This window comes from Enterobacter sp. MGH120, assembly GCF_001037725.1.
GTDB lineage: Bacteria > Pseudomonadota > Gammaproteobacteria > Enterobacterales > Enterobacteriaceae > Enterobacter > Enterobacter hormaechei_C.
Genome location: NZ_KQ089940.1, coordinates 3,512,133 through 3,627,475, shown reverse-complemented (window position 1 = coordinate 3,627,475; position 115,343 = coordinate 3,512,133). Strand labels below are relative to the sequence as shown.

Below are 115,343 nucleotides of genomic sequence, written 5' to 3'. Positions count from 1 at the left end.
GCGGAAAAAGCCGCTGCCGCAGGGGTTGACGATCTGCTGGGCGACCTGAGCTCCGGTAAGAATGCACCGAAAACGGGCGGTGGGGCGAAAGGAAGTAACGCAGCACCGGCAGGAAGTGGTAACACTAAGAACAACGGTGCTTCTGGCGCTGAGATCAACGACTATAAGAATCAGATTGCTGCGGCTATTGCCAGCAGACTTAATGATAAATCGCTCTATACCGGGAAAACCTGCCGACTGCATATTAAACTGGCTACGGATGGTATGGTGCTGAGCGTTGAGTCAGAAGGGGGAGATGAAGCGTTATGCCAGGCTGCACTTGTGGCAGTGAATCAGGCAAAACTGCCAAAACCTCCGTCACAGGCTGTCTATGAAGTGTTCAAAGACGCTTCGCTGAACTTTAAGCCATAAGCAGAGCTGCGGTTATCGGGTTCTGATAGTTTTGTGTATTTGAGTTTGTTAACCTTCTGCTAAATTATCCAGGACTTATTGTTCGGATAAGGGAGATATGATGAAGCAGGCATTACGATTAGCTTTTGGTTTTTTAGTACTGTTGACGTCAGCAGTGCATGCCACAGTAAGCATCGACATTACCGACTGGAACGACTCAGCGCGTCCAATCGGTGTCGTTCCGTTCCAGTGGGCAGGCCCGGGCGCTGCGCCTGAAGATATTGGCGGCATTGTTGCAGCTGACCTGCGTAACAGCGGTAAATTTAACCCCTTAGATCGTTCTCGTCTGCCGCAGCAGCCGGGTACCGCTCAGGAAGTTCAACCTGCTGCATGGTCTGCACTGGGTATTGATGCCGTGGTTGTCGGACAGGTTACTCCTGCGCCAGACGGCGGCTATAACGTCGCTTATCAGCTGGTGGATACCGGCGGTGCGCCGGGTACCGTTCTGGCTCAAAACACGTATAAGGTGAACAAGCAGTGGCTGCGTTACGCAGGCCATACGGCGAGTGACGAAGTGTTTGAGAAGCTGACCGGTATTAAAGGTGCGTTCCGTACTCGTATCGCGTACGTAGTACAGACCAACGGCGGCCAGTTCCCTTATGAGCTGCGCGTCTCTGATTACGATGGCTACAACCAGTTCACCGTACACCGTTCACCACAGCCGCTGATGTCTCCGGCATGGTCTCCGGACGGCTCTAAGCTGGCGTACGTGACCTTCGAAAGCGGCCGTTCCGCGCTGGTCATCCAGACGCTCTCTAACGGTGCTGTGCGTCAGGTTGCGTCATTCCCGCGTCACAACGGTGCGCCTGCGTTCTCTCCGGACGGTACCAAACTGGCGTTTGCCCTGTCTAAAACCGGTAGCCTGAACCTGTACGTGATGGATATTGGTTCTGGTCAGATCCGTCAGGTCACGGATGGTCGTAGCAACAACACTGAGCCAACCTGGTTCCCGGACAGCCAGAATCTGGCCTTTACGTCTGACCAGGCAGGTCGTCCACAAGTTTATAAAGTGAATATCAACGGCGGAGCAGCGCAGCGTATTACCTGGGAAGGTTCTCAGAACCAGGATGCTGACGTCAGTGCCGATGGTAAAACAATGGTAATGGTCAGTACTGCGGGTGGTCAGCAGCACATTGCCAAACAAGATCTGGTAACGGGGGGCGTACAAGTACTGTCGTCAACGTTCCTGGATGAAACGCCAAGTCTGGCACCTAACGGCACCATGGTAATCTACAGCTCTTCTCAGGGGATGGGATCCGTGCTGAATCTGGTTTCTACAGATGGGCGTTTCAAAGCGCGTCTTCCGGCAACTGATGGACAGGTAAAATCACCTGCCTGGTCGCCGTATCTGTAATAATAATTAATTGATTACTAAAGGAATCTTAGAAATGCAACTGAACAAAGTGCTGAAGGGGCTGATGATCGCTCTGCCTGTTATGGCAATCGCAGCGTGTTCTTCTAACAAGAACGCAAGCAATGACCAGAGCGGCGAAGGCATGATGGGTGCCGGCACCGGTATGGACGCTAACGGCAATGGCAATATGTCTTCTGAAGAGCAAGCGCGTCTTCAGATGCAGCAGTTACAGCAGAACAACATCGTTTACTTCGATCTGGATAAATACGACATCCGTTCTGACTTCGCTGCAATGCTGGATGCGCACGCAAACTTCCTGCGTAGCAACCCGTCTTACAAAGTCACCGTAGAAGGTCATGCGGACGAACGTGGTACTCCGGAGTACAACATCTCCCTGGGTGAACGTCGTGCAAACGCTGTTAAAATGTACCTCCAGGGTAAAGGCGTTTCTGCTGACCAGATCTCCATCGTTTCTTACGGTAAAGAAAAACCAGCAGTACTGGGTCACGACGAAGCGGCTTACTCCAAAAACCGCCGTGCCGTACTCGTTTACTAAGAGAATTGCATGAGCAGTAACTTCAGACATCATCTGATGAGTCTGTCGTTACTGGTTGGAATAGCGGCCCCCTGGGCCGCTTTTGCTCAGGCACCAATCAGTAGTGTCGGCTCAGGCTCGGTAGAAGACCGGGTCACTCAACTCGAGCGTATTTCTAACGCTCACAGCCAGCTTTTAACTCAACTCCAGCAGCAGCTTTCCGATAACCAGAATGATATTGATTCCCTTCGTGGTCAGATCCAGGAGAGTCAGTATCAGCTTAATCAGGTTGTGGAGCGCCAGAAGCAAATTTTGTTGCAGATGGATAGCCTGAACAGCGGCGGAGCAGCAGCACAGCCAGCAGCAGGCGATCAAAGCGGTGCGGCAACGCCTGCACCTGCGGCAGATGCCTCCGCGTCGTCTGGTGCGCCTGTACAGAGCGGTGACGCGAATACGGACTACAACGCGGCCATTGCCCTGGTGCAGGACAAATCGCGCCAGGACGATGCTATCGTTGCGTTTCAGAACTTCGTTAAGAAGTACCCTGATTCCACTTACCAGCCAAATGCGAACTACTGGCTGGGTCAGTTGAATTACAACAAGGGTAAAAAGGATGATGCGGCGTTTTATTTTGCCTCTGTGGTGAAAAATTACCCGAAATCACCGAAAGCGCCTGATGCGATGTATAAAGTCGGCGTGATCATGCAGGACAAAGGCGACACTGCAAAAGCCAAAGCGGTTTATCAGCAGGTGGTTGCAAAATTCCCGGGTACAGACGGCGCCAAACAAGCGCAAAAACGTTTAAGTTCGATGGGTTGATTATCGCATGACCAGAAATCGCGTCATTTCTGGTCGTGCAGCATGATTCCTAAGCTGTTAAGTGATCTTCATCGAAATTTTTGTTGCGCAGAATTCTTAAATCAGTAATATATGCCGCCGTTGCCACGGGATATCAAACAACGTGAAAGCAGCGCAAAAGTGGGTCGTTAGCTCAGTTGGTAGAGCAGTTGACTTTTAATCAATTGGTCGCAGGTTCGAATCCTGCACGACCCACCACTTAAAGCAGTTCTGGCAGTACAGAGTGGGTGATTAGCTCAGTTGGTAGAGCATCTCCTTTACACGGAGGGGGTCGGCGGTTCGAGCCCGTCATCACCCACCACTCGGGTCGTTAGACTCGCAGTGTAGATAAGCATTGAGATTGGGCGATTAGCTCAGTTGGTAGAGCATCTCCTTTACACGGAGGGGGTCGGCGGTTCGAGCCCGTCATCACCCACCACTCGGGTCGTTAGCTCAGTTGGTAGAGCAGTTGACTTTTAATCAATTGGTCGCAGGTTCGAATCCTGCACGACCCACCACTTAAAGCAGTTCTGGCAGTACAGAGTGGGTGATTAGCTCAGTTGGTAGAGCATCTCCTTTACACGGAGGGGGTCGGCGGTTCGAGCCCGTCATCACCCACCACTCGGGTCGTTAGCTCAGTTGGTAGAGCAGTTGACTTTTAATCAATTGGTCGCAGGTTCGAATCCTGCACGACCCACCAGTGTTGAAAGGCGCCCTAAAGGCGCCTTTTTGCTATCTGTCGTTCGCCAGTGCCTTGTAGGTCGGGTAAGGCGAAGCCGCCACCCGACAGATGCTACCGGCATCAATTCCCGATGACATTCCCCCTCAAATTCGCTATCTTGTTTAGTATACAAAACACCATTGCCTCATTTTTGTTATCTCATGCAAAACAAAGGCAATATTGTTAAGCCAGTAAAACGAGAAGCCATAATGAGTGTGATGTTTGATCCCGAAACCGCAATCTATCCCTTCCCGCCGAAGCCCGCTCCGCTAAGCCGGGATGAAAAACAGTTCTATCGTGAAAAAATTAAGCGCCTGCTTAAAGAGCGTGATGCGGTGATGGTGGCGCATTACTACACCGACCCGGAAATTCAGCAGCTGGCAGAAGAGACGGGCGGCTGTATCTCAGACTCCCTGGAAATGGCGCGTTTCGGTGCAAAACATCCTGCCTCCACGCTGCTGGTTGCAGGTGTGCGCTTCATGGGCGAAACGGCAAAAATTCTCAGCCCGGAAAAAACCATACTGATGCCGACGCTGAATGCCGAATGCTCCCTTGACCTCGGTTGCCCGATTGATGAGTTCACCGCCTTCTGTGATGCCCACCCTGATCGTACCGTGGTGGTCTATGCCAACACGTCTGCGGCGGTGAAAGCCCGGGCAGACTGGGTAGTGACCTCTAGTATCGCCGTTGAGCTGATTGAGCATCTGGACAGCCTGGGGGAGAAAATCATCTGGGCGCCCGATCGTCACCTGGGAAACTATGTACAAAAACAAACCGGTGCGGATGTGCTGTGCTGGCAGGGCGCCTGTATCGTTCACGACGAGTTTAAGACCCAGGCCCTGACGCGCATGAGAGGATTATACCCGGACGCCGCGATTCTGGTGCACCCGGAATCCCCGCAGTCCATCGTCGACATGGCGGATGCCGTCGGGTCAACCAGCCAGCTCATTCATGCTGCGAAAACCCTGTTACACAAGCAGCTCATTGTGGCGACCGATCGCGGTATCTTCTACAAGATGCAGCAGGCCGTGCCGGAAAAAACGTTGCTCGAAGCGCCGACCGCCGGAGAAGGGGCGACCTGCCGAAGCTGCGCGCATTGCCCGTGGATGGCGATGAATGGGCTCAAAGCGATTGCGGAGGGGCTGGAAAACGGTGGCGCAGCGCATGAGATCCACGTGGATGCCGCTCTGCGTGAAGGCGCGTTAATTCCACTTAACCGTATGCTGGATTTTGCGGCTACACTACGTACTTAACTTATTACGCCCCGGAGAAAAAATGGATTTTTTTAGCACACAGAACATCCTGGTTCATATCCCGATTGGTGCGGGCGGCTATGACCTGTCGTGGATTGAAGCGGTGGGTACGCTGGCCGGTTTACTCTGTATCTGGCTGGCCAGCCTTGAGAAGATCAGCAACTATGCGTTCGGGCTGATAAACGTCACGCTGTTTGCGATCATCTTCTTCCAGATCCAGCTCTACGCCAGCCTGCTTCTACAGCTGTTCTTCTTCGCAGCCAATATCTATGGCTGGTACGCCTGGTCTCGGCAAAACAGTCAGCAGGAGGCGGAACTGCAAATCCGCTGGCTGCCGTTGCCAAAAGCCATCACCTGGTTCGCGGCCTGCGTGGTGGCTATCGGCTTTATGACCGTCTTTATTGATCCGGTATTTGCCTTCCTGACGCGCGTGGCGGTCTCGGTCATGTCGGGTCTGGGATTAAATGTGACGATGCCTGAGCTTCAGCCGGATGCCTTCCCGTTCTGGGATTCCTGCATGATGGTGTTGTCGATTGCCGCAATGATCCTGATGACCCGTAAATACGTTGAGAACTGGCTGCTGTGGGTGGTCATCAACGTCATTAGCGTGGTGATTTTTGCCCGCCAGGGTGTTTATGCCATGTCGCTGGAGTACATGCTGCTGACGGTCATTGCCCTGAACGGCAGTCGCATGTGGATTAACAGCGCGCGTGAGCGTGGCTCGCGCGCGCTTTCCCGTTAATGGTGATGGGCGTGTGAGTGGCCGGACTGCGCCTCGTTCAGGTGACAGTCTGGCCCGTTACATGGCTGATACTCCATCTGGATGGTGGCGTGCGCAATTTCGTAGTGATGCTCAAGGAAGTGCCGAATACGTTCAAGCAACGCATCGTGATCGTGGGGCGGAATAACCTGAACGTGCAGCGTCATAAGCGGTTTCTCACCCACCAGCCAGACGTGAACGTGGTGAACGTTACGGACTTCAGGAATGGAACGACACAGATTGCGTTTTAGCTTGCCAATATCCAGCGACGTGGGAGCGCCTTCCAGCAGCTCATTGACGCTCTCTTTCAACAGCCGCCAGGCACTGCGTAATACAAGGCACGATACCAGCACGGAAAGAATCGGGTCGATAGGGGTCCAGCCCGTGCCCATAATGATCAGCGCGGCTACGATGGCCCCTACGGAACCCAGCAGATCGCCCAGCACATGAAGCGCCGCGGCCCGTACGTTCAGATTTTTTTCACTGCTACCGCGGTGCAATATCCAGAACGCCAGAATATTGGCGACCAACCCGGCAATGGCGATAACCATCATTGTCGTCCCGGCTATCGGTTGTGGATGCCGAAAGCGCTGAAAAGCCTCCCAGACGATAAGAAGAGTAATGACCACCAGTGCAATCGCATTCACAAAGGCGGCAAGCGTGGTCAGTCTGAGCCAGCCAAAGGTGTGGCGGGTATTGGGAGGGCGACGGGCAAACTGCACGGCCAGCAGAGCAAACAGGAGCGCGGCAGCGTCGGTCAGCATATGCCCGGCATCGGCCAGCAGCGCCAGCGATCCGGATATCAGCCCGCCTGTGACCTCAATTATCATAAAGGTGGCAGTGACGCCAAAAGCCAGCAGAAGCCGTTTGGCATTTTCATCGCCAGTGGAGTGGGAATGGGAGTGGGAGTGCGCCATGGTATCGTTCCTGATTTATTATTATTTTTAGTGTAGCGTTTTTAAGAGCTTAAATAAAAAAGGAGAGCATTCGCTCTCCCTGTTTTACCTTACGGAAGGTTACTGGGTAGTACCGTCCGTTTTGGTATTGGCATCGCTGCCTACTTTGTCATTCGGGTCCGGGCATTTCCCGTCTTTACACACTGAGTTTTTATGAACCTCGTCGGTAGTCATACCCTCATGGTTCATCGTGCCTGTGTTCGTCCCGCCGGTGTTGGTATTGCCCGTGTTGATATTACTGTTATCAACATTGTTTGGCGCAATATTCTGTTTTGCATCCGGCGCAACCTGGCCTGCTTCGGCAGCGGCATTCGCGTCGCCGTTGCTGCCGGATGAGCCTGCGTCAGCAGCCAGTACGCTACCGCTTGCCAGAGTAAGGGTTGCCGTAAGTAAAAGCGTAGTCAGTTTCGTCATTTTCATCATGGTGCTCCTGTTCTTATCGTTACGCTGGATAACATTCTCCAACAGTGCATCTTGTTCAGTGGCGAAAGATCCCAGTTTCCTGATTTATGTCAGGATGGAATCGCGTATAAATATTTAAAAACAGTCGTTACAAGTAAAAAGCTTAGGCCAGATCTCATTTTTCGCTATTTTGTTGTGTATTTTAGGCGAATTCCAGGAATTATCTGCGCGAAGTGTAAAAGCCCGTTTACACTTCGTGGCCGACAAGTTAGATTGAAAGGATTGCTTTCATTACTAAAGATATGGCAGAGCCGGAAAGAAGATGAATTATCAGAACGACGATTTACGCATTAAAGAGATCAATGAGTTATTGCCTCCCGTAGCGCTCCTTGAAAAATTCCCCGCCACCGAAAATGCCGCCAACACGGTGTCTCATGCCCGCAAGGCGATCCACAAGATCCTGAAAGGTAGCGACGATCGTCTTCTGGTGGTCATTGGGCCGTGCTCCATTCACGATCCTGCTGCGGCCAAAGAGTATGCGTCCCGTCTGCTCGCCCTGCGTGGAGGGCTGAAAGGCGAACTGGAAATCGTGATGCGCGTTTATTTCGAAAAACCGCGTACCACCGTGGGCTGGAAAGGGTTGATCAACGATCCGCATATGGACAACAGTTTCCAGATCAACGACGGCCTGCGCATTGCGCGTAAGCTGCTGCTGGAGATCAACGACAGCGGGCTGCCTGCTGCCGGAGAATTCCTCGATATGATCACCCCGCAGTATCTGGCTGACCTGATGAGCTGGGGCGCTATTGGCGCGCGTACGACGGAATCTCAGGTTCACCGTGAGCTGGCGTCTGGCCTGTCATGCCCGGTGGGTTTCAAAAATGGCACTGATGGCACCATTAAAGTCGCTATTGACGCCATTAATGCGGCTGGCGCGCCGCACTGCTTCCTGTCGGTGACCAAGTGGGGCCACTCCGCTATCGTGAATACCAGCGGTAATGGCGATTGCCATATTATACTGCGCGGCGGTAAAGAGCCTAACTACAGTGCTAAACACGTAGCGGAGGTAAAAGCAGGGCTGGAGAAAGCGGGTCTGGCACCGCAGGTGATGATCGATTTCAGCCATGCCAACTCCAGCAAACAGTTTAAAAAGCAGATGGAAGTCGGCGCAGATGTGTGTCAGCAAATCGCCAGCGGTGAACGCGCAGTGATTGGGGTGATGATTGAGAGCCATCTGGTGGAAGGCAACCAGAACCTGGAGGGCAGCGAGCCGCTGGTCTACGGTAAGAGCGTGACGGATGCCTGCATTGGCTGGGACGATACCGATGCGATCCTGCGTCAGTTGGCGGATGCGGTTAAAGCGCGTCGCGGCTAAGTTTGTCCCGGGCAATAAAAAAGCGTGGATTGCTCCACGCTTTTTTTATGTCCGGGGAATATTACTTCGCTTTACCCTGGTTCGCCACGGCCGCCGCTTTTGCAGCGATTTCGTCGGCGTTACCCAGGTAGTAATGTTTAACTGGCTTGAAGTTTTCGTCGAACTCGTACACCAGCGGCACGCCGGTAGGGATATTCAGCTCGAGGATTTCATCTTCACCCATGTTGTCCAGGTATTTCACCAGCGCACGCAGGGAGTTACCGTGAGCAGCGATAATGACGCGCTCGCCGCTTTTCAGGCGTGGCAGAATGGTTTCGTTCCAGTAAGGCACAACGCGGTCGATGGTCAGCGCCAGGCTTTCGGTCTGCGGCAGTTCAGCCTCAGTCAGCTTCGCGTAACGCGGATCGTGGCCCGGATAGCGCTCGTCATCTTTGCTCAGCTCTGGAGGCGTGACCGCAAAACCACGACGCCACTGCTTAACCTGCTCGTCACCGTATTTTTCTGCGGTTTCCGCTTTGTTCAGACCTTGCAGCGCACCGTAGTGACGCTCGTTCAGTTTCCAGGATTTCTCAACCGGTAGCCAGGCCTGATCCAGCTCGTCCAGAACGTTCCACAGGGTATGGATGGCACGTTTCAGCACAGAGGTGTAAGCAAAGTCAAAGGTGAAGCCTTCTTCTTTCAGCAGTTTACCTGCCGCTTTTGCTTCGCTCACGCCTTTCTCGGACAGATCAACGTCATACCAACCGGTGAAGCGGTTTTCGTTGTTCCACTGGCTTTCGCCGTGGCGCACCAGGACAAGCTTAGTATTAGCCATTTCTTACTCCTCAAGCATTTTGAATGATAACAATTCTCATTATATTGCCGTGACTGTGCCAGCAGCAACGCTTAACCCTAACCATAGCGAAAATAGTTCGAGAGTGTAAGATGCATGTGAATCCAGGGTTATGATTTTGTCTGCGATCGCCGCTATTTTCAGCAAGGCGGAGATAAAAAAGCCCTCGCGATGAGGGCCAGTCTTTTTTGCCGGATGGCGCTTCGCTTATCAGGCCTATATTCGTAGGCCCGTGCGCCGCCGGACATTAAGCGCGCGGAATGAAATGATACTCGGTGACGCTTACGTACTCTTCACCCGGACGTAGCACGCAGTCCGGCTGCGGCCATTCAGGATGGTTAGGCGTGTCCGGCAGGAACTCACTCTCCAGCGCCAGTCCTTGCCAGGCGCCGTAGGCGTCATGTTCACGCGCCGTAGTACCCTCCAGATAGTTACCGGAGTAGAACTGTAGGGCAGGGGCGGTGGTGTAGACCGTCATCTGTAACTTCTCATCAGCAGACCAGACCTGTGCGGCAGGTTGAGAAAGATCGCCTTTTGCCTGCAACAGGAACGCGTGGTCGTAGCCTTTCACCTTGCGCTGATCGTCATCACTCAGGAAATCCTGAGCAATGGTTTTCGGCTGACGGAAATCAAAGCTATTTCCGCTTACCGGTTTCAGCCCCTGATAAGGGATACCCATCTCATCGACCGGCAGATACTCATCCGCCAGGATCTGGAGTTTGTGGCTGCGGACATCGGTCTGATTACCGTCAAGGTTGAAATAGGCGTGGTTAGTCAGGTTGACCGGGCACGGCTTATCGACGGTCGCGCGGTACTCAATGGCGATGCGATTATCTTCGGTCAGGGTGAAGCGCGCGGTTGCGGTGAGATTGCCCGGGAAGCCCTGGTCTCCATCGAGGGAGTCCAGAGAGAACCAGACCTCACCGTCATTTTGCTGCACAATCTTCCAGCGACGTTTATCAAACCCTTCCGGGCCGCCGTGCAGCTGATTTTCGCCCTGGCTGGCAAGCAGGGAATACGTTACGCCGTCCAGCGTAAACTGGCTTCTGGCGATGCGGTTAGCGTAGCGGCCTATGGATGCGCCCAGAAAAGCGGTCTGCTCGATATACTGCTCCGGCGATGCGCAGCCAAGCAGGGTTTCGCGCACGCTGCCGTCAGGCATCGGTACGCGGGCAGAAAGTAACGTTGCGCCCCAGTCCATCAGCGTAACCACCATCCCGGCGCTGTTGCGCAGGGTTAACAGGCGATACGGCAGACCATCCGGTGCGAGTGTTGGTGTTTCGTTTAGCACTGTCCGGCTCCTTGTGATGCTTTGCAGACATAGAAAGTTTCTTTGATGCCCGTTTTGGCTTCGTACTGTTTAGCCACCGCGTCCTGAATGGCAGGGACCAGCTCTTCCGGCACCAGGGCGACGACGCACCCGCCGAATCCGCCGCCGGTCATACGCACGCCGCCTTTGTCGCCAATCGTGGCTTTCACAATTTCAACCAGGGTGTCGATTTGCGGCACGGTGATTTCGAAATCGTCACGCATGGAGGCATGCGATTCGGCCATCAGCTCGCCCATCCGCTTCAGGTCACCTTTTGCCAGCGCGGAGGCGGCTTCTACGGTACGGGCATTTTCCGTCAGTATATGACGCACGCGCTTCGTGACAACCGGGTCCAGCTCGTGGGCAACCTTGTTAAATTCATCAAGTGAGACATCACGCAGGGCTGGCTGCTGGAAGAAGCGCGCGCCGGTTTCGCACTGTTCGCGACGGGTGTTGTACTCGCTGCCCACCAGGGTGCGTTTGAAGTTGCTGTTGATGATCACCACAGCCGCCCCTTTAGGCAGCGGAACCGCTTTGGTCCCGAGGGAGCGGCAGTCAATCAGCAAAGCATGTTCTTTCTTGCCCAGCGCGGAAATCAGCTGATCCATAATGCCGCAGTTGCAGCCTACGAACTGGTTTTCCGCTTCCTGACCGTTGAGGGCGATTTGCGCCCCGTCCAGCGGCAGATGATAAAGCTGCTGGAACACGGTGCCGACCGCCACTTCCAGCGATGCGGAAGAGCTTAATCCCGCCCCCTGCGGCACGTTGCCGCTGATCACCAGATCGGCCCCGCCGAAATTCTTGTTACGCTTTTGCAGGTGCTTCACCACGCCGCGAACATAGTTCGACCACTGCTGGCTGTCGTGGGTCACGATCGGCGCATCGAGGGAAAATTCGTCAATTTCGTTGCCGTAATCCGCGGCGATCACTCGCACATGACGATCGTCGCGTTTCGCGCAGCTGATCACCGTCTGGTAGTCGATGGCACACGGCAGGACAAAACCGTCGTTATAGTCGGTGTGCTCGCCAATCAGATTAACGCGGCCAGGCGCCTGGATAACGTGGGTGGCAGGGTAGCCAAATTTCTCAGCAAACAGGGATTGTGTTTTATCTTTCAGACTCATTTTTAGACTCCTGATTCGCGGTAATGGACGTCGCTAACGGCACGCAGACGTTCTGCCGCCTGTTCCGCCGTCAGGTCGCGCTGGGTTTCCGCCAGCATTTCATAGCCCACCATGAATTTACGTACCGTCGCAGAACGCAGCAGCGGCGGGTAGAAGTGTGCATGTAACTGCCAGTGTTGATTCTCTTCGCCGTTAAACGGCGCGCCGTGCCAGCCCATGGAGTAGGGGAAGGAGCACTGGAAGAGGTTGTCGTAGCGGCTGGTCAGTTTTTTCAGCGCCAGCGCCAGGTCGTCACGCTGGGCGTCGCTGAGTTCGGTAATGCGCTGAACATGGGCTTTAGGCAGCAGCAGCGTCTCAAACGGCCACGCCGCCCAGTAAGGGACCACCGCAAGCCAGTGCTCGGTTTCCACCACGGTACGGCTGCCATCCGCCAGCTCACGCTGGGTGTAATCCACCAGCATCGGCGAACCGTTCTGGGCGAAATACGCTTTTTGCAGTCGGTCCTCACGCTCGGCTTCATTCGGCAGGAAGCTGTTCGCCCAGATCTGACCGTGCGGATGCGGGTTGGAGCAGCCCATCGCCGCGCCTTTGTTTTCGAACACCTGCACCCAGGGATAGCTCTGCCCCAGCTCTGCGGTTTGCGCCTGCCAGGTGCTGACCACCTCTTTCAGCGCCTCCACGCTCAGCTCCGGCAGCGTTTTGCTGTGATCGGGCGAGAAGCAGATCACGCGGCTGGTGCCGCGGGCGCTTTCGCAGCGCATCAGCGGGTCATGGCTTTCCGGCGCGTCTGGCGTATCGGTCATCAGCGCGGCAAAGTCGTTAGTAAACACGAAGGTGCCTTGGTAGTCCGGGTTTTTATCGCCCGTCACGCGCGTATTGCCCGGGCAGAGGAAACAGTCCGGATCATGCTGCGGCAGCGTCTGTTTAGCCGGCGTCTCTTGCGCCCCCTGCCAGGGGCGCTTGGCGCGATGCGGTGAAACTAATATCCATTGCCCGCTGAGCGGGTTAAAACGACGATGCGGGTGATCGACGGGATTGAATTGCGTCATGACAAATCCTTAATCCGGATAGCCTTGCGGATGGCGCGACTGCCAGTGCCAGGTATCCTGTGCCATTTCATCAAGCGTGCGGGTGACACGCCAGTTAAGCTCTTTATCCGCTTTGGTGGCATCGGCCCAGTAAGCCGGGAGGTCGCCATCCCGGCGGGGAGCGAAGTGATACTTCACCGGCTTGCCGCAGGCTTTACTGAAGGCATTCACCACGTCCAGCACGCTGCTGCCGATTCCGGCGCCGAGGTTGTAAATATGCACGCCCGGTTTATCAGCCAGCTGCTGCATCGCCGCCACGTGGCCGTCGGCCAGATCCATGACGTGAATGTAATCGCGCACGCCGGTGCCATCTTCGGTGGGATAATCGTTACCAAAAATCGCCAGGGAATCGCGGCGCCCTACGGCAACCTGCGCGATATACGGCATCAGGTTATTAGGAATGCCCTGCGGATCTTCGCCCATATCACCTGACGGATGCGCGCCGACCGGGTTGAAGTAGCGCAGCAACGCGATGCTCCACTCAGGCTGGGCTTTTTGCAGGTCGGTCAGGATCTGCTCTACCATCAGCTTGCTTTTGCCATACGGGCTTTGCGGCGTACCGGTAGGGAAGCTCTCAACGTAAGGAATTTTGGGCTGATCGCCGTAGACGGTTGCGGAGGAGCTGAAGATAAAATTTTTAACGTTGGCCGCACGCATGGCGGAGATCAGACGCAGGGTACCGTTGACGTTGTTGTCATAGTACTCAAGCGGTTTTGCCACCGATTCGCCAACCGCTTTCAGGCCCGCGAAGTGGATAACGGTTTCAATCGCGTGATCGTGAAGGATTTCAGTCATCAATGCTTCATTGCGGATGTCGCCTTCCACGAAAGTCGGCTGTTTACCCGAAAGGCGTTCAATGACCGGCAGCACGCTGCGCTTACTGTTGCACAGGTTATCAAGAATGACGACATCGTGGCCGCTTTGCAGCAGTTGCACACAGGTATGACTACCTATGTAACCGCTACCACCTGTTACCAGAACTCGCATATTTCGCTCCATTAGGCTTATGGTATGAATTAACCATAGCATATCAGAGACGCGAAAAGTGTGACATGGGATAAAATAGTGGTATCGTTTACACTGGTTTTCACACGCGCTTTTTCTCAGACTGAGTGCATTGTAGATCAAAGAGATAGAGATGTATTGTTGCAGGTTGTCTGAAAAGCGGAGGGCAGCGCCCTCCACGCGTTAATCGATTTTGCTCAGCAGGTAGCGGTATTGCTCGCCGTCAGGCACAAATTCCAGCCGATGGGTGATGCAGGACGGGGCATCTTCAGCATGGTGGGACACAAACAGCAACTGGGTTGCACCTTCGCTAATCAGGACATCCACAAAGCGGCGGATCAGCTGACGGTTGAGCGGATCCAGCCCCTGCAACGGTTCGTCAAGAATCAGCAGCGTAGGATGCTTGACCAGCGCGCGGACGATCAATGCCAGCCGCTGCTGCCCCCACGACAGGCTGTGGAATGGCGCATCGGCGACCCGGTTGTCCATACCCAGAATATCCAGCCACTGCTGCGCCAGCTTGTGCTGCTTGTCGGATACCGCCTGATAAATACCAATGGAGTCGAAGAAGCCAGAGAGGATCACGTTTCGCACCGTGGTGCTCACCCGGTAGTCCAGATGCAGGCTGCTGCTGACATAGCCGATGTGCTTTTTGATATCCCAGATGGTTTCCCCGCTGCCGCGGCGACGGCCGAACAGGGTGAGATCGTTGCTGTATCCCTGCGGGTGATCCCCGGTGATCAGGCTCAGCAGCGTGGATTTACCCGCCCCGTTGGGGCCGACGATCTGCCAGTGCTCTCCAGGATTAACCGTCCAGCTGAGGTGATTAAGAATAGGGCGATCGTCGTAAGCAACCAGCCCATCGCGCAGCACAATGCGCGGCTGGTCAGGGTCCAGCCCGTGACGTGCTGAAGGCGCATCCGGCTCCGGCAGGGCAATACCGTCCAGTTTCTCGCTGTGGGCCAGCTGTGCAATCAGCGCCTGCCGAAGCAGTACGGCTTTCTCGCCGGTTTCGGTCAGGCTACAGTCCGCCAGCACGCCCGCATAATGTACGAAATCCGGGATCTCATCAAAGCGGTTAAGAACCAGCACAAGCGTGTATCCCTGCTGGTTAAGCGACGCCAGCAACGCTGCCAGCTGCGCGCGGGATTGCACATCCAGTCCGTCAAACGGTTCATCCAGGATCAGGAGTTCCGGCTCGCTCATCAGCGCCTGACACAGCAGCGTTTTGCGCGTTTCACCGGTTGAAAGGTATTTAAAGCGGCGATTAAGCAGGGCGGTAATGCCAAATTGCTCCGCCAGCTGCTGACAGCGGGCAGGATCTTTTATCTCATCCTGGATAATTTCCGCCGTCGTGCGGCCGGTATCTTCTTCGCCGGGGCTGAGCAAATCGGTATTGTTACGCTGCCACTCATCGCTGACCAGCTTTTGCAGCTGTTCGAAGGAAAGGCGCGTCAGCCGGGTAAAGGTGCACCGACGTTCACCCTTCAGTTGGGTTAATTCGCCTGCCAGAGCGCGGGCCAGCGCGGATTTTCCGCTGCCATTCGTGCCCACAAACGCCCAGCTTTCTCCGGCGCGAAGGGTTAACTCTGGCAGCGATAAGGTACGGGTATCACTAAGACGAAACGTGCCTTGCGAAATATGCAATGATGACATGTGTTATCCCATTTTTTGCAGCAACAGATGTCAGGGATACTCAGTGTAAGCAGGGTTGTCAATGCGCTTAGCACAATGTGGCGATAATTACCCTGTCTGCATTGAAATATGCGGTCACCACAGCACCTTCGTCTAATTCGGTCGCGTCGTTCACCGGAACGGTGGCGCAGAGCAACTGTCCATCCGGCAGGGTCATCAGCACTTCACATTGTTCTGCGCCGCGCTCGATGTGGCTGATACACCCGCGTAGCTGGTTGTCGGCCTCTGCGGCCTGCTCAGGGTTGAGTGCGATGCTGATCCAGGGCGCTTTGAGTAATACCAGCACCTCCTGTCCTTCGTTCAGCCCAAGGCGTTGACCACTTTGCGCGGTGATGGCGGCTTTCAGGCGCGTCGTACCGTCCGCAAGCAGGATCTCTATATGCTCCTGCACCTGCGAATGATCGCGCCCCGTCACCGTACCAAACCACTGGTTGCGGGCGCTGGTCTGCAAAGAGAAACGGGAGATGGCGCCCAGCAGGCTGTCCAGCGGCAGGTTGTCGTCATCGCTCAGCACATCAAATGCTTTTTGCTGGATCTGCGCCAGTAAATCGTAGAGCTGGATCAGACGTTGCCCGTAACGCGTCAACACGGCGCCGCCGCCGCCTTTCCCGCCGGTGGCGCGCTCAACCAGCGTGTGTTCGCTCAGGGTGTTCATGTCGTTAATCGCATCCCAGGCGCTTTTATAGCTGATACCGGCGTTTTTGGCGCCCTGGCTAATCGAGCCAGTTTGTTCTATTTGTTTTAACAGGGCGATGCGTCGCGGATCGGCGAAAAGCTTCTGCTGAAGTCGTAGGGTGAGGAGAATTTCGGCCTGCATAACAGTGTCCCGGTAAAAAGGCTATTGTGACCCAAATGCCCGGGGGCGGAAAGCGCACCGCACAAAAGGGGATGTTTTTCTTACTTTTCAGGGTAGAATAAGCCGTTCACAAGATCTGGAGAAAACCATGTTAGAGTTGTTGAAAAGTCTGGTATTCGCGGTAATCATGGTGCCAGTAGTGATGGCTATCATCCTCGGTGCCATCTACGGCCTGGGTGAAGTGTTCAACGTCTTTTCGAACATTGGTCATCGTCGTGACCAGCCTAAAAAGCAGCAATGATTTCCTCCAAAACGCCCGGCCAGCCCGGGCGTTTTGCTCTCAAGTTTATTCCTTTCCCGCCGATATCTTTTACAACGTTCCTTGAGTTTACGCATTAATGGGTACGATTTAGCGCTAGGAACGCCTGCGATATATCGTTATATTTATTTGTATATAACGACACGCACAGGAGCTTCAAATGGCACGTTCATGGGTACGCCTTTTCGCAGGGGCAACGCTGACTCTCTCACTCACCGCCCACGCACTGGCGGATGAAGGAAAAATCACGGTCTTTGCGGCGGCGTCGCTGACTAACGCGATGCAGGATATTGCTGCGGTATACAAAAAAGAGAAAAACGTCGAGGTGGTCTCGTCGTTTGCCTCCTCGTCCACGCTGGCCCGCCAGATTGAAGCGGGGGCACCCGCGGATCTGTTCATCTCTGCCGATCAGAAATGGATGGATTACGCGGTGGAGAAAAAATCTGTTGATACGGCTACCCGCGAAACGCTGCTGGGAAATAGCCTGGTGGTGGTCGCGCCCACAAACAGCAAGCAGGACGACATCGCCATCAACAAACAGACGGACTGGACCCGTCTGCTCAACGGTGGCCGTCTGGCGGTAGGCGATCCGGAGCATGTTCCTGCCGGGATTTATGCGAAAGAAGCGCTACAAAAACTGGGTGCATGGGAGACCTTATCGCCGAAGCTGGCTCCCGCAGAAGATGTGCGTGGCGCGCTGGCGCTGGTGGAGCGTAACGAAGCGCCACTCGGGATCGTTTACGGCTCCGATGCCGTCGCCAGTAAAGGTGTGAAGGTGGTGGGCACCTTCCCGGAAGACTCGCATAAGAAAGTAGAATATCCTGTTGCGATAGTTGATGGACATAAAAATGCGACCGTGACGGCCTTTGTTGACTACCTGAAGGGGCCGGAAGCGTCCGCGATCTTTAAACGTTACGGATTTACGACTCACGAATGATATTGACCGAACCTGAATGGCAGGCCGTGCTGCTGAGCCTGAAAGTCTCTTCCCTGGCGGTTGCGCTGAGTTTGCCCTTTGGGGTGTTCTTTGCCTGGTTACTGGTTCGCGTGAAGTTTCCAGGCAAAGCCCTGCTCGACAGTGTTCTCCATCTTCCGCTTGTCTTACCGCCTGTGGTGGTCGGATATCTGCTGCTGATCTCCATGGGGCGGCGCGGTTTTATCGGCGAATGGCTGTACGACTGGTTCGGACTGACCTTTGCTTTCAGCTGGCGCGGCGCGGTTCTGGCCGCGGCAGTAATGTCCTTCCCGCTGATGGTGCGCGCTATCCGCCTGGCGCTGGAAGGGGTAGATATCCGGTTAGAACAGGCCGCCCGCACGCTGGGCGCAGGCCGCTGGCGGGTATTCCTGACCATTACGCTTCCGCTCACGTTACCGGGCATTATCGTCGGTACGGTGTTAGCCTTCGCCCGCTCGTTGGGTGAGTTTGGCGCGACCATCACCTTTGTGTCGAACATTCCCGGCGAGACGCGGACCATCCCGTCGGCCATGTATACCCTGATTCAGACCCCGGGCGGCGAAGGTGCGGCGGCCCGGCTGTGTATTATTTCGATTGTGCTCGCTCTGGTCTCGCTGCTGGTATCTGAGTGGCTGGCGCGCCTCAGCCGTGAACGGATGGGGAAATCGTGATGCTGGAACTCAACTTTACGCAAACCCTGGGCAGCCACACCCTGACGCTGAACGAAACGCTGCCTGCCAGCGGTATCACCGCCATTTTTGGCGTGTCCGGGGCGGGGAAAACGTCGCTGATTAATGCGATTAGCGGCCTGACGCGTCCCCAGTCTGGCCGTATTGTGCTAAATAACCGCGTCTTAAATGACGCGGAGAAGAAGGTCTGCCTGTCACCGGACAAACGCCGTATCGGCTATGTGTTTCAGGATGCGCGCCTGTTTCCGCACTACAGCGTTCGCGGGAACCTGCGTTACGGCATGGCAAAAAACATGGCCGGACAGTTCGATAAGCTGGTGGCGCTGCTGGGCATCGAACCGCTGCTGGATCGTCTGCCGTCGTCGCTGTCGGGTGGTGAAAAACAGCGCGTGGCGATTGGCCGCGCCCTGTTAACCGCGCCGGAACTGTTGCTGCTGGATGAGCCGCTGGCCTCGCTGGATATTCCGCGCAAGCGCGAGCTGCTGCCGTATCTGCAACGTCTGGCGCGGGAAATCAATGTGCCAATGCTCTACGTCAGCCATTCGCTGGATGAGATCTTACATCTGGCCGACAAAGTGCTGGTGCTGGAAGCGGGCAGGGTGAAGGCATTCGGCAATCTGGAGGAGGTGTGGGGCAGCAGCGTTATGCATCCATGGCTGCCAAAGGAGCAGCAGAGCAGCATTCTGAAGGTGAGCGTGCTGGAGCACCATCCGCACTACGCGATGACCGCACTGGCGCTGGGCGATCAGCATTTGTGGGTGAATAAAATCGATACGCCGATTCAGTCCACGTTACGGATCCGCATTCAGGCGTCGGATGTCTCCCTGGTCCTGCAACCGCCGCTGCAAACCAGTATCCGCAATATTTTGCGCGCAAAAGTGGCGCAGTGTTTTGATGATAACGGCCAGGTGGAAGTGCAGCTGGAAGTAGGCAACAGAACGCTGTGGGCGCGCATCAGCCCGTGGGCCAGGGATGAGCTGGGCATCAAGCCTGGCCTGTGGCTTTACGCGCAAATCAAGAGCGTTTCCATAACCGCCTGATTACAGCAGGTGGGTATAAATATACTGCGCGATGCTGTCGGTGGTGTTATCGCCAATCACCACGTCAGCGCGCGCTTTCACCGCGTCATCGGCATTACCCATCGCCACGCCCGTTCCGGACGCTTCCAGCATGCTGATGTCGTTATAGTTATCGCCGAAGGCAATTACGTCCTGCATTGATCCGCCCTGCGATTCGACGAACTGGGTCAGACGCTTTCCTTTGCTGTTGCCTTTGCGGGCGATATCCACCTGATCGTGCCAGGACCATTCACATTCCAGACCCAGCGTATGCTCGACATGTTTTGCGAAAGTATTCAGTTTGGCGGTGTCTTCATCGGTCAGGGCAAATTTCCAGATTGCGTCGACGTCTTCCGCCGCCTGGCGCAGGGAGGAAACCTGAGTGAACACCGGACGCTGCGCTTCCGGCAGAGACAGAGCCCAGTTGCTGGTGCGGATCACATGGCCGGTAGGGCGTTCATACACCATGGCGTTATCCACATACATCAGGCCGTGAATGGCGTGCTCATCCAGTAAATCAATCAATTGCAGCGCCTGCGTAACGGGAAGCGGATCGGAGGCTAAAACCTTTTTTGCCTGATAATCATACAAATAGGTGCCATTACAACAAATTGCAGGTGTATCTAAGCCCAGTGCCTGATAAAAAGGATGAATGGCTACGTGATGTCGACCCGTTACGATGAGAAGTTGATACCCCGCTTCCTGGGCTCGTTTGAGGGCCTCAAGAGAAGAGGGGAGCAGGGTTTTCTGAGGGGTAAGCAGTGTTCCGTCTAAATCCAGGGCAATCACTCGCGAGGTCATTTTTTCTTCCGGGTTAATGTTGAATTTAAGGTCTGTCGGGATGGTACACCGAGAGCGGAACCCTGCAAAATCCCGGACTACAATTCAGCATTCACCGTTAAAAATAATCAGGAGTATTCATGAAACAAACCGTTTATACCGCCAGTCCTGAAAGTCAGCAGATCCATGTCTGGCGTTTGAATACAGAAGGTTCGCTTACGCTGGTTCAGGTTGTTGATGTGCCAGGCCAGGTGCAGCCGATGGTCGTCAGCCCGGATAAACGTTTTCTTTATGTCGGCGTACGCCCGGAATTCCGCGTGCTGGCATACCGCATCTCCCCGGACGACGGCGCGCTGACCTATACCGCAGAAGCCCCGCTGCCGGGCAGCCCGACCCATATTTCCACTGACCATAAAGGCAACTTTATCTTCAGCGGCTCTTACAATGCAGGCTGCGTGAGCGTCACCCGCCTGGAAGACGGTATTCCCGTTGAAACCGTCGACGTGGTAGAAGGGCTAGAAGGTTGCCACTCCGCCAACATTTCGCCGGATAACCGCACGCTGTGGGTGCCAGCGCTTAAGCAGGACCGCATCTGCCTGTTCACCCTGAGCGATGACGGCCATCTGGTCGCGCAGAGCCCGGCGGAAGTCACCACCGTGGAAGGCGCAGGCCCGCGCCACATGGTCTTCCACCCGAATCAGCAGTATGCCTATGTCGTTAACGAGCTGAACAGCTCGGTAGACGTGTGGGAGCTGAACGATCCTAACGGACAGATCGAGTGCGTACAGACGCTGGACATGATGCCATCTGATTTCTCCGACACACGCTGGGCGGCAGACATTCACATTACGCCGGATGGCCGTCACCTGTATGCCTGTGACCGTACCTCCAGTCTGATCACCATCTTCAGCGTCTCTGAAGACGGCAGCGTTCTGGCAGTTGAAGGCTTCCAGCCGACAGAAACCCAGCCGCGCGGCTTTAATGTCGATCACAGCGGCAAATACCTGATTGCGGCGGGGCAGAAATCCCACCACATTGCGCTCTATGAAATCCAGGGCGTGCAGGGTCTACTGGAAGAGAAAGGACGCTATGCGGTCGGACAAGGGCCGATGTGGGTTGTGATTAACGCTCATTGATCCGTAGACGAAAAAAAACCTCGCAAATGCGAGGTTTTTTTATGCGCGGTTAATGCATGAGGTAGGCCGGGTAAGGCGCAGCCGCCACCCGGCAGCAGGCATTTTACTGCTTCGGCTCAGCAACCACTTTGCTACCCAGACCGCGGTTGTTGTATTCCCACATGCGGTTAAAGTTAGCGTCGTTCAGGTTACGCTGCACGTTGTCTTTATCATCCACCGTGCCGGTGTTGCCGGAGAAAGGACGTTTCGAGATCGCTGCATCCGCCCACGGTTTTGCCATGTTAAAGCCTTCGTTAATCACGCTGTCGCGGATCACGACCTGGCCGTTAGTGGCGGAGTCCACGTCCAGAGAGCGACCAAGCTGCGCCACGCCATCGCCAGCAGCAGTAAAGCGGCTATTCACGGCCAGGAAGCCATAGAACAGGTTAGACTGCGTGGCCGGGGCAAAGACGTAACCTTCCTGCTGCGTACGTGAATTCACCACGCGGAAGTCGGTGTTATCAAATACCACCGCGCCGCGGCCAGAGACCATATCCACGTCGCCTTCAATGTAGCTGTTGGTGACCAGAGTACGCGTCAGACGGTTGTTCTGAAGGGTATTCTGCACGCCGCTGTTGGTCACGAAGAAGGTGTTCTGGCGGCCCAGGATATTGACGTTGTTAATCTGTACCTTGTCGCCATCGCTGCGCAGCGCCACGGCCTGGTGATTACCCGCGTCAACGCTGTCGCCCAGGGTGTTCTGAATGGTCAGGTTCTGCAATTGCAGGCCATTGTTCTGTGACCAGAATACCGCCGAACACATCACGCCAATGGTGGCGGTACGCTTGCGCTGGCAGTTATCAAACATATACCACGCCGGTTTACCTGGCATGTATTTACCGGCCGGGTTCACCAGATGGCGCCAGGTGGTGCTGTCGATCTCTGAATCAATCGCCAGGCCAATTTTTACGTCGACCGCTTTTTCGCCCAAGCCGTAAAGCGTAATGCTTCCCGGTGCCGCCGGAACATAAACGGTTCCTTCGTATTCACCCGGCAGGATGGCAATGTACTGACGAGATGCGCTGTGTTTGGTAATTGCGGCATCAACGGCTGCCTGAATAGAGGTGTGTGTAACGCCCTCTGCCCCGGCCGGGCCTACAACGAAGTCTGGCTGTTTCGGCAGGTTAATAGAAGAAGGCGTCCACGGGGCTGCATTGGGATCCATCGCCGAGAAATAGTGCGCACGGGTGAAGTTCTTCGCTTCAGCCGCTGACAGGATCGGACGGGAAGCGGTGCCCGGAGCAACCTGCTCAGAAGGTTGCTGATCCGGTGGTGTTGAACTGCAAGCGGATAAAGTCACGCCAAAGGCGAGTGCCAACGCCAGACGGGAAATCCTGGAAATATTCAAGGTAATGCTCCTGGGTATGCAAGTCTTATCTGGATAGACGAAATAGCCTGCTTTTTTATACTAAGTTGAGCGAAACGGGAAGATAAAAACCGGAAAAGTTGCATTTTTGCCCGCAGGCGACGGGAAAGTCATCACAAATAAATAACATTTTCCCCCAATGCGGTTGACAGCAGGCGGCAGATGAAAATAAATGTCTATACAACCCATGACAAGTGGAAGGCACATGCAGCAGCTTCATCCCGATGATGTGATATGGCGAAATGCGCGACTGGCAACCCTGGCGACAGGTGAGGCGGAGCCCTACGGCCTGAGAGAACAACATGCCCTCGTTGTGCGCGGCCAGACGATTCTGGCCATTATTCCTGAATCCGAGATCCCCTCCGGGCATCGTCAGTGTGTCGATCTCGACGGGCGTCTGGTTACCCCCGGCCTGATCGATTGCCACACCCATCTGGTGTTCGGCGGCGATCGCGCAGCGGAATGGGAGCAACGGCTTAACGGCGTGTCATATCAGACCATTAGCGCGCAGGGCGGCGGAATTAACGCCACGGTCACGGCCACCCGCAACAGTTCGCCGGAAACGCTCCTGACGGTGGCGCAGCAGCGACTCCAGCGGCTGATGAATGAAGGCGTAACGACCGTTGAAATCAAATCGGGATACGGACTGAATGCCGAAGCCGAAGAGAAAATGCTGCTGGTTGCCCGCCAGCTCAGCCTGAATAATCTGGTCGATATCAGCCCGACGCTGCTGGCCGCGCACGCCGTTCCTGCCGAGTACCGACAGGATCCGGATGCCTATCTGGCGCTGGTCTGTGAGCAGATCATGCCCACGCTGTGGCAAAAAGAGTTATTTGAAGCGGTGGACGTGTTTTGTGAAAACGTCGGCTTTACCCCGGCGCAAACCGAGCGCCTGTTCCGGGCCGCCGCCGCGCTCGGGATCCCGGTAAAAGGGCATGTAGAACAACTGTCGAATCTCGGCGGCGCGGCGCTGGTCAGCCAGTATAAAGGGCTGTCGGCCGATCATATTGAGTATCTCGATGATGCAGGTATTCAGGCGATGGCGCAAAGCGGCACGGTGGCGGTATTGCTCCCCGGCGCGTTCTATTTTCTTCAGGAGCGCCAGCGTCCACCGGTGGCGCAGCTGAGAGAGCAGGGCGTGCCGATGGCGGTGGCTACCGACTACAATCCGGGCACCAGCCCGTTTGCCAGCCTGCATCTGGCAATGAACATGGCCTGCGTCCAGTTTGGCCTCACGCCGGAAGAGGCCTGGGCTGGCGTGACGCGGCATGCGGCGCAGGCGCTAGGACGTGGTGCGACGCACGGGCAGTTAAAGCCAGGTTATGTGGCTGATTTCGTCGTCTGGGAGGCGAATCATCCGGTTGAGATGGTTTACGAGCCGGGGCGGAATCCTATGTATCAACGCGTGTTTCGGGGGCAGGTAGCATGAAACTGTGGCATCCCGTTTCTCCGCAGGTCTGGCAGGGTCGTGACGACAGCGCCGAGTCCAGCACCGCGAAACGTCTCTTCCAAACCATACAGCAGCGCGAACACTTTTCTCCCGCGCCGTCAGGCATCGCCCTGCTGGGCTTTGAATGTGATGAAGGGGTTAAGCGTAACCAGGGCAGGCCCGGTGCTGCACAGGCGCCCGATGTGTTGCGTGGCGCGCTGGCGAATATGGCGAGCCATCAGGGTCATGCGCGCCTCGTGGATATGGGCGCTATTTATGTTGAAGGCCGCGCGCTGGAGGCGGCACAGCAGGCGCTGAGCGAGGCCATAACCGCGTGCCAGCAATCCGGGATGCGTACTCTGGTTTTCGGCGGTGGACATGAAACCGCCTGGGCGCACGGGCGCGGCGTGCTGGACGCCTTTCCGAACGATCGCCTTGCGGTGATCAACCTGGATGCGCACCTCGATTTACGCAAGGCCGAACGGGCAACGTCCGGCACGCCGTTCCGCCAGCTGGCGCACTACTGCGCGTCTCAGTCGCGGGTGTTTCACTACGCCTGCCTGGGGGTAAGCCGTGCGGCGAATACTCAGGCGCTGTGGGAGGAAGCTGAGCGGTTGAACGTGACGCTGGTTGAAGATCTCGATTTTCGCCGGGATGCGCTATCCGCGCTGGATAGCGTGCTTGCGCAGGCAGACCGGGTTTATCTCACCGTTGACCTTGATGTGTTGCCTGCCGCAGAAATGCCCGCCGTGTCCGCCCCTGCGGCGTTGGGGATCCCGGCGCTGGATCTGTTCCCGGTGATTGAGCGTATCTGCCGAAGCGGTAAACTACAGGCGGCGGATCTGGTGGAATTTAATCCGCACTACGATCGGGACGGTCAGGGCGCTAAGCTCGCCGCCCGACTGGCCTGGCAAATTGCTCACTGGTGGGCATAACAACATTCAAGGAGTCATGATGTTTTCACGCTCGCCCCTGCCGCAGCCGAGCCCTCCCGCGCCTTTTTACGAAAAGGTGAAGCAGGCGATCAGCGAAAAAATCGCCGCCGGCGTCTGGCGCCCGCACGACCGCATTCCGTCCGAGGCCGAGCTGGTGGCGCAGTTTGGCTTTAGCCGAATGACCATCAACCGCGCACTGCGTGAACTGACCGATGAAGGGTTGCTGGTGCGTTTGCAGGGTGTCGGAACCTTTGTCGCCGAGCCAAAAGGACAGTCGGCGCTGTTTGAAATCCGCAGCATTGCCGATGAAATTGCCGCCCGCAACCATCAGCACCACTGCGAGGTGCTGGTGCTTGAAGAGACGCAGGCCAGCGCCGAACAGGCCATCGAGCTGAACGTTACCGAGGGCACCCGGATTTTCCATTCGGTGATGGTGCATTATGAGAACGACATTCCGGTCCAGATTGAAGATCGCTGCGTCAACGCGGAGCGGATACCGGATTACCTGAGCCAGGATTACACCCAAACCACACCGCATGCGTATCTCTCGCTCGTCGCCCCGCTGACGGAAGGGGAGCATATCGTGGAAGCCGTGCGCGCCACGCCGCAGGAGTGCGAGCTGTTGCGTATTAAAGAGCACGATCCCTGTCTGCTGATCCGCCGTCGTACCTGGTCGTCCTCGCAAATTGTGTCGCATGCGAAGCTGCTATTCCCGGGGAATCGCTACCGGTTGCAGGGCCACTTTATGTCATAAGTTTTATAAGCGTGATCGCTAACGCAATATAGCAAAATTGTATCTTTTTTGTTAAATCCGACCTTGTGTGTGCTTGTCTATACAAGTATATCTAAATGCATCACCTGTCCCTTATGAGGAACACACAATGTCGTCAGATAAATACCGCAAGCAGGATGTCCGCGCCGCGCGCGGCACCACGCTCACCGCAAAAAGCTGGCTCACCGAAGCACCGCTGCGCATGTTGATGAACAACCTTGATCCTGAGGTAGCAGAAAATCCCCACGAGCTGGTGGTCTACGGCGGCATTGGCCGCGCCGCGCGCAACTGGGCGTGCTATGACGCGATTGTCGAGTCTTTGACGAATCTCGAAAACGACGAAACGCTGCTGGTGCAATCCGGCAAACCGGTGGGCGTATTCAAAACCCATAAAAATGCGCCCCGCGTGCTGATTGCCAACTCCAACCTGGTGCCGCACTGGGCGACGTGGGAACACTTCAACGAGCTGGACGCAAAAGGGCTGGCCATGTACGGCCAGATGACCGCGGGTAGCTGGATCTACATCGGCAGCCAGGGGATTGTGCAGGGCACGTATGAAACCTTCGTGGAAGCGGGCCGTCAGCACTATAACGGATCACTGAAAGGCCGCTGGGTGCTCACCGCCGGACTGGGCGGCATGGGCGGCGCGCAGCCGCTGGCCGCGACGCTGGCGGGCGCGTGCTCCCTGAACATTGAGTGCCAGCAGAGCCGCATCGATTTCCGTCTGCGTACCCGCTATGTCGATGAGCAGGCCGACAACCTCGATGACGCGCTGGCGCGCATCAAAAAGTACACCGCTGAAGGCAAAGCCGTGTCGGTTGCCCTGTGCGGCAACGCGGCGGATATTCTGCCGGAACTGGTGGCGCGCGGCGTGCGTCCGGATCTGGTCACCGACCAGACCAGCGCTCACGATCCGCTTCACGGCTACCTGCCAAAAGGCTGGACGTGGGAAGACTACCAGCAAAAAGCGGAAACCGATCCTGAGGGCACGGTACTGGCGGCTAAACGCGCCATGGCGGAACACGTCTCCGCGATGCTGGCCTTCAGTAAGATGGGTATTCCGACCTTTGATTACGGGAATAACATCCGCCAGATGGCGAAAGAGATGGGGGTGAATAACGCCTTTGACTTCCCCGGCTTCGTGCCCGCCTATATTCGTCCGCTGTTCTGCCGCGGCATCGGGCCGTTCCGCTGGGTTGCCCTGTCCGGCGACCCGGAGGATATCTACAAAACTGACGCCAGAGTGAAAGAGATTGTCGCCGACGACGAACACCTGCATCGCTGGCTGGATATGGCGCGCGAACGCATTAACTTCCAGGGCCTGCCGGCGCGTATCTGCTGGGTCGGGCTGGAGTGGCGGCAAAAACTCGGCCTCGCCTTTAACGAAATGGTGCGCAGCGGCGAAGTCTCCGCGCCGATCGTCATTGGCCGCGACCACCTGGACTCCGGCTCTGTCGCCAGTCCGAACCGTGAAACCGAAGCCATGCGCGACGGCTCGGATGCGGTCTCCGACTGGCCGCTGCTGAATGCCCTGCTGAACACCGCCAGCGGCGCGACCTGGGTATCGCTGCACCACGGCGGCGGCGTCGGGATGGGCTTCTCCCAGCACTCCGGGATGGTCATCGTCTGTGACGGAACTGATGAAGCGGCCGCGCGTATCGCTCGCGTGCTGCACAACGACCCGGCAACCGGCGTGATGCGTCACGCGGATGCGGGTTACGAGATTGCCATTGATTGTGCCAAAGAGCAGGGCCTGAACCTGCCGATGATCCCCGCCACACAAGGAAAGCCTGCATGAACGCGTTAACACTTACTCCCGGCTCGCTGACGCTCAAACAGCTGCGTCACGTCTGGCGTCATCCGGTGACACTCTCCCTTGATGAAAGCGCCCACCGTGCCATTAACGACAGCGTGGCCTGCGTGGAGGCGATTGTGACGGAGGGGCGCACCGCCTACGGCATCAATACCGGGTTTGGCCTGCTGGCGCAGACCCGCATCGCCACGCACGATCTGGAGAATTTACAGCGTTCGCTGGTGCTGTCGCACGCGGCGGGGGTTGGCCAGCCGCTGGACGATGAGATCGTCCGCCTGATGATGGTGTTGAAAATCAACAGCCTGGCGCGTGGGTTTTCCGGCATTCGTCTGAGCGTGATCCAGGCGCTGATGGCGCTGGTCAATGCGGAAGTTTATCCGTGGATCCCGGCGAAGGGCTCCGTCGGCGCCTCCGGCGATCTGGCGCCGCTGGCGCATATGTCGCTGCTCCTGCTGGGTGAAGGCCAGGCGCGCTGGCAAGGGGAGTGGCTGCCTGCGAAAGAGGCGCTGAAAAAAGCTGGCTTAACGCCGATCACCCTCGCGGCAAAAGAGGGGCTGGCGCTGCTCAACGGCACGCAGGCGTCGACCGCTTTCGCGCTGCGCGGTCTGTTTGAAGCGGAAGATCTGTTCGCCTCGGCGGTGGTGTGCGGTGCACTGACCACTGAGGCGGTGCTCGGCTCGCGTCGTCCGTTCGATGCCCGCATCCACGAGGTGCGCGGCCAGCGCGGGCAGATTGATGCCGCTGCCATGTACCGCCACGTACTTACCGATACCAGCGACATTGCCGATTCGCATCACAACTGTGAGAAGGTGCAGGATCCGTATTCCCTGCGCTGCCAGCCGCAGGTGATGGGCGCCTGCCTGACGCAGCTGCGCCAGGCGGCAGAAGTGCTGCTGGTGGAGGCCAATGCGGTGTCCGATAACCCACTGGTATTTGCTCAGGAAAACGAGGTGGTTTCTGGCGGTAACTTCCACGCCGAGCCGGTGGCGATGGCCGCAGATAATATCGCCCTGGCGATTGCCGAAATCGGGGCGTTGTCTGAGCGTCGAATCGCGCTGATGATGGATAAGCACATGTCCCAGTTGCCACCGTTCCTGGTGCGTAACGGCGGCGTAAACTCGGGCTTTATGATCGCCCAGGTCACCGCCGCGGCACTGGCAAGCGAGAACAAAGCCCTGTCGCATCCGCACAGCGTGGACAGCCTGCCAACCTCAGCCAACCAGGAAGATCACGTTTCGATGGCCCCGGCTGCCGGGCGTCGCCTCTGGGAGATGGCCTCTAACACCCGCGGCGTGCTGGCGGTGGAGTGGCTGGCGGCGTGTCAGGGTATTGATTTGCGCGAAGGGCTAAAATCCAGCCCGCTGCTGGAGCAGGCGCGCCAGGAACTGCGCGAGCACGTTACGCACTACGATGACGACCGCTTCTTTGCGCCGGATATTGATAAGGCGATGCAGCTTCTGGAGGAAGGACGGCTGGTGGGGCTGTTACCTTCGGTGCTGTGATTTTATGCCCGGTGGCGCTGCGCTTACCGGGCCTACGAGTACGAAATGTAGGCCGGGTAAGGCGTAGCCGCCACCCGGCTTTTTTTACGAATACATCGCCGTAATCGACGCGCTACCCAGCGAATGGAAATGCACGTTAAAGCCTACCATCGCGCCGCTCGCCCCTTCGTCGACCTCAATCTTGTCCACATCCAGCGCGTGCACGGTGAAGATATAGCGGTGCGTTTCCCCTTTTGGCGGCGCCGCGCCGCCGTAGCCCGCTTTGCCAAAGTCAGTGCGCGTCTGAATCGCACCGTCAGGCAGAGCAACCAGATCGGAACCGGAGCCCTGCGGCAGCACGCGCGTGTCGGCGGGCAGGTTTGCCACGATCCAGTGCCACCAGCCCGACCCGGTTGGCGCATCCGGATCGTAGCAGGTCACGACAAAACTTTTGGTTCCCGCTGGCACATCGTCCCACGCCAGATGGGGAGAGATATTATCCCCCTGATAACCCATCCCGTTAAACACGTGACGTTCCGGCAGCTTTTCGCCGTCGCGCAAATCTTTACTGATGATTTTCATCCGATTTCCCTCGTTACTCACTCATTCAGAAAGTGTAACGCATGGGGTTAAATCGTGAAATGCGCTGAAATGTTAACGGCTTTAACCACTGCCCCGGTCAGCTTGCGGAGCTGATCCGCAGAAATGCTGTACGGCGGCATGAGGTAAATCAGCTTACCGAAAGGTCGCACCCACACGCCCTGGTCAACGAAGAAGCGCTGCAACGCGGCCATGTTCACCGGATGCGTTGTCTCGATTACCCCGATGGCGCCCAGTACGCGGACGTCCGCGACGTATTCCGCCTCCGCCGCCGCGCTTAACTGCTGCTTCAGCTGCGCCTCAATCGCCGCCACCTGCGTCTGCCATGCGCCGCTTTCCAGAATGGCGAGGCTTTCGCTTGCCACGGCGCAGGCCAGCGGGTTGCCCATAAACGTCGGGCCGTGCATAAAGCAGCCCGCGTCGCCGTCGCTGATGGTATCGGCAACCTGGCGGGTGGTAAGCGTGGCGGAGAGCGTCATGGTGCCGCCGGTGAGCGCTTTCCCCAGGCACAGAATATCCGGCGCGATCCCCGCATGCTCGCAGGCGAACAATTTCCCGGTGCGGCCAAAGCCGGTGGCGATCTCATCGGCAATCAACAGGATCCCTTCGCGGTCGCACATCTTCCGAATGCGCTTCAGCCACTCGGGATGGTACATCCGCATTCCGCCCGCGCCCTGCACAATCGGTTCGAGAATAACGGCGGCAATCTCGTGGCGATGGGCCGCCATCAGCCGCGCGAAGCCCACCATGTCCATCTCGTCCCATTCGCCGTCGAAGCGGCTCTGCGGGGCTGGCGCAAACAGGTTTTCCGGCAGATAGCCTTTCCACAGGCTGTGCATGGAGTTGTCCGGATCACATACCGACATCGCGCCGAAAGTGTCGCCGTGATAGCCGTTGCGGAAGGTAAGGAACCGCTGGCGCGTTTCGCCCTTCGCATGCCAGTACTGCAACGCCATTTTCATCGCCACTTCCACGGCCACCGAGCCGGAGTCGGCCAGGAAAACGCACTCCAGCGATTCAGGCGTCATCGCTACCAGGCGACGGCATAAATCCACCGCGGGCTGATGCGTGATCCCGCCAAACATCACGTGTGACATCTGGTCAATCTGCGCTTTCATCGCCGCGTTCAGTCGCGGGTGGTTGTAGCCATGGATCGCCGCCCACCAGGAGGACATCCCGTCAACAAGCCGCTCGCCGCTGGCGAGATGCAGCTCGCAGCCGTGGGCAGAGGCCACCGGATAGACGGGAAGGGGGCGGGTCGTGGAGGTATAAGGGTGCCAGATATGCTGCTTGTCGAAGGCGAGATCGTCCTGGGTCATAATCGACTTGTAAACCATTTTGAAAAGTTTTAGGTTTACAAGTATAAACCGAACCGACAATTAACAAAACCCTTTGGAGAAGCCCGATGGCTCACCACGCACGCTGGACGATGTCGCAAGTCACTGAATTATTCAACAAACCTTTCCTGGAGCTAATGTTTGAGGCGCAACAGGTGCACCGCCAGCACTTCGATCCGCGTCATGTTCAGGTCAGCACGCTGCTGTCGATCAAAACCGGGGCTTGCCCGGAAGACTGCAAATATTGCCCGCAAAGTGCGCGCTATAAAACCGGTCTCGAATCCGAGCGCCTGATGGAAGTCGAGCAGGTGCTCGACTCCGCGCGCAAGGCCAAAAACGCTGGCTCGACCCGCTTCTGCATGGGCGCGGCGTGGAAAAATCCGCATGACCGCGACATGCCCTATCTGGAGCAGATGGTGAAGGGGGTGAAGGAGATGGGGCTTGAAGCCTGCATGACCCTCGGCACGCTGAACGAGGAGCAGGCGCAGCGTCTCTCGGCGGCGGGGCTGGATTACTACAACCACAACCTCGATACTTCGCCGGAGTTCTATGGCAACATCATCACCACGCGCACCTATCAGGAGCGTCTGGACACGCTGGATAAAGTGCGTGATGCGGGGATCAAGGTCTGTTCCGGCGGGATCGTGGGACTGGGCGAGACGGTAAAAGATCGTGCTGGCCTGCTGCTACAGCTGGCAAACCTGCCGACCCCGCCGGAAAGCGTGCCCATCAACATGCTGGTGAAGGTAAAAGGCACGCCGCTGGCGGATAACGAGGACGTGGATGCCTTCGATTTCATCCGCACCATCGCGGTGGCGCGCATCATGATGCCGACCTCTTATGTTCGCCTCTCTGCCGGTCGCGAGCAGATGAGCGAGCAGACCCAGGCGATGTGCTTCATGGCCGGGGCCAACTCCATCTTCTACGGCTGCAAACTGCTGACCACGCCAAACCCGGAAGAGGACAAAGATGTCCAGCTGTTCCGCAAGCTGGGGCTGAACCCACACCAGACCGAGGTACAGGCGGGGGATAACGAGCAACAGCAGCAGCTGGAGCAGCAGATTTTTAACGCCGACACCGACCAGTTCTACAACGCGGCAGCCGTATGACCTGGCAGGCACGTATCAGGACCGCGCTCGACGAGCGGCGGGCGGCGGATGCGTTTCGGGTGCGCAGGGTAGTGGAAAACGGTGCAGGCCGTTTTCTCTCCCGGGAAGGAGAGCGGTTCTGTAATTTCTCCAGCAACGATTATCTGGGCCTGAGCCAGCACCCGCAGATCGTTCGCGCCTGGCAGCAGGGCGCGGATCGTTACGGCGTGGGCAGCGGTGGCTCCGGGCACGTCAGCGGCTACACCACGGCGCATCAGGCGCTGGAGGAAGAGCTGGCCGACTGGCTGGGCTACCCGCGGGCGCTGCTGTTTATCTCCGGTTTTGCCGCGAATCAGGCGGTGATTGCCGCCCTGATGGGCAAAGACGACCGCATCATCGCGGACCGCCTGAGCCACGCGTCCCTGCTTGAAGCGGCCAGTCTCAGCCCGGCGCAGCTGCGGCGTTTTGCCCATAACGATGCCTCTCAGCTGAACGTCCTGCTGGGTAAACCCTGTTCAGGGCTTCAGCTGGCGGTGACGGAAGGGGTATTCAGCATGGACGGCGACAGCGCGCCCCTTGCCACCTTGCATGACGTCGCAAAACAGCAGAACGCCTGGCTGCTGGTCGACGATGCCCACGGCATTGGCGTCACCGGCGAGGAGGGGCGCGGAAGCGCGCACCAGCAACGCGTCAGGCCGGAACTGCTGGTGGTCACCTTCGGCAAAGGCTTCGGCGTCAGCGGCGCCGCGGTGTTGTGCAGCGAGCCGGTGGCCGATTACCTGGTGCAGTTCGCCCGGCACCTGATCTACAGCACCAGCATGCCCCCGGCGCAGGCCGTGGCGCTCTCTGCGTCGCTTGCGGTGATCCGCGGCGAAGACGGCGCTGAACGCCGGGCGCGCCTGGCCGACCATATTCAGCGTTTTCGCCGGGGGGTAAGCGCACTGCCTTACCGGCTTACCGACTCGCACAGCGCCATTCAGCCCGTGATTGTGGGTGAAAACCATCGGGCGCTGATGCTGGCACAGGCGCTACGAGAACGCGGGCAGTGGGTCACGGCGATCCGCCCACCCACCGTGCCGCCAGGCACCGCGCGCTTGCGTCTGACGCTCACGGCAGCGCACGAGCCGCAGGATATCGATACGCTTCTGGAGGCACTGTATGTCTCCCGTCAATAAACAGGCCGTTGCCGCCGCGTTTGGCCGGGCAGCGCAAAGCTATTCACAGCACGATGAGCTGCAACGCCTGAGCGCCCGCGGGCTGCTGGCCGCGCTCGGTGAGGGGCGTTTTGCGCAGGTGCTCGACGCTGGCTGCGGGCCTGGCGGCAATAGCCGCTACTGGCGCGCAACGGGTAGCCACGTCACGGCGCTGGATTTATCCGCGCAGATGCTGGATGAGGCCCGCCAGCAGCAGTCAGCAGACCGTTATCTGGTGGCCGATATCGAGGCCATCCCGCTGGAGGATGCGCTGTTTGACCTTGTCTGGAGCCATCTGGCGGTGCAGTGGTGCGCCAGCCTGCCGCAGGCCCTACGCGAGCTATACCGCGTGGCGCGGCCCGGCGGAGCGGTGGCCTTTACCACCATGCTGGAAAGTTCGTTGCCAGAGCTAAATCAGGCGTGGAGGGCAGTGGATGCGCAGCCGCACGCCAACCGGTTTCTCTCGCACCAACAGGTCACTCAGGCGCTGGCAGGCTGGCGCTATCGCAGCGTGGTCCAGACCGTCACCCTCGAATTTAGCGATGCGTTAAGCGCCATGCGATCGCTTAAGGGCATAGGCGCGACGCACCTGCACGCCGGACGGGAGAAGAAACCCCTTACCCGTGGCCAACTCCAGCGTCTCGAGCTGGCCTGGCCGCAGGAGCGGGGCCGGTTCCCGCTCTCTTATCATCTTTTTCATGGGATTATTGAACGTGACTGAACGTTATTTTGTTACCGGCACGGACACTGAAGTCGGTAAAACGGTTGCCAGCGCCGCGCTGTTGCAGGCGGCGCGTCTGCTGGGGAAAACTACGGCCGGGTATAAGCCCGTAGCCTCCGGCAGCGAGATGACGCCGGAAGGCTTACGTAATACCGATGCGCTGGCGCTACAGCGTAACAGCAGCCTTACGCTGGCCTATTCTGCGGTGAACCCCTATACCTTTGCTGAACCCACCTCGCCGCACATCGTCAGCGTCGATGAAGATCGTCCGATTGATTTTTCGGTGCTCTCTTCCGGGTTACGCGTCCTGGAAACGCAGGCCGACTGGGTGCTGGTGGAGGGGGCTGGCGGCTGGTTTACCCCGCTGTCCGACGAGCAGACATTTGCTGACTGGGTGCAGGCCGAGCAGCTTCCGGTCATTCTGGTGGTTGGCGTGAAGCTTGGCTGTATCAATCACGCCATGCTGACCGCCCAGGCCGTGCAGCAGGCCGGGTTGCGTCTGGCAGGGTGGATTGCCAATGACGTGGTAGCGCCGGGTAAACGTCATGCTGAGTATCTGGCGACGCTGAAGCGGGTGCTGCCTGCGCCGTTTCTCGGCGAGATCCCGTGGCTTGCCGACGGCGCAGAGCAGGCGGAAACCGGACGCTATCTCGACCTCAGCGCCTTATGTCCCGCGCCATCCAGTGCGCAATAAGGTCGTCATCCAGCTCGTTAACGTGGCCCTGTGCCACGTTACGTCCGCGATAGAGCATGCAGAAACGATCCGCTACCCGGCGGATAAACGACAGCTGTTGCTCCGCTAACAGCACCGTCATTCCCAGCTCCCGATTCAACCGCACCAGCAACTGCCCCAGCCTGCGCGCGAAACCGTGCCCTGCGCCATACATGGGCTCATCCAGAATCAACACGCGCGGACGATTAACCAGCGCACTGGCGAGGGCCAGCTGATACTGGTCGTCAGGGGACAGCGCAGAGGCACGGCTCTGTCGCAGCGGAAAAAGCTCCGGAAACAGGGCATACACGTCACTTTTTGATGCCGGGTCGGGTTTCCCCGTCGCCCGCATAGCGATATGCAGATTTTCATCGACGGTGAGCTGGGAAAATATTCGCCGATCCTGCGGGACGTAGCCTATCGTCGGCGGCGCCGGGAATGCGGACGCAGGGTTGAGCAAGTTATGCGGCGGCGCGCCAGCCTCATGCCAGATGATGGTGCCGCTCTCGACGGGCACCTTTCCGGTAATGCAGTTCATAAGCGTGGATTTGCCCATGCCAGGCAGGCCAACAATGCCCGTACAGATGCCTTGCGGGAAATCGATATTCACGTTCCATAGCGTATGTTGGCTTCCGTAAAACTGATTTACAGCACGCAGACTCAACATCTTTCTCTCCTTAAAAATGTGTGGGGTGATGCACAGAGTGATGTCTGCAAAACGCCTGCCAGGAACTTCATAATGATTAAAAAAAGGCCATTTTTAGGAATAACTCTCTATCAAAAGCTGAACGTTTATACGAATTGCACACTCCCGGTGCTGCGTATGTCGAATCGTGGTGCAGGAGAAATGACAGAATTGTGATTAAGATCTCGCCAGCCGCTTATGAAAAAATGAACGTTTTCCAGGCAAAAAAGAGTGATAAAAATTTTTTACTGCCGCTTCGTGGGAAAAACCGGGAATTTGCTGGAGTGCATGCTGTACGGGCTGGAGGCAGTTATCCACTATTCCTGTGGATAACCTTGTGCATTAGAGTTAGAAAACCCGCGATAAGCGAGAGAATACGCGGGTTACAACCAAATTGATGCGAAACGCGGCTTAATAATTTAGTCTTTATTTTTTAACGAATTAGATAAAAGCAATTCCCTCAACGCCAGCGAGACCTGTTGCCATAAAACTTTCATAACCGCCCTTGACAAATGTTAAAAAAGTAATAGTTCTGGGGATAACCCCCTGAGGCTGGTGTTTTATTTTGTCACAGTCGAAATTTGGCTCGCGAACGCACTAATCCTCTCTGCGCTACGCTAAATATCCTGACACGCTACTGGTTTTTCATCCAGTGTTTTTTACTGGCAATCCTGGCCACAACGAGTAAAATTACTCACCTGCCGCTTATTCTGTCATCAGGTCGTCGCCCATGAGTAAACCGTTTAAACTGAATTCTGCTTTCCGTCCTTCCGGGGATCAGCCCGAGGCTATTCGTCGCCTGGAAGAGGGGCTGGAGGACGGGCTGGCGCACCAGACCCTGCTGGGGGTTACTGGTTCGGGCAAAACCTTCACCATTGCCAACGTCATTGCCGATCTCCAGCGTCCGACGATGGTTCTCGCGCCGAACAAAACGCTGGCGGCGCAGCTGTATGGTGAGATGAAAGAGTTCTTCCCGGAAAACGCGGTGGAGTATTTCGTCTCCTACTACGACTACTACCAGCCGGAAGCCTACGTTCCCAGCTCCGACACGTTTATCGAGAAAGATGCCTCGGTGAACGAACATATCGAGCAGATGCGTTTGTCGGCGACCAAGGCGCTGCTGGAGCGTCGTGATGTGGTGGTGGTGGCCTCGGTGTCGGCGATCTACGGCCTGGGCGATCCGGATCTCTATCTCAAGATGATGCTGCACCTGACGCAGGGGATGATCATCGATCAGCGTGCGATTTTGCGCCGTCTGGCGGAGTTGCAGTACACCCGAAACGATCAGGCGTTCCAGCGCGGGACCTTCCGCGTGCGCGGCGAGGTGATTGATATCTTCCCGGCGGAGTCGGACGATATGGCGCTGCGCGTAGAGCTGTTCGACGAAGAGGTTGAACGCCTGTCGCTGTTCGATCCGTTGACCGGTCACGTCGAGTCGGTGATCCAGCGCTTCACCATCTACCCGAAAACGCACTATGTAACGCCGCGCGAGCGTATTGTGCAGGCGATGGAAGAGATCAAAACCGAGCTGGCGGACCGCCGCAAGGTGCTGCTGGCGAACAATAAGCTGCTGGAAGAGCAGCGCCTGAGCCAGCGTACCCAGTTCGATCTGGAGATGATGAACGAGCTGGGCTACTGCTCCGGCATCGAAAACTACTCGCGCTACCTCTCCGGGCGCGGGCCGGGCGAAGCGCCGCCGACGCTGTTTGACTACCTTCCGGCGGACGGCCTGCTGGTGATCGACGAATCCCACGTTACGATCCCCCAGATCGGCGGGATGTACCGCGGTGACCGCGCGCGTAAAGAGACGCTGGTGGAGTACGGGTTCCGACTGCCGTCAGCGCTGGACAACCGTCCGATGAAGTTTGAAGAATTTGAGGCGCTTGCTCCGCAGACCATCTACGTATCGGCGACGCCGGGCAACTACGAGCTGGAAAAATCCGGTGATGACGTGGTGGACCAGGTGGTGCGTCCGACCGGGCTGCTGGATCCAATTATCGAGGTTCGTCCGGTGGCGACGCAGGTGGACGATCTGCTCTCGGAAATACGTGCCCGTTCCGCCATCAACGAGCGCGTGCTGGTTACCACGCTCACCAAACGTATGGCGGAAGATTTGACGGAGTATCTGGAAGAACACGGTGAGAAGGTGCGGTATCTGCACTCGGATATCGATACCGTGGAGCGTATGGAGATCATCCGCGATCTGCGTCTGGGCGAGTTCGACGTGCTGGTCGGTATTAACCTTCTGCGAGAAGGGCTGGATATGCCTGAGGTGTCGCTGGTGGCGATTCTGGACGCGGACAAAGAGGGCTTCCTGCGTTCCGAGCGCTCGCTGATCCAGACCATAGGCCGCGCCGCGCGTAACGTCAACGGGAAGGCGATCCTGTACGGGGATAAAATCACCCCGTCGATGGCCAAAGCGATTGGCGAAACGGAACGTCGTCGCGAGAAGCAGCAGCGCTACAACGAAGAGCACGGCATCACGCCGCAGGGGCTGAACAAGAAGGTGGTGGATATCCTGGCGCTGGGTCAGAACATTGCGAAGACCAAAGCGAAAGGCCGCAGCAAGGCCCGTTCAGTGGTGGAAGAGGATACCGTCGCGCTGACGCCGAAAGCGTTGCAGCAGAAGATCCACGAGCTGGAAGGGCAGATGATGCAGCACGCGCAGAACCTGGAGTTCGAAGAGGCCGCGCAAATCCGCGATCAGCTGCATCAGCTGCGGGATCTGTTTATTGCGGCATCGTAGTTTTTTGCCCGGTGGCGCTGCGCTTACCGGGCCTACAGGTTTAGCGTCTTTTGTAGCCCCGGTAAGCGCAGCGCCACCGGGGTTTTTGTTAACCTAATGCCTGAATCGCCTTCTCCAGCGCCTCGCGCAGCAGATGGCGGTCGTGGCGATATTTAATATCGCTGGCTTCCAGCGGCTCCTGCACCACCACGCGATCGCCAATCCCCGATACATCCACTTTCGGCCCGACCACGACACCATCGATAATTTTCTTACCAACGTACTGTTCCATCAGGTCCAGCTTATCCGCCAGCGACAGGCTTGCCGCCGCCGGGCTGAGTTCGCGGCCTAAATTACCGATATAGACCATGGGCGCAGGCGTTCTGCGCAGCGCCTGCGCCAGCTCTTTCACCAGCAGGATCGGCATCAGGCTGGTATAAAAACTTCCCGGCCCAATCAGGATCAGATCGGCCTCGGCAATCGCTTCTACCGCTTCACGCGTTGCGGGTACGCTGGGGTAGGTCATTAGCTCTTTTGGCGGAAGAAGAAGCTGGTCGATATTCACTTCACCATACACTTCGTGATCGTCGGCATCGATCGCCATTAAATCCACCGGCTGTTCGGACATCGGGATCAGGAATGCATCCACCTTTAACAGGTTACGAATTAAATTGATCGCTTCCAGAGGGCGCACGCTCAGGTGATCCAACGCCTTTAACATCAGATTTCCAAGGTTATGGCCTGAAAGTTCACCATTTCCGCCAAAACGGTACTCAAACATTGCCGAGGCCACGCTTGGCTCCGTGATGAGCTGGTTGAGGCAATTGCGCATGTCACCCCAGGCTATCCCGCCTTCAGCACGTCGGATCCGCCCGGTTGAGCCGCCGTTGTCCGTTGTTGTCACGATGCCCGTCAGGCGCGAGCCCAGTGACGATAACGACGACATCACTCGTCCCAGACCGTGACCTCCGCCAAGAGCGACCACACGGTCCAGATCCGCAAAAGTGCGATTGCGCATACCTATTCCTTATCCTGTTAAGCTTGCGTCACAGTAACGCAACTACTCCTAAAAGACGATGCCTCTCACAAACCATAATGACGTATATCAATGCGAAAGCGCTGTTTTTGCGTATTCTGTAGTGAAAATGCACGATAACATCGTTATATATAAATTTATATAGCGAAAAGCGACAATGGCGAAGTGGCGATTTCCACGCTACTATCGCCATAACCCCGTTTTCAAAACTGAAAACATACACTCTAGCCCTGGCGCCTGTGTCGAGAGATATGGCGCCCTGGCCGTGGCGGATTTGCCACCAGGGTACAGAAAGAAATGACTGTGCCTCCCGATCTGGAAAGGTGTACATGGCTTCACAACTTACTGATGCTTTCGCGCGTAAGTTTTTCTACTTACGTTTGTCGATTACCGACGTGTGTAACTTCCGTTGCACCTACTGCCTGCCCGATGGCTACAAGCCGGGCAGCGTCACCAATAATGGCTTTCTCTCCGTGGATGAAGTACGCCGCGTCACGCGCGCGTTCTCTGAACTTGGCACGGAAAAAGTGCGTCTTACCGGGGGAGAGCCCTCCCTGCGCCGTGATTTCCCTGACATCATTGCCGCCGTGCGTGAAAACGAACGTATCCGCCAGATCGCGGTGACCACCAACGGTTACCGCATGGCGCGTGACGTGGCGAACTGGCGCGATGCGGGGCTGACGGCGATCAACGTCAGCGTCGATAGCCTGGACGCCCATCAGTTCCACGCCATTACCGGCCAGGATAAGTTCCAGCAGGTGATGGACGGCATCGATGCCGCGTTCACCGCCGGTTTCGACAAGGTCAAAGTCAATACCGTGTTGATGCGTGATGTGAACCACCATCAGCTGGACACTTTCCTGGCGTGGATCAAACCGCGCCGCATTCAACTGCGTTTTATTGAGCTGATGGAGACCGGGGAGGGTAGCGAGCTGTTCCGTCGCCATCATATCTCCGGCATGGTTCTGCGCGACGAACTGCTGAAACGCGGCTGGATCCACCAGATCCGCCAGCGCAGCGATGGCCCGGCGCAGGTCTTTTGTCATCCGGATTATGAAGGCGAAATCGGCCTGATCATGCCCTATGAAAAAGACTTCTGTGCCAGCTGCAACCGCCTGCGCGTCTCCTCCGTCGGCAAGCTCCATCTTTGCCTGTTCGGGGATGGCGGCGTCGATCTACGCGATTTGCTGGAAGATGACGCCCAGCAGGACGCGCTTGAAGCACGTATTTCCGAGGCGCTGACGCACAAAAAGCAGACCCATTTCCTGCATCAGGGCAACACCGGCATTACTCAGAACCTGTCCTATATCGGCGGGTAATCAGGCTTTAGAAGGAACCAGAAGATGAGTCAGGTAAGCGCGGAATTTATCCCGACACGCATTGCTATTCTTACCGTTTCCGAACGTCGTGGTGAAGAGGATGATACCTCTGGCCACTGGCTGCGCGAGGCGGCACACGAAGCCGGACACCAGATTGTTGATAAAGCGATCGTCAAAGAAAACCGTTACGCCATTCGCGCTCAGGTCTCACAGTGGATTGCGGGTGATGACGTCCAGGTGGTGCTGATCACTGGCGGCACCGGCTTTACCGCAGGCGACCAGGCACCGGAAGCGCTGCTCCCGCTGTTCGATCGCGAAGTGGAAGGCTTCGGCGAAGTGTTCCGCATGCTCTCCTTTGAAGAGATTGGCACCTCTACGCTTCAGTCCCGTGCCGTCGCGGGGGTGGCGAATAAGACGCTGATCTTCGCCATGCCGGGGTCGACCAAAGCCTGCCGCACCGCGTGGGAAAACATTATTGCCCCGCAGCTGGATGCCCGTACCCGTCCGTGTAATTTTCATCCCCATTTAAAGAAATAAGCTATGTCACAACTGACCCACATAAACGCCGCTGGCGAAGCGCATATGGTGGATGTCTCCGCCAAAGCCGAAACGGTGCGCGAGGCGCGTGCTGAAGCGTTCGTCACCATGCTGCCGGAGACGCTGGCGATGATTATCGACGGCAGCCATCACAAGGGTGACGTGTTTGCCACCGCCCGCATCGCCGGTATTCAGGCCGCTAAACGTACCTGGGACCTCATCCCGCTCTGCCATCCGCTGATGCTCAGCAAAGTGGAGGTAAATTTGCAGGCGCAGCCGGCGCATAACCGTGTGCGTATCGAGTCCCTGTGCCGCTTAACCGGGAAAACCGGCGTGGAGATGGAGGCGTTGACGGCGGCCTCCGTGGCGGCGCTGACCATCTACGACATGTGTAAAGCGGTACAGAAAGATATGGTGATTGGCCCGGTGCGTCTGCTGGCAAAAAGCGGCGGCAAATCCGGTGATTTTAAGGTGGAAAGCCATGATTAAGGTGCTCTTTTTTGCCCAGGTCCGTGAGCTGGTCAATACCGACAGCCTGACGCTGGACGGCTCTTTCGAAAATGTCGCCGCCCTGCGTGCGCATCTGGCGGCGCAAGGCGACCGCTGGGCGCTGGCGCTGGACGAAGGCAAACTGCTGGCCGCCGTGAACCAGACGCTGGTGGAGTTGACCCACCCGCTGGCCGATGGGGACGAAGTGGCCTTCTTCCCGCCGGTCACAGGGGGTTAAGATGACGGAAACCCGAATTCTGGTCGGCCATGAGCGTTTTAACGTGGGCACGGAATATGACTGGCTGGCCGGGCGCGACGAAGACGGCGCGGTCGTGACGTTTACCGGGAAAGTGCGTAATCATAATCTCGGCGACAGCGTAAAAGCGCTGACGCTGGAGCACTATCCGGGAATGACCGAAAAATCGCTGGCGGCCATTGTGGAAGAGGCGCGAGGCCGCTGGCCACTAGGGCGCGTTACGGTTATCCATCGCATCGGCGAAATGTGGCCCGGCGAAGAGATTGTGTTTGTCGGCGTCACCAGCGCCCATCGCGGGAGTGCTTTTGCGGCGGGGGAGTTCATCATGGATTACCTTAAAACCAAAGCGCCGTTCTGGAAGCGTGAAGCGACGCCGGAAGGTGAGCGCTGGGTGGAATCACGCGACAGCGATAAACATGCCGCCAGCCGTTGGTAGTTGGTTTACGCGGATGTGTTACTCTTAACGTGTGTGTTTACTTAATCAGGAGTGAATCATGGACCGATTTCCGCGTTCCGATTCGATAGTTCAGCAGACCCGTAGCGGGCTGCAAACCTACATGGCTCAGGTGTATGGCTGGATGACGGTTGGCCTGCTGCTTACCGCGTTTATCGCGTGGTATGCGGCAAATACGCCTGAACTGATGATGTTTATCTTCTCAAGCAAAATCACCTTCTTTGGGCTGATTATTGCGCAACTGGCGCTGGTGTTCGTGCTCTCCGGGCTGGTGCACAAGCTCAGCGCGGGTATGGCGACCACGCTGTTTATGCTCTATTCGGCGCTGACCGGGCTGACGCTTTCCAGTATTTTCATCGTTTACACCTACTCTTCCATCGCCAGCACGTTTGTGGTGACCGGCGGGATGTTCGGTGTGATGAGCCTGTACGGTTACACCACCAAACGTGACCTGAGCGGCTTCGGCAACATGCTGTTTATGGGGCTGATTGGGATTGTGCTGGCGTCGCTGGTGAACCTGTGGCTGAAGAGTGACGCGCTGATGTGGGCGGTGACCTATATCGGGGTGGTGATCTTCGTGGGCTTAACCGCTTACGATACCCAGAAGCTGAAAAACATCGGTGAACAAATTGATGTTCGCGACAGTTCAAATCTGCGCAAATACTCGATTCTGGGCGCGCTGACGCTTTATCTGGACTTCATCAACCTGTTCCTGATGCTGCTGCGTATCTTCGGCAACCGTCGCTAGTTATTTCCCCCTCACCCTAACCCTCTCCCTCAGGGAGAGGGGATTGCACGGTGCGGGCTTTTCTCCCTCTCCCCGTGGGAGAGGGCCGGGGTGAGGGCATCAGACCGCAGCGCTACCCGACACAACTCACTTCGCCAACATCCTCTCGTTCTTCGCGCGCAGCTTCTTCGCCCGACTCTCCAGCACCAGATAACAGACCGTTGCCAGCGCCAGCGGCAGGAAGTAGTAGATCATGCGGTACGCGAGCAGGGCGGCGATAATCGTCCCGTGAGACACATGCTCCCCCGCAAGCAGCGCGATAAACACCGCCTCCAGTACGCCAATACCCGCCGGAATATGCACAATCACCCCGGCAATACTGCTTACCAGCAGCACGCCCAGCACGAAGAAGTAGTTCACATCTTCGCCAATCAACAGCCAGATAATGGCCCCCATCGCCATCCAGTTAGCGCTGGAAACCACCATTTGCAGGACGGCAAACTTCCATGACGGCAGCACCAGCTTCTGGCCTTTAATGGTCATGTGACGACGTTTGGCAAAGGCGCAGGCCCACAGGTAGGCGGCGATGATCAGCAGCAGTACGATGCCCAGGATGCGCAGGGTAGCCTCATCGATGTACCAGTGCGCAGGCAGCTGCACCACGCCGATGGTGAAAATCACCCCGCCCAGCAGGATATACCCCAGCCAGTTGGTGGTGATGCTTAAGGAGAAAATACGCGTGATGGTGCCGCCCGGTAAGCCAAGGCGGGAGTACAGGCGATAGCGCATACCAATCCCGCCCACCCAGGTGCTCAGCGTCAGGTTAAAGGCATAGCAGATGAATGACACCAGCATAACCTGCCGTTTGGCAAGCTTATGCCCGCAGTAGGCACGTCCCAGCAGGTCATAGCAGCCGTACATCAGGTAGCTCACAATCACCAGCCCAACGGCCCCCAGCAGGACTGTCCGGTTGTAGTTGCGAATAACTTTCCACACCTCTTCCCAGTCCACCTTTTGGGCATACACCACCAGCAGGACCGCGACGGCAATGAAGAACAGCCAGGTCAGGATTTTTTTCGCCAGCCGCCAGCGAGGATGAGATTTCGACATCAGGTTTTCCCTCCATCTTCCGCCTCTACGCGGTCCTGGGTTTCCATTTCGGGTTGCACAGGCGGATCCACCAGCGCCAGTTTCGGCGTATGCGCGGGCAGCCAGCCCACCATGGCCGGGAAGTGGCGCAGGAAGTGGAACACCACCACGCCGATGCCCACGTTCCACCAGCTCCGTTTCGGCACCATGGACTCATCCACACGCACGCAGTCTTTATTGATAAGACCCTGAAGGTTATCGCGCAGGGTCTGATTAAACTGGCGATCGTGGATGATCAGGTTCGCTTCCAGATTGAGCGATAAGCTCAGCGGATCGAGGTTGCTGGAGCCAACGGTCGCCCAGTGGTCATCCATCACGGCGACTTTGCCGTGCAGCGGGCGGCGGCGATATTCATAGATCTGCACGCCGCTTTTGACCAGATAGCGATAGAGCAGACGCGCGCCGACCTTCACAATCGGCATATCGGGCTCACCCTGCACGATAAGCTTCACGCTCACGCCGCGTCGGGCCGCGTTGCGCATGGCGTGCAAAATCCGGTAACCGGGGAAGAAATAGGCGTTGGCGATAATCACCTCACGCTTCGCATTCGCCAGCATCTTCAGGTAATGACGCTCGATATCGTCCCGGTGCTCCTCGTTATCCCGCCAGACGAACAGCGCCTGCGCCTCGCCGGGCTTGCGGTTCTCTTCCGGGCGATGACGGCGTCGCCACCAGCGGCGAGCGGCCTCTTTGCCGGGTAAGTTTTCCAGCACGAACAGCTGGATGTCCTGAACCACCGGTCCTTCGATACGGATCGCGTAGTCCTGTTTAGCTTCGGGACCGTAATCCGACATATGCTCGGCGGAGTAGTTAATGCCGCCAACGAAGGCCACCGTTTCATCCACCACCACAATTTTGCGGTGCATTCGGCGGAACAGGTTGGTGCGCATGCCGAACAGACGCGGGCCGGGATCGTAATAGCGGAACACCACACCTGCGGCGGTGAGCTCGTTAACAAATTCGTCGCTGAGATCCGGCGAACCATATCCGTCGAGCAGAACCTCGATTTTTACACCGCGACGGGCGGCATGCAGCAGTGCGCTGTGCAACTGCCTGCCCACATCGTCTTCAAACCAGATAAACGTTTCGAGAAAGACTTTCTGCTGTGCGTGGCTAATCGCCTCAAAAACCGCCGGATAAAAGTTATCGCCATTTTCCAGCAGCGTAATACGGTTACCTTCCTGCCATGTGCATTTCATAAGTGAATCTCCGCGCTGAGTGGGGCATGGTCGGAGAGATGTCGCCAGTTGAGTAAAGCCAGCGCAGTCGGGCTGCTGGCGTGGGCATTTTTTACGTAAATGCGGTCAAGGCGCAGTAGGGGGAAGCGCACCGGAAACGTCCGCGCGGGACGACCGCGTGAGCGGGTAAAGATCTCCTCCAGCCCCGCCTTCACCTTCAGCGGATGGTTGGCCCGCTGTCGCCAGTCGTTGAAATCACCGGCCACCACGACGGGCTCGCCCTCCGGCAGCGCATTGGTCCAGTCTGCCAGCATCTGTAGCTGGGCCTGACGGTGGGCTTCACGCAGGCCAAGATGAACACAGCCCACATGAATGGGAAAATCGAGCGCCGGGGGGGTGATACGACAGTATAACAGCCCGCGTTTTTCGCTCTCGCCAACGGAGACGTCGCGGTTCTCATAATGCTCGATAGGAAAACGCGACAGCACCGCGTTACCGTGATGCCCCTCCGGGTAGACCGCATTGCGCCCGTAGGCGTAATCGCTCCACATGGTATCCGCCAGAAACTCGTAGTGGGGCGTGTCGGGCCAGTTTTCGAAATGCATAGGGTGCACTTCGTGCGCGCCCATGACCTCCTGGAGGCAGACAATATCGGCGCTGACGGTGCGCACCGCGTCGCGCAGCTCCGGTAAAATGAAGCGGCGGTTAAATGCTGTGAAGCCCTTATGAATGTTTATCGTCAGCACCTTAAGCGAGAAATGCTGCGTTTTTTTGCTCATAAACACCTTCCTGGGTGACTATCCCGATGAAAATAAAGTGTAGTAGGCGTCACAAAAAGATGCGGCGTTACGGAATTTTCCGTAAAGTGCGGTAGTCTGAATTAGCAGAGAAAAATCCTTCAGGAGAGAAGCCATGAAGTGGCAACAACGCGTTCGTGTCGCAACCGGTTTGAGTTGCTGGCAGATAATGTTGCATTTACTGGTCGTGGCCGTACTGGTGATGGGCTGGATGAGCGGCACGCTGGTGCGTGTCGGCTTAGGGTTATGCGTGGTTTACGGCGTGACCGTGCTGTCGATGCTGTTTTTACAGCGTCACCACGACGCGCGCTGGCGTGAAGTGGGTGATGTGCTCGAAGAGCTCACCACCACCTGGTATTTTGGTGCGGCAATGATCGTCCTGTGGCTGTTGTCACGCGTGCTGCAAAACAACCTGCTGCTGGCCCTGGCGGGTCTGGCTATCCTCGCAGGGCCTGCGGTGGTGTCATTGCTCACCAAAGAGAAAAAACTACGCGATGTTTCGTCTAAACATCGCATAGGCCACTGAGCCCGTTGTGGCCGCGATGACCAGTAGCGGCCACAAACTTCCCCATACAATATCCAGACTCGCATCCTTCAGATAGATTTGCTTGGTGATATCCGTGAAGTGACGAATCGGGTTTATCCACGTCAAATCCTGTAACCACACCGGCATGTTCTCCACTGGCGAAACGTACCCTGAAAGCAAGATCGCCGGCATCATAAAGACAAACACCCCGATAAACGCCTGCTGCTGCGTTGAGCAGAGCGCGGAAATCAGCAGCCCAAACCCCACCAGCGACAGGCCGTAAATTACCATCGTGAAGTAAAACAGCGCCAGCGATCCGGCAAACGGGATCTGGTACGCCCATATTCCCACTCCCAGCACGATGGTGGCCTGGAACGTCGCGACAATCAGTGCCGGCACCGCCTTGCCGACAAATATCTGCCAGGTGGCGAGCGGTGAGACCAGCAGCTGATCCAGCGTACCTTGCTCACGTTCGCGCGCCACGGACAGCGAGGTGACAATCATCACGCCAATGGTGGTGATCATGGCGATTAATGACGGCACCACAAACCATTTATAGTCCAGGTTCGGGTTGTACCAGTTGCGCACCACCAGCTCGCTGTTGTTGGGTTTGGGTTTGCCTGCCATCAGCTCCTGCTGGTAATCCTTCACCACCTGTTGCAAATAGTTCGCCGCAATCTGGGCGCTGTTGGAGTTACGTCCGTCGAGGATCAGCTGCATCGGCGCGGTCTGGAATGTGTCCAGGTTGCGGGAGAAGTCCGCCGGGAAGCGCACCAGCAATAATGCTTTCTGCGTGTCGATGGTGGGCTGGATCGCCTGCGGGCTTTCCAGAAGCAGGACATGGGTAAAGGCTTTGGCGCGGGCGAAACGCTGCGTCAACTCGACGGAATGCTTGCCGTTGTCTTCGTTGTAAATGGCGATGGTGGCGTTGGTGACCTCCAGCGTGGCGGCAAACGGAAACAGTACAACCTGAAGCAGCACCGGCAGCACCAGAATGGCGCGGGTCTGCGGCTCGCGCAGCAAGGATTGCAGCTCTTTGCGGATCAATGTCCATAAACGGTGAAACATCGCGTCGTCCTCCTGTCGGGTGGCGCTTGCGCTTACCCGACCTACAAAATCCGATGGCTAATCTAATCTTCTTTTCGTTTTCATCCACGTCAGCCCGATAAACATCACCGCCGACGCCAGCAAAAACAGGGTGTTGATAATCAGCACCACCGGAATATTTCCCGCCAGGAACAGGCTTTGCAGGGTGCTCACAAAGTAGCGCGCCGGAATGATGTACGTCACGGCGCGGATCACCGCCGGCATACTGTCTATCTGGAAGATAAAGCCGGAGAGCATAATCGACGGCAGGAAGGCGGCATTAAGCGCCACCTGCGCGGCGTTAAACTGGTTGCGGGTGATGGTGGAGATGAGTAGCCCCATCCCCAGCGTGCTGAGCAAAAACAGGCTGGTAATAAAGAACAGCAGCACCAGCGAGCCGCGGTACGGCACGCCAAGAATAAATACCGAGACCAGCATACAGAGCAGCATCGCCAGCATGCCGAGGAAGTAGTAGGGAATCAGCTTGCAGAGCAGCAGCTCGACGCGCGTCACTTCGGTCGAGAGCAGCGCCTCCATGGTGCCGCGCTCCCATTCGCGGGCGATCACCAGCGAGGTGAGGATCGCGCCAATCACCGTCATGATGATGGTGACCGCCCCCGGAATAATAAAATGCTGGCTAATGGCGGCGGGGTTAAACCAGTAGCGCGTCTGCACGTCAATCAGCGGTTCAAACTCCTCCCCCCGGTCTTCGGCGCGCTGCATCTGCCAGAGCTGCCAGATACCCTCCGCGTAGCCCTGCACGAAGTTGGCGGTGTTCGGCTCGCTGCCGTCGGTGATCACCTGAATTGGCGCATCGGCGCCCGGGCGTGCCATATTGGCGGCAAAATCGACCGGAATGACGATCAGACCGCGAATTTTTCCGGCCTGCATTTTCTGGATCAGTTCCTGCCGGTTGTCGCTGATGGTGGCATCGATGTAGGGCGAGCCGGTCATGGCGTGGGTGAAGTCCAGCGCCTCTTCGCTCTGCTGCTCCAGCAAAATCCCGACCCGCAGCTTGCTGGAGTCGAGGTTAATCCCGTAGCCGAAAATAAACAGCAGCAGCAGGGGGATCACCACCGCAATCAGCCAGCTGCTGGGGTCACGCACAATCTGCCGCGTCTCTTTGACGCACAGGGCGCGCACCCGGCGCCAGGAAAGGGTGTTACTGCGCATGAGTATTCTCCTTATCCCAGTCTTGGATGAGGGTGATAAACGCCTGCTCCATGGTCGGGTCTGGCTGCGCGTCGTCGGCGGCCTGCGCTTTCAGGTCATCCGGCGTGCCGTGGGCAATCAGCTTGCCGCGATAGACCAGCCCGATGCGGTCGCAATACTCTGCCTCGTCCATAAAGTGGGTGGTGACCATCACGGTCACGCCTTTTTCCACCATGCTATTGATATGCAACCAGAATTCTCGGCGGGTGAGGGGGTCCACGCCTGAAGTCGGTTCATCAAGAAACAGGATATCCGGCTCGTGCATCAGTGAGCAGGCCAGCGCCAGCCGCTGCTTAAAGCCGAGCGGCAGCTCGTCGGTGGCGTGGGACGCAATGTTGGTTAACGCGAAGGCGTCGCTCATGCGGCGGATTTTTTCGTTCTGCGCCCGCCCGCGCAGGCCGTACACGCCGGAGAAAAAGCGCAGATTCTGCTCGACCGTCAGGTTGCCATACAGCGAAAACTTCTGCGCCATATACCCGAGATGCTGGCGCGCCTTGCCGGAGCTGACTTTCAGATCCATATCCAGCACCAGCGCTTTGCCGGAGGTTGGTACCAGCAGGCCGCACATCATTTTAAAGGTGGTGGATTTCCCCGCGCCGTTCGGCCCGAGCAGGCCAAATATCTCGCCGCGCTTCACGGCAAAATTGACGTTATCGGTGGCGGCGAAATCGCCGAATTTTTTGGTGAGCGATTTCGCTTCAATGACCGTTTCGCCCGGCGTGCCTTCCACCGTGTGCAGGATGGCGCCAAGCGGTGATTCTGAGGTTCCCGCCCCGCCCAGCAGATCGATAAACGCATCTTCAAAGCGCGGCGCGGTCTCTGTCATGTCGATCTCTGGCATACCCTGCGCACGGCGGATATCGTCGGCGGTAGTCTCTTTTTTGAGGATCACGCGCACCGAACGGCCCTGAATCATCCCGTCGCTCACCTGCGGCAGCTTCAGTACCCGTTGCAGCAGCTTGCGGTTGGACTCCTGCGCGCTGTGCAGCAGAAAACTGCGCCCGGCCATGGTTTGCGTCAGCTCGGTGGGTTCGCCCTGATAGAGCAGTTCGCCTTCATTCATCAGCAGCACGTCGCGGCACTGCTCTGCTTCATCAAGGTAAGAGGTACTCCAGAGGATCAGCATGCCGTCACCCGCCAGCTCGTGCACCATCTGCCACAGCTCGCGGCGGGAAATCGGGTCCACGCCCACGCCGGGTTCATCCAGCAATAGCACCTTCGGTTCGCCCACCAGCGTGCAGGCCAGCCCCAGCTTCTGCTTCATCCCGCCGGAAAGTTTGCCCGCCAGCCGGTCGGTGAACGGGCCGAGGGAGGTAAACGCCAGCAGACGCTGGAAGGTTTTCTGCCGGGTTTCGCCGGTAACGCTGCGCAGATCGGCATACAGGTTGAGGTTTTCCATTACCGTCAGATCTTCGTACAGACCAAACTTCTGCGGCATATAGCCGAGCATGCCGTGGAGCGCCGCGTCGTCTTTGATCGGATCGAGGCCAAGCACGCTGGCACTGCCTTCATCCGGCTTCAGCAATCCCGCCAGCATCCGCATCAGCGTGGTTTTACCCGCGCCGTCCGGCCCCACCAGCCCGGTCACATAGCCTTTCTGAATCGTACAATTCAGCGGTGCGACTGCCGGTTTGGCCATTCCCGGGAAGCGTTTGACCAGATTGTTGAGCTGGATAACCGCATCATTCATGTCGTTCCCCGTCGTTTAAGGTCACGGTAACAGGCATGCCCTGACGCAGCGCGTCGTCCGCATCGGTGACGATGATGCGCAGGCGGTACACCAGGTCGGTACGCAGGTCCGGGGTTTCAACGGTTTTTGGCGTGAACTCGGCGGTAGGGGAGACGAAGCCCACTTTGCCGTGATACGGCTTGTCCGGGCGACCGTCGGTATAGAGCAGCAGTTCGCGGCCCGGCTGCATCTGGCCAAGATTTGGCTCATCAATGTAAGCGCGCACCCACACCGGACGGGTTAAGGAGAGCGTTAACACGGTGCTGCCCGCGCTGAGCATGCTGCCCGGCTCCACGGCGCGGGTCATCAGCGTGCCATCAGACGGGGCGATTAACGTGGTGTCGTGCAGATCCAGCTCCGCCTGGGCTAACTGCGCCTGCGCCTGCTCAAGGCTGGCCTTCGCCTGGGCAATGTCCTGCGCACGGTTACCGGTGCGGTACTGGCTTAGCTTATCCTGGGCAGATTTCAGCGTCGCCTGTGCCTGGTCGCGGGATGAGCGCGCGTTTTCCAGGTCGTTGGCGGATATAGTGCGGCTTTTCCATAAGCCTTGCTGACGGTTATAGAAATTCTGTGCATAGTCATAGGCGGCTTTTGCCTGCTTAACGGCAGCGGCCGCCTGGGAGATCTCTTCGTCACGGTAGCCCGCCAGCATCAGGTCGTACTGCGCCTGTGCGACGGAGACGCCTGCTTTTGCCTGCATCAGCGCGTTCTCAAACGGGGCTTTGTCCAGCATTCCCAGCGTCTGCCCGGCTTTGATGGCATCGCCTTCGTCAACGTTCAGCGAGGACAGCCGTCCGCCGACGCGGAAGCTCATGTTCACGGTGCGAATATCCACGTTGCCGTACAGCGTCAGGCCACGATCCTGCTGGCTCTGATACCACAGCCAGCCGCCTGTTCCCGCGGCAAGCAAGACAACAACCACCAGAATGATGGCGACAGGTTTTTTCATGACTTCTGGCTCCTTTGCGTTAAGCCTTGCAGGATCAGATCAACGTGACAGGTAATGACCTGGCTAATTTGCGCGGCTTTATCCTCATCGAATTGTGTCCAGCCCGTACGTAACAGGATGGTCTCACGCCCCAGACGGAAGGCGAGCACTTCGCCCAGCAGGGCGTGGGTATGCAAAATGGTGTCGGTATCGCTGGCGTCCCGTCCGGTATAGGCGGCGATCAGCCGGGTCAGATGGCTGTGCATCGGGGCAATCACCTGATCGTGTACCAGTTGATAAGCGGCTGTGGGGGAGAGCTGCTCGCGGGAGATAAACTTGCTGAGGTTCAGCGTATCGTCGTGCGTCAGCAGGCGGATCATGTTGTGACAGGCGTTAAGGATCAGCTGGCGGATGGCAGTCCGGTCCGGCTCTGGCTGGCTGAACAGCGCGGTGGCCTCTTCAACGTGAGGACGAAAGCTGGTGCCGATAAAATCCGCGATCCACTGGGCGCAGGCGAGGTATAAATCCTCTTTTGAGCCAAAATAGTAGGTGATGGCCGCAATATTCTGTCCCGCCTGAGCGGCAATATCCCGCGTGGTGGCATGCAGGCCATACTCGCCAAACTGCGCCAGCGCGGCGGCGATAAGCTGACTTTTCGCCTGTTCACCTTTGGTTGTCGTTGGGGTTGTATTCATGGCGGCATTAAAAATTAATCAATCGATTGATTAAGATTATGCCTGATTCGCCCATGCGTCGAGTCATCCCCGGGGATATTTTATGCGCCACGTCACAAAAGCTGCTACACTCCGCACCTTCGCGACATTGTGGTTTTTGTCCTTCTATTCGTTATATCTCCCTGAAAACTACACCTGTGATGGTCGGGGCGGTTCGGAGTTTTTATGTCTTTTGATTCCCTTGGTCTGAACCCGGAAATTCTGCGCGCCATCGCAGAGCAGGGCTACGTTGAGCCAACCCCTATCCAGCAGCAGGCTATTCCGGCTGTTTTGCAGGGCCGTGACCTGATGGCAAGCGCGCAGACCGGTACCGGTAAGACCGCGGGCTTTACCCTGCCGCTGTTAGAGCTGCTGGTAAAAAACCAGCCGCACGCCAAAGGCCGTCGTCCGGTGCGTGCGCTGATCCTTACCCCAACCCGTGAGCTGGCGGCCCAGATTGGCGAGAACGTGCGTGAGTACAGCCGCTATCTCAACATTCGTTCGCTGGTGGTTTTCGGCGGGGTAAGCATTAACCCGCAGATGATGAAGCTGCGCGGCGGCGTGGACGTGCTGGTGGCAACGCCGGGGCGTCTGCTGGATCTGGAACACCAGAACGCGGTGAAGCTCGATAACATCGAAATTCTGGTGCTGGACGAAGCCGACCGTATGCTGGATATGGGCTTCATCCACGACATTCGCCGCGTGCTGGCGAAGCTGCCGACGCGTCGTCAGAACCTGCTCTTCTCGGCAACCTTCTCCGACGAGATCAAGGCACTGGCGGAAAAGCTGCTGCATAACCCGCTGGAAGTGGAAGTCGCGCGCCGCAATACCGCCTCCGAGCAGGTGACGCAGCACGTGCACTTTGTGGATAAGAAGCGCAAGCGGGAACTGCTCTCCCAGATGATCGGCCAGGGCAACTGGCAGCAGGTACTGGTCTTTACCCGCACCAAGCACGGCGCTAACCACCTGGCGGAACAGCTCAATAAAGACGGTATTCGCAGCGCGGCGATCCACGGCAACAAGAGTCAGGGTGCGCGTACCCGCGCGCTGGCTGATTTTAAATCCGGCGACATACGTGTGCTGGTGGCAACCGACATCGCCGCCCGTGGCCTGGACATTGAAGAGCTGCCGCACGTGGTGAACTACGAGCTGCCAAACGTGCCGGAAGACTACGTGCACCGTATCGGCCGTACCGGCCGTGCGGCGGCAACCGGGGAAGCGCTCTCTCTGGTCTGCGTGGATGAACACAAGCTGCTGCGCGACATCGAACGCCTGCTGAAGAAAGAGATCCCGCGCATTGAGACCCCGGGTTATGAAGTGGATCCGTCGATCAAAGCCGAGCCAATTCAGAACGGTCGTCAGGGCGGCGGTCGCGGTCAGGGCGGCGGCGGTCGCGGTCAGCAGCCGCGTCGTGCCGAAGGTGGCGCGCCGAAATCTTCGGGCAAACCGCCGCGTCGTAATAACGACAGCAAACCAGCCGGTGAAAACCCGTGGCGTAGCGGCGAAGGGAAACCGGCAGGCGAGGGGCAGCGCCGACGCCGCCCGCGTAAACCTGCTAACCCGCAGTAATCTGGAAGCCCGGTCGTAAAGCCGGGCTTTTCTTTTTGCGGCAGCGGAGAGAAAGTGCCACAATAGTGGCTGTTTATACAGTATTTCAGGTTTTCCGATGGCTTTAACCGCTGCGCTCAAGGCGCAAATTGGCGCATGGTATAAGGCGCTACAACAGCAGATCCCCGACTTTATCCCCCGAGCCCCGCAGCGGCAGATGATTGCCGACGTGGCAAAAACGCTCGCCGGGGACGACGGACGACATCTGGCGATTGAAGCCCCGACCGGCGTCGGGAAAACCCTGTCGTATCTCATTCCCGGCATTGCCATCGCGCGGGAAGAAGACAAAACGCTGGTGGTCAGTACCGCTAACGTGGCCTTGCAGGATCAGATCTTCAGCAAAGATTTGCCGCTGCTGCGCAAAATTATCCCGGATTTACGCTTCACCGCCGCCTTTGGTCGCGGGCGTTACGTCTGCCCGCGCAATCTGGCGGCGCTGGCCAGCAGTGAACCCTCCCAGCAGGATCTGCTCGCGTTTCTTGATGACGAGCTGACGCCAAACAACAAGGCGGAGCAGGAGCAGTGCGCAAAGCTAAAGGCCGATCTCGACGGCTACAGGTGGGACGGCCTGCGGGATCACACCAGCCAGGCGATCGGCGACGACCTGTGGCGCAGGCTCAGCACCGATAAAGCGAGCTGCCTGAATCGCAACTGTCATTACTATCGCGAGTGCCCGTTCTTTGTCGCCCGGCGTGAGATTCAGGAAGCGGAGGTGGTTGTCGCCAACCATGCGCTGGTGATGGCTGCCCTGGAGAGTGAAGCGGTCCTGCCGGAGCCCAAAAACCTGCTGCTGGTGCTGGATGAAGGTCATCATCTGCCCGACGTGGCGCGGGATGCGCTGGAGATGAGTGCGGAAATTACCGCCCCGTGGTTTCGCCTGCAACTCGATCTGTTCTGCAAGCTGGTGGCAACCTGCATGGAGCAGTTCCGCCCGAAAACCACGCCGCCGCTGGCGGTCCCGGAGCGGTTGAGCGAGCACTGTGAAGAGGTGTACGGCCTCATCGCCTCGCTGAATAACATCCTTGACCTGTATCTTCCCGCCACCCAGGAAGCGGAACACCGCTTTGCGATGGGGGAGTTGCCACAGGAAGTGATGGAGATTTGCCAGCAGCTGGCGAAGCACCTTGAAAAGCTGCGCGGGCTGGCGGAGATGTTCTTAAACGATCTCAGCGAGAAAACCGGTACCCATGACGTGGTGCGCTTGCACCGCATTCTGCTGCAAATGAACCGCGCGCTGGGCATGTTTGAGGCGCAGAGCAAACTCTGGCGGCTGGCCTCGATGGCGCAGGCGTCCGGGGCGCCAGTGACAAAGTGGGCCACCCGCGAAGTGCGAGACGGACAGGTACATCTGTTCTTCCACTGCGTGGGCATCCGCGTGGCCGATCAGCTGGAAAAGCTGATCTGGCGCAGCGTGCCGCACGTGGTAGTGACGTCGGCAACCCTGCGTTCACTGAACAGCTTCTCAAGGTTGCAGGAAATGAGCGGCCTGAAAGAGAAAGCGGGGGACCGTTTTGTGGCCCTGGACTCGCCGTTCAACCACTGTGAGCAGGGCAAGCTGGTGATCCCGCGCATGAACTATGAGCCGCTTATCGATAACGAAGAGCAGCATATTGCGGAAATGGCGGCCTACTTCCGCGAGCAGGTTGAGAGTAAAAAATACCCCGGTATGCTGGTGCTGTTTGCCAGCGGCCGCGCGATGCAACGCTTCCTGGAGCACGTCACCGATCTGCGCTTACTCCTGCTGGTGCAGGGCGATCAGCCGCGCTATCGGCTGGTGGAAACGCACCGTAAACGCATTGATAACGGCGAGCGTAGCGTGCTGGTGGGGCTACAGTCCTTTGCGGAAGGGCTGGATTTAAAAGGCGACTACCTGACGCAGGTGCATATCCATAAAATTGCCTTCCCGCCCATCGACAGCCCGGTGGTGATCACCGAAGGCGAATGGCTGAAAAGCCTTAACCGTTATCCGTTTGAAGTGCAAAGCCTGCCTGCGGCGTCGTTTAACCTGATCCAGCAGGTCGGGCGCCTGATCCGTAGCCACGGATGCTGGGGCGAGGTGGTGATTTATGACAAACGTCTGCTCACCAAAAACTATGGCCAGCGGCTGCTGAATGCGCTGCCGATCTTCCCGATTGAGCAGCCAGAAGTGCCGGAGGTAAAAAAACGCCCGGCAAAACCCTCTGCCGGGCGTACAAAAAGCATCCGTGCAAAGAGGCGCGGTCCTACTGGTAAGTGAATGTCACCTGAATCACGCTGCTGAACGTCCCGGCAGTGACGGGCATTGAGGTGGCGTAGTAGCGTGCGGACAGAGGAAAGGTTGCCGTGTGGTCGCTCGGATTGATGGCGGCGTTAAAGGCGGCCTGCGGGGCAATCAGTATTTTGTCCTGTCGGTCTGCCAGCTCCAGCGCCAGTCCCTTTGCGCTACCGATATTGGCAAATTTGGTCGGATGCACGCTGTCTGCCTGGCCATAGAAAAAGGCCGTGGCAAGCGCCAGCGTGGCTGGGCAGTGCGATACTGACAGGGAAAAGTCTTTCCACTCGCCGGTATCCCCCACGTCTCTAAAACTGCCCGACACCGCCTGGCCTAAGTCCACCGTCAGGTTGCGGCTGGCGCTGTCAATGACGCAGGTATTGGCGTAAATATTTCCCGTCATCTGGATCTGAATGTCGTCTGCGTGAGCCTGGGCCAGTAAGCCCACCGCCAGAAACGCGATTGTCTTTTTCATGTTTGTCACTTATAGGCGAGAGTGATGGTTGCTACGGTGTTGGCGGGGCCGGGCGTCACCACATCGCTGGTCTGCTCGTAGCGAACCTGAAAGGGGATATCCAGCGTTTCATTGGCAACGGCCTGGCTTTGGGTGTTGACGTAGGAGTCAAAGGTCGCGATATGGTCATCAAACAGCATTCTTACCCCGACGCCCCTTGCCATGCCCGTCTGCTTCGTCAGTTTGATCACTCCCTCAAATGCCGTTTCGTACCCGTTAGCACTGGTGATTTTTAGCTCAGGCTGAACGGTTGTGTCACAGTTAACGGTGATATTAAACGTCTGAGCGGGGCTGGATAAAAACCCCACGCTCATAAAATCACTGACGGGAAAATCGCCCAAATTAACGGTGAGATTTTTTGGCGAAACAGAGCAGGTGACCTGATGCAAAATGACGTTACCTGCATACGCAATATGATTAGGGCTGCCGATCCCTTCATGGCCAAAAACGCCAATGCCGAATTCGGTCTGAGACTGCACCAGCGTGCCGGAGGTCACGGCGTCGCTTGTTTTGACCAGTTCAAGCGTGACGTCAAAGTTGAACGACTGTGTGCCATCAGTAGAAACATAGGCAACAGGCGTTCCGCGTGAATCGCACTGTACTCCGCCGGCTCCGCTGATTCGCTGACCCTGATCGTTCATTAGTGCGACCCCAATTCCCGGTACGCCGGAATCATAAACGCCCCTGAGCCCAGGAATTTCCGCGCCGGTGCCGTAGTAGCAGGAAACAATTTCCAGACCGCTGTCGATACTCTGATCGCAGTGCCCGGCAACATGAACGCTTTGCTCTGTACCCGGGATAGTTGCGCCAACGGCCAGCGTCGTGGGGACAGAGATGGAGGCCACGTTAATCATTTTGGGCAGATCCGGCGTGGTGCAGGTCGCCTTCGCATGCGGCATAAATAACGCGGCGGTTCCCAGAACCAGTAAGAAAAAGCACTGTTTAATCATTTGCATAATCGTTAGCCTGAACGGTAATCAATGACACTGCGCGGCAGCGTTAATGATGCTGGTTTTCTCTTTCTCATCCGTTAGCGCATAGTCAGCGACGCAGTGCTCGCTCGCCTCCTTTCCCCAGGAAACGTTGAGATGCCCTTGCTGTGGAAGACCCGAGAGGTAAGTCTGGCCGTCATTTCCGACAATAAATTCGCTGTCCTTATCCCCGGTGGTGACCGTTGCGCCGAAGGGCAGCGGTTTACCATTTTGTGTAAGCGTCATCAGGACGCGATTACCCACGCGGGTAGTAAAGCTGGCGCGCACCACGGCCCCGCGGGTTGGCGTCACGATCTGCGCCGCGTGGGTGACGTCGGCATCCTCCGGCAGCGTTTCGGTATCCAGTGCGATGGTGTTATGGCGATACGCGGTCACGAACGGCACGACGGTATAGCCGCGGAAGTCAGTCTCCACGCCTGTCTGGTTGGTGATATGGGTGCCGTGCGTACCTGGCGCTTTCACCAGCGCGATGGTTTCACCGAGCGGCTGGCTCAGGGTTACCCCGTTAGCGTGGGCCACCACGCCGCCCTGCAAACCGACGTTCAGGGTCTGCTGATACTTATCCTGACTGACGCCTGCGCTCACTTCGCCGTAGGTCGCTTTGTAATCGGCGTTGATGCTGGTGGAGTTACCGCTGCCGGTGCTGCTGAGCCCTTCCTGGATATTCCAGTTCAGGTTGTCTTCTTTCAGGGCCGTACCGTTAAGACCGATGTTCTGCGTGGTGCCATCTTTGGTGTTGTTCAGGTTGTACGTGGCCCAGGTGTTATGCATCCAGCGATCCAGCGGAACCGAAACGCTCAGCGAGAACTGGTTGTCGTTTGTTACCTCATTACCGTCTTCATCGCTGTCGTGGGTGTTTTTGTTCATGCTGTAGCTGAGGCTGTAGCTCACGCCGTGCCAGCTGTTGTTGTAGCTGACGCTCAAGGAGGTCATGTTCTGGCTCTGGCTCCAGTAAGTTTCCTTCACCATGCTCAGCGTCACCGACCCCCAACCTTCTGGCAGCGTCTGGTCAATGGTGGCTTCTGTACGGGCGCGGCGCTGCTGGGGAGCAGACCAGTCGTCGGCGCGGGTATACGACTCCATAGTGTCGTCCAGGGTATAAAACCCCTTGCTGTTATAGCGATAGCCCGCAAGCGAAAAGTTGGTGCCTGAACCGGCGAAATCTTTGCTGTAGCGTACGCGCCACGACTGGCCCTTGCTGGTCTGCTGTTTTTTCAGCAGGGCTCTGGCGCGGGTCACGTCAATGGAGAACGCCCCGAGATCGCCCATGTTTTTCCCGGCGCCGAGCGCCTGGGACTGATAGTGGCTGCTCTGCTGCACGCCGCCGTAGGCCGTGAAGCCGTGAGGTAAACCGTAGATGGCGCTTCCCTGGGCAAACGGGGTCTTTTCAACGTCTTTGTCATAAGAGCGATAACGCCCGGCGGTTACGCTGTAGCGCAGGTTTTTTTCACGCTGCAATACCGGCACGGAGGCAAACGGCACCACGAAATGACTTTCGCTGCCGTCAGTTTCTTTCACCGTGACCTGGAGGTCGCCGCTGCTGCCGGTGGGGTAGAGGTCGTTAATTTCGAATGCGCCCGGCGCGACCGTGTTCTGATAAATCACGTACCCGTTCTGGCGGACCATCACCAGCGCGTTACTGTGGGCGGTGCCGCGAATAATAGGGGCATAGCCTTTTTCGCTGTCCGGCAGCATGTCGTTGTCGGATTTCAGCTCCACGCCGGTGTAGGGGACGCTGTCAAAAACGTCGGAAGGTGAGGTGCTTTGGCCCACCGTCACGTCACTTTTCATTGCCACAATATCGCGTTGCGCATAGGTATAAACGGAGGTGAATTTCTGTTCCTCCTCGTGGCCCGTGGTGCTGCGATTCCAGGTGGAGTAGTTACGAACGCGCCATGCCCCGAGGTTGAAGCCGGGACGCAGGTTAACGTACTGGCTGCTGCTATCCTCTTCACCCTGCTGGCGCGCATGGCTCTGGCTGGCGTTGACGCTGTAATTAAGCAGGCCCGCGTTGATCCCTTCGTCAAACTCTTTCGGGTCGATGTAACCGCGTGGCACCTGTCCGAGCGCCTTTTGCGGAATGCTCAGCAGCAGCTGCTGATTGCGCACGCGAAAGGTCGCGGATGCCGAAGGGATGGCGTGTAGATCGGCGCATTGACCTTCTGCCCTCAGCTGCGGATATTTTTGCGTTTTGATCCCGAGGCTCTTTAATTCGTCCAGTGTAAAACAAGGCTGAAGCGTGCTGGTGCCCTGCGGATCTTTAACTACGTTAAAGGTCACGTCACGGGTATCAATTTTATTGTTATTGATAAATACCGCGACCTGATATTTACCTGGCGCCTGACCGGGACCTTTTTCATAGACAGACAGATCGGTCTTTTCCTGCTGCGGGTTATCAATGTCCAGCAGGGCAGGGTTAAAATAATCATCAGCCAAAACCTGCTGCGCAAAGATCGCCATTGCCAGGCAACAAAAAGTCATCAGCAATGACGAAAAGCGGCAGGTGAACGGCTTTTTATGGCTGTACATGATGATTTTATTACCGGGCAATATTACTAATGAACGGGTTTAGACCATGTCTGGCTGATGCTGCCGTAATCCGTAATAATGGAATACACGACGGTCGAGCCTCCGACATTGCCAGGTAAAGCAAAATGCGTTTCAGTTTTCGGCACAGCCCAGGTGGCTTTCGTGATTTTCTGACCATTCAGGGTGACGGCCTGAAAATTCATATAGAAAGGCGTGGGATTATTTACCACTAAATCATTCCCTTCGCGATGCCATTCAAGTTTATCGGCCATATCTTCTGGTTTGCCTTTTACCGCTGACGGGCGATACAGCAATTTAATTCGGGTGTTAATGGCAATTTGCAGCGTATTTACGCCTTCAACCTGCTTTGAGGAAGGGATCGCTTTAATATTCAGCCAGTACAGAGATTCCCTGTCTTGCGGTAAATTTCCTCCCGTACGCACTACGCGTAGTACGTTATCTTCTTTCGCATCCAGTCGGAAAAGCGGCGGGGTGATCAGGAACGGGGCTTTGGCCAGGTTTTTACCGCCGGAATCGACCCAGGACTGCACCAGATAATCCGTGGTATCTGGGTTTGAAAGACCAAGAGATGATTCCTTTTTATCTCCCTGATAGACCAGACGGGTGCCATTGATCACGACACCCGCCTGTGCCGAGGCTGCTACCAGTAAAAGAGTGCTCAGTAAATAACCGTGGCGCATAAAGATTTCTCAATAAAAAGATGAGATATTAATGCCCGCAAGAGCATTAATATCTCAGGATTGATAAGATCAGTTATAAATAACGGTGAAGGTCGATACAGAGTTAGCAGGGCCCGCAGTAACTGCCGCCTGAGTTTGAATATAACGCGCACCGAACTCCAGGTCGTTAACCTCCGTTCCGGAGGCTAAAGGATATTGCTTCGAAGGGGTATACAGAGTGACAGGCTGCCCGGAAGCGTCCATTAGCTGAATAGCTACACCAGTAGCCGCATCGGTATCGGGCGTTAATGCCAGCGTGGCATTATTATCCGCATCCGGGGTACCACCGAAGTTAATCGCAGCCGAGGTTACGGTTTCCGGACAATTGGTTAACTTAATATCAAACTTCGTGAGTGTGCTGGTAGAGCCTGCGCCGGTAAATACCGTTTTAGATACTTTTCCTAACTGAACATCTAATGGATTACTTAATCCATTCACGACCTGGCAAGCAGAATCGATAATTTCTCCGGTGAAATTAATCTGCCCTTCACCGTTGGTTGCCGCAAATGCGGATGCAGAACATCCCACCGTTGTGGCGATAAACAACCCTAATGCAACCTTGTTCATAGTAAATCCCAATGTGTTACTGGCAAAAACGTTGCCTGGACGTTTTTACCGTTGACCCTTAATAACTTTCCGATGTTTATTTAATCAAAAAAAGGGCAGGTACGAATCTTTAGTTCCAATCACAAATAATGCAAATAGTGCTTGAGTTTATTTTTTTACCTGAAAACAGCAGGTTGATAATGATCACAAAACACTATCGGGTGCGTGTTCATCGGGCTATATTGTTAACAAGATGATGCTGTCAGGAGAAATGTCGTGGATTACCGCAAAATTATCAAAGAGGTAGGGCGTGGGAAAAACCATGCTCGCGATCTGGATCAGGAAACGGCCCGTGCGTTGTACACGCATATGCTGAATGGCGACGTGCCGGATCTGGAAATGGGCGGCATTCTGATTGCGCTGCGCATCAAAGGGGAAGGTGAGGCGGAGATGCGCGGTTTTTATGAGGCCATGCAGTCGCAGACGATGCGTTTAACCCCGCCCGTCACGAAGCCGATGCCGATTGTGATCCCGACCTACAATGGCGCGCGTAAGCAGGCAAACCTCACGCCGCTGCTGGCTATTCTGTTGCAGAAACTCGGTTTCCCGGTGGTGGTGCATGGCGTGAGCGAAGATCCGACGCGCGTGCTGACAGAAACCATTCTGGAATTTTTAGGCATCGAACCCACTCTCCATGCTGGCCAGGCGCAGGCAAAGCTGGAGGGGAACCAGCCGGTCTATATTCCCGTGCGCGCGCTCTGCCCGCCGCTGGAAAAGCAGCTGGGCATGCGCTGGCGCATGGGGGTACGTAACAGCGCCCATACCCTGGCGAAGCTGGCGACGCCGTTTGCCGAAGACGCCGCGCTGCGTCTTTCCAGCGTCTCCCATCCGGAGTACGTGACGCGGGTCGGTCAATTCTTTGCCGAAATCGGCGGGCGAGCGCTGCTGATGCACGGGACTGAAGGGGAGGTTTACGCCAACCCGCAGCGTTGTCCACAGCTGATGCTAATTGAGCCTGCCGGGACGCGGGTCGTGCTCGAACGTGAGGAAGAGAACAGCGATGTGATCCTGCCTGAGTCGAAAGATCCGCAAGTCACCGCGCACTGGATCGTACAGTGTCTGGCCGGAAAGGTGCCGGTTCCGCAGTCTATCAAGCTGCAAATGGCCTGCTGTCTGCTGGCGGCAGGGGAAGTGGCGTCCGTGGACGCCGGGTTGCAGCGCGTGGCGCAGTCGTTTTAAGCAAAAAAAAGCCCGTCCAGTGGCGGACGGGCAAACAAGGGTAACAACAACAGGGTCAATGAGGGTTGGAGCATCTCACCAGAGGGTAGGGTGAGGGTGGAGCATAATTCGTTCGATTACTTGTAGATAACCGCAGTACCGCTCAGTTTGTTATTACCGTTAGTGGAGGTGATGGTGTATCCACTTGCGCCGGCAGCGGCAGCTTTTTCCGCCAGTTTGGCTTCCAGACCGTCCAGCGTGGTCGCGCCTTCAGCACTCACCACCCCGATTTTATTCAGATCCTGTGCCTGAGTAGAGGAGACTGGCTCTACGGCGAAAGCGCCGAAAGACAGAGCGGACAGGGCAACAGCGGCAACAGCATATTTGATGGTTTTCATAGGTCAATTCTCGCAGGTTATTCTGTTAAGGGGACGATGTTCCGTCGATGTGATAAGTATCACGGTTTTTAGTGGAAGATAAAATCGAAGAGAATTGACGTGGTTACTCAAAAAAATTGAATGACAAATAACTTATTGATTATTAATAAATTCAGAAGCGCAATTGACATTTCTTGGGGATGCGCTTTACAGAAGCCATCGGAAGGGCACGTTTTGCTACGCGTTTCGCTAAAAGTCGTGAGCGTAAAGTAAACGGCTGGCGCGGTTAACTTCGGTAAAGGAAAGTCAACGTAACTGGCTGTCTTTCGATCCTCTACGATTATATCCTGAATGTGCCGCATTTTTTGAATCTTTCTCCTGCTGACAGGCAATGCATAGCCGTACGCCAGGAATGGCTTTACGCCGTGCTTCAGGAATCGGATCCCCGCACTCTTCGCATTCCGTCAAACTTTCGCCGCGCGGAATTTCACCGCGAGCACGCGCGACCGCATCTTCAATGGTACTGTTGATCTGTTCGTTAACGGCGTCGTCATTCGCCCAGCCGGAAGCCATCATGTTCTCCTGATCTGTTTAAGCCATTCATCTTAATATGGGGTTAAAAAACGCACAGTCAAGGCGAAGGAAGGAAATGAGAACTGCATCTGCCTTGCAGATGCAGTGTGGGAAAAGAGGGCGTTATTTATAGATAGTCGCGGTGCCGTACATATGGTTATCGCCACCGGCGGCGTTCACCACGAAGCCTTTAGCCCCTTCCTGACGCGCTTTTTCGGCCAGCTTGTCCTGAAGGTCATCAAGGTTGCTTGCCCGGCTGACAGAGACCGTCCCGGCCGCACGTAGCTGGCTGGTGTCGTTGCTGTCGGTCAGAGGTTGAACGGACCAGGCTGAGAACGATGCGCCTGCCAGCGCACCCGCAATAATAAAGGTCAGATACTTTTTCATAATCACATCCTCAGGGAAACAACAGGTGATTCCTCTTAAGTTTAGAAGCCTGACGCACGTGATTTAGCGCAAAAATTTGATGATGATCTGCTTATTTTTTGAACGATAAATTCTGACAATTTGCTGACAGATCATAGACATACAGGTTGCTGATTTTCGTCGGTTTTTTGTGCAGCGCAGACAGATATTTACCCCCGCGCCGTCACAGGGTATCTTACGCGGCTGTCTAAAGGAGAATGCCATGACTTCCCAAAAGCCGGGATTGCACCCGCGTAACCGCCACCGTAGCCGCTACGACATGAAAGCCCTGTGCCTGAGCTGCCCGGAATTGCAGGATTTTATTGTTCAGACACCAGCCGGTGAACCGTCGGTAAACTTTGCCGATCCGCTGGCGGTTAAGACGCTGAACAAAGCGCTGCTGGCCCATTTTTATGGCGTTACGCACTGGGACATCCCGGATGGCTTTCTCTGCCCACCGGTGCCAGGACGTGCGGATTATGTCCATCATCTTGCCGATCTGCTGGCGGATGATAATGGCGGCGTGGTGCCGAAACAGGCCACCGTGCTTGATATCGGTACGGGCGCGAACCTGATCTACCCCCTGATAGGCGCACATGAGTACCAGTGGCGGTTTACCGGCAGCGAGATCGGCGCCGAGGCCTTTGCCAGCGCACAGGCCATTATCAACGCTAACCCAGGGTTAAGCCGGGCCGTTCGTTTGCGTCGTCAAAAGGATCCCGCTGCTATTTTCAACGGCATTATTCACAAGAACGAACAATATGATGCCACCCTGTGCAACCCGCCCTTCCACGACTCCGCCGCCTCCGCACGTGCGGGAAGTGAACGCAAGCGGCGTAACCTGGGCCAGGCTGAAGACGGCGCGCTGAACTTTGGCGGCCAGCAGCAGGAGCTATGGTGCGAGGGCGGGGAAGTGGCATTTATTCTGCGCATGATTGCCGAGAGTAAGGGCTTCGGTCGTCAGGTGAAATGGTTTACCACGCTGGTCTCCCGCGGCGATAACCTGCCGCCGCTTTACCGCGCGCTGACCGACGTCGGCGCGGTGAAGGTAGTCAAAAAAGAGATGGCGCAGGGCCAGAAGCAGAGCCGCTTTATCGCCTGGACCTTTATGGACGATAACAAACGCCGCAAATAGCCCCCCATCGCAGGCCGGGTAAGGCGAAGCCGCCACCCGGCTCGGTTACAGCGTCGGCTCCTGCGGAGGCAGCGGCGAAGCGGGCGGCGACAATACCTGATACGTCTGCACCGGCGCTCTCACGTTCGCCAGATCGAAGTGTTTTTTCACCATGCTGTCGAGGGCGAAGCGCACCGTCCACTGCTTAAGGGGCTGGGTGGTGAACGACACGCGCAGGGTAAAGGCAGTGTTCGTCAGCCCGACGATACCCGCGAACGACGGTTCACCAATCACCAGCCCGCGAATATCCTCCATCTCCATCAGTTCGCTCACCGCATCCCGCAGCGCCTGCTTCGCCTTATCTGCATCCTCATGACGATCGACATCATAATTCGCCACCACCGAACCAATGCCGCGCACAAAGTTGGCAAAGGTGGTGATCGATGACCACGGAATAATGTGGTACGCGCCGGTATCCTGACGTACGCCGACGGAGCGAATGGACATCCTCTCCACCGTGCCGGTGAGCGGTCCGATGGTCACCAGATCCCCGGTGTTCATCCCGTTCTCGAACTGGATAAAAACGCCGGTGATAATATCCTTCACCAGCGTCTGCGAACCAAAGGAGATCGCCAGCCCCAGCGCACCGGCACCCGCCAGCAGCGGGGCGATATTCACGCCGATTTCCGACAGCACAATCATGATGGTGATGGTGCTGATGATCACCGCCAGCGCGTTGCGGCACAGAGTCAGCAGCGTGCGGGCGCGGGCGCTCGGCAGCGGCCTGCCGTGGACATCCGACACCAGACGGTTTTCGATAAGGCTTGCCAGCAGCGTCCAGCCGACGGCGGAGAAGAACAAGATCAGCGCGATACGAATAAGAATATCAACGGTCTTTTCCCCCGCGCCGTTATGCAGCCAGTTCCAGAAATCAAACAGACCCCACGCGTTCAGCAGCAGCATAATTGCCAGGCAGACCGTCAGAATACGCGCCACCTTCAGGGATACCGTCATCCAGCCATTTACCCGCTTTTGCAGTTCCGGGTAGTTACGCTGAACCTGCGGCGACAGGGTGATCGTTTTCGACAGCCAGCGGGAGAGCAGGCCAGAGACAAAGGCCGCAATGCCGATAATCGCCAGGCTTTTGAACGTCGCCCCCATCATAAATTTCAGGCTATTGCCCGGATCGAACAGGGAGAAGAAACAGAGCACAATAAAATAGGCGCTGGCCAGCCAGTGCCACACCAGCGCAAAGGCGCGAATAAAGAGGCTGAAAAAGGAGAGGGAGCGATCGGCCAGGTGCAGCAGGCTGTCGGTGATCGCTTTTTTATTGTGGAAGATGAGGTACAGCGCCCAGACGGTAATGCACAGCATGATCAGCACGTTCGCCAGCGCCCCGAACTGCACGTTAACCTGGTTGGAAATAATCGGCACGGCAACCAGCAGGCCATAACCGATCAACCCGCTCAGCACGCTGAGCCGCACCGCCCAGTATTTGGCGCTCTGATCCGAAATGGCGAAGGGGCGAAGGTCCGGCACGCGCGGGCAGAAGATCAACCGCAGGAGGGCTTTAAAGAACTCAATCAGGGCAAAGGCATTGAGGAACAGTCCCTGCTGAAACGCGATGGTTTTGTTTCCGGTATTAAGTCGGTCGGCCAGCATCTGGCCGACAAACAGCGTCAGGGCCAGCAGCAGTAAATCGATGACAAACGCCCCGGTAATCATTGCCGGAAGATGCAGCCAGCTGCTTTTATGCTGATTCTTTTTGCGTCCCCACTGGCCCATTTTCCGGTAAAGCGGCCAGACAGACAGGCGCAACAGCCAGTAAAAAATGAAGACGGCGCCGGCCAGAATAGCAAACTGGGTGGCGGCTGCGGAAAAGGTGTGAGGATTAAAAGGCTTATGTGAGGTGCCAACCAGGTTGCGATAGAGCTGGGCAAAACGCGACGACAGGGCTTCCCCGTAGCGGCGACTGATGTCGGTGACGTTTTCCAGCACCGTTTTTTCTTCTTCGGCTTCCGGCGGCGCAATAGCAGGAACCGGATCCTGAGGCGGCGTGGCGGCCACTTTCCTCAGCTGATCGATCAGCTCCTGTCGGGACGTGTCGTTCTCAAGCACGTCGGCCAGCGCGCCGTAGGCGGCTTTTTTCTTTTCAGCGTCTGGCTCTGGCGGCGCATTTTGCTGGGTGGCGGTGGCTCCGGTGGTAACGCCGGGAAGGGTTACAGCAAGTGATGGCGCGCTAAACAGGCTAAACAGTAGCAACAGGATCCACGGCACGGCGTCCTCCGACAAAAATATCGTGCAAAATGATAAGTATAGAGCGCGGGGAGCGGAGGGGAGTTTTTGGGAACAATCCGGCGTAAAAAAGCCGGGCATGCCCGGCTCTGGGTGTGGCTATCAGGAGACGTGTTGCAGGAACTCCTGGAGGCGCTGGCTTGGTGGGTTCGCAATCAGCGCCTGCGGATTCCCGTCCTCCGCGATACGGCCCTTATCAATGAAGATCAGACGGGACGCCACCTTTTCGGCAAAGCCGATTTCGTGGGTAACGATCACCATCGTCATGCCTTCTTCCGCCAGATCCTGCATAACTTTCAGCACTTCGTGACGCAGCTCCGGGTCGAGTGCCGACGTTGGCTCATCGAACAGCATCATCTTTGGCTTCACCGCCAGCGCACGGGCAATGGCCACGCGCTGCTGCTGGCCGCCGGACAGCTCGGAAGGATAGTGGTGGGCACGCTCCGCCAGACCAACCTTCGCCAGCAGATCTCTTGCCAGCGCTTCCGCTGCCGCTTTGCTGGCCCCGCGCACGCGCAGAGGACCAAACATCACGTTTTCCAGCGCCGTGAGGTGCGGGAACAGGTAGAACTGCTGGAACACCATGCCCGCTTCCTGGCGGATCAGGCGCTCGTCCACTTTCGGATCGTTAACCTTCAGACCATCGACGATCAAATCGCCGCTGGTGATCTCCTCAAGCTTGTTAATGCAGCGCAGCAGGGTGGATTTACCGGAACCGGACGGCCCGATGATCACCACCACTTCGCCCTGCCTGATGTTCAAATCGATATTGTGCAGCACCTGGGTTGGGCCAAAGTGCTTGGAAACGTTTTTAAATTCAATCACAGGATTTTCATCCTTCTTTCAAGACGACGCAGAACAAAGCTCAGGACAAGCGTGATAATCAGATAGACAACGGCGACCGCACTCCAGATTTCCAGAGCGCGGAAGTTACCCGCGATGATCTCCTGGCCCTGACGGGTCAGTTCGGCCACGCCGATAACAATAAACAGCGAGGTGTCTTTAATGCTGATGATCCACTGGTTACCCAGCGGCGGCAGCATGCGGCGCAGCGCCAATGGCAGGATCACGTGACGAATGGTTTCGCGACGGGAAAGACCTAACGCCAGGCCGGCTTCGCTGAAGCCTTTATGAATCGACAGCACCGCACCGCGGGTAATTTCCGCAATGTAGGCGCCGGAGTTGATCATGATGGTGACAACGGCGGCGCTGAACGGGTCGATGCGCAGGTCGGTGAAGGCCATCGGCAGGGCGAAGTAGATGAACATGACCTGCACCACAATGGGGGTGCCGCGGATCACTTCGATGAAAACCAGTGCGATGTGGTTTGCAATCCAGCCGCCGTAGGTGCGGGCGAAACCGGCCACCAGACCGATAATCAACCCGCCAACCAGACCGAGGACCGAAATCCACAGGGTCATTTTAGCGCCTTCAAGCAAGAGAGGAATGGCAGGCCAGATGGCGCTCCAGTCAAACTGCATGATGTATTCCTGTATACCGTGGTGAAAAACAAAAAACGTAGGCCCGGTAAGCGGAAGCGCCACCGGGCGTTACAAACCTGAAGTCAGGTGAAATTATTTAGGCTCGGTACCGAACCATTTTTTGTAGATTTCGTTATAGGTGCCGTTCTCTTTCAGGGTTTTCAGCGCGCCGTTAACTTTGTTACGCAGGTCGTCGCTGCCTTTCGGGAACGCAATACCGTACTGCTGAGCTTCCAGGGAATCACCTACCGCTTTGAACTTGCCATTACCGGCGGTTTTGATGAAGTAAAGGATGTTAGGCGTGTCGTGCAGCACCGCGTCAGCGCGGTTGGTGCCCAGTTCCATGTAAGCGTTGTCGATGTTCGGGAACTGACGCAGGTCTTTGGTTTTGATGTTGGCTTTCGCGTAATCAACGGAGCCGGTGCCGCTCTTCACGGCGACCACTTTACCGTCGAGATCTTTCACGCTTTTCACGTCGTTGTTATCCGCTTTCACCATCACCAGCAGGCCGCTTTTGTAGTAGCCGTCAGAGAAGTCGATGGCTTTTTTACGCTCTTCGGTAATGGTGATGCCTGCCAGTGCCAGGTCAACGTTTTTGGTTTGCAGTGCCGGGATAATGCCGCTGAAATCCATTGGCTTCAGGGTGTAATCCAGTTTGAGTTCTTTTGCGACAGCGGCCCACAGATCCACGTCAAAACCAACGTATTTATCACCCTGTTTGAATTCAAACGGTACGAACGCCGTGTCAGTCGCCACAACCAGTTTGTCGGCAGCCTGCGAGGACACCGCAAACGCCAGGGTAAGTGCAGCCAGTGAAACTTTTAATACAGACTTCATAGCATTTCCTTTTATATCCACGGGGCGATCCCCTGCGAGAACCTCAGGCACAATGAAAAAATCGTGCCAATTTTACAAGCTGTTGTTTTGCAAAGGGGATGATGTCACGCATTGCACAAAAAGCGTGGCAATTCTGCCAGGTTGCACCAGAATGGAGCACCGTTTTGGTGCGCTTCGTTAAGGTCTTCTGACAGGGGGATATTTAGCGCAGAATCTGACGAAAAAACAATCTTCCGTTAACGGTTGTGTGAGGTGATTATTACATTTTATTCACTTTTGCGGCCGTTGCGGGCAAAAGTGCGCACCATAAATGTGCAAAACCCCCGCCAGGGGCGAGGGTTATTCGGACAATCCGCAGGGATTATTCGATGTTGGACTCAATGAACCACAGGAACTGATCCAGGTCGCGTGATGCGGCAGTGAAGATATCAGCGGTATCTTCATCTTTGGCTTCGCCAATCGCTTTACGAACATCATTCGCCACAATCGCATAACGATCCGCCAGCTCTTTCAGGTGATCCTGAACGGTATGGATATCCAGCGGATAGCTTTTCAGTGGCGTTTTGCTGTTGATCACCTGTGTTGTACCCAGTGCCACGCCACCCAGCTGTACAGCGCGTTCGGCCATGGTATCCAGGTGAGTCACCAGTGCTGTGCGGAAGCCATCCAGCATTTCATGAACGGCAATAAAGTTTGCACCGCGCATATTCCAGTGGGCCTGTTTGGTGATCAGCGAAAGATCGATGAACTGGACCACCTGGCGATTCAGCAACTCGATGGTCGCTTTTTTATCGCTATCCGATACATCGTTACGGGTATAAAGCAGATTAGACGCTTTCGTTTTCACCAGTTTAGCGGTACTCATAATCTCATATCCTCTTGATGTTTGTGTCCCAGGTAATTACGGGACTAAGTATAGCACCGGATTTTTTCTCTGCGGTTTGGCTCTGCCTATCGGTTTAATAGCGAAAGGAAGGTTGTATTATCAACTATTTGAAAAGTAAGTGGTTTATTTTAATTGATACAGATCAATCTTAATTCGCTTTCCCGGAAGGCGAGCAGGTGAAATATTTTGGCAATATGAGAGAGTTTGTAAGAAATTATTTGAGCTACTGACGTGGCGTATATTCTGCATGGCGGGTTAGCCATGCAGAATTTAAGGCTTAGTTGAGGTCTATTTTTTCCACTTTAGGTTCCGGACGCATGGTCAGGGTGGAGCCCATAGACGCCGCGATAATGGAACAGAGCGCCAGCGTTTGTACCAGGGTCAGGGTTTCACCGAGGAAAATCATTCCTGAGATGGCGGCCAGCGCGGGCTCCATGCTCATGAGCGTACCAAAAATGCGTGTGGGCAGGCGCGTCAGGGCGATCATCTCCAGAGAGTAGGGCAGCGCCGTGGAGAGAATGGCAACCGCCAGCCCAACCGGCAGGATTGACCACTGCCATATTGAGTCTGTCGCTTGTGCCATTCCAATCGGGACAAAGATAACGGCGGCAATCAGCGAGCCTAAGGCGACCGTCGCGGGGCCGTGCTCTTCCCCCGCACGCTGGCCAGTGAGAATATACACCGCCCAGCATGCCCCCGCGCCCAGCGCCAGAGCTGCCCCTGTCAGATCGATTTGTGAAACGCTTTGCCCGAGCGGCAGCAGGAACCATAGCCCCAGCACGGCCAGTACGACCCAGATAAAGTCTACCGGACGACGAGAAGAGAAGAGGGCAACCGCCAGCGGGCCGGTAAATTCAAGCGCGACCGCGATCCCCAGCGGGATCGTCTGAATAGAGAGATAGAACATGTAGTTCATCCCTCCCAGCGCCAGCCCATAAAAAAGCAGTGGCAGTCGCTGCTCCTTTTTAAACCGTAGCCGCCAGGGTTTAAAAACAACCACGAGGATCAGGGTGCCTAATGCGATACGCAGCGCCGTGACGCCGGGCGCACCAACCAGCGGAAACAGCGATTTTGCCAGCGACGCGCCGCTTTGTATGGACATCATCGCGATAAGTATGACTGCCACCGGCATCCAGACCGACGATTTACGAGGTAAACCTGGCATCCTTTCTCCTGTCAATTTATGTCAAATGAGGTAAAAGTCGCAGTGTAATGGAAATAAGCTGCAACGGTTGAGCTACTGTTGAAAAAAATCCAGGGAAAATCCGTAAAATGAGAAAACGTTGATGATTTTATCGCCTGAAAGATTAGGAATAATCTGGATGAACTAAATGGCGATGACGCGCACTATTAGCATTTACAGGTGAAAATCTGGAGTTATTTGAACGAGATAGCTGGTGCTGGAAATGTTCTGTTACAGGAAAGGTCGCATTAGACATCGTGAATGACAAAGAGTTTCACAGAATTTTTTGATATATTTAAAACTTACGGACTTACTTGAAGCACATTTGAGGTGGTTATGAAAAAAATTGCATGTCTTTCAGCACTGGCAGCTGTTCTGGCTGTTTCCGCAGGTACCGCTGTAGCGGCAACTTCTACTGTAACCGGTGGTTACGCTCAGAGCGATATGCAGGGCGTGATGAACAAAACCAACGGTTTCAACCTGAAGTACCGTTACGAGCAAGACAACAACCCGCTGGGTGTGATCGGTTCTTTCACTTACACCGAGAAAGATCGTACTGAAAATGGCTCTTACAATAAAGGTCAGTACTACGGCATCACCGCGGGTCCTGCTTACCGCCTGAATGACTGGGCAAGCATCTACGGTGTTGTAGGTGTTGGCTACGGTAAATTCCAGCAGACCGAAAACCAGGGTCTGAACCGTACTGCAAGCAACAGCGACTATGGTTTCTCCTATGGCGCAGGTATGCAGTTCAACCCAATCGAAAACGTTGCTCTGGACTTCTCCTATGAGCAGAGCCGTATCCGCAACGTTGACGTTGGCACCTGGATCGCGGGCGTAGGTTACCGCTTCTAATCACTTCGGTGAGCCAGTAAAAAATCCGCCCAATGTGGCGGATTTTTTTTGTTTGTACCCTCTCCCCGTGGGAGAGGGCCAGGGTGAGGGCATCAGCCCGCACGAAACGGCAGAAATTACTTACTCTTAATATCGAAAATATCCGTCCCAAGATGGGTATAGTCGACTTTCTGTAACTTAAAGTTGGTAATGTAAACTGGCGGGCCCTTCTTCCCGGAGATAAACGGGTAATCATTTTTTATCTCTTTCGCCTTAATCCCCGTCCACTGAGAGAAGAATTTCAGGAAATCGTTCGCGGAACGGCGCGCTTTGATGATGCGATGCGTTTTGTCATCACTCGACAGCACCATAAACGGTACCTGGAAGTTTTGCTGGAACTTGTCATCGTGTGCCAGATACTGCACCTGTTTACCGCGCTCCTTAAATGCCAGACCGTGGTCAGAGAAATAGACCATCGAGAAGCTGTCGCCGCTGTTGCGCAGCTGTGCGTACAGCTTGCTGAGCAGATCGTCGGTTTGCGTCATGGTGTAGAGATAACACGAGGTCTCTTTGGATTGCACAAACTCCGCATATTTTCCCCCGGTACGATCGCATGCCTGCGGGTGTGACCCCATCAGGTGCAGGACAATCAGCTGCGGCTGGGTGCGCTGAGTAGCAAAGACCTGCGCCGTCATTTTTAGCAACGCTTCATCTTTTGTGTTTTTATCGGCTTCGAAATCACCGCTTTTCAGGAACTGTACCTCGTCGGCACGCTTCGCGATGCTGGCGATGGCGGTATCATACTCGCCGATCTGTCCCTGGTTAGAGAACCACCATGTCTGAAAACCTGCCCGGTTGGCCAGGGTGACAAAATTATCCTGAAACTGCGGTTTTCCATCCACCACGCGGTTGAGCGTCAGACCGAGTGATTTCTGCGTCGAGCCGCTGGCCGCCACGTAGTCGGTAAACAGCGTACCGTTAACGGAGCTGGCAAACGGCGTGTTATCCCAGTGACCGCCAAACGCGCCGAGCGCATCGCGACGCGCGCTTTCCCCGATCACCACCACGTAAGTGTGATACTTCGGTTTCACCGCCAGCACGTTCCAGGTATCTTTCATGGTGGAAAGCTCGGCCATACGCGCCTGCTCGTCGAGCACTTCCTCGTTATTCACCACCACGTCTTTGACGAAGCGAAACACCGGATACCCGGTATCTTTAAGCTTAAACACGCCGCCCCAGGCCAGATTTTGTACCGGTGCAACAAAAAACGTCACCACGCTAAAGGCCAGGCACAGGCTTTCAATTTTACCCCATGCCTTTTTCCCGACGGGCTTACGACGAACCGCAATCACGCCGAGGGCAAAAATGAAAAGGCCAACCACGTAGTTGTACCACGGAAAGATCGTCAGGATCTCTGTGGACTCTTCCATATTGGTGGAGTGGAGCGCCAGCAGAGTATTAAAGTTCGGCGCGCCATAGGCCTGGCCAAACGGGAAATAGGCGGCAGCAATCAGAGAACAGATCCCGATAAGCACTTTCTGCACGCGCGGTGCGCTTCGCCAGAGCAGGTGAAGAATACAGGTGAATCCGACGGCATAAAGCAGGCTAAAGGGGTAGCCAAGAGCAAAGTTAATCAACAGCGATTGCAAAAAATAGAATCCCGTCCACGGGCTTAAGGCCCGGCTGCGGGTAACAAGTGTATCAATCAGGGTTACGTTCATAGATCACTATCACGAAAACGCCATGTGCTCACCCTGGCGTCAAGGGTCAAAGCCTGCCGGACAGTGCGTGGAAAGGGAATGAGAGGTCCGCTTCAGCGAGCCGCAAATTGTGCAGGGCTGCAAGAAGATAGTGCGAGCGTGAATTAAGGTCAACAGTTGCTAAACAGATGTTTTGCGAAGGGGGCTGCAAATCCGCAAAAATAATCGGGAACAGGCCAGTTTACAACGTAAGTGTGACGGGAAAATGAAGCGGCGTACCGCGACGCCGCTTAGTGGGAAGAATTGTCGTCCTGCTGCGGTTTGGCGTTAAACATATCGCACAGCATGTTCAACAGCATCAGGCGCACTTTAAAAGGAGAGTGGGTAAACACGTTCATACACCTCTTGAATTCATTCATAAGACCTCCTGATTCATGATCCCTTCGATCCGTGAAGGGTGACTGCATTACATACAGATATAGCACAGGCTATATTGTATAGCTATGGCTAATTCGTTAATTTTTTGTGCTTGTAGAGCTATGGTTTACAATGTGCGCTCCGTTACAGGGCGCTGGAAGCGTCAACCCCATTGAGGAAGCACAATGAACCGTCGCGCAGGTAAGCCAACAACAAAAAAAACGACGCAACTGGTGAACGTTGAAGAGCATGTGGAAGGCTTCCGCCAGGTGCGTGAGGCGCACCGCCGGGAGCTGATTGATGATTATGTCGAACTGATCTCTGATCTGATCCGTGAGGTTGGAGAAGCGCGCCAGGTGGATATGGCCGCACGCCTGGGGGTATCGCAGCCAACCGTTGCCAAAATGTTAAAACGTCTGGCGTCGGTCGGGCTGATCGAAATGATCCCCTGGCGCGGGGTGTTTCTCACCGCTGAGGGCGAGAAGCTGGCGCAGGAGAGCCGCGAGCGACACCAGATCGTCGAGAATTTTTTACTGGTGCTGGGCGTCAGCCCGGAAATTGCCCGTCGGGATGCCGAAGGTATGGAACACCACGTCAGTGAAGAGACGCTGTTGAAGTTCCGCGAGTTTACGCTCAAATACGGTCCCTCCGCTGAATGAACATCCCCGGCTTGCAGGCCCTGAGACGCGATCGCTTTTTCCATCTTTTACTGATCACTGGCGTTGGGCTCAGCGTCTTTGTGCCCTTCACGCCGCACACCTGGCCGGCGGCCATAGACTGGCGCACCATTATTACTCTGAGCGGTTTGATGATGCTCACCAAAGGCGTGGAGCTGAGCGGCTATTTTGACGTGCTGGGGCGCAAAATGGTGCGCCGCTTCGCCACCGAGCGCAAGCTGGCCCTGTTTATGGTCTTTTCGGCGGCGCTGTTGTCGACGTTTCTCACTAATGACGTGGCGCTTTTTATCGTGGTGCCGCTTACGCTCACGCTGCGTAAGCTGTGCGAAATACCGGTTACCCGTCTGATTATCTTTGAAGCGCTGGCCGTCAATGCGGGCTCGCTGCTCACGCCTATCGGTAACCCGCAGAACATTCTGCTGTGGGGACGCTCCGGCCTGTCGTTTACCGCGTTTACCGGGCAGATGGCGCCGCTGGCGCTGGCGATCGTGGCGTCGCTGCTGGCGGTGGGCTGGTTTGCTTTCCCGAATAAATCGTTGCAGTACCACAGCGGTACAACCGGCCCCCAGTGGCAGCCGCGTCTCGTCTGGAGCTGCCTGGGGCTGTATATCGTTTTCCTTATCGCGCTGGAGTTAAACCAGGCGCTGGCGGGCGCGCTGCTGGTGGCGTGCGGCTTCCTGTTCCTCGCCCGGCGGGTGCTGGTGAGCGTTGACTGGACGCTGCTGCTGGTGTTTATGGCGATGTTTATTGACGTCCATCTCCTGATCCAGCTCCCTGTATTGCAGAACGTTCTCCATAGCGTCAGCGGTCTGTCACAGCCGGGATTATGGCTGACGGCGATTGGTCTCTCGCAAGTGATCAGTAACGTGCCGTCCACCATTTTGCTGCTTAACTATGTTCCCCCAACGGTACTGCTGGCGTGGGCGGTCAACGTCGGCGGCTTTGGGCTGCTGCCTGGCTCGCTGGCCAACCTCATCGCCCTGCGGATGGCCAACGATCGCCGCATCTGGTGGCGCTTCCATTTATGGTCAATCCCGATGCTGCTCTGGTCAGCGGCGGTCGGTTTCGGACTATTCCTTCTCATATAGTGCGCAATTTGTCAGTTTTTCCTGGCAAATGTATAGCAACGTCCTAGCTTTAGTGAACGGCATAGTGTGATGCCGCTCACTGACAGGACTGTTGCTGAACTATGGCAGAAGATCAAAACCCACCTGCTGACAAGCAGGATCAAAACAATAACGAGCGCAAGCGCCCGGGGAAAAAACCGTTAATTATCCTTGGCATCGTGGTCATCGTGATGGTGATTGTGGCGCTGGTCTGGTGGTTTTTAACCCGTAACGAAGAGACCACCGACGACGCCTTCACCGACGGCGACGTAGTGACCATTGCCCCAAAAACGGCAGGCTACGTCACCGAACTTCGCGTGCGGGATAACCAGCGCGTGAAGAAAGGGGATGTGCTGGTGGTGATCGATCCGCGTGATACCACCGCCCAGCGCGATCAGGCCCAGGCCCAGCTTGGGCTGGCGGTTGCGCAGTTGCATCAGGCGCAGGCGCAGCTGGCGCTCTCGAAGGTGCAATATCCCGCTCAGCGCGATGAAGCCAAAGCCCAGGTACTGAAAGCCCAGGCGGATATGGCCAACGCGCAGGCGGAGTACCGCCGTCAGCGCGGCGTTGACCCGCGCGCGACCACGCAACAAAGTATCGATGCCGCGAACGCTCAACTGCGGAGTGCCCAGGCGGGTCTGGCCAGCGCGCAGGCGCAGCTGGAAGTGGCGGAGCAGGTTCAGCTGCAAATCCGCCAGCAGGAGACCAACGTCGAAGCCCGCGAACGGCAGGTCGATCAGGCCAGAGCGCAGCTGGAAACCGCCAACCTGAACCTCTCTTATACCGAAGTCCGCGCCCCGTTCGACGGTTTTGTCACCAAACGCAACGTCCAGCCCGGTACGCTGGTGCAGGCAGGTACGGCGCTGTTCTCGCTGGTTTCCCCGAACGTGTGGGTGGTGGCGAACTTCAAGGAGTCGCAGCTTGAGCGCATGAAGCCGGGCGACAAAGTGACCGTGTCCGTCGATGCCTGGCCGGATATGGAGCTGGAAGGCCATATCGACAGCATCCAGCAGGGCAGCGGCTCGCGCTTCTCCGCCTTCCCGTCGGAAAACGCCACCGGTAACTTTGTGAAGATCGTTCAGCGCGTGCCGGTGAAAATCGTCATTGATAAAGGGCTGGATCCGAACAAGCCGCTGCCGCTGGGGCTGTCGGTTGAACCGAAGGTCACCGTGGAATGACGGATCACAGCCACGATAACTGGAAGCCCGCCAGTAACCCGTGGGCGGTGGCGATTGTGGTCACCCTGGCGGTGTTTATGGAAATTCTGGACACCACCATCGTCAACGTGGCGTTGCCCCACGTCGCGGGGTCGCTCTCGGCCAGCTATGACGAATCCACCTGGGTGCTCACCAGCTACCTGGTGGCGAACGGCATCGTGCTGCCGATTTCGGCCTTTCTGAGCCGCCTGTTTGGTCGCAAGCAGTTCTTCCTGATCTGCATTGTGATGTTCACCATCTGCTCGTTCCTGTGCGGCATCGCCACCGAGCTATGGCAAATCATCCTGTTCCGCGTGATGCAGGGGTTCTTTGGCGGCGGGTTGCAGCCTACCCAGCAGTCGGTGCTACTCGACTACTTTAAGCCGGAGGACAGGGGCAAAGCCTTTGGCCTTTCATCCATTGCCATTATCGTCGCGCCGGTACTCGGTCCCACGCTGGGGGGCTGGATCACCGATAACTACTCCTGGCGCTGGGTGTTCTTTATCAATATCCCGGTAGGGATTGTGACGGTGCTGGCCATCTATCAGCTGCTGGAAGATCCGCCATGGGAGAAAAAGTCGGAAGAGAAGCTCACCGTCGACTGGACGGGGATTGGCCTGATCGCCCTCGGTCTTGGCTGTTTGCAGGTGATGCTCGACCGGGGCGAAGATGATGACTGGTTCTATTCGAACTTTATCCGCACCTTCGCAGTACTGACGCTGGTCGGCATTATCGGCGCGATCTACTGGCTGATGTATGCCAGAAAGCCGGTGGTGGATCTGCACTGTATGAAGGACCGCAACTTTGCGATCTCCAGCCTGCTGATGGCGGGGATGGCGATGATCCTGTACGGCAGTTCGGTGGTTATTCCGCAGCTGGCGCAGCAGGATTTGGGCTATACCGCCACCTGGTCCGGGCTGGTGCTCTCGCCCGGCGCGGTGCTGATTGTGCTGACCATCCCGCTGGTGCTAAAGCTGATGCCGGTGGTGCAGACGCGCTGGATCATCGCCTTCGGCTTTACCTGCCTGGCGGTGTCGTTCTTCTGGTCCCGCACGCTGACGCCGGATATCGACTTCGAAACGCTGGTGCTGTTCCGCAGCGCGCAGTCGATAGGGCTGGGGTTCCTGTTTGTGCCGCTGACCACCATCGCCTTTATCTCGATCCCGAGGCGGCTTAACGCCGACGCGGCGGCGCTGTTTACCATGTTCCGCAACGTGGCCGGCTCGATTGGGATTTCGCTCTCGACGGCGGCGATCACCGAGCGCTCGCAGGCGCACAGCGCGCATCTGGCTTACCACGCTTCGCCGTTTAACGAGCAGTTCCAGCTGGCGATTCGCGAAAGCGCCCAGGCGATCCAGAACTTCACCACTCAGGTGGGCGATCCGACCGGCATTGCCACCGGGCGGATGTACCAGACGATGATCGAGCAGTCGCGCTTTCTGGCCTACATCGACGTCTTCACCATTCTGAGCGCGGTGGCCCTATTACTGATTCCGTTTTGTTTGTTGCTCTCGCCGGTTAAGAGCGAGGGGAGTGCAGGAGCACACTGATGATACACAGACGTTTACACCCCCTGATGATAATGATGCTGCTGGTGGGCTGCGCCGTCGGGCCGGACTACCAACAGCCAGCACCGCCCGCCACCACGCACTGGAACGATAAGGGCGACAGCGCGGTGAAATCGCAAACTTCCTCCGCGGCCACTAACCCGCGCTGGTGGAAAACCTTCGGCTCGCCGCAGCTCGACAGCCTGATTGAACGCGCCATCGCCGGGAATCTGACGCTACAGCAAACGGTATTACGCATTGCCGGCGCGCGCGAACAGATTAACCAGGCCGGCGGGGCGTTTTTCCCGTCGGTGAATGGCAATGTGCAGGCGACGCGCCAGCAGCTTGGGCTGGAAGGGGAGCTGAAATCCCACGGCGTGTATGACCAGTTGAATAATGTCGATCCTGAACTGCGGGGCGCGTTAGGCCCGCTGACGCAGCCGATAAACCTCTATCAGGGCAGCTTCGACGCCCAGTGGGAAATCGACCTGTGGGGCAAGGTGCGCCGTCAGGTAGAAGCGGCCGAGGCGCAGCAGCGGGCGGCGATCGAGCAGCGTAACGATGCGCTGGTCTCGCTGGAAGCCGAAGTGGCGCGGGCGTGGCTACAGCTGCGTGGGGCGCAGAGCATCATTGCCACGCTTAATACGCAAATTGAAAGCGCGCAGCAGACGCTGGATCTGACCGAAAGCCGCCAGCGGGGCGGGCTGTCGCCGCAGATGGACGTGGAAAATGCCCGGGCGCAGCTGGGCAATCTTGAAGCGCAGCTGCCGCAGTATCAGGCGCAGGAACGCCAGGCGATGAACGGGCTGGCGATCCTCCTTGGTAAGCCGCCGGGCGCGCTGGATGCCGAACTGCAATCCGTGCAGCCGATGCCCGCCCTGCCGGATATTGTGCAGACCGGTATTCCGTCCACCCTGGCGCGCCGTCGCCCGGACGTGCGCGAAGCCGAGGCGAATCTCCATGCCGCCACGGCGCAGATTGGCGTCTCGGTGGCAGAGCTGTTCCCGAGCTTTACCCTCTCCGGACAGTTTGGCCTGCGTAACAGCGAATCTAACTGGCTGACCGACTGGAGCAGCCACTTCTACAGCTTTGGCCCGCAGGTTTCCATACCGATTTTCCAGGGCGGTCGGCTGGTCTCCAGCGTCAAGGTGGCTCGCGCGCAGCAGGGGGCGGCAGTGCTGGACTATCGCCAGACGGTACTGACGGCGCTCGGCGACGTTGAAAACGCGCTGGTGAGCTATCGCACCGACCAGCAGCGTGAAGCGGGCCTGGCGAAAACCATCGACGCGTTGCAAAACGCTTTTGATCTCGCCAGCGACAGCTACCGGCAGGGGATCGCCAGCTTTATCGACGTGCTGGACGCCCAGCGTCAGCTCGCTCAGGCCGAACAGCAGCGGGCGCAGGCGCAGGTGCAGAGCGCGCTTGACCTGGTGGCGCTCTACAAAGCCCTCGGCGGCGGCTGGGAGCCATATCAGCAGGTGCGGCTGCCAGACTACAGCGTCTTTGGCGACGCCCCACGCGGATAGATTCAGAGGATTGGGCAAGAAACGGACAGGAACGCCACATTCGCGATGGCTGGGGGGCGGGTATAACTAACAGACACCCAATCGACATGCGAGGAAAGCGTTATGCGTTATCAAAAACTGGGCAATACCGGACTGTTTGTTTCTGAACTCTGCCTCGGCACCATGACCTTCGGCGGTGAAGGCGGCATGTGGGGCAAAATTGGTCAGCTTCAGCAAAGCGACGCCGAGCAGCTGGTGGGCCGCGCGCTGGACGCCGGGATCAATTTTATCGACACGGCAGATGTCTACTCGGAAGGGCGTTCAGAGGAGATCACCGGGCAGGCGCTGAAGAACCTGAAAATTCCGCGCGAAAACGTGGTCGTTGCCACCAAGGTGTTCGGTGAAACCGGCACAGCGGGGGGTGAACTCGCGCGGTAGCTCGCGCTATCACATCATCAGCGGCGTGAAGGAGAGCCTGCGTCGCTTGCAGCTGGATCATATCGATCTCTATCAGCTGCACGGTTTCGACCCCGCGACCCCCATCGAGGAGACGCTTTACGCGCTGGATAATCTTATGCAGCACGGTCACGTACGCTATATCGGCGTCTCGAACTGGGCGGCATGGCAGATTGCCAAAGCGCTCGGCATCTCTGAGCGTCTGGGGCTGGCGCGTTTTGCCTCATTGCAGGCGTACTACACCATCGCCGGGCGCGACCTTGAGCGCGAACTGGTGCCGATGATGCAGAGCGAAGGCGTCGGGTTGATGGTATGGAGCCCGCTGGCGGGTGGTCTGCTGAGCGGAAAATACGATCGCGACGGGCAGAGCGCGGCCGGTAGTCGTCGCCTGGCGTTCGACTTCCCGCCAGTGAATAAAGATCGCGCCTTCGACTGCGTGGACGTGATGCGTACCATCGCTGAAAGTAAAGGCGTTTCCGTGGCGCAAATCGCGCTGGCGTGGCTGCTGCACCAGAAAGCGGTGACCAGCGTCATCATCGGGGCGAAACGGGTCGATCAGTTGGATGACAACATTGCCGCAACCGGCATTCAGCTGAGCGATGATGAGCTGAAACAGCTGGATGCGGTCAGCGCGCTGCCGCGCGAGTATCCTGGCTGGATGCTGGAGCGCCAGGGCGAGTACCGTCGCAATCAGTTAGCGCAACAATAACCTTTCTTTCCCCGGTGGCGCTTGCGCTTACCGGGGCTGCGTTCCCTTGTAATGACATATTAACGTTATGTCACTACACGAAATACCAATGGGCTGTTCTCTTCTTCCGCTGTTTCAGTATGCCAGCTTTACGAACGCACAGGGTGGTACCCGGGAAGAATCACTCCGGGCCAATGCGTGCGTTTCATTAATGCGCGCATCCGTGTATTAAGGATTGCCTTAATCCTCTCCAAATGATATTAATTATCATTCTTATTATAAAAATAATGGCAGTTTAAAATATCTGGCAAGGATGTGAGCTTAACGATCGATCACTTTTACGTTAGGCATGTATTAGGGAATGGGTATGAGAATTATCAAGATCTTCTGGCCGCTCACTGCGCTCCTGGCAGGGTTGAACAGTCAGGTATCACTGGCAAAATCCTCCGATGATAACGACGAGACCCTGGTGGTGGAAGCCACCGCTGAGCAGGTACTCAAACAGCAGCCGGGCGTGTCGATTATTACCAGCGAAGATATTAAAAAGAACCCTCCGGTCAACGATCTCTCCGATATTATTCGCAAAATGCCCGGTGTCAATCTGACCGGCAACAGCGCCTCGGGTACACGTGGTAATAACCGCCAGATCGACATTCGCGGCATGGGGCCGGAGAACACCTTAATTTTAATTGATGGTGTGCCGGTGACGTCGCGCAACGCCGTGCGTTATAGCTGGCGTGGAGAGCGTGATACCCGCGGCGACACCAACTGGGTGCCACCGGAACAGGTTGAGCGTATTGAAGTGATCCGCGGCCCTGCGGCGGCACGCTACGGTTCGGGCGCAGCGGGCGGGGTGGTGAACATCATTACCAAACGCCCTACCAACGACTGGCACGGTTCGCTGTCGTTATACACCAACCAGCCGGAAAGCAGCGACGAAGGCGCTACGCGTCGCGCCAACTTCAGCCTTAGCGGGCCGCTGGCTGGCGATGCGCTGACCATGCGCCTGTACGGAAACCTGAATAAAACCGATGCCGACAGCTGGGATATTAACTCCTCGGCCGGTACGAAAAACGCGGCCGGGCATGAAGGGGTGCGCAACAAAGATATTAACGGCGTTGTCTCGTGGAAATTAAATCCGCAGCAAATTATCGATTTCGAAGCCGGATATAGCCGTCAGGGGAATATCTATGCGGGCGATACGCAAAACAGTTCTTCCAGTGCCGTCACTGAAAGCCTGGCGAAATCCGGCGAAGAGACGAACCGCCTGTACCGGCAGAATTATGGCATTACACATAATGGTATCTGGGACTGGGGTCAAAGCCGTTTTGGTGTCTATTACGAGAAAACCAATAACACCCGCATGAATGAAGGATTATCCGGAGGCGGTGAAGGGCGTATTTCGGCGGATGAAAAGTTCACGACCAATCGCCTGAGCTCCTGGCGAACCAGCGGCGAGCTTAATATTCCGCTGAATGCGCTGGTCGATCAAACGCTGACCGTGGGTGCGGAGTGGAGCCGCGATGAGCTCGACGATCCTTCCTCTACCAGCCTGACCGTGGATGACAGTGATATCGGCGGCATTTCTGGCTCGGCTGCGGATCGCAGCAGTAAAAACCATTCCCAAATCAGTGCGCTGTATATTGAAGATAATATTGAGCCGGTTCCCGGCACGAATATCATTCCCGGCCTGCGCTTTGATTATCTCAACGAGTCCGGCGGTAACTTCAGCCCCAGCCTGAACCTCTCGCAGGAATTGGGGGATTACTTCAAAGTCAAAGCGGGGATTGCCCGAACCTTTAAAGCACCAAACCTGTATCAATCCAGCGAAGGTTATCTGCTCTACTCGAAAGGCAACGGTTGTCCAAAAGATATTACATCGGGCGGCTGCTATCTGATCGGTAATAAAGATCTCGATCCGGAAATTAGCATCAATAAAGAAATTGGGCTGGAGTTCGCCTGGGAAGATTACCATGCCAGCGTGACCTACTTCCGCAATGACTACCAGAATAAGATCGTGGCCGGCGATAATGTTATCGGGCAAACCGCTTCCGGCGCATATATTCTCCAGTGGCAGAACGGCGGGAAAGCGCTGGTGGACGGTATCGAAGCCAGCATGGCGTTCCCGCTGGTGAAAGATCGTCTGAACTGGAATACCAATGCCACCTGGATGATCACCTCGGAGCAAAAAGACACCGGTAACCCGCTGTCGATCATCCCGAAATACACCATTAATAACTCGCTTGACTGGACCATCACCCAGGCGTTCTCTGCCAGCGTCAACTGGACGTTATACGGCAGACAAAAACCGCGTACTCATTCGGAAACTCGTAGTGAAGATACTGGCGGTCTGTCAGGTAAAGAGCTGGGCGCTTATTCGCTGGTGGGGACGAACTTCAATTACGATATTAATAAAAATCTGCGTCTTAACGTTGGTGTCAGCAATATCTTAGATAAACAGATTTACCGATCTTCCGAAGGGGCGAATACCTATAACGAGCCTGGCCGGGCTTATTATGCCGGTGTTACCGCGTCATTTTGATCGTAGTGTTACAGGTGTACTGCCCGCGTCAAGGCGGGCAGTGTTTAGCGGCTTAATGAATGACAGCCTGCTGTGTTACCTGCGTTTTCACCACTGATATCTAACAGCGCTCCGCGGAAGGAGGCGTTGAACATCGGCCCGTGTCCCAGGTTTGGGAAATCCCAAAAGGCGGCATTGACGCCTTTATCTTCCAGCGTGGCGAGGGTGGCATGAATTTTCGTCAGCACTCCGGCAGCATGCGTTTCCCGGTTATCGCCCGGTGTCGCCGAACCTTCCATTATCATCAGGCGCCTGGCGCAGTATTGCGACGGCTCAACCGCCGTGATGCGGCTCAGTAGCGCATCATGGCCTCTGCCCAACGACGGGCTGGCGCTGTAATACGTCCGGAAATAAGGGGAAGACAGCCATGCATCCAGCACGAACAGGCCGCCGTAGGAGTGCCCCCACAGGCCGCGACGCTGCCGATCGATATTCAATCCCTGTTCCACCTTTGGCGCTATACGCGTTTCCAGTAACTGGCGGAAGTCGTTGCTACCCCCACTCTTACGGCTGCGGGTATCCGTTTTGCCGCTTTCTGCTGCTGGCGTATAGTCGTAGGCCCTGCCGTTGAGATCGAAGGGGAGGTTGGTCTGATACCCGACAGCCACAATCACCGGCGGTGATTTTTCTGCCAGCTGTTTGAGCAGGTCGTCGTTCAGGCGGTCCATAACTGCGTTGCCGTCGAGCATATATAAAATCGGGTAGCCCGACGCCGGTGCGGCTTTATTTGGCACGGCCGTCCATACCCGATAATGGCGGCTGCCATCGGCGGAGTCGAACGAGTTGACGCTGAAATGGTAAAACGCAGAGCCTTTATCGGCGATATTCGGCCCCAGTGGCTGCATATCCGGCTTTGCGAAAGCGTGCGCATTCCAGATAAGGGTGAGACCAGAAAGAAGAGTGACAAGCGCCTTGCGTGAGCGTGTTGGGCGATACTCGCGGGCATACATCTGATGTTTATTCCTTTTCCGCAGGTGACATTTTCTTTATTCAGGAAGCCTGTACAGTTGCCTGAAAGTGTTCGCGGGTCAAGTCAACCCTGGAGTAAACCAAGCCCGTCAATCAGTGCGCCGCGCCACCATGCGTAATCGTGACCCCCGGTATACATTGCGCAATGGCTGTCGACGCCAGCGGTAAGCAACTGCTGATGCAGCCGCTGAACGTGGGGTACCGTCGAACCTTCCAGCGATCCCACGCACAGGCGGATGCGCACGCCCTGCGGCGGGGCAGAAAGCAGATGTTCGCTCACCCATGACGTATCGGTTTCGCTGAACACGTTTGGCCGGCTGGCACCCTCTGGCGTCCACCACATCGAAGGGGAGTGGCTGAGCGCCAGCCCGAACGTTTCCGGTGCGTAACGAGCGGCCATGAGCGCGCTGACCCCGCCGAGGCTCTGTCCGGCCAGCACGGTGCGCGAACGGTCTGCCCACCGCCGCTGCGGGTGTTCGGCGCGGATCGTCGGCAACAACTGGTCGGCGATATCCTTTATCAGCTCGCTGCGCCCGCCGAGTATCGCAGTTCGCTCGTGTTCATCGATATTGTCGATGCCAAGTACAGCCACAGGCACGATGCGTCCGTTGTTTATGGCGGCGTCAATTGCCGCGCATACGCCAAGGTGATCGAACCAGGTTTCACCATCGGGCAGTACCACCAGGCCGAGGGGCTGCGAAACATCAACGTCCGGCAGATAGAGCCGAACCCGGCGCGATTCCCCGGCGAGAGTGCGCGCCGAGGTAAGCAATTGCCCGCTGGGTGACCCGCCGCGCCATTCGGACTGGGCGGGGGCTTTATCAAGCGCCAGCACCGACTCCTGTGTGCTTCCCCGAACGTTGATCCCCGGCGTTTTGTTTAGCGGATCGGCGTGCCCGACGAGGGTAGCAAAGCGGCCTCCGGACTGTGCAATCGTCTCGGCCGGGGTGCCGGGGGGGATTTCCACCAGCGAATAGGAGCCGCAGTAGCTTGCGGGTAAACGCAGTGTCAGAGTCCAGATATCCGTTGCGGGAAGGGCGGTCATCATCCCTTTCGCCACGTGCTCTTTATCCGTCACCCGATTCAGACGCAGATAAACGCCCTGTAGAGGGTGCCTGGCGCGCCACAGAAATGTCACATCACGCTCGTCTTTCGCTCCGTCGACTGGCGTCACCAGCGGTACATTTAGCGACTCAGCGTCTCGCCAGAAGTCAGAAAGGTTAGCAATGTGGCCTGCTGCCAGCTGGCTGCGCAGCCTGGCGATAGCAGAGGGATGTTGTTGCATGTTCAGCATTCACTCTCTTTGAATATGAAGGGTGTCAGTATAAATAGCTAAAGCGGCTATTCCGGGAACAGCCGCTTTAGCGCGTGTTTTGTAATGTCTTACGTGCGCAATTACTCTTCCACGATTTCCCCCGTGATGTCGTGCTGGCGATGGGGAACAGAGCTGCCGACGCTGTCATGCCACAAGCGGGTGTAGAGGCCGCCGGCCGCTAACAGCTGTTCGTGGGTGCCGTATTCCGCAAGCTGCCCCTTATCGATAACGGCAATCAGATCGCAGCGCTGCGCGGTGGTCAGACGGTGCGCCACAATCAGCGCCAGGTGCTTCCCGGCGTGCGCGACGTCTGTTAACGATGACATCAATCGCTCTTCGGATGTGCGATCCAGGCGTGACGTGGCTTCATCGAGCAGCAGGATGTGAGCATTCGCCAGTTGTGCGCGGGCCAGCGCAATCAGCTGGCGCTGACCTGCGGACAGATCGGCACCGCCGTTATTCACCGGTGTGCGGAATCCCTGCGGCAGATTGCGCACCGTCTCATACAGCCCTGCCTGTTGAGAGGCAATCTCAACGTCGTCATTGGTACTGGATGGCCGTGAATAACGAATGTTTTCCGCGATATCACCACTAAACAACGCCACATCCTGATCGACCAGCCCAATCTGGCGACGGTAATCGGCAAGCGAGGCATCATCAATTATCCGATCGCCAATGCTGATCCTGCCGTGGGTGGGGGAATACAATCCGGCGATCAGCTTAATCAGCGTTGACTTACCCGCACCGCTGCGACCAACGACCGCGACGACCCTTCCCTCAGGGATTGTCAGGGTAAGTTTGTTCAGCGCGGGTTCAGGGCTGTCGGGATAACTGAACGTGACCTCATCAAGATGCAGCGCGCCGGTGGCGGGCGGTGCGGAAGAGCGCTCGATGTTCTCTGTGCCTTCGGTCGCCAGCAGTTCATTAATATGTTTGCCGCTGGCCGTCGCCTGCTGCCAGGCGTCGACAATTCCTGATAACTGCTGCACTGGCCCATAGAATTGCCCCAGCAGCAGGAAGAAAGCCGCCAGCACCCCGGCGGTCATTTCGCCTTCGGCGACTCGCGATGCACCCACCAGAAGAACGGCGGCATAGGAGGCCTCGGTGCAGAAGGTCAGGAACGGGAAATAGACGGCAAGGTATTTTTGCGCACGTACGCGGGTCGCACGGAACCGATCCGATAACGCGCGCAGCCGGGCGGCTTCCTGTTCCTGCTGGCCATGCGATTGCACAACGCGCAAGCCGGAGACTTTCTCCTGCAGGGTGCTGTTGACTTTGCCTATTTCCAGCCGCGCCTGCGCATAAGCAGGGGAGCTGAGGCGGCGATAAATCCAGGTTGCCAGTGCGACCACTGGCACCGCGCTTAATGCCGTCAGCGCCAGGAGCGGGTCGAGCCAGAACATGGCGGCGGCGATGGCGAACATTGTCACCAGGCTGGTGGCTGCACCGGCAAGGCCGTTTTGCAGAAAGCGGGCGAGAGAGTCCACATCTACGGTCATGCGGGTCAGACGCGAATCGACATGCTTTTCATGCCAGGGGAGACCAAGACGCAGCATATGGCCGAAGCTGCGCAAGCGCACCGTATGCTGGACTGACTCTGCCGCTCTGGCGGCGAAGACAGTCTGTAGTGAATAACAGCACCAGCTCACGGCCACCAGGCACAGGGCGAATAGGGCACAGAGGCCGATAGTCGACATATCGCCTGTGGCAACGCCGGAGTCAATGCCGCGCTGCAGCAGTATCAGTACCCCGACGCCTGCGGCCGAATCGAGGGCGATCAGCAGGGCGGCGATGACGAACATCCACGCCACGGGCTTCAGCAGCGACGTAACTTTGCGGCCTTTACCGGCCAGCGCCTGCTGTACTGCATTTTCCGGCACGCGCGTCATACGGGCGACAAAGCCTTTATCCCCCGTCTGCGCCGCATCGTCTTGTGCCGCTGGTACGGTCGGCCACAATCCGTTAGGCCCACTGTGGGAAGGCGCGAGGAAATCGCCGTCGCCGGTCATCAGCGCGCGGAACGCCGGACAGCGCGCTTCAAGTTCTGCCTGGGTTCCGGTGTCCACCACCCGGCCCTTATCCAGCACCACAATCCGGCTGGCTAACTGAAGCGTCGAACGGCGTCGGGCAATCACCAGCAGCATATGCTTTTCGTCAGCATAGCGACTCAGCGCGGTGTTGATCTCCGCTTCAGTACCGGCATCGACCGCCGAGGTGGTGTCATCGAGGATCAACACTTCCGGCGCGGTAATGAGCGCCCGTGCCAGCGCGATTCGCTGCCTCTGTCCGCCGGAAAGATTCGTACCGCGTTCGGTTAATTGGGTATCGAAACCTTTCGGCAGGGCGTTGATAAAATCGCTGGCTCCTGCTGCCCTCGCCGCGAGGCGAATGTCGTCCGCCGTTGCCTGAGGGTGCCCGTAGGCGATATTTTCCGCCACCGTACCGGCAAACAGAAAAGCATCCTCAAACACAACGCCTACCCGACGACGAAGCGCCTCCAGCCTGAGATCGCGGAGGTTCTGTCGGCCTGCGCTGGTGTTGAGCCATATCTCTCCGGCGCTGGGATCGTAAAAACGCGCCAGCAGCATCAGCAGCGTGGATTTCCCGGAACCCGATGCGCCCACTACCGCCACCGTTTCACCGGCGTGCAGGGAAAAGGAGACATCGCTGAGGATGCGTCTGCCGCCACGGTACTCGAAGCTCATATTCTCCAGTTGCAGCCCGATAACCTGACCGTTAACCGCCTCCGTCCCGTCTTCCATCTGCGAACGGGTGTCGATCAGAGCAAACACGCGCTCCACGGACGCCTGGGTGCGCTGGGCGATAACCAGAAACGATGCCAGTACACGGGTTGGCCCGGTCAGCATCGCGAGGAAGCTGGCAAACGCCACGAAGGTGCCGAGATCGATGCGCCCGTGCATAACCGACCAGCCGCCGTAGCACAGCAGGACGATTTGCCCGAGCACCGGTAGCGCCAGCATGGTGGCGCCTGGCATCGCCTGCGAGATGGCCGCGCCGATGCGTACCCGCACCATCTGCCGCGACTGGCGATCAAGCCAGCGCGTTTCACGCAGCTCCGCCACGCAGGATTTTACCACTGAGATCTGCGCCAGCACCTCGCGCATATGTTCGGTGAGATTTGCCAGTCGGTCCGAGGCCAGCCCGGTTTGCGCGAAGACCCGGCGACGAGCACGCAGCGCAGTGATAGCCAGGCATGCCAGTACGCACACGACGATGAGCGTCATGGCGGGTGACATCCACAGCATCACGGCAATGCCGGCAATGTAATAAGTGAACACCGCCAGCGGCACCGGGCACATCTGTAGCAGGGTATGCACCTGCTGCAGATCGCTGTTGGTTCGTGAAATCACCTGCCCGGTGCGCAGTGCGTCCTGGCCTGCGCCGTCAAGTTTTTGAATACTGTCGAATGCCCGTCCTCGCAGGGTGTGCTGCACCCATAGCGAGAGCTCCCCGGCATAACCGCGGCGCACGTAGTTACCGATGAAATCAAAAAAGGCAATCAGCAATAGCCCGCAGGCCAGCCACGGCAGACGAGTCGGATTGCCCGCCAGCGCGTCGTTCACCGCTTGCCTTGTCAGCAACGGCGTCAGCGCGGCCAGCAGAATGGTCGAGACCGACGCTACCACTACGATGATGCTAAGTTTCTTACGTTCCCAGCACACGCGTGCCAGTCGAACTATCCAGGACCGCGCAGGAGTGGGAGAGTGAGTCGCAGGCATTAAGCCTCCTCCGTCTGTAAACAATAGGATCCAAGTCGGATCGCTGTGCAAAAAAAAGCGCCAGCCCGATCCGGTCCCGCATTGTTACGGGCGTATCTCCTGGATGCGTGCTGGCGTATGATCGTCATGACGGCGTAGTGGCTACCCTTTCTGTACCCTCGCGATCAGGCTTTTCGCCACCTCGCTCGGACAGGGTTGCGCTGCCATTTCCGCCGCTACCTCTTCAGAGGCGTCGCGAAGCGCGCGATTGTCGAGGAAAGCATTGATCATGCTGCTCGACAGGCCGTCGTCGCCGGGGATGATCCCGCAGCCGCGTTCGACAACAGCGCGGGCATTTACCGGGCGATCGGCACCCTGGCCGAAGACGATCTGTGGAATACCGGCGTGCAGCGCCGTCAGGGTATTGCCCGCGCCACCATGATGAATGAAGCCATCTGCGCCGTTCAGGAAGGCTCCCATGGGTATCCAGTCGACCAGGCGAACATTTGAGGGCAGTGAGCGCAGATCCGACCGCGCATTGGCCGAAAGATGCAGGATGATCTCGGCATCGACTTCACTGGCGGAATCCATCACCCAGGCGATCAGGTCAAGGCCGTCGACCATCGGTTTGACGGTACCGAGACTCACCAGCAGACGTTTACGGTCGGGCGTCCTCTCCCACCACGGTTCCCACACCGCGCCGCCGTTGTACGGGACGTACTGCATGGGAATAATGGGTTCTCCGTCGTTTTCAAGAATGCTCATGCTCGGTGGTGTTACGTCGATCCAGGCCATATCGCGCGGTGCGGCCCCAACGCCGTGGCGATGATAGGCGTCCGCGAGCGAACGCGTTACGCCTTTGATATGCCAGGGCGTATGGCCGAAGCCGACGGTTTGCATTACGACCGGTATATCGTATTTGGCGGCAATCAGAGGCCCGATGACGCCGAGCGGCGGGTAGATGATGAGATCGGGCCGCCAGTGTCCGGCAAACTCCACCAGGTGGTCGGCCATCTCTTCGCTGAAGAATGAGAAGTTGCCCATTTTTGTGCCGATGTTGCTTTCTTTTCGCTGTGCCTCGCGGCGGCGATAGTCAGCTTCAGAATCAAAACCGGGTGCGGCGTCAAATACCACCAGCCCTGCTTCTGCCGCTTTTTGGGCGAATTTTCCTCCGCTGGCGATCAGCACTTCATGGCCGTTAACGCGAAACGCCTGTGCCAGAGACAGCACAGGATACAGCAGCCCATAGAGAGGCGGGCCTACAAACAAAATACGCATGAGAAAATCCCTCTCCGCTTGACGAACTAAATCAGGAAGTCGACGCAGTCATATGCCAGCAGCAGGACGTTAATTTTCGTTAAGCCTGCTTTGACAGACGCTGCGTCCTTTTTGAGTTTCACCAGCCTTACGAACGGTCCTGTCGCTGACTATTCCGTGACGTAGGCTGGTGAATCGGGAATTCCTTGTCCCGGCTTCCATTAACGCTTACGCGCCGTTGTCCTTTTGAACAGCCCAGGCGGCGTCGTGCTGCCACGCCGCGGTGTTCAGATGCATTTGTTGAGTGTGAGACCGTTCAACAAACCTGGAGAGGCTTGTTTCCTGATACCTCTGTATACCTTGCCAGATAAACCATCAGTGCAAATGCTAATGATAATAATTACTATTATCATATGTGAGTTGCAACTATAATTAAGCACTTAATGCACAATGAATCGATTATGGGAAAAATCGCAGGTGGGGCTCAGCAAAAGGGGACTCTGTGGATTTAGGCACAAAATCCCACGCTTGCGGCGGTTTACAGGCGGACCTGGTGATTCTGTGTAATTGATGGCGGGGGTCTATGATGACGCTACTTCACCAAATAGCGCGGGTTTACCTCCCGTAAATACTGGCGATGTTACTATGATGCCTGATTCACTGCTGTTTATCGTTATGGAAAACCTGCGTAATGTTAACAAAATTCCCTCCCCGACGCGTAATGACCTGTGCTGCGGCTCTGCTAATTATTTTTAGCATCGCCTTGTTCTTCTTCCTGAGAAGCCCCGAGGTTCCTGAGTATGTTACCGCTCCAGTACGCATCGGCGATATTGAAAACGCCGTACTTGCTACCGGTCGAATTGATGCAATTGAGCGGGTCAACGTTGGGGCACAGGTTTCTGGCCAGGTTAAGTCGCTGAAAGTGAAGTTAGGCGATCGTGTCACTAAAGGACAGCTCATCGCTGAAATTGATGACGTGCCGCAGCGTAATGATTTACGCAACGCAGAAGCTGCTCTCAACGTGGTAAAAGCGGACCTTCAGGCTAAGCAGGCGCAGTTGAAGCAAGCCTCATTGCGTTTTAAGCGCCAGCGCCAGATGCTAAATGAGGATGCCAGCTCAAGAGAAGATTTCGAAACGGCTGAAACCACGCTGGCCAGTACCCGCGCTGAGTTATCGGCACTGAACGCCAAACTCGTCCAGGCGCAAATTGATGTTGACAAGAAAAAGGTCGATTTGGGTTATACAAAAGTTGTTGCTCCCATGGACGGCATTGTTATTGCCGTTGTCACCCAACAGGGCCAAACGGTTAACTCCAGCCAAAGTGCGCCGACCATTATCAAACTCGCACGTCTGGACGTGATGACAATTAAAGCCCAGATCTCTGAGGCGGATATCACGCGAATTTCACCGGGACAGAAAGCCAGATTCACCATTTTCTCTGAGCCGGATAAGCATTATGACGCCACGTTACGTACCGTTGAACTGGCACCTGAGTCGGTTATGAAAGATGATAGCCTTGCCAGCAGTAGCTCAGCCTCAGGGTCAGGCACGTCAAATGCTTCGGTGTACTACAACGCGCTGCTGGATGTCCCCAATCCAGAAAATCGACTGCGAATTGCCATGACAGCACAGGTGACCTTGCTGGCTGGAGAAGCTAAAAATACGTTACTGGTGCCGATTCAGGCTGTGCACAAGGTGAGTGGCAACAAACAGCACGTGCAGATATTGACCAGTGATAAGCGGCTGGAAACCCGTGAGGTCAAAACCGGCATTACTAACAGTGTGGATATCCAGATCCTGGACGGTGTAAAAGTCGGGGAACATGTTGTGTTATCGCAGCCGGGTGAAAAAGCGCCCGGGGAAGGGTTTGTATCTTGAGTAATATCATAGAACTCAAGGGCATCAGCCGCACCTACAGGAACGGTGGACAGGATCTCACCGTGCTTAAAGGGATTGATTTGACTATCGCTGCTGGGGAGATGGTCGCGATCATCGGCGCCTCCGGTTCCGGTAAGTCAACCCTGATGAATATTATGGGCTGTCTCGATGTCCCTGATTGTGGCGATTACTTTATCAGCGGTCAAAATGCCGCCCAGCTTTCACCTGACGATCTGGCAAGGATCCGCCGTGAGCACATCGGTTTTATCTTCCAGCGTTATCATTTAATGCCCGACCTGAGCGCGTTAAGTAACGTTGAAATTCCGGCGATTTATGCCAACAGTGAGCGCGAAAAGCGCCGTCTGCGCGCGGCGACATTGCTTGGAAGACTCGGGCTGGAAGGTCGTGAACATCATAAGCCGGGAGAGCTTTCAGGCGGCCAGCAGCAGCGTGTGAGTATTGCCCGCTCGCTGATTAACGGCGGTGAAATCATTCTGGCGGATGAACCCACCGGCGCGCTGGATACGCAGTCCGGTCAGGAGGTACTGTCAATACTCAGTGAACTGAATCAGCGTGGCCATACCGTGGTTATGGTGACACATGATATGAAGGTAGCGCAGCATGCTAACCGTATTATTGAGCTGCGTGACGGTGAAATTATTTCTGATACCGGCAGTCGTGTTACCTCCGGGGTTGCCCTTAAACGACCTGACAGCGTTCAGCAAAGCTGGTGGCAAAGTATTGTTGACCGTACCCGTGAATCCCTGCACATGGCGTTAAAAGCGATGAATGCGCATCGCCTGCGCACGACGTTAACCATGACGGGCATTATTTTTGGTATCGCCGCGGTTGTTACGGTGGTGGCACTGGGAGAAGGCGCGAAACAGCGAACCCTTGATAATATCAAGGAGCTTGGAACCAACGTGGTGAGCATCTACCCGGGAAGGGATTTCTTTGACGACAGCACTGAAGCCATTCGTACTCTGGTCCCGGCAGACGCCGAAGCATTAGCAAAGCAGGGGTTTGTTGACAGCGTCAGCCCCGAAGTTAACGCTTCCGACAACATTCGCTTTCTGGGTAAATCCGCTACCGCCACGATCAATGGCGTTGGGCGCGATCATTTTCGCGTAAACGGTATTGAACTGTTGCAGGGATCAACTTTCCAGGACGATCGAAATGCCTCGCAGGAAGTCATCATTGATGAAAACGCCCGCAAGGCGTTATTTGACGATGCGGGACTCAAGGCACTTGGGCAAATCGTTTTTCTGGGTTCCGTGCCTGCACGGGTTGTCGGCATCGCCAAAGGGAACAGCCGAAGCTATGCGCCTAATCGCATTAACGTCTGGATGCCTTACAGCACGGTGATGTATCGAATGACAGGAAAACCGGTGTTGACCAGCATCAGCGTAAGGCTTAAGGATGATGTTGCCAACGAGGCAGCGGTCAGCGCTATTTCTCAGCTTCTCACTCAACGCCACGGCGTGAAAGACTTCCAGCTTTATAATTTCGAGCAGATTCGACAATCAATCGAACGGACCTCAATGACCTTTAGCATCCTGATTCTGATGGTGGCCTGCATCTCGCTGATGATCGGCAGCATTGGGGTGATGAATATCATGCTGGTGTCGGTCACGGAACGGACCCATGAGATTGGCGTACGAATGGCGGTCGGTGCGCGTCAGGGCGATATCATGCAGCAGTTTATGATTGAGGCTGTGCTGGTATGTCTAATAGGAGGAGTGTTAGGTATTGCACTGTCGTATGCCGCCGGAGCGCTGTTCACCGCGCTGGCAGGGGGCATTTTCACCGCCATTTATTCGTGGCAGGCCGCTGCTGCCGCATTCTTCTGCTCAACTTTAATCGGCATGATCTTTGGTTATCTCCCTGCCCGCAAGGCAGCAAGGATGGATCCGGTCGTTTCACTGGCCAGCGAGTAACCCATGAAAATATTATCCCCTTTAACGGTATGCCTTGCTGTCCTGCTTAGTGCTGGCTGCGCCGACCCTCTGAAAAGCGACTATCAGCCTCCTGAGGTGAAATACCCTGCCAACTGGTATCAGGCGGATGCTGCGGAGGAGAGGATGCCGTTCGACTGGCAGGCCTTTAACGATCCAGACCTCGACGGCTGGCTGCGGCAGGTGATGGTGCGCAATAACGATGTCGCTGGAGCAGTATTGCGTGTTTATGGCGCCCGCCTGGAAGAAGAGCGGATTGGCATCACAAACGATCCGGGACTAAAAGGTTCGCTCGCGCTTGACGGTAAAAAACAGCTGAACAGCTCAGCCCACTGGACCAGGGGCAGCGTTGCCAGTATTAATACCAGCTATGAGCTGGATCTGTGGGGCAAAATAGCGCGGCAGCGCGATGCGAAGGCGTGGGCACGTTTTGCCTCGGAAGAGGATCTGCGTTCTGCACGCCTGACGCTGCTTTCAAATGCCAGTAATAATTACTGGCGCTTAGGCTTTATTAACCAGCAGCTGTCTGTCCTGCAACAAAGCATCGACTATGCAAAAGAGACGCTGCGCCTGGCTAACGCGCGCTATGCCGCGGGCGGTGCCTCCTCTCTGGATGTTGTGGATGCTCAGCAGGGCGTGCTTTCGCAGGAAAACAGGCTGGCGGCGTTGAAGAATGAACGTTTACAGGCGCTCAATCAGCAAGCCGTTTTGCTTGGAACCGCGCCGGGCAGCGCGATAGTCGAACCGAAAACGTTACCAATGGGACCACTGCCGCAGGTCAGTGGAAAGATCCCGGTCAACGTGCTGCGGCATCGACCCGATATCAGCGCTAAAGAGTGGCGGGTACGGGAAGCATTGGCCACCGTTGATGTCCAGCGTACTGCATTTTATCCAGCGTTTAGTCTGACCGGCTCGCTTGGCACCAGCAGCAGCCTTATGGCCTTCCTGGAAAATCCTGTAGGCTCTGTTGGAGCAAACCTGACCCTGCCGTTCCTGGAATGGAGAGAAAGGGGCATGGACGTGAAGATTGCCCGCAACGACTACGAGCAACGGGTTCTGGAGTTTAAACAGGAACTTTACAAGGCGATGAGTAGCATAGAAGATGCGCTTGCTTTGCGTCATCAACTCCTGGAACAGGAGACGCTTCTACGTGAAGGCCTGGAACTGGCGAAAAAATCAGAGAGGTTAAACGAAGTTCGCTATCGCCAGGGCGCGGTGCGAATTTCTTTCTGGCTTGATGCTCAGGAGAAACGCCGTCAGGCCGAACTGGCACTGTATGAAAATCGCTTTAACCAGTTAAATAATCTGGCAAAAATCTATATGGAGTTCGGCGGTTCGGTATCTTTCCCCTGAATTGCGCAGACTCATTTACGTCTGGCAGCAATATGACTTGCTGCCAGGGCGCAGTTCGCAAGAGATCCCTCGTCATTATTCAAACCCATCTCACAAAAATCGCTCCTCCCCTTTGATCGAAATTTCATCTCCGGCTATATGACTAGTCATATCATTTAAATGACTAGTCATATAGGAGGCAACCATGAATCAATCACTGCCAGCCAACTTCTTATGGGGCAACTCGGTGTCGAGCATGCAGACGGAAGGGGCCTGGAATGAGGGCGGAAAGGGGATGTCGGTGTACGACATTCGCGAAGCCGGTGAAAATATCTCTGACTGGAAAGTGGCCACCGACTCCTACCACCGCTACCGGGAAGATTTCGACCTGATGCAGGATCTGGGCATGAACTGCTACCGCTTCCAGATCTCCTGGAGCCGCGTCTGCCCGCAGGGTGACGGCGAGTTCAACGCCGAAGGCATCGCGTTTTATGACCGTTTTATCGACGATCTGATCGCCCGCGGTATCGAGCCGATGGTCTGCCTCTACCACTTCGATATGCCGCTGGCGCTGGCGCAGGAGTACAACGGATTTAACGATCGTCGCGTCGTGGAGGCGTTTATCCGCTACGGCAAAAAGATGATCGACTGCTTTGGTGACCGGGTGAAGTACTGGCTGACCTTTAACGAGCAGAATATTTTCCACATGCCGATAGCCTTCCGCATCTCCGGCTATATGAAGGGGGAGGAAACCCTGCGCGAGCTGTACGAAGTGCAGCATCACACCATGGTGGCGCACATGGCGCTGACCGAGTACCTGCACCAGACTAAGCCGGGCAAGCTGATGGGCGGCATGCTGGCGCACCAGCTGATTTATCCGGCCACCTGCAAACCGCGTGACATCTTCTGCGCCCAGCAGTACGACGAATTCCTCAACCAGAACCTGCTGCGCGTCTTCGCGGGCCAGGGCTACAGCCCGGCGGTGATGGCGGTGGTGGAGCAGGAAGGCTTCGGCGATATCTACCGCGCAGACGATCTCGCGCTGTTTGCGCGAACGAAGAACGACTTTATGGCCTTCAGCTACTACGCCAGCAAAACGCTGGACAGCGATGCCATCCCGGAAGGCACGCCGGTGAGCTATTACCTGCTGCACGGCGAGAAAAACAATCCGTACCTGAAGGCCACCGAGTGGAACTGGCAGATCGATCCGCTGGGCTTTCGCACCATCATCACCCGCTATGCCAACGACTGGCGGATGCCAGTATTCCCGATTGAGAACGGCATTGGGGTGATTGAGTCCTGGGATGGCGTAAACCCCATAGAGGATACCTACCGCATCGACTACCACCGGGCGCATATCGAGGCCATGAAAGAGGCGATGTTCGAGGACGGGGCAGAGGTATTGGGCTATCTCGGCTGGGGGTTGATTGACATTCTCAGCTCCCAGGGTGACATGCGCAAGCGCTACGGCGTGGTCTACGTCAACCGTGAAAATCACGACCTGAAAGACCTGAAGCGCGTGCCGAAGAAGAGCTATGCGTGGTTAAAACAGGTAATCCATACCAACGGACGCGAGATGTAAGCCGTACGCTGCCGGGCCGTTTTTGTGACTGATTGATGGGAACTATCCGCTATGTCTGAAACAAAAATAACACCGCACATGCAGTCTTTTGTCGATAAATTTGTTGAGTTCTCGGCGCGCCTGGCAAACCAGGTGCATCTTCGCTCCCTGCGCGATGCCTTCGCCACGGTAATGCCGATTTTCATCCTTGCCGGTCTGGCGGTGCTGGTGAACAACGTGGTGTTTCCCTGGATCTTAGAGGGCGACACGCTCACGCAGTTTAAGGTGTGGGGCGAGGCGATCATCAACGGCACGCTGAACATCGCCGCGCTGCTGCTAGCGCCGATGATCGCCTGGTCGCTGGCGCGCAACAAAGATTTCGACAATCCGGTCTCGGCAGTGGTTATCGCCGTCAGCAGTTTCATCATCATGATGCCGATGCGCTTACAGATTACTCCCGTCGGCAGCGACGCCACGGTAAACGTTACCCAGGTGCTGACGTTCGCCAATATCGGCTCCACCGGGATTTTCGCCGGGGTGCTGATTGGGCTGCTCTCAACCGAGCTGTTTATCGCCATTTCACGGCTGAAGGCGCTGCACATTTCTCTGGGGGAGAACGTACCGCCAGCGGTGAGCAAATCCTTTACCGCGCTGATCCCGACGATCCTCACGCTCTCCCTGTTTGCGGTGCTGGCGGCTATACTGGCGAACGTGCTGCACACGGATCTGATCCATCTCATTACGACATTTATTCAGCAGCCGCTGCGGCTGATCAACACCAGCCTGCCCGGGACGATCTTCATTTACAGCTTCGGTAACTTCCTGTTCACGCTCGGTATTCATCAGTCGGTGGTCAACAGCGTGGTGCTGGAGCCATTCCTGCTGATCAATACCAATGAGAATATGCTGGCCTTTGCCAACGGCCAGCCGATCCCGCACATCATCAACAACATCTTTGTGCCGACCTTTGGCATGGTGGGCGGGACGGGCAGCACTATCTCATTGCTGATTGCTATCTTCATCTTCTCAAGACAGAAATCAGCGAAGCAGGTGGCGCGTCTGTCGCTGGCGCCGGGTCTGTTTAACATCAACGAGCCGGTGATTTTCGGCCTGCCGATAGTCTTCAACCTGCCGCTGATGATCCCGTTTGTGCTGCTGCCCGCTATCGGGATTTACTTTGCGTGGCTCTGTACCACGCTGGGGCTCATGTCGCGCTGCGTGGTGATGATCCCGTGGACGACCCCGCCGATCCTCAGCGCCTGGCTGGCGACGGCGGGGGACTGGCGGGCGGTGGTGGTGCAGTTGGCAATCATCGTATTTGGTGTATTCTTCTACCTGCCTTTCCTCAAAGTTGCCGAGCGAGTGGCGTTGAAAAACAGCGGGACAGAACACTAATTTAAGGAAGGACGATGGCGGCGAAGTACATCACCATAGCGCGGGAAATTAAGAAACGCATTATCACCCAGCAGTACGCCGCCAATGAACCTCTGCCGGACCAGTTTGCGCTGGCGGCGGAGTTCAGCACCAGCCGGATGACCATTCAGCAGGCGATGCGTCAGCTGATCGTAGAAGGGCTGGTCTATACCCGACAGGGGCAGGGCACGTTCATCCGCAAAAATTTCCTCCAGCTTTCCCAGTGGGATCTCTCCGGCAGCGACTACTTCGGGGCGACCAAGACCTGGGAACATTTAGGCACGGTGACGAGCCAGGTGGTGCACTTCGAACTGCGCTTCCCGAACGAGAAAGAGCAGGCATCGCTGATGATAAATCCGGATACGCCGATCTATGACTTTATCCGTCTGCGTTTACTGAACGGTGAGCCGATGTCTCTGGACGCTACGGTAATGCCGCTCAATCTGGTGCCCGGTCTGAACAAAACCCATCTTGAAAGTTCGGTATTCCGGTATGTACAGGAGACGCTGGGGCTGAAGATCATGGGATCGTATCGGGTGGTGCGGGCGCTGAAGCCCAGTGCGCTGGATATGCAACACCTTGTCTGCGAGCCAACCGACCCGGTGCTGGAGGTAGAGCAGGTGATCTATCTTGAAGATGGTACGCCGCTGGAGTACGCCCATTGTCACTATCGCTATGACCATGGCGGCATCGTTATCGTGAATAACGGATAAAAAAAAGCGGGCCCCGCGGCCCGCTTTTTTAATTCTCACGATTAGTTCAGACGCACCGGCATACCGGAACGGTTCTGAATCGCCTGGTCAACGATGGTCGTATCAACATCCGCCTGAGAGGTGACGGACTGCACCGCGCTGGTCAGCTTAATCGGTACGATTTCGTTGTTGTTGATCTGATCTTCGCTGGTGGACAGCGGGTTATGCACTTCAATGTAACGGCTGCCGTCCGGCTCTGACGTCGCTTTCACCGGTTCGTTAATGAACTGCACGCGCGTACCGACCGGCACGTTATCGAACAGGAATTTGATGTCTTCATTACGCAGACGCACGCAGCCGTGGCTTACGCGCAGGCCGATACCGAAGTTGGCGTTAGTACCGTGGATGGCATACAGACGTCCAATGTACAGCGCGTACAGACCCATCGGGTTATCCGGGCCGGCAGGCACAACGGCTGGCAGCGGTTCGCCGGCAGCAATGTACTCAGCGTGCATTTTGGCGGTCGGCGTCCAGGTTGGGCCCGCTTTCTTACGCTCCACTTTGGTGGTCCAGTTCAGCGGAGTGTCTTTACCCAGCTGACCGATACCGATAGGCAGCACGATCACGGTGTTGGTGCCTTTCGGGTAGTAATACAGACGCATTTCGGCGCTGTTAATCACGATACCTTCGTGCACGGTATCCGGCAGGATCAGCTGCTGTGGAATGTTGAGTACGGTACCCGCTTTCGGCAGATACGGGTCAACGCCCGGGTTCGCCTCCAGCATGTTCGACAGACCGAGCTGATACTGCGCCGCGAAGTATTCCAGCGGCTGAGAGTTCCCTTCCGGCACCGTCACCACCTGGTTTTCACCCACCAGACGGCTTCCGTCTGTCGGCAGGGGATACGTCACCGCAGACGCGGTCTTACAAAAACCTACTACGGCTAACGCCGCCGCAAAAAGCGTTGTTAATTTCATGTTCATGTTATGCGAGGTATCTAAGCCATTCTGGCGATGAGTTGATAAGTCTGAATCGGTAATGGGAGCGCATTATATGTGCATTCCCGTTAACTGGGAATTCAGATGTGTACGAAATCACATTTTTTTCGATTTTGTTAAAGTTTAGTGGATTACCGCAACACGGGATCTCAATTCGGAATTGTGGCATAATGCCGCGTTTATCACACTTTTCGCAGGAATCTCTCCGTGTTAGTTACCAGCAACGTCACTATGCAGTTTGGCAGTAAGCCGCTGTTCGAAAACATTTCCGTCAAATTTGGCGGCGGCAACCGTTACGGCCTGATTGGTGCCAACGGTAGCGGAAAATCCACCTTTATGAAGATCCTCGGCGGTGACCTGGAGCCAACGCTCGGTAACGTGTCGCTCGACCCTAACGAGCGCATCGGTAAGCTGCGTCAGGATCAGTTCGCCTTCGAAGAGTTCACCGTGCTCGACACCGTGATCATGGGGCACGCGGAGCTGTGGGAAGTGAAGCAGGAGCGCGATCGTATCTACGGTCTCGCTGAGATGAGCGAAGAAGACGGTTACAAAGTGGCCGACCTGGAAACGCAATACGGCGAAATGGACGGCTACTCTGCGGAAGCGCGTGCGGGCGAACTGCTGCTGGGCGTCGGTATTCCGGTTGAACAGCATTACGGCCCGATGAGCGAAGTCGCGCCAGGCTGGAAGCTGCGTGTGCTGCTGGCGCAGGCGCTGTTCTCTAACCCGGACATCCTGCTGCTCGACGAACCGACGAACAACCTGGACATCGACACCATCCGCTGGCTGGAGCAGACGCTGAACGATCGCGACAGCACCATGATCATCATCTCGCACGACCGTCACTTCCTGAACATGGTGTGTACTCACATGGCGGATCTGGACTACGGCGAGCTGCGCGTTTATCCGGGCAACTACGATGAGTACATGACGGCGGCAACCCAGGCGCGCGAGCGTCTGCTGGCCGACAACGCCAAGAAGAAAGCGCAGATTGCTGACCTGCAATCCTTCGTCAGCCGCTTCAGCGCCAACGCCTCTAAATCGCGCCAGGCAACGTCGCGTGCCCGTCAGATCGACAAAATCAAGCTGGAAGAGGTTAAAGCCTCCAGCCGTCAGAACCCGTTCATCCGCTTCGAGCAGGACAAGAAGCTGTTCCGTAACGCGCTGGAAGTGGAAGCCCTCACCAAAGGCTTCGATGAAGGCCCGCTGTTCAAAAACTTCAACCTGCTGCTGGAAGTGGGCGAGAAGATTGCCATCCTCGGGGCCAACGGCGTGGGTAAATCCACTATGCTGAAAACCCTGGTGGGTGAACTGCAACCGGATAACGGTACCGTGAAATGGTCTGAAAACGCGCAGATTGGTTACTACGCGCAGGACCATGAATATGAGTTTGAAAACGATCTGACCGTCTTCGACTGGATGAGCCAGTGGAAGCAGGAAGGCGACGACGAACAAGCGGTACGCAGCATTCTGGGGCGTCTGCTGTTCAGCCAGGACGACATCAAAAAGCCCGCCAAAGTGCTCTCCGGTGGTGAAAAGGGCCGTATGCTGTTCGGCAAGCTGATGATGGAAAAACCGAATATTCTGGTGATGGACGAACCGACTAACCACCTGGATATGGAATCTATTGAGTCGCTGAACATGGCGCTGGAGATGTATCAGGGCACCCTGATCTTCGTCTCTCACGACCGGGAGTTCGTCAGCTCGCTGGCGACCCGCGTGATCGAAATTACGCCAGAGCGCGTGGTGGACTTCACCGGTAACTACGAAGATTACCTGCGCAGTAAAGGTATCGAGAGTTAAAAAAATAGCCGGGTGGCGGCTTCGCCTTACCCGGCCTACGTTCTATCCCCTCTCCCTGTGGGAGAGGGTTAGGGTGAGGGCAACAGGCCGCACTACACCACCCACTCGCCCCCTTCAACTCCGTTCACCCGCAACGTACGTTTTTCCCCCGCCGGTAATGACACCTTCAGCGCCTTCCATGCCGGACGATAGTCGCCGCGCGCATTCACCTTCAGGTTGATACTTGCGCCGTCGCACACCATCTCCCATTCCACCCACAGCGCATTGCCGTTCTGGTAGCCCCAGCTTTCGCCGTCATCCTCAAACAGCAGCCCGGCGGTGGTGCCGACGCCTTTCACCGGGAACAGTTTCAGCTCACGGGTATCGTCTTTATCTGCGCTCACGTGACGGATGCGTTCGCTGAGCGGCAAACCGGCCCCGGCGCGTACCAGCAGCGGCAGCTTTTCCAGCGGCGCATCAAGGACAATCGATTGCCCGCCCGCATACCACGCGTGAGTGTAAAAATCGTACCAGCCGGTTTCGTTATCCGGCAGCCAGACGCGGCGCTCGCGCTGCCCGGCTTCGACGACGCTGGCCACCAGCAGGTCACGGCCCAGCAGGAAGTCGTCGCACTCTTCAAACGTCTGCGCATCGTGCTCATGATCGAGGAAGGTCGGGCGCAGCATCGGCTCGTCGTCGGCGTGCGCCTGCCAGAGCAGGGTGTAGAGATACGGCAGCAGGCGGTAGCGCAGTTCAATGGCGCTGCGAATCGCAGGCGTGACGCCCGGGTACATCCACGGCTCGTTCACCGTGTGATCATCGTTCCACGAATGGATGGTAAAGCGCGGGTGCATCACGCCGTTCTGTACCCAGCGCACGAACAGCTCGGCATCCGGCTTGTCGCCGGAGAAACCGCCGACGTCGTGACCGACGTTGAACAGTCCGGACAGGCTCATGCCTAACCCCATGCGGATGTTATAGCGCAGGGTGTCCCAGTTGGTGCGGTTATCGCCGCTCCAGGTCTGGACGTAGCGCTGCATCCCGGCACAGCCGGAGCGGGAGATCAGATACGGACGTTTCTCCGGCGCAAAGCGCTGCTGCGCTTCCAGCGAGGCGCGCATCATCAGCAGCGGCATCACCGGGCGAATGTGCTTGATGGCGATCTCCTGACCGAAGCCATAGCAGCGCGCTTCCCCGTCCCACACTTCATACTCGTTGTTGTCGTTCCAGGTGGAGTCGATGCCCATCTCCAGCAGCTGCGTGGTCACGCCGTTCTGCCACCACTGCACCGTCTGCGGGTTAGTAAAGTCAAGGTGCGATCCTTCGTCATCCCAGAAGCTGGAACGTTCAGGCGCATCGGTTTCTGAATCACGAATGAACAGGCCGCGTTCCGCCACTTCGCTGTAGCGGGGATGATCCTGCAACAGACACGGCTTGATGTTGGCCGCAAGCCGCAGCCCCGCGTCGTGGAACGCCTGGCTCATCACCTTCGGCTGCGGCACTTTGTCGTAGTTCCAGTTAAAGACGTAGCGCTTGCCGTTAATCGAGGTATAGCCGGAGGAGAGCTGGAACGAGTCGCACGGAATGGCATGCTCATCGCACAGGCGGATGAAGTTCATCAGCTGGTTTTGCGCGTCCGGCGCGTCGGTGTAGTGCATGGTCGAGCCGCTGTAGCCCAGGCTCCATTTCGGTCCGAACAGCGTTTTCCCCGTCAGGCGCACGAAGGCTTTGGTCACGTCCAGCACGCGCTTGCCGGTGAAGAGGTAGTAGTCAATATCGCCCGCTTCCGCCTGCCAGCGGCGGTAGGCAGTGTGATAGTTGTCGATCTCGTTACCCAGATCCAGCCAGCAACTGCTCAGGTTATCGTAGAACAGACCGTAGCTCACGTCATCGCGACGGGTGAGGGTGAACGGGATGTGCTTGTACAGCGGATCGGTGCTGGCCGCGTTATAGCCCATCGCGTCCAGGTTACGCATCTCATAACGTTTGCCGTTGCGCTGTAAATCGCCCGCTTTCTCACCCAGACCGTAAAAACGTTCATCCTTACGACGGCTAAGATAGTGCGCCACGCCGTCACCGTGGGCGTTCAGCAGGTAGGCGCTGGTCGGGCGGTCATTGACCAGCAGCTGCCACTCGCCCGCCTCATTGCGGTAGTGCCACTCCAGCCACAGCGGCTGGTGGACGGTGACGCGCAGCTGTTCAGTCGCTACGGTTAATGTGTCGTCCTGCTGCGTCAGCGTCCAGGCAGGGCAGGTGAAGCCGCTGACATCGTCACGACGGCGGCCTTCCCACGGCACATCTTGTTCCGGCGCGATGCTCCAGGTGCGGTTCAGCGCCAGCTCGCCTTTACGTTTGATCAGCACACGGAACAGATTCTCTTCCAGCACATACAGACACAGGCGGTGCTGATTATCGACCAGCAGTTCCAGATGGTTTGCTGACTGCTTATCTACGGTCCAGTTTTTCAGGGTTTTCATATGCAATACATCCACTATCAGGCGCGCTTGGCGCGACGTTCAGCAATAAATGCTACCAGGAAGACAGCGCCAATCAGGTCAAAGAAGCCCATGGCAATAAAAAGCGGGTTAAAGCCGATTTTGTCGGCGGTCACACCGATTAACAGTGAGAACAGGAAGCTGGCGATCCACGCCGCCGAGCCGCGCATGCCGTTGACGGTCGCCATCTGGCCTTTGTCGAACGACTCCACGACCAGGGCGCTCAGCATGCAGGAGATGATCTGGTGCCCGAAGCCGCCGATGGAGATCAGCACGATGGTGATATACGGGTCGCGGGTCACGGCCACGACGGCCAGAGAAATCATTAGAAACGCGCCGGTGACGGAGCTGGCTACCACCGAGTTGACGCGGGTGCAGCCAAACCAGCGGGTGTAGAGCCGGGTCAGGTAGCCGCTCGCGACGCTGCCGAGGTCGGCGGCCAGGAACGGCAGCCAGGCGAACATCGCGATCTGTTTCAAATCCATGCCGTGCTCTTTGGCGAGGTACAGCGGCACCCAGAAGCTCAGCACGGCCCAGGCCGGTTCCGCCATAAAGGCCGGGATGGCGATGCCGTAGAACCGTTTGTTCTTCGAGACGGTTTTCAGCGCGGTCAGGAAGGGCAGTTTGACCGGCGCAGGTTCGTTATCCTGCTTGATAAACGCCAGCTCATCGCGGCTCAGGTTTGGGTGCTGTTCCGGGTTGTGATAAAACGCCCACCACAGGATCACCCACAGCAGCGCCAGCACGCCGGTAAACATAAACGCACCCTGCCAGCCGAACGACGCGTGAGCAAAGTAGATGATAGGCGGGGCCAGCATGGCCCCAATGGAGAAGCCTACCCCCGCCCAGCCTGCGGCAACAGGGCGCTCTGATTTCGGGAACCATTCACCGATGGTTTTGGCGTTCGCTGGCGTGGCGGCGGCCTCAGAGGCACCCATAAAGAAGCGCAGAATCGCCAGGTGCAGCCAGCTTCCGGCACCCGCGTGGAAGATACACATCAGCGCCCAGATCCCGGCGCAGACCATAAAGCCGATTTTCAGGCCGATAACGTCAATCAGCCAGCCGCACAGGGGCTGGAAAATGGTGTAGGCGATCTGGAACGCGCCGACGATCCAGGAGTACTGCTCGGTGGTGATCCCGAGGCTCTCTTTCAGCTCAGGGGCGAGAATACCTAACGAGTTACGGGTGATGTAGTTAACGGTCACGCCGAGAAGAAACAGCACCAGTACGTACCAGCGCAGGTTCCTGATGACGCGACGTGTTTTGCTTGTCGCAACGGTGTTATTGATGTCCTGACTCATTTTCTTCTCCACAAGACGGACGGTAAGGGGACAAAGGTTCAGGTGTCACACAGCGTCAGGCGTTTGAAAGTTATCTGTTTTAGAGCGCTAAGCTGCTATACAACTAGTATGGAAGTTGTGTGACAGGTTCACCTTAAGAAAGAAATTGGGCAGGGAATAGTGGATTTTGTGTAAACTTTCTCATAACTGAGGTTTAATTTTCGGCATTATGGCCTTCTCGCAAGTTATTACCTGATAAACATGTTGTGAAAATTTTTTCATTTCACATCCGGAGCCAGATCACAAAATGGACAAAAGGCTTAAAATCACCGAAATCGCCGCCCGGACGCAGCTCTCCATCAGCACCGTTTCTCGCGTGCTGGCGGGGAAGGCAAACACCAGCGAAAAAGTACGGGCAAAGGTGCTGGCGTGCGCGCGGGAGCTGGGGGTAATGGACGGCATGGCGGCGGGGCGTCTGCTGCTTAACAGCCTGGTGGTGTTTGCCCCGCAGCGGGCGTTTGACGAGCGGTCCGACATCTTTTACTACCGCGTCATCCAGAGCGTGAGCAAAGGGCTGGCCTCGCACGAGGTGCGTCTGCGCTACTGTGCGCTGGAGGAGAACGACAGCGATGCCCAGCTGTTTCTGGCCCGTATGAACGAAGCGGACACTCAGGCGGCGATCCTCCTCGGTATCGACGATCCGCATATCCACGATCTGGCGGTAGACATGGGCAAACCCTGCATGCTGATTAACTGCCGGGACCGCCACATGCGCCTGCCCGCCGTCGCGCCGGATCATCGCGCGATTGGCGAGCGGGCGGCAGAGTACCTGTTCGAGATGGGGCACCGGGAGGTGATGAACGTGCTGTGCCTGCGTCGCTACACCATGGAGCTGCGCCTGTCCGGGATCCGCGACGCGTGGCACGGTCATAACCTCAGGTTCAGCGACAGGCGCGACCTGCTGATGGTGTCCAGCTTCAGCGCCAGAGAGACGGAGCAGCTGGTGAGCGAGTGGCTTCACCAGCAGAAAGGGAAGGACCTGCCGACGGCGTTCCTGATTGGTGGTGATTTTATGGCGGCGGGGACCATCAGCGCGCTGCAAAAACACGGTCTGCGCGTGCCGCAGGATGTCTCGGTGATGAGCATTGACGGGTTTAATCTCGCCGCGATTCAGGATGTGCCCTTAACCGCGGTACATGTTCCGCGTGATGAACTGGGAACGGAAGCGGTGCATATGCTCCAGCAGCGGCTGATGCGCCCGGACGCGCCGGTGGGAACATTGCTGCTAAACGGCACGCTGACCGTGCGGGAGTCGGTCCGGCGGATACGTCAGGGGAAACGACGCACCGCCGTGGAGCGGGAAGGGCTGTATGACGGTTAAGCCATGCCCAGCGCGCGCCTGCCGTGGATGCTGAGATCGGCCACGGTAAAGCGGCCCTGCCAGCTTTTCTCATAATCCTCGCGCGGGAAATCGCCCGGTGACGCGCCGGTTTCCAGCGCTTCCTTGACCTTTTTCGCATAGGCGAGATTCTTCTCGCACATCGGCGCGGCAGGAATGTACATCACGTTGCCCCAGCCCTGCTGATTTTCCACCGGCGCGACGGAGTGGATCACATCGCAGTGCCACCACACGGAATCACCGGCTTCCAGCGCCGGAATGCTGGTTAACGCTTCGATCAGCAGCGGGTGCCACTTCTCAGAAATCGGCAGCACACGCCCCGGCGCCACGCCGCACAGCTCGTCTTCCGGCACGTCGTCCAGCAGCGGACGCAGCAGAATATAGGCCATTGCCTCCGGGATCGGCACCACGTGCAGCAGCCCCTGGCCGGGGATCATGTCCGACAGCGCCGTCCAGCCCTGGAAGGTGCGGAACACCGAGCATTTGGTGGTATTATCGACGGTGTACTCTTCCACTTCGGTACGATGCGCGGCATTCCACGGATCGTATTTCTCGACGTTGCCGTCAAACACGCGGGCAAAGACCTGCTGATAAGCGGGCAGCAGCCAGCGCTCCAGCGCGCCAGAATCGGTGTGTGCGCCAAGTCCTTTCGAGGTGGTTCCCGGCGGGCGGCGGCGGATGCGGTCAGGGTAAATCACGCTCACGTCCGGGTCGAACCACTGTTTACCGTTGCTCTCAAATGTCCATAAACGGTTCAGGAATGACTGTACCTGCGCCATCTCTTCACTCTGGCGCGCCTGCATTTGCGCCTGAGACCAGTAGATCGGATAAATCTCCGGACGAGAGGCCGTTAAGGTGCCGAAGAAGTTATCGCCGGGTCCTTTGTACACCTCGTCAAATTTGTTCAGATCGAGGTAGTCGAGCATCGACTGATCCCACGCCAGCGCCTGCTCGCGCGGGAAGTGGCCTTTGATCACCGCGCAGCCGCGACGTTTAACGGCTTCGCGCTGTTCGGCGGTGATCGTGCCGTTTTTCACGTCGGCAAAAGGGATCGCTGGCCAGACGGTTTCGCCTTTGTTTTTGAGAGCGTTGATTTCCGCCACGCGGGTGGCGATTTTATCGCTGAGCCGGTCGAACACCGCCTGCACGTCGCCGATCTGCGCGCGTAATTCACGTTTCATCTGACGGATTGCCGCTTTATGGTCCGCTGGCAACGTTTCGCTGGTAAAGGTCATAACTGCCTCGCATCTTTCATTCGAAAGTAAAAGTGTCTACAAGTGATACTTTAAGTTAAAAAAAAGTTAATGCAAGTTTAAAACCTTGACGGGTGCCACAGGATGGGAAAAGAGTGAGAGGCCGGAGCGAGGCTCCGGCAGGTAGGGGGATCAGGCGTCGAACAGGGAGTGCGCGTCGAGCACGGCCTGAATCACGTTCAGTGCGCCCTGATGGTTGTTGTCATCGGTGCTGTAGCGGCTGATTTCTTTAATGCTTTCAGCCGCGTTGCCCATCGCAAAGGAGTATTTCACCAGCTTCAGCATTTCCGCATCGTTGCCGCTGTCGCCAATGCCGACGCACGCCTGAGGTGAGACTTTCCAGCGTTTAAGCAGGCGGCTGATGCCGTTGGCCTTGTGCAGGCCGGGGATAATCAAATCGACAAAACCGAAGCCGCTGGTGACCGGCTTCATGATGCCGTCCAGGGAGACATGCAGTTTATCAACCAGATTCGGGATATCGCTGTCCGGCAGGTTCAGGGAGAATTTAAACAGCACGTCGTCAATTTCGCGGTAATCGCTGATGGGTTTTAAGCGATGGTAGTGTTTCGACATCAGCTTCACGAACGCTTCTGGTGCTTTATCGCTGACGTACGCGCTCTCCAGCCCGCAGGCCACAAAGTTCAGCCCTTTGTCTTTTAGCAACTCGCCAATGACGATTTGCGACTCATGACGCGTCAGTTCGCCGTGGAAAATCTGTTCGCCGTGATCGAAGACCAGCGCGCCGTTTTCCGCGACGAAGGAGATCTGATCTTTCAGCTCCGGGAAGAAGGAGATGAGCTGGTAATACTGGTTGCCGCTGGCGACAACAAATTCAATGTCGCGGGCTTTAAGCTGCTCAAACTGTGCCTGGAAGCGGTCACGATCGTACTGCTTGGCATCATCAAGGAAAGTTCCGTCCATATCGGTGACGATAACTTTTACGGTCATACTGTGCTCCTGGGTCACTGCGTTTGAAACATTCTAATAACAAGGTGACGGGGAGCACAAATTTAATTTCGAATGAAAGTCAGAAAGCCGGGTGGCGGCTTCGCCTTACCCGGCCTACGGGGGGACAATGTAGGCCGGGTAAGCGAAGCGCCACCGGGCGTTTTTTTACAGCGTATGCTCAGTACGGGCAATAATATCGTCCTGCGCATCTGGCGACAGGGCAGTGAAGAACGCCGAGTAGCCCGCCACGCGCACCACCAGGTCACGATACTGATCCGGGTGTTTCTTCGCTTCCAGCAGCGTTTCGCGGGAGACGATGTTGTACTGAATGTGCCAGCCTTTATGCACCTCGAAGAAGGTGCGCAGCAGCACCATCAGCTTCTGGCGATCGCTGTCGTTTTCCAGCGTCGACGGGTTCAGCTTCTGGTTTAGCAGTACGCCGCCGAGAATCGCTTCCGTCGGCAGTTTACCCACGGAGCCAATCACCGCCGTCGGGCCGAGGTGGTCGGTACCGGAGGCCGGGCTTGCCCCTTCCGCCAGCGGGGTGTGGGCTTTACGGCCGTCCGGCGTTGCCATGGTTGCTGCGCCAAACGGCACGTTTGCGGAGATAGACGACGTGCCCGCATAGTAGTTACCCCCAATCGGGCCGCGGCCGTAGCGTGGGTTATGGTACTGCTTCAGCTCTTCAATGTAGGTTTCGTAGGCACGGGTCAGCAGCAGGTCCACGCTGTCGTCGTCGTTACCGTACTTCGGCGCGCCGTTGATCAGGCGCTGGCGCAGCTGCTCGTGGGTCAGCCCCTCGAAGTCATCCGCCAGCGCCGCCGCCAGCTGTTGCTGACCGATAACGCCCTGGTCAAACACCAGCTTCTTCACCGCTGCCAGGCTGTTGCCGAGGTTGGCGATCCCCACCTGTAGGCCGGAAACCCAGTCATACTTCGCGCCGCCCTGCTTAATGCTTTTCGCGCGTTCGATACAGTCGTCCACCAGCGCCGAGCAGAGAATATCGTGGACGTTCTCTTCCAGCATGGTGTCCACCACGTACTCGATCTCAATGGATTTGCGGGTGTAGTAGCGGATCTGGTTATCCCACGCCGCCATGACCTCATCAAAATTCCCGAAGTTACCGGCAGAAAGCGCTTTTTCCTGCGGCAGGAACACCTGGCCGCTGGTGGCGTCGCGACCGCCTTCCAGCGCCGCCAGCATCACGCGGGCGAAGTTGATAAAGCTCATGCCGGTGCAGCGATAGCCCCACTTGCCGCCGACGGCGGTTTCGATGCAGCCAATCGCCGCATAGTCATACGCGTCCTCTCGTTCCACGCCGAGCTTGATAAATTCCGGGATCACGATTTCATCGTTGTTAAACGCCGGCATTCCGAAGCCGCAGCGGATCACCTGCACGCAGGCGTCGAGGAAGTCGTTGCTCATGCCCGCGTGGTAGCGCACGCTCAGGTTCGGCTGGGTGGAGCGCAGACGGCCGCAGGATTCGAGAATGGCGTAAGAGAGCGGGTTGACCGCGTCCATCGGTTCACCGTTGACCAGCTTCTGGCCGCCGATGGTGACGTTCTGATACAGCGGGCTGCCCGCAGAGGCTTTGGAGTGCGAGCCGGAGCGGATTTTGTTCACTTCCAGCAGCTTCAGCCAGCAGCTGTGCAGCAGCTCAATGGCGTGCTCGCGATCCAGACTCTGGTCCAGCTCCACGTCGCGGCGGTAGTACGGGTAAAGGTACTGGTCCATACGGGCAAAGGAGACGGAGTGACCGTTGGACTCAATTTGCAGGATCAGCTGAATGAAGTAGCACAGCTGTAGCGCCTGCCAGAAGGTTTTTGGCGGTTGGTGGGCGATGATGTCGCAGTTTTCCGCCATGGCCAGCAGCTCGTCGCGGCGGCTGTCGCGGGTTTCTGTCGCGGCCATTTCACGCGCCAGGTCGGCAAAGCGTTTGATGTGCAGGCTTACGGCTTCCAGCACGATATCAATGGCTTTCAGGAACTGGTCGCCGTGCAGATCGTCCAGCACCGTCAGGTTGATGCGCGACCGGCGCTCGGCCACTTTCGCGCGCAGGCCGTCGAGACCTTTCTCCAGCACCAGCGGGAAATTCACCGCCAGGTGTGCGTCACCGGAGGTCATGTTGCCTTCCGCTTTGATGATGCCGGTTTCCAGCAGGCCTTTCTGCTCGTCGGTAAACATACCGTAGCAGCGATCCTGCACCGTCTGGCTGCGCCACCACGGGCAGATCGCATGCAGAACGCGTTTATTCTCTTCGCTGACCGCAAAGCCCGCGCCCGGACGGTCCGCCAGATCGTCAATCTCTTTCTCAATCCAGGAGACGGTATATTCCGGGAAAATCGGCGCGGCGCGCACTTCGCTTGCCTGGTTACCGATAATCAGCTCGTCGTGCTTGATCCAGATGGTGCGTTTTGCCAGGTGGTGGGCGAGGGCCAGTGCGCGACGTACCGGGATCGGCTTGTCCAGATGCTGCTGATACATTTCGGTATAATGCTGTGCGCGCTCGGTACAGACCGGCGGCTTAACGATATGCACCAGCGCCGTTTTGTGCGCCTTGATGCGCTCGCTGAGGGTGTTGAGATTCAGGGTTGTCATAGGTTTATCCTCGTAAGGTCGCGGTTAACCCTTTCTGGCAGGCGTACTGCTGCGCAAAGTCCAGCAGGGCAGGGTTATCCAGCGGTTTGTCAGGGGCAGAGTAAGGTTGGCCGAGCAGGGTGTATTTGTTCATGCCCAGCGTGTGATACGGCAGAAAATGAATATCGTGAACGCCGAGTTCGTCGGCGGCGAAATTGGTAATGGCGGTAACCGACGCTTCATCGGCGTTAAAGCCCTGGATCAGCGGCACGCGAATGGTGATTTTTTTCCCGGCGGCAGCCAGGCGCTTCAGGTTGTCCAGGATCCGTCTGGCTGAGCCATCGGTCCACTGTTTGAATACGTCACTGTCCACATGCTTCAGGTCCGCCAGGAACAGATCGACATACGGCAGTGACGGCTCGATATAATGCCAGGGGACGTGAAGGCAGGTTTCAACGGCGGTATGAATGCCTTGTTCATGGCTGGCTTTAAACAGGGCATGTGCCAGCGCCGGGTTCATGAACGGCTCGCCGCCGGAGAGGGTGATCCCGCCGCCGCTGCGGTCGTAGAAGGGCTTGTCGCGCAGCACGGTGGCCATAATCTCCTCCACCTGCTTCTCTTCACCGCAGACGGTAAGCGCCTGGGTCGGGCAACAGTCGGTAAGGGCAGTGAGCGTCTCGTCGTTAAGCGTCTCACGATGAATGACCAGCCCGTTCAGCGCGCGTTCAACACACCCCGGCGCGGCCTGCTGACACAGGTCACAGCCGTCCAGGCACAGACGGGCATCAAACAGGACGTCCCGCGTGCGGGAGCGGCTTTCCGGGTTCTGACACCAGCGACAGCCCAGCGAGCAGCCTTTCAGGAATACCACGGTTCGAATACCGGGACCGTCGTGGGTGGAGTAACGCTGTATATTGAAGATCATTGTCTTGCCCTCGAATTACATATGAAGATTAAATTACTTTCGAATGAAAGTTATCTTGATATGGGTCAATTCCTGAGCAGGTTTTGCTGTGATAGGGTAAGTGCAGGCTAATTTTGAGGGTGACATCATGGAACTTTATCTCGACACATCTGACGTTGCGGCAGTCAAAAAGCTGGCGCGTATCTTCCCGCTGGCGGGCGTGACCACTAACCCAAGCATTGTGGCGGCGGGTAAAACGCCTCTGGAAGAGCTGCTGCCCGCGCTGCACGACGCGCTGGGCGGCAAGGGCCGGCTGTTCGCTCAGGTGATGGCGAAGACCGCCGAGGGAATGGTGGAAGACGCACGTAAACTGCGCGCGATAATCAATGACCTGGTGGTGAAAGTGCCCGTGACCGCTGAAGGACTGGCGGCGATCAAAATGCTGAAAGCAGAAGGGATCCCGACGCTGGGTACGGCGGTGTATGGCGCAGCGCAGGGGATGCTCTCCGCACTGGCGGGGGCTGAGTATGTGGCTCCTTACGTGAACCGCGTGGACGCGCAGGGCGGGGATGGGATCCAGACAGTGGTCGAACTGCAACAGCTGCTGACCCTGCATGCCCCGCAGTCAAAAGTGCTGGCGGCGAGCTTTAAAACCCCGCGCCAGGCGCTGGACTGCCTGCTGGCAGGGTGCGAGTCCATCACGCTGCCGCTGGACGTGGCGCAGCAGTTTATTACCTCTCCGGCCGTGGATGCGGCAATTGTGAAGTTTGAGCAGGACTGGCAGGGGGCGTTTGGACGGACGTCTGTCTGATGCGGTTGCCGGGTGGCGCTAACGCTTACCCGGCCTACGTTTGCATCGCTGTTGCCGGGTGGCGCTGACGCTTACCCGGCCTACGTT

The 115,343-nt window shown here is 56.8% G+C and carries 99 protein-coding genes, 6 tRNA genes, 1 pseudogene and 1 riboswitch (1 of these 107 only partly in view); of the genes and pseudogenes, 56 read left to right on the top strand and 50 right to left on the bottom strand.

The window, feature by feature from the left end:
- The 12 genes from tolA to pnuC all read left to right on the top strand — a co-directional run.
- Positions 1-411, top strand: the end of a protein-coding gene (gene tolA / locus SK54_RS16970) for a cell envelope integrity protein TolA (protein ID WP_026094363.1). It extends 837 nt beyond the left edge of the window; only the last 411 of its 1,248 coding nucleotides appear in the window; its start codon lies off the left edge, out of view; its stop codon occupies positions 409-411.
- A gap of 100 nt (positions 412-511) precedes the next feature.
- Positions 512-1,804, top strand: a complete 1,293-nt coding sequence (gene tolB, locus SK54_RS16965; protein WP_017384962.1) for a Tol-Pal system beta propeller repeat protein TolB — start codon at positions 512-514, stop codon at positions 1,802-1,804.
- A 34-nt stretch (positions 1,805-1,838) separates the two neighbouring features.
- On the top strand, positions 1,839-2,360 hold the full coding sequence (gene pal / locus SK54_RS16960; protein ID WP_003858578.1) for a peptidoglycan-associated lipoprotein Pal: 522 nt from the start codon (positions 1,839-1,841) through the stop codon (positions 2,358-2,360).
- A gap of 9 nt (positions 2,361-2,369) precedes the next feature.
- Complete coding sequence (gene cpoB / locus SK54_RS16955) at positions 2,370-3,158, top strand: cell division protein CpoB (RefSeq protein WP_003858574.1); 789 nt, start codon at positions 2,370-2,372, stop codon at positions 3,156-3,158.
- 161 nt (positions 3,159-3,319) lie between these two features.
- Positions 3,320-3,395, top strand: a tRNA-Lys gene (locus SK54_RS16950).
- A 27-nt stretch (positions 3,396-3,422) separates the two neighbouring features.
- A tRNA-Val gene (locus SK54_RS16945) sits at positions 3,423-3,498 on the top strand.
- A 41-nt stretch (positions 3,499-3,539) separates the two neighbouring features.
- A tRNA-Val gene (locus SK54_RS16940) sits at positions 3,540-3,615 on the top strand.
- A 3-nt stretch (positions 3,616-3,618) separates the two neighbouring features.
- Positions 3,619-3,694, top strand: a tRNA-Lys gene (locus SK54_RS16935).
- Positions 3,695-3,721: 27 nt separating this feature from the next.
- A tRNA-Val gene (locus SK54_RS16930) sits at positions 3,722-3,797 on the top strand.
- 3 nt (positions 3,798-3,800) lie between these two features.
- Positions 3,801-3,876: transfer RNA gene (locus SK54_RS16925), tRNA-Lys, on the top strand.
- A 230-nt stretch (positions 3,877-4,106) separates the two neighbouring features.
- Positions 4,107-5,150: a quinolinate synthase NadA gene (nadA, locus tag SK54_RS16920; RefSeq protein ID WP_047737850.1), complete on the top strand. Its 1,044-nt coding sequence runs from the start codon at positions 4,107-4,109 to the stop codon at positions 5,148-5,150.
- A 22-nt stretch (positions 5,151-5,172) separates the two neighbouring features.
- Positions 5,173-5,892, top strand: coding sequence for a nicotinamide riboside transporter PnuC (gene pnuC, locus SK54_RS16915; RefSeq protein WP_017694131.1), 720 nt, complete (start codon positions 5,173-5,175; stop codon positions 5,890-5,892).
- On the opposite strand, the gene zitB is transcribed toward pnuC, so the two are convergent.
- Complete coding sequence (zitB, locus tag SK54_RS16910) at positions 5,889-6,827, bottom strand: CDF family zinc transporter ZitB (protein WP_048247643.1); 939 nt, start codon at positions 6,825-6,827, stop codon at positions 5,889-5,891. The genes pnuC and zitB overlap by 4 nt on opposite strands.
- A gap of 99 nt (positions 6,828-6,926) precedes the next feature.
- On the bottom strand, positions 6,927-7,286 hold the full coding sequence (locus SK54_RS16905; RefSeq protein WP_045343756.1) for a protein YbgS: 360 nt from the start codon (positions 7,284-7,286) through the stop codon (positions 6,927-6,929).
- Between the two features lie 304 nt (positions 7,287-7,590).
- Here SK54_RS16905 and aroG point away from each other — a divergent pair, with 304 nt between their 5' ends.
- Complete coding sequence (aroG, locus tag SK54_RS16900; protein WP_048247641.1) at positions 7,591-8,643, top strand: 3-deoxy-7-phosphoheptulonate synthase AroG; 1,053 nt, start codon at positions 7,591-7,593, stop codon at positions 8,641-8,643.
- 61 nt (positions 8,644-8,704) lie between these two features.
- Here aroG and gpmA read toward each other — a convergent pair whose 3' ends face one another.
- From gpmA to modE, 7 genes are all read right to left on the bottom strand, one after another.
- A complete protein-coding gene (gene gpmA, locus SK54_RS16895) occupies positions 8,705-9,457 on the bottom strand; it encodes a 2,3-diphosphoglycerate-dependent phosphoglycerate mutase (RefSeq protein WP_006809557.1) in 753 nt (250 codons plus the stop codon).
- A gap of 265 nt (positions 9,458-9,722) precedes the next feature.
- Positions 9,723-10,766 carry a galactose-1-epimerase gene (gene galM, locus SK54_RS16890; protein WP_045328178.1) on the bottom strand — a complete coding sequence of 348 codons (1,044 nt, stop codon included), beginning with the start codon at positions 10,764-10,766 and terminating at the stop codon, positions 9,723-9,725.
- On the bottom strand, positions 10,760-11,908 hold the full coding sequence (gene galK, locus SK54_RS16885; protein WP_023324336.1) for a galactokinase: 1,149 nt from the start codon (positions 11,906-11,908) through the stop codon (positions 10,760-10,762). Before galK ends, galM begins: the two co-directional genes overlap by 7 nt.
- A 2-nt stretch (positions 11,909-11,910) precedes the next feature.
- Positions 11,911-12,957, bottom strand: a complete 1,047-nt coding sequence (galT, locus tag SK54_RS16880; RefSeq protein ID WP_017384954.1) for a galactose-1-phosphate uridylyltransferase — start codon at positions 12,955-12,957, stop codon at positions 11,911-11,913.
- 9 nt (positions 12,958-12,966) lie between these two features.
- Entirely contained in the window at positions 12,967-13,983 is a 1,017-nt protein-coding gene (gene galE / locus SK54_RS16875) for a UDP-glucose 4-epimerase GalE (RefSeq protein ID WP_003858554.1), read from the bottom strand.
- A 201-nt stretch (positions 13,984-14,184) separates the two neighbouring features.
- Positions 14,185-15,657, bottom strand: coding sequence for a molybdate ABC transporter ATP-binding protein ModF (gene modF, locus SK54_RS16870; RefSeq protein WP_048247639.1), 1,473 nt, complete (start codon positions 15,655-15,657; stop codon positions 14,185-14,187).
- Positions 15,658-15,724: 67 nt separating this feature from the next.
- Positions 15,725-16,513 carry a molybdenum-dependent transcriptional regulator gene (gene modE / locus SK54_RS16865; protein WP_045337861.1) on the bottom strand — a complete coding sequence of 263 codons (789 nt, stop codon included), beginning with the start codon at positions 16,511-16,513 and terminating at the stop codon, positions 15,725-15,727.
- Positions 16,514-16,640: 127 nt separating this feature from the next.
- Between modE and SK54_RS16860 the strand changes: the two genes are divergently transcribed.
- The 4 genes from SK54_RS16860 (at position 16,641) to modC (ending at position 19,495) form a co-directional block, all read left to right on the top strand.
- Positions 16,641-16,793 (top strand): AcrZ family multidrug efflux pump-associated protein, encoded by a 153-nt coding sequence (locus SK54_RS16860; protein ID WP_003858549.1) that lies wholly within the window; start codon positions 16,641-16,643, stop codon positions 16,791-16,793.
- A 178-nt stretch (positions 16,794-16,971) separates the two neighbouring features.
- On the top strand, positions 16,972-17,748 hold the full coding sequence (gene modA, locus SK54_RS16855) for a molybdate ABC transporter substrate-binding protein (RefSeq protein ID WP_017384951.1): 777 nt from the start codon (positions 16,972-16,974) through the stop codon (positions 17,746-17,748).
- Positions 17,745-18,437 (top strand): molybdate ABC transporter permease subunit, encoded by a 693-nt coding sequence (gene modB / locus SK54_RS16850; protein ID WP_003858545.1) that lies wholly within the window; start codon positions 17,745-17,747, stop codon positions 18,435-18,437. The genes modA and modB overlap by 4 nt, the downstream gene beginning before the upstream one ends.
- Positions 18,437-19,495 (top strand): molybdenum ABC transporter ATP-binding protein ModC, encoded by a 1,059-nt coding sequence (gene modC / locus SK54_RS16845; RefSeq protein ID WP_017694124.1) that lies wholly within the window; start codon positions 18,437-18,439, stop codon positions 19,493-19,495. The genes modB and modC overlap by 1 nt, the downstream gene beginning before the upstream one ends.
- Here modC and SK54_RS16840 read toward each other — a convergent pair whose 3' ends face one another.
- Entirely contained in the window at positions 19,496-20,314 is an 819-nt protein-coding gene (locus SK54_RS16840; protein WP_017384949.1) for a pyridoxal phosphatase, read from the bottom strand.
- Positions 20,315-20,433: 119 nt separating this feature from the next.
- Here SK54_RS16840 and pgl point away from each other — a divergent pair, with 119 nt between their 5' ends.
- Positions 20,434-21,429 carry a 6-phosphogluconolactonase gene (gene pgl / locus SK54_RS16835; RefSeq protein WP_015571095.1) on the top strand — a complete coding sequence of 332 codons (996 nt, stop codon included), beginning with the start codon at positions 20,434-20,436 and terminating at the stop codon, positions 21,427-21,429.
- A 103-nt stretch (positions 21,430-21,532) separates the two neighbouring features.
- On the opposite strand, the gene SK54_RS16830 is transcribed toward pgl, so the two are convergent.
- Positions 21,533-22,816: a putative acyl-CoA thioester hydrolase gene (locus SK54_RS16830; RefSeq protein ID WP_047063387.1), complete on the bottom strand. Its 1,284-nt coding sequence runs from the start codon at positions 22,814-22,816 to the stop codon at positions 21,533-21,535.
- A 223-nt stretch (positions 22,817-23,039) separates the two neighbouring features.
- On the opposite strand from SK54_RS16830, the gene hutI reads away from it, so the two are divergent.
- The 5 genes from hutI (at position 23,040) to hutH (ending at position 29,285) form a co-directional block, all read left to right on the top strand.
- Positions 23,040-24,263, top strand: a complete 1,224-nt coding sequence (gene hutI / locus SK54_RS16825; RefSeq protein ID WP_015571093.1) for an imidazolonepropionase — start codon at positions 23,040-23,042, stop codon at positions 24,261-24,263.
- Complete coding sequence (hutG, locus tag SK54_RS16820; protein ID WP_032647757.1) at positions 24,260-25,198, top strand: formimidoylglutamase; 939 nt, start codon at positions 24,260-24,262, stop codon at positions 25,196-25,198. Before hutI ends, hutG begins: the two co-directional genes overlap by 4 nt.
- 19 nt (positions 25,199-25,217) lie before the next feature.
- The gene (locus SK54_RS16815) at positions 25,218-25,952 is read left to right on the top strand and encodes a histidine utilization repressor (RefSeq protein ID WP_017384945.1); all 735 of its coding nucleotides are present in this window, start codon (positions 25,218-25,220) and stop codon (positions 25,950-25,952) included.
- A gap of 127 nt (positions 25,953-26,079) precedes the next feature.
- Complete coding sequence (hutU, locus tag SK54_RS16810) at positions 26,080-27,768, top strand: urocanate hydratase (protein ID WP_003858533.1); 1,689 nt, start codon at positions 26,080-26,082, stop codon at positions 27,766-27,768.
- Positions 27,765-29,285, top strand: a complete 1,521-nt coding sequence (gene hutH / locus SK54_RS16805; RefSeq protein WP_048247636.1) for a histidine ammonia-lyase — start codon at positions 27,765-27,767, stop codon at positions 29,283-29,285. Before hutU ends, hutH begins: the two co-directional genes overlap by 4 nt.
- Before the next feature lie 84 nt (positions 29,286-29,369).
- Here the strand turns inward: hutH and SK54_RS16800 are convergent, their stop codons facing one another.
- Both SK54_RS16800 and bioA read right to left on the bottom strand, forming a co-directional pair.
- Positions 29,370-29,846, bottom strand: coding sequence for a kinase inhibitor (locus tag SK54_RS16800; RefSeq protein ID WP_003858531.1), 477 nt, complete (start codon positions 29,844-29,846; stop codon positions 29,370-29,372).
- A 47-nt stretch (positions 29,847-29,893) separates the two neighbouring features.
- Positions 29,894-31,201 (bottom strand): adenosylmethionine--8-amino-7-oxononanoate transaminase, encoded by a 1,308-nt coding sequence (bioA, locus tag SK54_RS16795; RefSeq protein ID WP_059452745.1) that lies wholly within the window; start codon positions 31,199-31,201, stop codon positions 29,894-29,896.
- A gap of 68 nt (positions 31,202-31,269) precedes the next feature.
- Between bioA and bioB the strand changes: the two genes are divergently transcribed.
- Genes bioB through bioD form a run of 4 tightly spaced genes read left to right on the top strand, consistent with a single transcriptional unit; the run spans position 31,270 to position 34,897 of the window.
- On the top strand, positions 31,270-32,310 hold the full coding sequence (gene bioB, locus SK54_RS16790; protein ID WP_023303328.1) for a biotin synthase BioB: 1,041 nt from the start codon (positions 31,270-31,272) through the stop codon (positions 32,308-32,310).
- Positions 32,307-33,464: an 8-amino-7-oxononanoate synthase gene (gene bioF, locus SK54_RS16785; protein ID WP_045142381.1), complete on the top strand. Its 1,158-nt coding sequence runs from the start codon at positions 32,307-32,309 to the stop codon at positions 33,462-33,464. Before bioB ends, bioF begins: the two co-directional genes overlap by 4 nt.
- The gene (gene bioC, locus SK54_RS16780) at positions 33,448-34,203 is read left to right on the top strand and encodes a malonyl-ACP O-methyltransferase BioC (RefSeq protein ID WP_048247634.1); all 756 of its coding nucleotides are present in this window, start codon (positions 33,448-33,450) and stop codon (positions 34,201-34,203) included. Before bioF ends, bioC begins: the two co-directional genes overlap by 17 nt.
- Positions 34,196-34,897, top strand: a complete 702-nt coding sequence (gene bioD, locus SK54_RS16775; protein ID WP_023303329.1) for a dethiobiotin synthase — start codon at positions 34,196-34,198, stop codon at positions 34,895-34,897. The genes bioC and bioD overlap by 8 nt, the downstream gene beginning before the upstream one ends.
- On the opposite strand, the gene SK54_RS16770 is transcribed toward bioD, so the two are convergent.
- The gene (locus tag SK54_RS16770) at positions 34,860-35,582 is read right to left on the bottom strand and encodes an ABC transporter ATP-binding protein (protein WP_045339192.1); all 723 of its coding nucleotides are present in this window, start codon (positions 35,580-35,582) and stop codon (positions 34,860-34,862) included. The two genes, bioD and SK54_RS16770, sit on opposite strands and share 38 nt — an antisense overlap.
- A gap of 748 nt (positions 35,583-36,330) precedes the next feature.
- On the opposite strand from SK54_RS16770, the gene uvrB reads away from it, so the two are divergent.
- Positions 36,331-38,346 (top strand): excinuclease ABC subunit UvrB, encoded by a 2,016-nt coding sequence (uvrB, locus tag SK54_RS16765; RefSeq protein ID WP_023303330.1) that lies wholly within the window; start codon positions 36,331-36,333, stop codon positions 38,344-38,346.
- 88 nt (positions 38,347-38,434) lie between these two features.
- Here uvrB and yvcK read toward each other — a convergent pair whose 3' ends face one another.
- Complete coding sequence (gene yvcK / locus SK54_RS16760) at positions 38,435-39,343, bottom strand: uridine diphosphate-N-acetylglucosamine-binding protein YvcK (RefSeq protein WP_017384936.1); 909 nt, start codon at positions 39,341-39,343, stop codon at positions 38,435-38,437.
- Positions 39,344-39,569: 226 nt separating this feature from the next.
- Positions 39,570-39,703: riboswitch (molybdenum cofactor riboswitch) on the top strand.
- On the opposite strand from yvcK, the gene moaA reads away from it, so the two are divergent.
- From moaA to SK54_RS16730, 6 genes are all read left to right on the top strand, one after another.
- Positions 39,691-40,680, top strand: coding sequence for a GTP 3',8-cyclase MoaA (gene moaA / locus SK54_RS16755; RefSeq protein WP_032647768.1), 990 nt, complete (start codon positions 39,691-39,693; stop codon positions 40,678-40,680). (Overlaps the previous riboswitch by 13 nt.)
- A 24-nt stretch (positions 40,681-40,704) precedes the next feature.
- Complete coding sequence (moaB, locus tag SK54_RS16750) at positions 40,705-41,217, top strand: molybdenum cofactor biosynthesis protein B (protein ID WP_015571084.1); 513 nt, start codon at positions 40,705-40,707, stop codon at positions 41,215-41,217.
- Between the two features lie 3 nt (positions 41,218-41,220).
- Positions 41,221-41,706 (top strand): cyclic pyranopterin monophosphate synthase MoaC, encoded by a 486-nt coding sequence (gene moaC / locus SK54_RS16745; protein ID WP_017384934.1) that lies wholly within the window; start codon positions 41,221-41,223, stop codon positions 41,704-41,706.
- Positions 41,699-41,944 (top strand): molybdopterin synthase sulfur carrier subunit, encoded by a 246-nt coding sequence (gene moaD, locus SK54_RS16740; RefSeq protein ID WP_003858510.1) that lies wholly within the window; start codon positions 41,699-41,701, stop codon positions 41,942-41,944. Before moaC ends, moaD begins: the two co-directional genes overlap by 8 nt.
- A gap of 1 nt (position 41,945) precedes the next feature.
- Positions 41,946-42,398, top strand: a complete 453-nt coding sequence (moaE, locus tag SK54_RS16735) for a molybdopterin synthase catalytic subunit MoaE (RefSeq protein WP_015571082.1) — start codon at positions 41,946-41,948, stop codon at positions 42,396-42,398.
- Positions 42,399-42,456: 58 nt separating this feature from the next.
- Positions 42,457-43,164 (top strand): Bax inhibitor-1/YccA family protein, encoded by a 708-nt coding sequence (locus SK54_RS16730; RefSeq protein WP_015571081.1) that lies wholly within the window; start codon positions 42,457-42,459, stop codon positions 43,162-43,164.
- A 126-nt stretch (positions 43,165-43,290) separates the two neighbouring features.
- Here SK54_RS16730 and SK54_RS16725 read toward each other — a convergent pair whose 3' ends face one another.
- Genes SK54_RS16725 through SK54_RS16715 form a run of 3 tightly spaced genes read right to left on the bottom strand, consistent with a single transcriptional unit; the run spans position 43,291 to position 46,249 of the window.
- Positions 43,291-44,253, bottom strand: coding sequence for a lysylphosphatidylglycerol synthase domain-containing protein (locus SK54_RS16725; protein WP_015571080.1), 963 nt, complete (start codon positions 44,251-44,253; stop codon positions 43,291-43,293).
- Entirely contained in the window at positions 44,253-45,491 is a 1,239-nt protein-coding gene (clsB, locus tag SK54_RS16720; protein ID WP_015571079.1) for a cardiolipin synthase ClsB, read from the bottom strand. Before clsB ends, SK54_RS16725 begins: the two co-directional genes overlap by 1 nt.
- A complete protein-coding gene (locus SK54_RS16715; RefSeq protein ID WP_017384933.1) occupies positions 45,488-46,249 on the bottom strand; it encodes an endonuclease/exonuclease/phosphatase family protein in 762 nt (253 codons plus the stop codon). The genes clsB and SK54_RS16715 overlap by 4 nt, the downstream gene beginning before the upstream one ends.
- 133 nt (positions 46,250-46,382) lie before the next feature.
- Between SK54_RS16715 and SK54_RS16710 the strand changes: the two genes are divergently transcribed.
- Positions 46,383-46,793: a YbhQ family protein gene (locus SK54_RS16710; protein WP_003858499.1), complete on the top strand. Its 411-nt coding sequence runs from the start codon at positions 46,383-46,385 to the stop codon at positions 46,791-46,793.
- On the opposite strand, the gene SK54_RS16705 is transcribed toward SK54_RS16710, so the two are convergent.
- The 5 genes from SK54_RS16705 to cecR are packed head-to-tail and all read right to left on the bottom strand — an operon-like array spanning position 46,755 to position 52,443.
- Positions 46,755-47,861 carry an ABC transporter permease gene (locus tag SK54_RS16705; protein WP_017384932.1) on the bottom strand — a complete coding sequence of 369 codons (1,107 nt, stop codon included), beginning with the start codon at positions 47,859-47,861 and terminating at the stop codon, positions 46,755-46,757. The two genes, SK54_RS16710 and SK54_RS16705, sit on opposite strands and share 39 nt — an antisense overlap.
- Before the next feature lie 57 nt (positions 47,862-47,918).
- Positions 47,919-49,052 (bottom strand): ABC transporter permease, encoded by a 1,134-nt coding sequence (locus SK54_RS16700; protein ID WP_023296150.1) that lies wholly within the window; start codon positions 49,050-49,052, stop codon positions 47,919-47,921.
- Positions 49,042-50,781: an ATP-binding cassette domain-containing protein gene (locus tag SK54_RS16695; RefSeq protein WP_032668742.1), complete on the bottom strand. Its 1,740-nt coding sequence runs from the start codon at positions 50,779-50,781 to the stop codon at positions 49,042-49,044. Before SK54_RS16695 ends, SK54_RS16700 begins: the two co-directional genes overlap by 11 nt.
- On the bottom strand, positions 50,774-51,769 hold the full coding sequence (gene hlyD, locus SK54_RS16690; protein WP_047727970.1) for a secretion protein HlyD: 996 nt from the start codon (positions 51,767-51,769) through the stop codon (positions 50,774-50,776). Before hlyD ends, SK54_RS16695 begins: the two co-directional genes overlap by 8 nt.
- On the bottom strand, positions 51,766-52,443 hold the full coding sequence (gene cecR, locus SK54_RS16685; protein ID WP_047727968.1) for a transcriptional regulator CecR: 678 nt from the start codon (positions 52,441-52,443) through the stop codon (positions 51,766-51,768). Before cecR ends, hlyD begins: the two co-directional genes overlap by 4 nt.
- A 204-nt stretch (positions 52,444-52,647) precedes the next feature.
- Between cecR and rhlE the strand changes: the two genes are divergently transcribed.
- On the top strand, positions 52,648-54,030 hold the full coding sequence (gene rhlE, locus SK54_RS16680; RefSeq protein ID WP_017693771.1) for an ATP-dependent RNA helicase RhlE: 1,383 nt from the start codon (positions 52,648-52,650) through the stop codon (positions 54,028-54,030).
- Positions 54,031-54,127: 97 nt separating this feature from the next.
- On the top strand, positions 54,128-56,305 hold the full coding sequence (gene dinG / locus SK54_RS16675) for an ATP-dependent DNA helicase DinG (RefSeq protein ID WP_017693770.1): 2,178 nt from the start codon (positions 54,128-54,130) through the stop codon (positions 56,303-56,305).
- Here the strand turns inward: dinG and SK54_RS16670 are convergent.
- From SK54_RS16670 to SK54_RS16650, 5 genes are all read right to left on the bottom strand, one after another.
- Positions 56,292-56,795 carry a fimbrial protein gene (locus tag SK54_RS16670; protein WP_015571072.1) on the bottom strand — a complete coding sequence of 168 codons (504 nt, stop codon included), beginning with the start codon at positions 56,793-56,795 and terminating at the stop codon, positions 56,292-56,294. The two genes, dinG and SK54_RS16670, sit on opposite strands and share 14 nt — an antisense overlap.
- Before the next feature lie 5 nt (positions 56,796-56,800).
- A complete protein-coding gene (locus SK54_RS16665; protein ID WP_017384925.1) occupies positions 56,801-57,790 on the bottom strand; it encodes a fimbrial protein in 990 nt (329 codons plus the stop codon).
- Positions 57,791-57,811: 21 nt separating this feature from the next.
- Complete coding sequence (locus tag SK54_RS16660; RefSeq protein ID WP_148110098.1) at positions 57,812-60,355, bottom strand: fimbria/pilus outer membrane usher protein; 2,544 nt, start codon at positions 60,353-60,355, stop codon at positions 57,812-57,814.
- 26 nt (positions 60,356-60,381) lie between these two features.
- Positions 60,382-61,056: a fimbrial biogenesis chaperone gene (locus tag SK54_RS16655; RefSeq protein WP_045334448.1), complete on the bottom strand. Its 675-nt coding sequence runs from the start codon at positions 61,054-61,056 to the stop codon at positions 60,382-60,384.
- Between the two features lie 69 nt (positions 61,057-61,125).
- Positions 61,126-61,662 carry a fimbrial protein gene (locus SK54_RS16650; RefSeq protein ID WP_023303332.1) on the bottom strand — a complete coding sequence of 179 codons (537 nt, stop codon included), beginning with the start codon at positions 61,660-61,662 and terminating at the stop codon, positions 61,126-61,128.
- 255 nt (positions 61,663-61,917) lie between these two features.
- Here SK54_RS16650 and ybiB point away from each other — a divergent pair, with 255 nt between their 5' ends.
- Positions 61,918-62,880, top strand: a complete 963-nt coding sequence (gene ybiB, locus SK54_RS16645; RefSeq protein ID WP_048247632.1) for a DNA-binding protein YbiB — start codon at positions 61,918-61,920, stop codon at positions 62,878-62,880.
- Positions 62,881-62,996: 116 nt separating this feature from the next.
- Here the strand turns inward: ybiB and ybiJ are convergent, their stop codons facing one another.
- The 3 genes from ybiJ to mcbA all read right to left on the bottom strand — a co-directional run bounded on the left by ybiJ (position 62,997) and on the right by mcbA (position 64,196).
- Entirely contained in the window at positions 62,997-63,257 is a 261-nt protein-coding gene (gene ybiJ, locus SK54_RS16640) for a DUF1471 family protein YbiJ (protein WP_003858474.1), read from the bottom strand.
- Positions 63,258-63,542: 285 nt separating this feature from the next.
- Positions 63,543-63,809 (bottom strand): DksA/TraR family C4-type zinc finger protein, encoded by a 267-nt coding sequence (locus SK54_RS16635; RefSeq protein WP_017693765.1) that lies wholly within the window; start codon positions 63,807-63,809, stop codon positions 63,543-63,545.
- 123 nt (positions 63,810-63,932) lie between these two features.
- Positions 63,933-64,196, bottom strand: coding sequence for a DUF1471 family periplasmic protein McbA (gene mcbA, locus SK54_RS16630; protein ID WP_003858470.1), 264 nt, complete (start codon positions 64,194-64,196; stop codon positions 63,933-63,935).
- A 241-nt stretch (positions 64,197-64,437) separates the two neighbouring features.
- Here mcbA and rlmF point away from each other — a divergent pair, with 241 nt between their 5' ends.
- A complete protein-coding gene (gene rlmF / locus SK54_RS16620) occupies positions 64,438-65,349 on the top strand; it encodes a 23S rRNA (adenine(1618)-N(6))-methyltransferase RlmF (RefSeq protein ID WP_017384919.1) in 912 nt (303 codons plus the stop codon).
- Positions 65,350-65,394: 45 nt separating this feature from the next.
- Here rlmF and ybiO read toward each other — a convergent pair whose 3' ends face one another.
- From ybiO to rhtA, 6 genes are all read right to left on the bottom strand, one after another.
- Entirely contained in the window at positions 65,395-67,605 is a 2,211-nt protein-coding gene (ybiO, locus tag SK54_RS16615) for a mechanosensitive channel protein (RefSeq protein WP_048247630.1), read from the bottom strand.
- Between the two features lie 120 nt (positions 67,606-67,725).
- Positions 67,726-68,448 (bottom strand): glutamine ABC transporter ATP-binding protein GlnQ, encoded by a 723-nt coding sequence (gene glnQ, locus SK54_RS16610; protein ID WP_023296158.1) that lies wholly within the window; start codon positions 68,446-68,448, stop codon positions 67,726-67,728.
- Positions 68,445-69,104, bottom strand: coding sequence for a glutamine ABC transporter permease GlnP (gene glnP / locus SK54_RS16605; RefSeq protein WP_003858462.1), 660 nt, complete (start codon positions 69,102-69,104; stop codon positions 68,445-68,447). The genes glnQ and glnP overlap by 4 nt, the downstream gene beginning before the upstream one ends.
- Before the next feature lie 93 nt (positions 69,105-69,197).
- Positions 69,198-69,941, bottom strand: a complete 744-nt coding sequence (gene glnH, locus SK54_RS16600) for a glutamine ABC transporter substrate-binding protein GlnH (RefSeq protein WP_003858455.1) — start codon at positions 69,939-69,941, stop codon at positions 69,198-69,200.
- A gap of 361 nt (positions 69,942-70,302) precedes the next feature.
- A complete protein-coding gene (dps, locus tag SK54_RS16595; protein WP_000100801.1) occupies positions 70,303-70,806 on the bottom strand; it encodes a DNA starvation/stationary phase protection protein Dps in 504 nt (167 codons plus the stop codon).
- Between the two features lie 298 nt (positions 70,807-71,104).
- Positions 71,105-71,992: a threonine/homoserine exporter RhtA gene (rhtA, locus tag SK54_RS16590; RefSeq protein WP_017384917.1), complete on the bottom strand. Its 888-nt coding sequence runs from the start codon at positions 71,990-71,992 to the stop codon at positions 71,105-71,107.
- A gap of 354 nt (positions 71,993-72,346) precedes the next feature.
- Here rhtA and ompX point away from each other — a divergent pair, with 354 nt between their 5' ends.
- The gene (ompX, locus tag SK54_RS16585; protein ID WP_003858450.1) at positions 72,347-72,865 is read left to right on the top strand and encodes an outer membrane protein OmpX; all 519 of its coding nucleotides are present in this window, start codon (positions 72,347-72,349) and stop codon (positions 72,863-72,865) included.
- 116 nt (positions 72,866-72,981) lie between these two features.
- On the opposite strand, the gene SK54_RS16580 is transcribed toward ompX, so the two are convergent.
- The gene (locus SK54_RS16580; protein ID WP_048247628.1) at positions 72,982-74,565 is read right to left on the bottom strand and encodes a phosphoethanolamine transferase; all 1,584 of its coding nucleotides are present in this window, start codon (positions 74,563-74,565) and stop codon (positions 72,982-72,984) included.
- A 269-nt stretch (positions 74,566-74,834) separates the two neighbouring features.
- Complete coding sequence (mntS, locus tag SK54_RS16575; RefSeq protein WP_017384915.1) at positions 74,835-74,963, bottom strand: manganase accumulation protein MntS; 129 nt, start codon at positions 74,961-74,963, stop codon at positions 74,835-74,837.
- Between the two features lie 183 nt (positions 74,964-75,146).
- Between mntS and mntR the strand changes: the two genes are divergently transcribed.
- From mntR to iroN, 7 genes and pseudogenes are all read left to right on the top strand, one after another.
- Positions 75,147-75,620, top strand: coding sequence for a manganese-binding transcriptional regulator MntR (gene mntR, locus SK54_RS16570; protein WP_015571059.1), 474 nt, complete (start codon positions 75,147-75,149; stop codon positions 75,618-75,620).
- Entirely contained in the window at positions 75,617-76,726 is a 1,110-nt protein-coding gene (locus SK54_RS16565; protein ID WP_048247626.1) for an anion transporter, read from the top strand. Before mntR ends, SK54_RS16565 begins: the two co-directional genes overlap by 4 nt.
- Before the next feature lie 101 nt (positions 76,727-76,827).
- Complete coding sequence (locus SK54_RS16560; protein WP_039271277.1) at positions 76,828-77,922, top strand: HlyD family secretion protein; 1,095 nt, start codon at positions 76,828-76,830, stop codon at positions 77,920-77,922.
- Entirely contained in the window at positions 77,919-79,490 is a 1,572-nt protein-coding gene (locus tag SK54_RS16555; RefSeq protein WP_015571056.1) for a DHA2 family efflux MFS transporter permease subunit, read from the top strand. Before SK54_RS16560 ends, SK54_RS16555 begins: the two co-directional genes overlap by 4 nt.
- On the top strand, positions 79,490-81,013 hold the full coding sequence (locus SK54_RS16550) for an efflux transporter outer membrane subunit (RefSeq protein WP_017384913.1): 1,524 nt from the start codon (positions 79,490-79,492) through the stop codon (positions 81,011-81,013). Before SK54_RS16555 ends, SK54_RS16550 begins: the two co-directional genes overlap by 1 nt.
- A gap of 102 nt (positions 81,014-81,115) precedes the next feature.
- Positions 81,116-82,157: pseudogene (locus tag SK54_RS16545) on the top strand (aldo/keto reductase).
- Between the two features lie 346 nt (positions 82,158-82,503).
- The gene (iroN, locus tag SK54_RS16540) at positions 82,504-84,678 is read left to right on the top strand and encodes a siderophore salmochelin receptor IroN (protein ID WP_023303341.1); all 2,175 of its coding nucleotides are present in this window, start codon (positions 82,504-82,506) and stop codon (positions 84,676-84,678) included.
- 44 nt (positions 84,679-84,722) lie between these two features.
- Here iroN and SK54_RS16535 read toward each other — a convergent pair whose 3' ends face one another.
- The 4 genes from SK54_RS16535 to iroB all read right to left on the bottom strand — a co-directional run bounded on the left by SK54_RS16535 (position 84,723) and on the right by iroB (position 91,998).
- Positions 84,723-85,667, bottom strand: coding sequence for an alpha/beta hydrolase (locus SK54_RS16535; protein ID WP_015571052.1), 945 nt, complete (start codon positions 85,665-85,667; stop codon positions 84,723-84,725).
- Positions 85,668-85,750: 83 nt separating this feature from the next.
- Entirely contained in the window at positions 85,751-86,980 is a 1,230-nt protein-coding gene (locus SK54_RS16530) for an esterase family protein (RefSeq protein WP_017384910.1), read from the bottom strand.
- Between the two features lie 101 nt (positions 86,981-87,081).
- Positions 87,082-90,741, bottom strand: a complete 3,660-nt coding sequence (gene iroC, locus SK54_RS16525) for a salmochelin/enterobactin export ABC transporter IroC (RefSeq protein ID WP_048247624.1) — start codon at positions 90,739-90,741, stop codon at positions 87,082-87,084.
- Positions 90,742-90,882: 141 nt separating this feature from the next.
- Complete coding sequence (iroB, locus tag SK54_RS16520) at positions 90,883-91,998, bottom strand: salmochelin biosynthesis C-glycosyltransferase IroB (protein ID WP_017384908.1); 1,116 nt, start codon at positions 91,996-91,998, stop codon at positions 90,883-90,885.
- Between the two features lie 670 nt (positions 91,999-92,668).
- On the opposite strand from iroB, the gene SK54_RS16515 reads away from it, so the two are divergent.
- The 6 genes from SK54_RS16515 (at position 92,669) to SK54_RS16490 (ending at position 100,830) form a co-directional block, all read left to right on the top strand.
- Positions 92,669-93,856, top strand: coding sequence for a macrolide efflux RND transporter periplasmic adaptor subunit EtsA (locus SK54_RS16515; RefSeq protein ID WP_048247623.1), 1,188 nt, complete (start codon positions 92,669-92,671; stop codon positions 93,854-93,856).
- Complete coding sequence (locus SK54_RS16510; protein ID WP_023296167.1) at positions 93,853-95,793, top strand: MacB family efflux pump subunit; 1,941 nt, start codon at positions 93,853-93,855, stop codon at positions 95,791-95,793. The genes SK54_RS16515 and SK54_RS16510 overlap by 4 nt, the downstream gene beginning before the upstream one ends.
- 3 nt (positions 95,794-95,796) lie before the next feature.
- The gene (locus SK54_RS16505) at positions 95,797-97,164 is read left to right on the top strand and encodes a macrolide efflux RND transporter outer membrane subunit EtsC (RefSeq protein WP_048247620.1); all 1,368 of its coding nucleotides are present in this window, start codon (positions 95,797-95,799) and stop codon (positions 97,162-97,164) included.
- A gap of 184 nt (positions 97,165-97,348) precedes the next feature.
- On the top strand, positions 97,349-98,725 hold the full coding sequence (locus SK54_RS16500) for a glycoside hydrolase family 1 protein (RefSeq protein ID WP_048247618.1): 1,377 nt from the start codon (positions 97,349-97,351) through the stop codon (positions 98,723-98,725).
- Positions 98,726-98,776: 51 nt separating this feature from the next.
- Positions 98,777-100,099, top strand: a complete 1,323-nt coding sequence (locus SK54_RS16495; protein WP_023296170.1) for a PTS sugar transporter subunit IIC — start codon at positions 98,777-98,779, stop codon at positions 100,097-100,099.
- A 14-nt stretch (positions 100,100-100,113) separates the two neighbouring features.
- Positions 100,114-100,830: a GntR family transcriptional regulator gene (locus SK54_RS16490; RefSeq protein ID WP_015571043.1), complete on the top strand. Its 717-nt coding sequence runs from the start codon at positions 100,114-100,116 to the stop codon at positions 100,828-100,830.
- A gap of 41 nt (positions 100,831-100,871) precedes the next feature.
- On the opposite strand, the gene ldtB is transcribed toward SK54_RS16490, so the two are convergent.
- The gene (ldtB, locus tag SK54_RS16485; protein ID WP_015571042.1) at positions 100,872-101,792 is read right to left on the bottom strand and encodes a L,D-transpeptidase; all 921 of its coding nucleotides are present in this window, start codon (positions 101,790-101,792) and stop codon (positions 100,872-100,874) included.
- Positions 101,793-102,014: 222 nt separating this feature from the next.
- Here ldtB and SK54_RS16480 point away from each other — a divergent pair, with 222 nt between their 5' ends.
- Complete coding sequence (locus SK54_RS16480) at positions 102,015-103,610, top strand: ABC-F family ATPase (RefSeq protein ID WP_003858434.1); 1,596 nt, start codon at positions 102,015-102,017, stop codon at positions 103,608-103,610.
- A gap of 92 nt (positions 103,611-103,702) precedes the next feature.
- Here SK54_RS16480 and SK54_RS16475 read toward each other — a convergent pair whose 3' ends face one another.
- Positions 103,703-106,066, bottom strand: a complete 2,364-nt coding sequence (locus tag SK54_RS16475; RefSeq protein WP_048247616.1) for a glycoside hydrolase family 31 protein — start codon at positions 106,064-106,066, stop codon at positions 103,703-103,705.
- 17 nt (positions 106,067-106,083) lie between these two features.
- Positions 106,084-107,385 (bottom strand): MFS transporter, encoded by a 1,302-nt coding sequence (locus SK54_RS16470; RefSeq protein WP_015571039.1) that lies wholly within the window; start codon positions 107,383-107,385, stop codon positions 106,084-106,086.
- A gap of 286 nt (positions 107,386-107,671) precedes the next feature.
- Between SK54_RS16470 and SK54_RS16465 the strand changes: the two genes are divergently transcribed.
- Complete coding sequence (locus SK54_RS16465; RefSeq protein ID WP_048247614.1) at positions 107,672-108,745, top strand: LacI family DNA-binding transcriptional regulator; 1,074 nt, start codon at positions 107,672-107,674, stop codon at positions 108,743-108,745.
- Here SK54_RS16465 and SK54_RS16460 read toward each other — a convergent pair.
- From SK54_RS16460 to SK54_RS16445, 4 genes are all read right to left on the bottom strand, one after another.
- Positions 108,742-109,998, bottom strand: coding sequence for a DUF1479 domain-containing protein (locus SK54_RS16460; protein WP_048247612.1), 1,257 nt, complete (start codon positions 109,996-109,998; stop codon positions 108,742-108,744). The genes SK54_RS16465 and SK54_RS16460 overlap by 4 nt on opposite strands.
- A 150-nt stretch (positions 109,999-110,148) precedes the next feature.
- Positions 110,149-110,964, bottom strand: coding sequence for a Cof-type HAD-IIB family hydrolase (locus SK54_RS16455; protein WP_048247610.1), 816 nt, complete (start codon positions 110,962-110,964; stop codon positions 110,149-110,151).
- A 165-nt stretch (positions 110,965-111,129) separates the two neighbouring features.
- Entirely contained in the window at positions 111,130-113,562 is a 2,433-nt protein-coding gene (locus SK54_RS16450; RefSeq protein ID WP_048247608.1) for a formate C-acetyltransferase/glycerol dehydratase family glycyl radical enzyme, read from the bottom strand.
- A 4-nt stretch (positions 113,563-113,566) separates the two neighbouring features.
- Positions 113,567-114,466, bottom strand: a complete 900-nt coding sequence (locus tag SK54_RS16445; protein ID WP_017384897.1) for a glycyl-radical enzyme activating protein — start codon at positions 114,464-114,466, stop codon at positions 113,567-113,569.
- Between the two features lie 127 nt (positions 114,467-114,593).
- On the opposite strand from SK54_RS16445, the gene fsa reads away from it, so the two are divergent.
- Positions 114,594-115,256: a fructose-6-phosphate aldolase gene (gene fsa / locus SK54_RS16440; RefSeq protein ID WP_017693747.1), complete on the top strand. Its 663-nt coding sequence runs from the start codon at positions 114,594-114,596 to the stop codon at positions 115,254-115,256.
- Positions 115,257-115,343 lie beyond the last annotated feature (87 nt).

Excerpts from the sequence above, each read along its gene's own strand:
- tolB (WP_017384962.1), top strand. The coding sequence starts at position 512 with ATGAAGCAGGCATTACGATTAGCTTTTGGTTTTTTAGTACTGTTGACG.
- pal (WP_003858578.1), top strand. The coding sequence starts at position 1,839 with ATGCAACTGAACAAAGTGCTGAAGGGGCTGATGATCGCTCTGCCTGTT.
- cpoB (WP_003858574.1), top strand. The coding sequence starts at position 2,370 with ATGAGCAGTAACTTCAGACATCATCTGATGAGTCTGTCGTTACTGGTT.
- nadA (WP_047737850.1), top strand. The coding sequence starts at position 4,107 with ATGAGTGTGATGTTTGATCCCGAAACCGCAATCTATCCCTTCCCGCCG.
- pnuC (WP_017694131.1), top strand. The coding sequence starts at position 5,173 with ATGGATTTTTTTAGCACACAGAACATCCTGGTTCATATCCCGATTGGT.
- zitB (WP_048247643.1), bottom strand. The coding sequence starts at position 6,827 with ATGGCGCACTCCCACTCCCATTCCCACTCCACTGGCGATGAAAATGCC.
- SK54_RS16905 (WP_045343756.1), bottom strand. The coding sequence starts at position 7,286 with ATGAAAATGACGAAACTGACTACGCTTTTACTTACGGCAACCCTTACT.
- aroG (WP_048247641.1), top strand. The coding sequence starts at position 7,591 with ATGAATTATCAGAACGACGATTTACGCATTAAAGAGATCAATGAGTTA.
- gpmA (WP_006809557.1), bottom strand. The coding sequence starts at position 9,457 with ATGGCTAATACTAAGCTTGTCCTGGTGCGCCACGGCGAAAGCCAGTGG.
- galK (WP_023324336.1), bottom strand. The coding sequence starts at position 11,908 with ATGAGTCTGAAAGATAAAACACAATCCCTGTTTGCTGAGAAATTTGGC.
- galT (WP_017384954.1), bottom strand. The coding sequence starts at position 12,957 with ATGACGCAATTCAATCCCGTCGATCACCCGCATCGTCGTTTTAACCCG.
- galE (WP_003858554.1), bottom strand. The coding sequence starts at position 13,983 with ATGCGAGTTCTGGTAACAGGTGGTAGCGGTTACATAGGTAGTCATACC.
- modF (WP_048247639.1), bottom strand. The coding sequence starts at position 15,657 with ATGTCATCATTGCATATTTCGCAAGGCACGTTTCGTCTTAGTGATACC.
- modE (WP_045337861.1), bottom strand. The coding sequence starts at position 16,513 with ATGCAGGCCGAAATTCTCCTCACCCTACGACTTCAGCAGAAGCTTTTC.
- SK54_RS16860 (WP_003858549.1), top strand. The coding sequence starts at position 16,641 with ATGTTAGAGTTGTTGAAAAGTCTGGTATTCGCGGTAATCATGGTGCCA.
- modA (WP_017384951.1), top strand. The coding sequence starts at position 16,972 with ATGGCACGTTCATGGGTACGCCTTTTCGCAGGGGCAACGCTGACTCTC.
- modB (WP_003858545.1), top strand. The coding sequence starts at position 17,745 with ATGATATTGACCGAACCTGAATGGCAGGCCGTGCTGCTGAGCCTGAAA.
- modC (WP_017694124.1), top strand. The coding sequence starts at position 18,437 with ATGCTGGAACTCAACTTTACGCAAACCCTGGGCAGCCACACCCTGACG.
- SK54_RS16840 (WP_017384949.1), bottom strand. The coding sequence starts at position 20,314 with ATGACCTCGCGAGTGATTGCCCTGGATTTAGACGGAACACTGCTTACC.
- pgl (WP_015571095.1), top strand. The coding sequence starts at position 20,434 with ATGAAACAAACCGTTTATACCGCCAGTCCTGAAAGTCAGCAGATCCAT.
- hutI (WP_015571093.1), top strand. The coding sequence starts at position 23,040 with ATGCAGCAGCTTCATCCCGATGATGTGATATGGCGAAATGCGCGACTG.
- hutG (WP_032647757.1), top strand. The coding sequence starts at position 24,260 with ATGAAACTGTGGCATCCCGTTTCTCCGCAGGTCTGGCAGGGTCGTGAC.
- SK54_RS16815 (WP_017384945.1), top strand. The coding sequence starts at position 25,218 with ATGTTTTCACGCTCGCCCCTGCCGCAGCCGAGCCCTCCCGCGCCTTTT.
- hutU (WP_003858533.1), top strand. The coding sequence starts at position 26,080 with ATGTCGTCAGATAAATACCGCAAGCAGGATGTCCGCGCCGCGCGCGGC.
- hutH (WP_048247636.1), top strand. The coding sequence starts at position 27,765 with ATGAACGCGTTAACACTTACTCCCGGCTCGCTGACGCTCAAACAGCTG.
- SK54_RS16800 (WP_003858531.1), bottom strand. The coding sequence starts at position 29,846 with ATGAAAATCATCAGTAAAGATTTGCGCGACGGCGAAAAGCTGCCGGAA.
- bioA (WP_059452745.1), bottom strand. The coding sequence starts at position 31,201 with ATGGTTTACAAGTCGATTATGACCCAGGACGATCTCGCCTTCGACAAG.
- bioB (WP_023303328.1), top strand. The coding sequence starts at position 31,270 with ATGGCTCACCACGCACGCTGGACGATGTCGCAAGTCACTGAATTATTC.
- bioF (WP_045142381.1), top strand. The coding sequence starts at position 32,307 with ATGACCTGGCAGGCACGTATCAGGACCGCGCTCGACGAGCGGCGGGCG.
- bioC (WP_048247634.1), top strand. The coding sequence starts at position 33,448 with ATGTCTCCCGTCAATAAACAGGCCGTTGCCGCCGCGTTTGGCCGGGCA.
- SK54_RS16770 (WP_045339192.1), bottom strand. The coding sequence starts at position 35,582 with ATGTTGAGTCTGCGTGCTGTAAATCAGTTTTACGGAAGCCAACATACG.
- uvrB (WP_023303330.1), top strand. The coding sequence starts at position 36,331 with ATGAGTAAACCGTTTAAACTGAATTCTGCTTTCCGTCCTTCCGGGGAT.
- yvcK (WP_017384936.1), bottom strand. The coding sequence starts at position 39,343 with ATGCGCAATCGCACTTTTGCGGATCTGGACCGTGTGGTCGCTCTTGGC.
- moaA (WP_032647768.1), top strand. The coding sequence starts at position 39,691 with ATGGCTTCACAACTTACTGATGCTTTCGCGCGTAAGTTTTTCTACTTA.
- moaB (WP_015571084.1), top strand. The coding sequence starts at position 40,705 with ATGAGTCAGGTAAGCGCGGAATTTATCCCGACACGCATTGCTATTCTT.
- moaC (WP_017384934.1), top strand. The coding sequence starts at position 41,221 with ATGTCACAACTGACCCACATAAACGCCGCTGGCGAAGCGCATATGGTG.
- moaD (WP_003858510.1), top strand. The coding sequence starts at position 41,699 with ATGATTAAGGTGCTCTTTTTTGCCCAGGTCCGTGAGCTGGTCAATACC.
- moaE (WP_015571082.1), top strand. The coding sequence starts at position 41,946 with ATGACGGAAACCCGAATTCTGGTCGGCCATGAGCGTTTTAACGTGGGC.
- SK54_RS16730 (WP_015571081.1), top strand. The coding sequence starts at position 42,457 with ATGGACCGATTTCCGCGTTCCGATTCGATAGTTCAGCAGACCCGTAGC.
- SK54_RS16725 (WP_015571080.1), bottom strand. The coding sequence starts at position 44,253 with ATGTCGAAATCTCATCCTCGCTGGCGGCTGGCGAAAAAAATCCTGACC.
- clsB (WP_015571079.1), bottom strand. The coding sequence starts at position 45,491 with ATGAAATGCACATGGCAGGAAGGTAACCGTATTACGCTGCTGGAAAAT.
- SK54_RS16715 (WP_017384933.1), bottom strand. The coding sequence starts at position 46,249 with ATGAGCAAAAAAACGCAGCATTTCTCGCTTAAGGTGCTGACGATAAAC.
- SK54_RS16710 (WP_003858499.1), top strand. The coding sequence starts at position 46,383 with ATGAAGTGGCAACAACGCGTTCGTGTCGCAACCGGTTTGAGTTGCTGG.
- SK54_RS16705 (WP_017384932.1), bottom strand. The coding sequence starts at position 47,861 with ATGTTTCACCGTTTATGGACATTGATCCGCAAAGAGCTGCAATCCTTG.
- SK54_RS16700 (WP_023296150.1), bottom strand. The coding sequence starts at position 49,052 with ATGCGCAGTAACACCCTTTCCTGGCGCCGGGTGCGCGCCCTGTGCGTC.
- SK54_RS16695 (WP_032668742.1), bottom strand. The coding sequence starts at position 50,781 with ATGAATGATGCGGTTATCCAGCTCAACAATCTGGTCAAACGCTTCCCG.
- hlyD (WP_047727970.1), bottom strand. The coding sequence starts at position 51,769 with ATGAAAAAACCTGTCGCCATCATTCTGGTGGTTGTTGTCTTGCTTGCC.
- cecR (WP_047727968.1), bottom strand. The coding sequence starts at position 52,443 with ATGAATACAACCCCAACGACAACCAAAGGTGAACAGGCGAAAAGTCAG.
- rhlE (WP_017693771.1), top strand. The coding sequence starts at position 52,648 with ATGTCTTTTGATTCCCTTGGTCTGAACCCGGAAATTCTGCGCGCCATC.
- dinG (WP_017693770.1), top strand. The coding sequence starts at position 54,128 with ATGGCTTTAACCGCTGCGCTCAAGGCGCAAATTGGCGCATGGTATAAG.
- SK54_RS16670 (WP_015571072.1), bottom strand. The coding sequence starts at position 56,795 with ATGAAAAAGACAATCGCGTTTCTGGCGGTGGGCTTACTGGCCCAGGCT.
- SK54_RS16665 (WP_017384925.1), bottom strand. The coding sequence starts at position 57,790 with ATGCAAATGATTAAACAGTGCTTTTTCTTACTGGTTCTGGGAACCGCC.
- SK54_RS16660 (WP_148110098.1), bottom strand. The coding sequence starts at position 60,355 with ATGTACAGCCATAAAAAGCCGTTCACCTGCCGCTTTTCGTCATTGCTG.
- SK54_RS16655 (WP_045334448.1), bottom strand. The coding sequence starts at position 61,056 with ATGCGCCACGGTTATTTACTGAGCACTCTTTTACTGGTAGCAGCCTCG.
- SK54_RS16650 (WP_023303332.1), bottom strand. The coding sequence starts at position 61,662 with ATGAACAAGGTTGCATTAGGGTTGTTTATCGCCACAACGGTGGGATGT.
- ybiJ (WP_003858474.1), bottom strand. The coding sequence starts at position 63,257 with ATGAAAACCATCAAATATGCTGTTGCCGCTGTTGCCCTGTCCGCTCTG.
- SK54_RS16635 (WP_017693765.1), bottom strand. The coding sequence starts at position 63,809 with ATGGCTTCCGGCTGGGCGAATGACGACGCCGTTAACGAACAGATCAAC.
- mcbA (WP_003858470.1), bottom strand. The coding sequence starts at position 64,196 with ATGAAAAAGTATCTGACCTTTATTATTGCGGGTGCGCTGGCAGGCGCA.
- rlmF (WP_017384919.1), top strand. The coding sequence starts at position 64,438 with ATGACTTCCCAAAAGCCGGGATTGCACCCGCGTAACCGCCACCGTAGC.
- glnP (WP_003858462.1), bottom strand. The coding sequence starts at position 69,104 with ATGCAGTTTGACTGGAGCGCCATCTGGCCTGCCATTCCTCTCTTGCTT.
- glnH (WP_003858455.1), bottom strand. The coding sequence starts at position 69,941 with ATGAAGTCTGTATTAAAAGTTTCACTGGCTGCACTTACCCTGGCGTTT.
- dps (WP_000100801.1), bottom strand. The coding sequence starts at position 70,806 with ATGAGTACCGCTAAACTGGTGAAAACGAAAGCGTCTAATCTGCTTTAT.
- rhtA (WP_017384917.1), bottom strand. The coding sequence starts at position 71,992 with ATGCCAGGTTTACCTCGTAAATCGTCGGTCTGGATGCCGGTGGCAGTC.
- ompX (WP_003858450.1), top strand. The coding sequence starts at position 72,347 with ATGAAAAAAATTGCATGTCTTTCAGCACTGGCAGCTGTTCTGGCTGTT.
- SK54_RS16580 (WP_048247628.1), bottom strand. The coding sequence starts at position 74,565 with ATGAACGTAACCCTGATTGATACACTTGTTACCCGCAGCCGGGCCTTA.
- mntS (WP_017384915.1), bottom strand. The coding sequence starts at position 74,963 with ATGAATGAATTCAAGAGGTGTATGAACGTGTTTACCCACTCTCCTTTT.
- mntR (WP_015571059.1), top strand. The coding sequence starts at position 75,147 with ATGAACCGTCGCGCAGGTAAGCCAACAACAAAAAAAACGACGCAACTG.
- SK54_RS16565 (WP_048247626.1), top strand. The coding sequence starts at position 75,617 with ATGAACATCCCCGGCTTGCAGGCCCTGAGACGCGATCGCTTTTTCCAT.
- SK54_RS16560 (WP_039271277.1), top strand. The coding sequence starts at position 76,828 with ATGGCAGAAGATCAAAACCCACCTGCTGACAAGCAGGATCAAAACAAT.
- SK54_RS16555 (WP_015571056.1), top strand. The coding sequence starts at position 77,919 with ATGACGGATCACAGCCACGATAACTGGAAGCCCGCCAGTAACCCGTGG.
- SK54_RS16550 (WP_017384913.1), top strand. The coding sequence starts at position 79,490 with ATGATACACAGACGTTTACACCCCCTGATGATAATGATGCTGCTGGTG.
- iroN (WP_023303341.1), top strand. The coding sequence starts at position 82,504 with ATGAGAATTATCAAGATCTTCTGGCCGCTCACTGCGCTCCTGGCAGGG.
- SK54_RS16535 (WP_015571052.1), bottom strand. The coding sequence starts at position 85,667 with ATGTATGCCCGCGAGTATCGCCCAACACGCTCACGCAAGGCGCTTGTC.
- SK54_RS16530 (WP_017384910.1), bottom strand. The coding sequence starts at position 86,980 with ATGCTGAACATGCAACAACATCCCTCTGCTATCGCCAGGCTGCGCAGC.
- iroC (WP_048247624.1), bottom strand. The coding sequence starts at position 90,741 with ATGCCTGCGACTCACTCTCCCACTCCTGCGCGGTCCTGGATAGTTCGA.
- iroB (WP_017384908.1), bottom strand. The coding sequence starts at position 91,998 with ATGCGTATTTTGTTTGTAGGCCCGCCTCTCTATGGGCTGCTGTATCCT.
- SK54_RS16515 (WP_048247623.1), top strand. The coding sequence starts at position 92,669 with ATGTTAACAAAATTCCCTCCCCGACGCGTAATGACCTGTGCTGCGGCT.
- SK54_RS16505 (WP_048247620.1), top strand. The coding sequence starts at position 95,797 with ATGAAAATATTATCCCCTTTAACGGTATGCCTTGCTGTCCTGCTTAGT.
- SK54_RS16500 (WP_048247618.1), top strand. The coding sequence starts at position 97,349 with ATGAATCAATCACTGCCAGCCAACTTCTTATGGGGCAACTCGGTGTCG.
- SK54_RS16495 (WP_023296170.1), top strand. The coding sequence starts at position 98,777 with ATGTCTGAAACAAAAATAACACCGCACATGCAGTCTTTTGTCGATAAA.
- SK54_RS16490 (WP_015571043.1), top strand. The coding sequence starts at position 100,114 with ATGGCGGCGAAGTACATCACCATAGCGCGGGAAATTAAGAAACGCATT.
- ldtB (WP_015571042.1), bottom strand. The coding sequence starts at position 101,792 with ATGAACATGAAATTAACAACGCTTTTTGCGGCGGCGTTAGCCGTAGTA.
- SK54_RS16475 (WP_048247616.1), bottom strand. The coding sequence starts at position 106,066 with ATGAAAACCCTGAAAAACTGGACCGTAGATAAGCAGTCAGCAAACCAT.
- SK54_RS16470 (WP_015571039.1), bottom strand. The coding sequence starts at position 107,385 with ATGAGTCAGGACATCAATAACACCGTTGCGACAAGCAAAACACGTCGC.
- SK54_RS16465 (WP_048247614.1), top strand. The coding sequence starts at position 107,672 with ATGGACAAAAGGCTTAAAATCACCGAAATCGCCGCCCGGACGCAGCTC.
- SK54_RS16460 (WP_048247612.1), bottom strand. The coding sequence starts at position 109,998 with ATGACCTTTACCAGCGAAACGTTGCCAGCGGACCATAAAGCGGCAATC.
- SK54_RS16455 (WP_048247610.1), bottom strand. The coding sequence starts at position 110,964 with ATGACCGTAAAAGTTATCGTCACCGATATGGACGGAACTTTCCTTGAT.
- SK54_RS16450 (WP_048247608.1), bottom strand. The coding sequence starts at position 113,562 with ATGACAACCCTGAATCTCAACACCCTCAGCGAGCGCATCAAGGCGCAC.
- SK54_RS16445 (WP_017384897.1), bottom strand. The coding sequence starts at position 114,466 with ATGATCTTCAATATACAGCGTTACTCCACCCACGACGGTCCCGGTATT.
- fsa (WP_017693747.1), top strand. The coding sequence starts at position 114,594 with ATGGAACTTTATCTCGACACATCTGACGTTGCGGCAGTCAAAAAGCTG.